An 84,031-nucleotide genomic window follows, 5' to 3' on the forward strand; every position below is an offset into this window, starting at 1 on the left:
AGTGCCAAGTGCTAAGTGCCAAGTGCCAAGTGCCAAGTGCCAAGTGCCAAGTGCCAAGTGCCAAGTGCCAAGTGCCAAGTGCCAAGTGCCAAGTGCCAAGTGCCAAGTGCCAAGTGCCAAGTGCTAAGTGCTAAGTGCTAAGTGCTAAGTGCTAAGTGCTGAACAGAAGTGCGTCGGTTCGTTGGTGCGGAGGTGCGCGGGTGGGGGCGTGAGGAGAGTCCTGAGTGCGCGAATCCGCGGGTGCGTGGACGCACCCCCCCCGTTTTGTCATCCTGAGCGACGCATCACCGTCCTCTCCCCCGCTCCACACTGCGGCGCGGAGCAAAGGATCTACTGCTGCTGGCGAGGGGCTCGTCGCCACCGGCTGCCCTCCTGCCTCGCCGGCTAGATCCTTCGCTCGCCGCAGGGAGTGCGTTGCGCGGCGGAGAAAGTGGGGGCGACTCTCTCAGGATGACAAAGGCGCGCACCCCGAGCAAAGGGCAACCAGGACTAGGCACTAGGCACTAGGCACTAGGCACTAGGCACTAGGCACTTAGCACTTAGCACTTAGCACTTAGCATTTAGCACTTAGCACTTAGCACTTCCCGACGCGACCAGACCCCCAGGAGTAACATCCCCATGGACTCGCTGATCCAGGACCTCCGCTACGCGCTCCGCACCCTGCTGCGCAGCCCGGCCTTCACCATCATCGCCGTGCTGACGCTGGCGCTGGGGATCGGGGCGAGCACGGCCATCTTCACGGTGGTCAACGGCGTCCTCCTGCGCCCGCTGCCGTACGCGGCGCCGGAGCGGCTGGTGGAGCTGAAGCACGTCAACGCCGGCGAGGGCGTAACGGACGGCACCTTTTCGGAGCCGGACTTCCTGGACCTGCAGCGCGCCGTCCCGGAATTTGCGCAGCTCGGCGGCTTCTGGTACGCGCCGGGGAACAGCACCATGAACCTGATGGGCGACGGCGAGCCGGCCGTCCTCTCCGGCGCCTTCGTCACCAGGGAGTTCTTCCCCGCGATGGGGGTGGCCGCCGAGGTGGGGCGCACCCTGAGCGCGGAGGAGGGCGTGGCGGGCGGGCCCAAGGCCATCGTGCTGAGCCACGGGCTGTGGACGCGCCGCTACGGCGGCGACCGCGCCGTGGTGGGGCGCCGCGTGCAGCTCGATGGCGACGCCTTCACCGTCGTGGGGGTGATGCCGCCCTCCTTCCAGTACCCGGCGCGCGAGGTGGAGGCCTGGATCCCGCTCGCCATCTTCGGCCCCGACGACATCGGCCGATCGCGCGACAGCCGCTTCATGACCGTGGTGGGCCGGCTGGCGCCGGGCGCCGAGCTCGCCGCCGTGCGCAAGAAGACGGATGCCGCGCTCGCCACGCTGGCCCGCCAGAATCCGGAGACCAACGAGGGGTGGAGCTCGGCCGCGATTGTTCCGCTCTCGGATGCGCTGCTGGGGCGGGTACGGCCTGCGCTCCTGGTGCTGCTGGGCGCGGTGGTGCTGGTGCTGCTGATCGCCTGCGCCAACCTGGCGAACCTCCTCTTCGTGCGCAGCACCGCCCGCAGCCGCGAGACGGCGATCCGCGTGGCGCTGGGGGTGAAGCGCGGCCGGCTGATCCGCCAGCACCTCGCCGAAAGCTTCCTGCTGGCGGCGGCGGGCGGGCTGCTCGGCTTCGGGCTGGCGCTGATTGGCGTGGACTGGCTGGTGGCACTGGGCGCGGGCGACCTGCCGCGCGCCGACAACATCCGCCCCGACGCGCGCGTGGCGGCGTTCGCCCTGGCCGCGGTGCTGGGGACGGCGGCGATGTTCGGATCGTGGCCCGCAATCCGCGCATCGCGTGGCGAGCCGGGGCAGGCGCTGCGGGCCGGCGGGCGCGGCGGCAGCGAGGGGCGCGAGCGCGCGGCGGCCCGCAACGGCATCGTGGTGGCCGAGACGGCACTGGCCGTCGTCCTGCTGATGGGCTCCGGGCTGATGCTCAAGAGCCTGTGGCGCCTGGCGAACGTGGACCCCGGCTTCCGCGCGGAGAACGTGCTGACGATGAGCGTCTCCCCGCCGGAGCTGGAGGGCGGGGTGGAGGCGCGGATCGCGTATCGCAACCGCATCATGGAGCGTGTGCGTCAGGTGCCCGGCGTGGTGGCCGTGGGCGCCAGCAAGACGCTTCCGCTGCACGGCGGCGGCGAGCCGTACACCTTTGTCCTGAGCGACCGGCCGGGGGTGGAGGTCAAGCCCGACGCGGGCCTCTTCATGGTGACGCCGGATTACTTCCGCGCGCTGGGGATTCGCCTGCTGCGCGGGCGCGACTTCAGCGAGTCCGTGGAGGGCGACGCACTGGGCGTGGTGGTCAACCGCTCGCTGGCCGCGAGGCTGTGGCCGGGACAGGACCCCATCGGCAAGACGCTCCGCAACGAGCCCAGCGAGATCGACCTGACCGTGATCGGGGTGGCGGACAACGTGCGCACGGAAGGGCTGGCGGCGGAGCCGGGCGGGGCCATGTACGTGTCCATGAACGGCCCCTTCTCGCGCAGCGCCACCAAGCTCTTCGTGCGCACCCAGGGCGATCCGGCGGCGATGAGCGGCGCGGTGACGGCGGCCATCCACGAGGTGGCGCCCAACCAGCCCATCGTGGGCGTGACCACGCTGCGGCAGATGGTGGCGGGCACCATCGCGGAGCCGCGCATGTTCGCCGTCCTGACGGCGGTGTTCGGCGCGGCGGCGCTGGGGCTGGCGCTGCTGGGGATCTACGGCGTCATCTCGTACACGGTGGCGTGGCGCACCCGCGAGATCGGCATCCGCATGGCGCTGGGGGCCGAGGCGCCCTCGGTGCTGCGCATGGTGATGAAGTGGACGCTGGGGCTGACCGCGTGGGGCGTGCTGGCCGGTCTGGTGGCCGCGCTGGTGCTCACGCGCGTCCTCAGCAGCCAGCTCTACGGCGTCTCTCCCACCGATCCGGCAACCTTTGCCGTGGTGGTGATCCTGCTCGTGGGCGCGGCCCTCTTCGCCAGCTGGTTCCCGGCCCGGCGCGCATCGCGTGTGGACCCGATGATCGCGCTGCGGTCCGAGTAACCGCGGAACCGCGGGCTCACGCGGAGACGCAGAGGCGCGGAGAAAAAGGTTTCTCTGCGCCTCGGCGTTTTAGGCGTGAGGCAGGGCAGGCGGCGGGCAGACACGCAGGTCTGCCCCTACGGCATTGGCGCGGCGGGCACAGGTCGAGGCGGGGACAAGGGCGGGCGCGATGAATCGCGCCCCTACAGGATGTGTGTACTCCGCGGAGATTTATGCGTACGCCCCTCCCCCAGGTGGTTATTGGGGGAGGGGCCGCGAGGTGACGAGCGGGGGAGGGGGCCCGCCTCAGGCGCCGCGGAGGGTGATGACCTGGCTCGGGTGGCTCGCGGGCAGGTCGGGACGCCGGACGGCGACGCGGATCACCTCGCCCGGGGCCAGCGATGCACTCGCGGTGAGCTGCACCGATGCCAGCCCGTCGTTGCCGGCCTTCACCTGGGCGGGGGAGACGGTGGCGCGCCCTTCGAGGACGGTGAAGGAGACATCCGAGGGCCCGGGGTTCCCGAAGACGTCGACCATGCGCACGCGCAGCGTCGTGGACGCTCCCGCCGCGATCGTCTGGTCGCTGCCGCTCAGCACCTGGACCACGGAGGGGGGCTGCGCGTGCACGAAAACGCGGAACCGGACCGGCGCGACGTTGCCGGCGGCCACGTCCAGTGTGACCTCTCCCGGCTTCGTGGGGAGGACCCACCTGCGCACCTGGGCGACACCCATCCCGTCGGTCGTCGCCGGGGCCCCGCTCAGGCTGCCCGCGCCCTGCGAAAGGGTATAGGTGACCGCCGCGCCGGGAACGGGGGCCGAGTTCGCGTCCCGCACCATCACGGCCGGGCTGTGAGATAGCGAGTCACCCACGGAGCCGTACCGAAAGGTTTCGGTCAGCGGCTGCACCGTGGCGGGGGGTCCCGCCGTATCCACTTTTCCGGTGGCGTTGCCTTCGCACGCGCACGCAAGGAGCAGCACGGCGGGAAGGCCGTACATTCGAAGGTGCCTCATGATTCCAACTCTATCGGGGGATGTTGGGGCGCGGATGTCCTGAATAATAAGCAGCGATTTCAGTCCAGAGAAGGGCGCCGGATGTCCGGTTTTGGGACGGGCGATTCCCAGCGCTGAACGGAGGCGCCTCGGGTCCTCGCGGCGAGGGCGTTGCGGGGCAACGGGTTGCGCGGGCGCACCGGTAGGAACGCATGTCGCTCAGTAGAGACGCCGTACTACCCCTTCGTTCCCCGCTTGAGCCATCGCCATGGAACCGCTGATCCAGGACGTCCGCTTCGCCGCTCGCTCGCTGCGCCGCACCCCCGGTTTCGCGCTGGCGGCCGTGCTCACCCTGGCCCTGGGGATCGGGGCGGGGACGACGGTGTTCTCGGCGGCGCAGGCGCTTCTGCTGCGCCCGCTCCCCTTTCGCGACGCGGAGCGGCTGGCGGAGGTGTCGCTCTCCACGCAGAGGGGCACGGTGTTCGTGACCGCCTCCGATGCGCTGCGCAGGGCGGTGGCGGAGGAGCGGCGCGTGGTGCAGGGGGTGGCGGGGACGCTGGAGGAGGGGGTGAGCCTGCGCGCCGCCGACGGGCCCGGCGTGGCCAACGGGGTGCTGGTGACGGACGACTACTTCGGCGTGATGGACGTGCGGCCGGGGATCGGGCGCTGGCCCGCGGCGGCCGACGAGGCCGCCATCTCCAACCCGCTCTGGCGGTCGCGCTTCGGCGGCGACCCGGCGGTGCTGGGGAGCACGGTGCGGATCAACGGGCAGCCGTTCCGCCTGGTGGGCGTGGCCCCGGCGGAGCTCACCGCGGCCTGGATCGGGGACCGGCCGGAGGTCTGGCTTCCCATCGCCGCGGCGCCGCGGGTGCTGCGCGGCGGGGCCCGGCGCAGCTTCGGGGTGAACCTGGTGGCGCGCCTGCGTCCAGGCGTCACCCATGCGCAAGCGGAGGCGGCGCTCACGGCCGTGGTGCGCGCCAACCGCGATCCGCGGGAGGGAGAGTTCGCGCCCGACGCCGTGGTGCTGCGGGAGGTGAGCCCGATGTCGTGGTCCCGCAAGGAAGACGTCACCGGCGCGCTGCGGCTCCTGGCGCTCGCCACCTCGCTGGTGCTGCTGGCGGCGTGCGTCAACGTGGCCGGCATCCTGGCCGCCCGCGCAACCGCGCGCGCCCGCGATACGGCGCTGCGCATGTCGCTGGGCGCCACGCGCGCGCGGGTGGTGGGCGGCATCGTGGCCGAGGCGATGCTCCTTACCTTCGCGGGCGCCGCGGCCGGCGTCCTCCTCTCCACCTGGTTCGGGCGGCTGCTGATGGCGCTCCCCTGGCCCGAGGCGGTGGCCGTGGAGCTGGTGCCCGACGCGCGGGTGTGGGCCTTCGCCCTGGTTCTGGCGCTCGTCACCGGCGCCGCCATCAGCATCGTCCCGGTGCTGCAGACCGCTTCGGCGGACGTGGTGCCGCTCCTCAAGGGCGCGACGGAGCTGAAGCGCGGCGGGCGCGGGTGGATGCGCGGCGCCCTGGTGTCCGCGCAGATCGCCCTCTCGCTCCTCCTGCTGCTGGGCGCGGGGCTCTTCATGCGCGCGCTGGACCGCGCGTGGAGCGTGGACCCCGGCTTCGACCCGGCGGGCGTCCTCACCACCACACTGGACCTGAGCCCCAGCGGCTACGATCCCGCGCAGGCCGCCCAGTTCTTCGACCGCCTGCAGGAGCGCGCCCGCGCGCTTCCCGGCGTGGAGTCGGCCGCGCTCTCGATGAGCGTCCCCTTCTCGCAGGCCAACGGGGGGATGATCCATGCCTCGGTCCCCGGCCACACGCCGAAGCCGGGCGAGATGCCCTTCATGATGCTGAACGCCGTCTCCGCCGACTTTTTCCGCACGCTGCGCCTGCCCGTGCTCAAGGGGCGCGGCTTCACCGCCGCCGACGAGAAAGCGGACGTGGCGGTGGTGAGCGAGGCGCTGGCGGCGCGCTACTGGCCCGACGGGAACGCGCTGGGGAAGTCGATCATGATGGGCGAGAAGCCGCTGCAGGTGATCGGAGTGGTGCGCGAGGCCAAGCTCCGCTCGCTGGGCGAAACGCCGAACGGCCTCCTCTACCTGCCGATGGCGCAGGCTCCCACCATGCCCGAGCGCACGCTCAACGTGCGCGTCCGCGAAGGGCAGGAGGGCCCGGTGGCCGCCGCGCTCGCCGCCGAGGTGCGCCGGCTGGACCGCGAGGTCCCCCTCCCCACCTTTCGCTCGCTGCGCGACCTGATCGGCGACTCGCTCCTGGCGCAGCGGCTGGGCGCGCTGCTGGTGGGCGCCTTCGGTGCCGCCGGGCTGCTGCTGGCGTGCGTGGGCGTGTACGGCGCGATGTCGTACACGGTGGGCCAGCGCACGCGCGAGATCGGCGTGCGGATGGCGCTGGGGGCGCAGACCGCGCAGGTGCTCAAGCTGGTGCTGGGGCAGGGCGTGGTGCTCGCCGCCGCGGGCATCGGGGCGGGGCTCATCGCGGCGGTGGCGGCCACGCGCGTCGTGGGGCACCTTCTCTACGGCGTGAGCGCCACCGACCCGCTCACATTCGCGACGGTGTCGCTGCTCCTGGCCGCCACCACGCTCGTCGCCACCTACCTCCCCGCCCGCCGCGCCGCCCGCGTGGACCCGATGGTCGCGCTGCGTTCCGAATGAACCGCAATCTGCCTGTCTCCAGCATGCGAGTCACGATGATGAAGCTTCGATCGATCCTCCTCCTGGCCTTCCTCGCGGCGTGTGGCCCGGCGAAGGCGCCCGCTCCGTTCGACACGCCCATCGCCTTCACGCACGCGACGGTGGTGGACGTGGAGACGGGGCGCCTCCTGCCCAACCAGACGGTGGTGGTGGCGGGGAACCGCATCCGCGAGGTGGGGCCCGCCGTTCGTATTGGCGCCGGGACGCGCGTGGTGGATGCCAGCGGGAAGTTCCTGATCCCGGGGCTGTGGGACATGCACACGCACGTGTACGGCAACGGGCCGGGCGCGCTCCTGCTGTACGCGGCCAACGGCGTCACCAGCATCCGCGACATGGGCGCGGACGACTTCGCGCGGGTGCGCGCGTGGCGCGACAGCATCGCGGCCGGGCAGCGCATGGGCCCGCGCATGAAGATCGCCTCGCCCGTGGTGGAGAGCCCGCGCTGGATCGCCGCCGTCCGGGGCATGCAGGAGCGCGAGGGGCAGAACACCGGCTGGCTCGCCTTCCGCTTCGGCCCCTCGACGCCGGCGGAGGCAATCGCCTTCGTGGACTCGGTGGCCAGGCTCGGCGCGGACCACGTCAAGGTGCGCAACTACCCCGCGCCCGAGGTGCTCCGCGCGCTGATGCAGCGCGCGGGCGAGCGCGGCCTTCCCGTCTATGCGCACACGCACGGCGGAATGCGGCCCGCCGATGCCTCGGCGGCGGGGATGGCGAGCTTCGAGCACGGTTTCTTCCCCGCGATCACCGAGTCGCGCGCCGGGCGGGACTCGGTGTACCGCGAGCTCATCCTCAACGGCACCGCCATCGCGCCCACTCTGGTGACGTGGCGTGGGCGCGTCCTCTCCGGCGACTCTCTCCTGGTGCTCGCCAGCGCGGACGCCCCGCGCCTGCGCTACCTTCCCGCGCGCGTCTCGCAGCGCTGGCGCGACGAGGCCAAGACGCGCAAGCACGAGACGGCGATGGACTGGGGCGCGATGTACCGCAACGACGTCCGCAACCTGCGCGAGCTGGCCGCGGCGGGGATGGTGGTGATGGTGGGGAGCGATGCCGGCGCGCCACTGGTGGTCCCCGGCTTCGCCACGCACGACGAGCTCGCGCAGCTGGTGGAGATAGGCGGCTTCACCCCGCTCCAGGCGCTCCAGGCCGCCACCCTGCGCCCCGCGCGCTTCATGGGAAGGGCCGATTCGCTCGGCATCGTCGCCGGCGGCCGCCTCGCCGACCTGGTGCTCCTGGACGCGAACCCGCTCGCCGACATCCGCAACACGCAAAAGATTCGTGGCGTGGTGCTGAACGGACGCTACCTTGACCGCGCCGCCCTCGACGCGCTCCTGGCCGACGCCGAGCGGGCCGCGAAGTAGCCCGTGCAGGGTGTCCGTTTTTGGGACGAGGGTTTCCCACCCACGGACATGCGTGTTGTTCTCCGTGGCGCCAAGATGATGGATCGCAGCGACTTACGGCGTCGGCGCGCCGGGCATGCGTGTCGCACTTGATTATGGCGCCCGGGGCGGTCGTTCCGGATGCCGCAGCACTCCCTTCGAACTCCACGCGCTCACATGATCCGCCTCCGAAACGTCGAGAAGTCCTTCCCCGCGGGTGCGGCGAAGACGTACGTCCTTCGCAACGTGAGCCTGGACGTCGCCCCCGGCGAGTTCGTCTCGGTGACGGGCCCCTCGGGCGCCGGCAAGTCCACCCTTCTCGCCATCCTGGGGATGTTCGACGCGGCGTGGAGCGGCGAGTACTGGTTCAGCGGCGAGCCGGTGCACGCCATGAAGCCCAAGGAGCGCGCGGCGCTCGGGCGGCGCCACATCGGCTTCGTCTTCCAGCAGTACCACCTCCTGGACGACCTCACCGTCGCCGAGAACCTGGAGGTCCCCCTCTCGTACCGCGACGTGCCGCGCAAGGAGCGGGCGGCGCGCGTGGGCGACACGCTGGACCGCTTCCAGATGGTCGGCAAAAAGGACCTGTACCCGAGCCAGCTTTCGGGCGGGCAGCAGCAGCTGGTGGGGATCGCGCGCGCCATCATCGCCGAGCCCACCCTGATCCTGGCCGACGAGCCCACGGGCAACCTGCACTCGTCGCAGGGCCGCGAGATCATGGACCTCTTTCGCGAGCTGAACCGCGCCGGCACCACCATCATCCAGGTCACCCACTCCGAGGCCAACGCCGCCGCCGGCGACCGGGTGATCGAGCTGGCGGATGGGTGGGTGGTGGGGGAGAAGGCGGCGGCGTGAACGGAAGTGCGTGAGTGCGTTGGGTTTGCCGTGATGGGCGTAGGGGTGTGATTCATCACGCCCGCCCCTTCCAGCGCGTCGATCCGCGCAGCACGCCACTGTCATCCTGAGGGAGCCCGCCCGCGCACCACCTGGGCCGTCCGCGCTGGCCTTTTGCGGCGACCGAAGGATCTAGCCGGCGAGGCAAGAGGCCGGCGCGACACGACGCACCTCTCGGCACGTGCAGTAGATCCTTCGCTCCGCGCCACAGGACGGAGCACGGGCGAGCGGCGGTGAAGCGCGTGGCTCAGGATGACAGAAGGATGGCGACGCGCGCCGGCGTATGCGTGAGCCCGCGCAGGCGGACTTCGCGTGGTTCCAGCGGCGAAGATTCGCTCCTGGAAGGCGGACATCGGCGAATGCCCAAGGGCACGGGCGGCCACGTGGGGCAGCCCCTACGGGATCGGTGCGGAAGGGCGGGGCCGGGGTGGGGGCAAGGGTGGGCAGACACGCAGGTCTGCCCCTACGGGTAGCAGGGACCGGGGTGGACGGCGGGCGGTGGAGCAGTGTCGGGCACGGGCGTGATGAATCACGCCCCTACGCGGTGCGCGTAAACGCACTAACGCACTCACGCACTTCTTCCATGGACACGCTCCTCCAGGACCTCCGCTTCGCCATGCGCGCCCTCGGCCGCAGCCCAGGGTTCGCGCTGGTGGCGGTGGCCACGCTGGCGCTCGGGATCGGGGTGAACACGACGATGTTCAGCGTGGTCAACTCCATCCTCCTGCGCCCGCCGGCCCACGTGGACCCCGACGGGCTCGTGGTGCTGCGCACCCTGCACCAGAAGACCGGCGACGAGAGCAGCGTCTCGTACCCCAACTTCGTGGACTGGCAGGCGGGGAGCCCCTCCTTTCAGGCGATGGGGGCGTACTACGACGACCGCATGATCCTCACCGGGCGCGGCGCCGAGCCGCAAGAGGTGAGCGGCGAGGTGGTGAGCTCCGGGCTCTTTTCGATGCTCGGCGCGCGCGCGGCGCTGGGGCGCACCTTCCTCCCCGACGAGGGGGAGCCCGGCGCCGCACGTGTCGTGGTGATCGCGTACCAGGAATGGGAGCGGCGCTTCGAGCGCGACCCGCGCATCGTGGGCTCCACCCTGTCGCTCGACGGGGTGCCGCACACCGTCATCGGAGTGATGCCGGAGAACTTCGGCTTTCCAGACAACCAGACCTTCTGGACGCCGCTGCGCCCCGAGGTGCAGGAGGAGCGCGGGAGCCGGTACATGTCCGTGATCAGCCGGCTGCGGCCCGGGGCCACGCTCCGGCAGGCGCGCGCCGAGCTGGACGCCGTCTCGCGCGAGCTGGCGCGGCGCTATCCGGAGACGAACGCGGGTTCCGGCGTGCGGGCGACCGACTTCAGCGAGAGCTGGGCGGGCGAGGTGCGCGCCCCCCTCCTGGTGATGATGGGCGCGGTGGGCTTCGTCCTCCTGATCGCCTGCTCCAACGTCGCCAACCTCCTCCTGGCCCGCGCGGCCGCCCGCCGCCGCGAGATCGCCGTGCGCGTGGCGATCGGCGCGGGGAGGGGGCGCATCGTGCGGCAGCTCCTCACCGAGAGCGCGCTGGTGTCGCTGATGGGCGGCGCGCTGGGGATCGGGCTCGCCGTGTGGGGGCTGCGGCTGATCATGTCGTCCTTTCCCTTCCAGCCGCCGCTCTGGATGGTGTTCGACATCGACCGCACCGTGCTCCTCTTCGTGCTCGGCGTGTCGCTGGGCACCGGCCTCCTCTTCGGCCTGGCGCCGGCGCTGCGGGCCACGTCGGGCGACCTGCAGGGCGTGCTGCGCGATGGCGGCCGCGGCTCCACCACCGGCGCACGGCGCGGGCGGCTGCAGTCGGCGCTGGTGATGGGGCAGCTCGCGATGGCGGCGATCCTGCTGACCGGCGCGCTGCTCATGGTGCGCTCATTCGTCCACCTCAACTCCGCCGACCCCGGCTTCCGGCTCGACGGCGCGGTGTCGATGCGCATCACCGTGGGCGGCGAGCGCTACGAGAGCGCGGCGGCGCGCACGGCCTTCTTCCGCCAGGTGCTCGACCGCGTGCGCCCGCTTCCCGGCGTCGCCAGCGCGGGGATGGCGGACTGGCTCCCGCTCTCGGGCGGCTCCTCCACCAGCGGCGTGATGGTGGACGGGCGCGAGGTGCCGGGCTCCGACCGCCCCGACGCCGAGGTGCGGCGCACGACGGACGGCTTCGCGGAGGCGATGGGGCTGCGGCTGCGCGCCGGGCGCCCCTTCACCGCGCAGGAAGCCGCGGCCGGCGCGCCGGTGGTGGTGGTCAGCCGCTCGATGGCCGAGCGCTTCTGGCCGGGGCGGAGCGCGCTGGGCCACACGGTGAGCATCGGCGGCGACTGGCGCACGGTGATCGGGGTGGTGGACGACATCAGCGGCCAGCATCGCGGCGATGCACCGCGCCCGCAGCTCTACTTTCCCGCGGGCGACCACGGCAGCCGCTCCATGGCGCTCGTCGCGCGCACCCCGGGCGACGCGGCCGCGCTGGCGCCCGCGCTGCGCCGCGCCATCCGCGAGATCGATCCCGGGGCCGCCGTGGCCGACGTGCACACGATGGCCGAGGTCGCGGGACAGTCGCTCTGGAGGCAGCGGCTCTTCGGGGGGATGTTCGCGTCGTTCGGCTTCATCGCGCTCCTGCTGGCGGTCACCGGCGTGTACGCCATGATGGCGTACGCGGTCGCGCAGCGCATCCACGAGATCGGGGTGCGGATGGCGCTGGGCGCGCGCACCGGCCAGGTGCTGCGCATGGTGGTGGGGCAGGGGCTCACCATCGCGGCCATCGGCGTGGGGATCGGGCTCGCGGGCGCCTTCGCCGTCACCCGGCTGATGGCTGGGCTGCTGGAAGGGGTGAGCCCCAGCGACCCGCTCACCTTCGCCCTCGTCGCCCTCCTGCTGGCCTCGGTCGCCGTGCTGGCGAGCTGGCTCCCCGCCCGACGCGCCGCACGCGTCGATCCCATGATCGCCCTTCGCTCCGAGTGATCCGATGACCAACCTGCGCTACGCCCTCCGCTCCCTGAAGAACGCCCCCGGCTTCACCGCCGCGGCCGTGCTCACGCTGGCGCTGGGGATAGGGGCCAACGCGACGGCCTTCAGCGTGGTGGACGCGCTGATGCTGCGCCCCCTGCCCGTGGAGGATCCGGGCGCGGTGGTGCGCCTCCACCCCATGAACCGCAACGTGGAGACGGGGGAGGTGACTCCGGGCTACTCGTGGTCCATCCCCGACTTCGAGGACTACCGGGCGCGCCGCGAGGTGTTCGCGGGGCTCGCGGCGCACGAGACGCGCTTCTTCCGCGTGGGAACGGGGGCGGTGGAGGGAGCGGGGGGAGCGGCCGTCAGCGGCGACTTCTTTCGCGTCCTGGGGGTGAAGGCGATCCGCGGGCGCACCATCCTCCCCTCCGACGACAGGGCGGACGACCCGGGCGCGGTGGCGGTGGTGAGCGAGTCGTACTGGCGCACCCGGATGAACGCCGACCCCGGCGTGCTGGGGAAGACCGTGATCCTCAACCGGCACCCCTTCCGCGTGGTGGGGGTGGTGGGGAGCGAGACCGTCTTCCGCGCGCTGGGGGGTGAGAACCCGGCGGAGGTCTGGATCCCGCTGCGCGCCCGCGCCGCCTTCCTGGACCCCCGGATGAACCCGCTGGACACGCGCTCGGTCTCGTTCGCGACCGTCTTCGGCCGCCTGCAGCCGGGGGTGACGGCGGAGCGCGCCCAGCTCGCCGCCGACCTCACCGCGCGCCGCCTGGCCGCCGCGCATCCCGAGACCAACGCCGGGCGCCTGGCCCGGGTGGTGCCCGCGGGGAACGTGGCCGGCCTGTCGCTGGACCAGGACACGCGCGCGGTGCGGGAGCGTGCCGCGTACCTGCTGATGGCCGTCGTCGCGATGGTGCTCCTGGTGGCATGCGCCAACGTGGCCAACCTCCTGCTCGCACGCGCCAGCTCGCGCCGCCGCGAGATCGCCATCCGCTCGTCGCTCGGCGCGGGGCGCGGCCACATCGCCCGCCAGCTCCTTACCGAGAGCGTGGTGCTGGCGCTGATGGGCGGGGGCGCGGGGCTCCTGCTGGCGTGGGCCGGCGTGTCGCTCGCCTCGCGCATTCCGGACGTGGCGCGGGTGTCGCCCTCGCTCGACGCTCGCGTGCTGGCGTTCACCCTGGCGGTGTCGGTGGTGGCGGGGATCGCGTTCGGACTGGTGCCCGTGATCGGCGCCGGCGCGCGCGACCTGGTGACGGCGCTGCGCGACGGTGGCGCGCAGGGCGCCACCCGCAGCCTGGCGGTGCAGGGAGCGCTCGTCGTGGGCCAGGTCTCCATCACCCTGGTGCTGGTGGTGGCGATGGGGCTCGTCCTCCGCTCCCTGGGCAAGCTCCACGAGGTCGATCCCGGCTTCGACGCGGAGAAGATCGTGACCGCGGGCGTCAACTTCTCCGAACCGGGCACTGAGAGCTTCGGGCCGCCCCCCGCCGCGCGCGTGCAGGAGGTGCTGGACCGGGTACGCGCCCTGCCGGGAGTGGAGGATGCGACGTTCGCGAACATGGCGCCGCTCACCGGCATGTCCATGTCGTCCACCTTCGAGGTGCCGGGCTACACGCCGCCGCCGGGCGAGGACCCCAGCGCCGCCGTCCTGTCCATCGACGACGCGTACCTGCGCACCATGGGCATCCCGCTGCTGCGCGGGCGTCCCTTCGGCCTCGCGGGCGACGAGCAGCGGGTGCTGGTCAACAAGGCGCTCGCCGCGAAGTACTGGCCCGGCCGCGACGCCGTGGGCCAGCGCATCCGCATGAACGACGACGTCTTCCACGTGGCCGGGGTGATCGGCGACGTGCGCGCCGCCGCCATCGCCGCCGAGGGGCCCCCCACGCTCTACTTCCGCGCGCCGCGGCAGACGTACTCGTACCTCACGCTGCACGTGCGCGCCGCAGGCGACCCGGCCTCGCTGGTCGCTCCCCTGCGCCGCGTGCTGGCGCGGGCGACCCCGGGGCAGCCCGCGCCCACGGTGACGCCGATGTCCGAGAACGTCGCCCAATCGCTGGCCCAGGCCCGCTGGATCGCCACCTTTTTCACCCTGTTCGGAGGCGTGGCGCTCACCCTGGCGGCGGTCGGGCTCTACGGCGTCGTCTCGTACTCCGTCACGCAGCGCCGCCGCGAGATGGGGATTCGCGCCGCGCTCGGCGCCGGCCCGCGCCGCATCGTGGCGATGGTGCTGCGGCAGGGCGGCGCGCTGGCCGCGGCCGGCGCGGTGCTGGGCATTGCCGTGGCGCTCGCCACCACGCGCGCCATCGGCAGCATCCTCTACGAAGTGGAGCCGGTGGACGCCACCTCCTTCGCGCTCGCCCTGGCGGTCCTGAGCGGCGCCGCGCTCCTGGCGAGCTGGATTCCCGCCCGCCGCGCCGCCCGCGTGGACCCCATGGTCGCGCTGCGCAGCGAGTGATGCAAACGACTTCGCGCCGGCGAGCATCCTATCCGCGCGTGCCGTACATACGATCCTCTTCGCAACGGAGCCTGCCCGTGAAAAACCTTACCCTCCTCACCCTCGCCGTCCTGGCCGCGGCGCCGCTCGAAGCCCAGCGCGACGGCTACGACTGGTCCGGCTCCATCCCCGCCGGCGCCACCCTGCGCGTCTCCACCGGCGCGGGCGACGTGAACGTGACCCGCGCGCCGCGGGGGAGCACGGCCACGGTGCGGGGCCGCGTCCGCCGCGCGCAGGGCAACGAGCGCATCCGCTTCGAGCTGGTGCGCGAGGGGCAGAACGTGACCATCTGCGCACTGTACACCGAGCGCGCCACCTGCACGGCGCAGGGGATCCGCGACGACTCGCACCGCGGGAATCGCCACGCCCGGGCGGACTTCACCGTGGAGGTGCCCGCGGGCGTGCTCCTCGCCGCCAGCAGCGGCACGGGCGACGTGGACGTGAGCGGCGCCACGGCGTCGGTGCGCGCCAGCACCGGCAACGGCGACGTGCGGGTGGGCCCCGGCGCGGCGGAGGTGAACGCGTCGTCCGGCAACGGGACGATCCAGGTGCAGGGCGCGCGCGGCGCCGTGCGCGCATCGTCAGGCAACGGGCAGATCGACGTGGCCACCTCGGCCGGGCCGGTCACCGCCTCCAGCGGCAACGGCGACATCCGCGTATCGATGGCCTCGCTGCGCTCCACGAGCGACCTGAGCTTCAGCAGCGGCAACGGCGACATCACCCTGCGCCTCCCCAGCGACTTCAGCGCGGAGCTGCAGGCCAGCACGGGGAGCGGATCGGTGCGCAGCGACTTCGAGGTGCGCACCACGGGCCGCATCACCGCGCACCGGCTGCGCGGCACCATCGGCCGCGGCGGACGCTCGCTGCGCATCTCCACCGGCAGCGGCAGCATCGCGTTGGAGCGGGCGGGGGGAGCGCAGTAAGCGATGTCACTGGCCGATGCATCGCGCGCCGATGTAATGTCATACGATGTATCGTCGAATGATGTATCGTCGGGGGTGAGCCCCGGCGGCGCATGAACGCTCGGGGACGAACACCGGGGGATGAGACCGGCGCATCAACACCGGGGGCTGAAGCCCCCGGCTGGAACGACGGGAAGACCGCTGAAGCGGTCTCGCGAGCCGCAGCCGGTCCGCGGAGGCGGGGCTCGTGTGGGGCAGCGGCGTTCATCCGCTCGTGGCGCGGCGTTCGGCGCCGGGCGAGGCACGGGCAGCCACGCGGGGCGGCCCCTACAAAGGTATCGGTGTTTGGGCGGGCGGCGGAGCGGCGCCGGCCACGGGCGCGATGAATCGCGCCCCTACGCCATACATCACGCACTAACGCACTCACGCACTCAGTGCTAGAATCCAGCGGCCGGCCCGCAACCCGGGCCGGCCGCGCCCACTTGATCCGGTCCACCCCATGGCTCCCACCGCTCCGCCCCGCATCCTGATCGCCGACGATCAGCCGGACATCATCCAGGCGCTGCGCCTCCTCCTGAAAGGCGCCGGGTATGGCATCGAGACGGCCACCTCCCCCGCATCCGCGCTGGCCGCGGCGCGCGAAAAGGATCTGGACGTGGTGCTGATGGACCTCAACTACGCCCGCGACACCACCTCCGGGCGCGAGGGGCTGGAGCTGATCCCGCAGATCCACGCCGCCGATCCGTCGCTCCCCATCGTGGTGATGACGGCGTGGGGGAGCGTGGAGGGCGCCGTGGAGGCGATGCGGCGCGGCGCCCGCGACTACGTGGAAAAGCCGTGGGACAACCAGCGCCTCCTGGCCACCCTCGCCTCGCAGGTGGAGCTGGGGCGCGCCCTGCGCCAGACGCAGCGGCTGGAGCAGGAGAACCGCCGCCTGCGCAGCGACGGCCTCCCCGAGATGATCGCCGAGTCACGCGCCATGGTGCCCGTGCTGCGGCTGATGGAGCGCGTGGGCCCCTCCGACGCCTCCGTGCTCATCACCGGCGAGCACGGCACCGGCAAGGACGTGGTCGCGCGCTGGCTCCACGCGTCGTCCCCCCGCGCATCGCGTGCGCTGGTGACGGTGAACGCGGGCGCCATCGCGGAGGGCGTGTTCGAGAGCGAGCTCTTTGGCCACGTAAAGGGCGCGTTCACCGACGCCCGCTCGGACCGGGTGGGCGCCTTCGAGCTGGCGGACGGCGGCACGCTCTTCATGGACGAGATCGGCACCATGCCGCACGACCAGCAGGCCAAGCTCCTGCGCGTGCTGCAGAGCGGCGAGCTGCAGCGCGTGGGGGCGTCGCGCACCCGCAAGGTGGACGTGCGCGTGATCTCGGCCACCAACCTGGACGTGCAGCAGGGCGTGGAAGAAGGGCGCTTCCGCGAAGACCTCCTCTTCCGCCTCAACACCGTCGAGATCCACCTCCCCCCGCTGCGCGACCGGCGCGAGGACGTGCCGCTGCTGGCGAACCACTTCCTGCGCCGCGGCGCCGCGCAGTACCGCAAGGCGCTGGAGGGCTTCACGCCGGATGCCATGAAGGCGCTCCTCTCCTACCCCTGGCCCGGCAACGTGCGCGAGCTGGAACACGCGGTGGAGCGCTCGATCCTCCTTACCGCCGGCCCGCGCGTGGGGGTGGAGGACCTGGCGCTGCGGGGCCGCGTCCCCGCCTCGGTCGCCATGGAGGAGATGTCGCTGGAAGACGCCGAACGCCTCCTGATCCGCAAGGCGCTGGAGCGCTTCGACGGCAACGTGAGCCAGGCCGCGGAGGCGCTGGGCCTCAGCCGCAGCGCGCTGTACCGACGGCTGGAGCGCTTCGGGCTGTGAAGGGCGGGGAATGGGGAATGGGGAATGGGGAATGGGGAATGGGGAACGGATGCTCCGGCGCCCCGCCTGATGCCCGCCGCGCGAGTCCGCACAGGCGGACTTCGTGTAGTTCCAGCGGCGAATTCATTCGCTCCTGGAATGCGGGCTCGTGGATCTCCGGCTCCGGGAATCGTCGCTCCTGGATCTCTCGTTTCGGGGCGGCCCGCCGTTGATGCCCCCGCGCCGGCGGCGGACGCGCCACCAGACCCAGATCTTCATCCTCGCGCTCCTGGCCGGGTTTCCGGGAGTGGCGCTCTCCGCCCTGCTGCTGTGGCGGGGCGGCTACGACAGCGGCGTGCAGTGGACGGCGGCCGTGCTGGTGGGCGGCGGCTGGCTGCTGGCCGCGTGGATGGTGCGCGAGCGGGCCATCCGCCCCCTGCAGACCCTCTCCAACCTCCTGGCGGCGCTGCGCGAGGGCGACTTCTCGCTCCGCGCCCGCGGCGCCCGCCCGGACGACGCGCTCGGGCTGGCGCTGGTGGAGGCCAACGCGCTGGGCGAGACGCTTCGCGAGCAGCGCATCGGCGCCATAGAGGCGACCGCCCTCCTGCGCCGCGTGATGGCGGAGATCGACGTGGCGGTCTTCGCCATCGACGAGGGCGGGCGCGTGCGCCTCGTCAACCGCGCAGGCGAGCGCCTCCTGGACCGCCCACCGGAGCGCATCCTCGGCTTCCCCGCGGACGAGCTGGAGCTGACCGACCTGCTGGAGGGGGAGACGCCGCGCACCGTGGAGCACGAGTTCCCCGGCGGCGTCGGGCGCTGGGAGGTGCGGCGGGGTCCATTTCGCCAGGGCGGCCGCTCGCACCAGCTGCTGGTGGTGGCGGACGTGAGCCGCGTGCTGCGCGAAGAGGAGCGGCAGGCGTGGCGGCGGCTGATTCGCGTGCTGAGCCACGAGATCAACAACTCGCTGGCGCCCATCCAGTCCATCGCCGGCACGCTTCAGGGGATGGTGGGCGAGGACGTCGTCCCCGGCGAGCTGGGCGACGACCTGCGCGGCGGACTGGCGATCATCGCGGGGCGCTCCACCTCGCTCAGCCGTTTCATGGCCGAGTACGCCCGCCTGGCGCGCCTCCCGCCCCCCTCGCTCAGCCCCATCGACATCGGGCTGCGCGTGCGCCACACGGCGGAGCTGGAGCGGCGCCTCCCCGTGCGCGTCGTCCCCGGCGACGAGCTGCTGGTGAGCGCCGATCCCGACCAGCTCGACCAGCTCCTGATCAACCTCGTCCGCAACGCCACCGATGCCGCGCTGGAGACCGGCGGCGGTGTGCGCGTCGGCTGGCGCGCGGATGGCGACGGGGTGGAGGTGTGGGTGGAGGATGACGGCCCCGGCCTGGCGGACACGGCCAACCTGTTCGTCCCCTTCTTCACGACGAAGCGCAACGGCACCGGCATCGGCCTGGCCCTCAGCCGCCAGATCGCCGAGGCCCACGGCGGCACGCTGACCCTGGAGAACCGGCCGGATGCGCGGGGCTGCATCGCGCGGCTGGTGCTGCCGGGGTGAGGGGGCGGGCCCCCTCCCCGCTCGTCACCTCGCTGCCCCTCCAAAACAACCTGGGGGAGGGGCAAGGGCGTGCATCCGTGCGCGGCGCACGGGGCGGTGCGGGGGAGGGCACGGGCAGCCACGTGGGGCGGCCCCTACGAGGTGGGGGGTGAGGAGCAGGTGTCGAGGTGGGGCAGGCGGCGGGCAGACACGCAGGTCTGCCCCTACCGGATCGGTTCGGGCGGCGGGGGGTCGAGGCACGGCGGAGCGTGGGCGCGATGAATCGCGCCCCTACCGGATCTGTGCTGCACGCGCGGAGTTCTCCCCCTCCCGCGCCCTGCGCCCCCGCAGGCGGGGGAGGGGGCCGGGGGGAGGGGGCCAGCCGTTCGCGGAACCCAACGCGCGTTCCGTTGTACCGAGTGCATCGTGAGCCGCGGCCGTAAGTGCTTTGGCGGCGGGTCTTTGTGTGCTCCAAGGGGGTGAGGATGGATCGGGACTACCTGGTGCGCGCCACCGCTCTCGACGATCGGGTGCGCGCCTTTGCACTGAACGCCACGGGAATCGTGTCCGAGCTGCGCCGGCGCCACGATACATCACCCGTCGTCACGGCGGCGCTGGGGCGCACGGCCATGGGGGCGCTCCTCATCGCCGCGGCAACGCTCAAGGAAGAGGAGCAGCTCCTTACCGTGGACGTAAAGGGCGACGGGCCCGCGGGGCGCATCATCGTGACCGCCAACGGGCGCGGCGAGGTGCGCGGGCTGGTGGGCAACCCCCACGCGGACGCGGAGAGCGCCGGCGAGAAGCTGAACGTGGCCGGCGTGGTGGGGTCCACCGGCTTCCTCTCCGTCACCAAGCACCTGGGGATGAAGGACTCGTACCAGGGCACGGTGGCGCTCGTCTCGGGCGAGATCGGAGACGACCTCACGTTCTACCTGGCGCAGAGCGAGCAGACCCCTTCGGCGGTTGGCGTGGGGGTGTTCACGCAGCAGGACGCCAGCGTGGTGGCCGGCGGCTACATGATCCAGCTCCTCCCCGGCCTGTCGGAGAAGGAGATCGCGGCCATCGAGGAGCGGATCGCGGCCCTTCCGCATCCCACCCGGCTGCTGCGCGAGGGCGCCACCCCCGAGCAGATCCTGGAGCGGATCTTCCCCGAGGGCTACACGCTGGGCGACAGCCAGCCGATCCGCTTCCACTGCCCCTGCTCGCGCGAACGCTTCGAATCCGCCATCGTGAGCCTGGGGCAGGACGAGGTGCGGCGCCTCATCGAGGAGGAAGAGGAGCCGTACACCGAGGTGGTCTGCCACTTCTGCAACGAGGCGTACCGCTACAGCCCGCACGAGATGGAAGCCATCCTCGAAGCGGTGCGCTGACGGGTCTTTACCCAGAAAAGAAAACGGCCGGCGAGCGCATCCACGCGCCCGCCGGCCGTTTCGGCTTCTCGCTACCTCTCAAAGAATTCGGTTTGCAGGTTCCCGAGCGTGTAGACGTGGCCCTCGTCGTTCCCGAACGCGCCGAACGCGATGAAGGTGGGGTAGCCGAGCTCCTCGTCGTAGCGCACGGTGACCTTCTGGCCCCTCACGCGCGCCCTGGCGATCTCCCGGATGAGGTCCTGGATGGTCGGAAAGGGTCCGTCGACCGGGACGGCTACCCCCTGTGGTCCCGGTCTGGTGAGCACGAGCGCCACCCGGCCGTCGCGCACGTGGATACTTACCGGCGTCGTGAGAGGCGAACCGCAGCGGCACAACATCTGGAAATCGTACGTGTACTGCTTCTTCTCCCACGGCTCGAGGGGGCTGTCGGAGCACCCCGCGACGGCCAGCAGAGCGATGCACAGCAGACGAAGCTTCAGGCGCATGGGCGTCTCCCGGAAGGGGTGGAAGGGCGAAGGGCGTGTAAAGAACGCCCCAGCGCCCGGCACTTGCACGCTCTTCCCTAGCGGAGGTACCGCAGGTTCTCGGCGGTGTACACGACCCCTGCATCGTTCGCGATCGTCCCGATCTCGATGTAAGTCGGGTAGCCGAGCTCCGCGTCGTAGCGCACGATCAGGTTCTTCTCGCCATTTCGGCGCGCCTCCTCGATTCGCACGAGGTCCTCGATGGTCGGCCACTGCGCGTTCGGCAGGCTCGTGACGTCCTCCCCGCCCGGGCGCTTGTAGACGCGCGCGACCTTGCCGCCACGCACGTGGATCGTCACCGGCGCGGTCACCTGGCTTCCGCAGAAACAGATCTTCTGGAAGTCGTACTGGTAGTCTGACTCACCCTGGGCCGCGGTGGTATCGCGCGAGCATCCAGCGATGGACATCAGGGCGATGCACAGCAGAACAAGCTTCAGGCGCATGGGCGGCTCCCGGAAGAGGGTTCGACAGGCAAACGGCACCAGAAGAACGCCCCAGCCCCGTCCAGATGCACACCCTCGCCTCCCCTTCTTTCCGTTCCCCTCCGCGTCTCTGTGTGAAACCGCCGTTCACGCGGCCAGCGCCTCGCGGATCTCGTCAAAGGGCGGCAGCAGGCTGGGATTGCTGCTGTGCCACACGTAGCGCACCGTACGGTCCGGGTTCACCACGAACACGGAACGGTCGGACACGTCGCGCAGCCCCGGTCCGACGGGCGCCTCGCGCAGCACCCCGAACGCCCGGCTCGCCTCGCGGTTGAAGTCGGAGAGGAAGAGGTAGTCCGCGCCGAGCTCCTTGCGGAAGCGGTCCAGCACGTAGGGCGAGTCCACGCTGATGGCCGCCACCTGCGCGCCCAGCCCGTTGTACACGGCCAGGTCGTCGCGAAAGGTGCACAGCTCCTCGGTACAGGTGCTGGTGAACGCGAGCGGAAAGAAGACCACCACCGTCGCCTGGCCGCCGTAGAGGCTGCCCAGCGACACCTGCTGGTTGTCGTGCGCCGGAAGGGTCACGTCGGGTGCCTGATCGCCAATCTGAAGCGGCATGAAGCGGTTTTCCTTCGTACGTGTAGTGGTGAGACGGGGCGCCGGCGCGGCGCCCCTCGTCAGTCCGGGTCCAGCAGCCGGAGCGTGGTGAGGGCCAGGCGCACGGTATCGCGCTCCTTCTCCTCCTCCCCCGCCGGGCAGAAGTAGGTTGCGAAGCAGATCACCCCCGGCGTCGTCGCCACGCCCACCATCCAGAAGAGCGACTCGCCGTCGTCCTCGTCCTCGCTCGTGAACTCGCACAGCGCGAGCTCGCTTCCGTCCTCCAGCGGCACGTCCTCCACCTCGTCCTCCTCCAGCTCCACGCTGCGCTCTTCCAGGAAGGCGTACAGCTCCTCGGCAGGATCGGGAAACTCGTCCGCGGAGGCCTCGAAGGCGATCAGGTGGAGCGTCCCCACGCCGTCCTCGCGCCACACCTCCACGCCGCCGTCCTCCTCGTCGGGCGCGGCGGACCAGCCCCGGGGGATCACCAGGTCGAACCTGCCTTCGGGGTCCGCGAACCGCTGCGCATCGCTCATCGGGTCTCTGCTATACGGGTGTGGGGGCGGCGGGGGGCAAGATGGGCGCCGCTCCTGTGGCAGGCAAGCCGTTCCGGTACACTGTCGTTGTCAGAAACAGACGTGGAGGGGCGTTCTTGGATTCGAACGCCCGTTCGGCATCGAACGAGACCGCAGGCGCAGCGGATCATGCGTCTCCACTCCTAGCTGGGAGGCGCTTATTCGCACCTTGGGCGTCAGTCTTGTGGCGGTCGCGGCCCTCGTGGCCAGCTTCGCGGTCGTGATCCAGCGTCAGGACGAGCCGGACCGGCTTCGCGAGCGGCGCGCCGAGCCTTCCCCGCCGGCCATCGACCTGGAGCAGCTCCGCAACGCGGGCCTGTAACCCGGTCACCCGCGGGAACGCAGAAATCAGTTGAAGGGGCCGCTCCGGCAGGGGAGCGGCCCCCTTTCTGTGTGCAATGTGAACAGATGAAGATGTTTTTCCACAATGGGTATGTTGTCATTGAACATTCCCGAGACATAGCAGGTAGGGTATCTAGCAGACAAGTTCCGGACTGGCCTCGGTAATGTGGGTGAATTTCTCAGCGGATTACGGCCAAACGCGTGCGCGGGGTTGACCTAAACCCAAGCAGGGGTTATAATTAGGCATAAGAAAAACGCCGAGTGCATCGCAGCGACACAGACGATCGCGCGCTTCGCAACGTCCAATCAGGAGACAATCGTTATGAAGAACAGCGAAACGAGCCGTACCCCGCGTTCGCGTTTTCGCAACGATACCCGCGCGCTCCTTACTTCGCGCCCGGTGCAGCTTCTCCTGGTTCTGGGAGCGATGGCGGAGGGCGCGGTGATCCTGGGCCGCGACAGGGCGCCGGAGCCGGCGAAGCCGGTCACGATGCAGCAGGCCCTTCACGAGGCCATCACCCCGGTGAAGGTGGTGGAGCACAAGCGCCTCTCGAAGCTGGCCGACCTGGCGGTGAACGAGGACGCCCGCGAGGACGAGACGGTGGCCGAGGCGCAGAAGCTGGCCGAGAAGTACCGCAAGAGCGGCTTCAAGGTGTCGGACAGGCTGGCGCTTCAGATCCACGAAGCCGCCGTCGAGAACGGGATCAAGCCGGAAGTGGCGTTCGGGCTGGTGAAGACGGAGAGCGGGTTCAAGACGAGCGCGACGAGCCACGTGGGCGCCATCGGCCTCACGCAGCTGATGCCGGCGACGGCACGCTGGCTGAAGCCCGGCACCACGCGCAGCGACCTGCGCGACACGGAGACGAACCTGAACATCGGCTTCAAGTACCTCGCCGACCTGATCGAGAAGTACGACGGCAACCAGAAGCTGGCGCTGCTGGCCTACAACCGCGGCCCCGGCACCGTGGACCGCCTCCTGAAGCGCGGCCGCAACCCGGACAACGGCTACGCCGACATGGTGTACGGACGCCGCAACACGCACCGGTAACACGAACGAAGGGGCGCCTCAAGAGAAGCGCCCCTTCGTCAACAAAAAAAGCATCACACAGAGAACACGGAGGAAACTGCAAGCCTCAGAGAACTCCCTTCCCCCTCTACTTCGCCGACAACGTTGCGTTCTTCTCGATGTACTCCGACCACTCCGGCGGCACGTCCGTGTCCGGGAAGATGGCCTGGACGGGGCACTCGGGCTCGCAGGCGCCGCAGTCGATGCACTCGTCGGGGTTGATGTAGTACTGGTCGTCCGCCTCGTAGATGCAGTCGACCGGGCACACCTCGACGCAGCTTGCGTCCTTGGTGCCGATGCAGGGCTCCGCGATCACGTACGGCATATGCGCTCTCTCCAACGGGTTTGGTCAGGGTCGGGCCTGGCTCCGGTGTCTTGGAGCGATACGATAACCCCCGCGACCGGGGTTGTCCATACGCACTCGAACGATCGTTCGAAAATCACTTCAGGTGAGTGTCGAACCATTCCAGCGTGGCCTCCGACGCCGTGCGCAGCGCATCGGTAGCGCCCTGGTACGGGTGCTTCGCGCCGAAGGTGTGGTCCGCGTCCTCAATCAGCAGGAGCTCCGCGTTCTCCCCCGCCATGTCCCACAACGTCCGCGCGTCGTCCGGCGTCACCGACGTGTCCGCCTCGCCGTGCACGATCAGCCAGGGCAGGGTGAGCCGGGCCGCCGCACGCCGGATGTCCAGCCGCTCCGTGTTCTCCTCCAGGTCGCGCAGATAGGCGGGGCCCACGGGCATCGCCTGCCCCGTGCGCGCGTTGGTGATCTCCACCGGCTCGCCGTGCCGCCAGCGCCCGAGCTGCTCGTCCGTCCAGCGGTGCACGGTGGCGATGGCGTTCCACGTGACCAGCGCATCGACGCGCCCGTCCTCCGCCGCGGCCAGCACCGCCTCACCGCCGCCCCGCGAGTGCCCCAGCAGCCCCACGTGCTTGGGACGCTTCGGCAGCAGGCCCTTCCCGCGCACCGCCTCCAGCACCATGCGGATCTCGTCGACGTTGCGGCTGTGCGTCTGCTGCGCAAAGAGATCGAGGGCGCTGAAGTCCACCCCGTCTGCCCCCACCCCGTTGTGCGAGAAGTCGAACGACACCACCGCGTGCCCCGCCGCCGCCAGCGAACGCGCCACGGCCGGAAAGAAACCCCACTCGCGGAACCCCTTGAACCCATGGCAGATCACCACCGCACTCTGCGGCTTACTCCCCTCCTGCACGCGGAGGTCGCCGCGCACGGGCGGCCCGCCGTCGCGCGGGCGCAGCTCGAAGCGGGTGCGGGTCAGTGCGGTCGTGATCTCGGGCATATGCGGCGCGCGTGGATGGTGAGTTTTGAAGTGGCGCGGGGGCCCGCTCGTTCCTCGCTGCCCCTCTCCCGATAACGGGAGAGGGGGCGGTTTGTTGTAGGGGCGCGATTCATCGCGCCCACCCTTCGCCCTCACATCGGGCGGCGCACCAGGTCACGAAAGGCGGCGAGCACTCCCCCCTCTCCCGATAACAGAGGCGCCAGCCTCTCCTGTTATCGGGAGAGGGGGGTCGGGGGGGTGAGGGCCACCATCGGGCACCCCGCGCATGGCACCTTGCGCGGGCACCCCTCGCACGGCAGCTCGCCCTCGTCCGCGGGAGCTGCGGCGGCGGCGAGGCGGGCGGCGAGGTAGCGGATGCGGCGCGGGTTGAGCGGGTCGTCGAACTCGCCCTCGCGCACGCCGCCCAGCGTGCCAGATGCGGCGGCGGCCACCAGCGCGCGGAGCTGGTTCGTCTCCTCCGCCGCCAACGGCACCAGGCCCTCGACGGGGCGGCGAGGCGCGCGCTCCACCTTGAGCACCTGCCGCGCAAAGGAGACGAACATCGAGCACGCCTCGGGGCAGGGGACCAGCGCGTCGCCGTGCGGCGGGCCTTCGTCGGCCATCTCCAGCGGCGTCGCCTCATCTACCTGCCACGCCACGCGGCGCAGGCACACGGCGTCGCCGCAGCACGCGCGCACGGTGTTCCGCACGGCGTCCGTCTCCAGCAGCTTGACGGCACCGTACATTCCGGTCTGCCGCGCCGCCGTCTCGCGCCAGTGCGTCACGCGCAGGGTGCCCGTGCGCCCCGCGTGCCAGTGCAGCGCGCAAGCGGGATACAGGTAGTCGAGCGCGGTCCAGAGCGCGCGCTCGTCCAGCTCCACCAGCGCCCACCCCCCGCGAAGGTTCGGCGACGTCTTGAGCGGCCGATGCTCCCCGTCGTCCGTCACCTGCGCGATGGTGCGCGCCGCGAACGGATCGCGCGAGACCACCAGCGCGTCCAGCGGAAAGCCGGCGTCGCGTTGATGGCGGATCTCGTACTGCCCGCCGCCCGTCGCGCGGATCAGCGCCTGGAGGAATGCGCGCCCCTCCGGCCCGGCATCGTCCACCCACACCGCCAGCGCCGCCCGCGCCTCCGCGATCCCGCCCGGTGCGTGCGCGCCGCGCTCCTCCGGGCGGTCAGACACGTGCGTCCTCGTGTGCCAGGATCCCCTCGGGGACGTCCGCGCCGGCCTCGCGGGCGCGCTGCAGCACGATCTCCGCCACCTCGGGGAAGGTCCCGACCGGCGCCGCGTAGAAGATGGCGCGCCCATCCCTCTCCGTCACCGGGCTCACCGCCGGGCGGTTGATCCCCAGGTCGTCGGGGATGGTCTCCTGCGTGTGCCACCCCTCGGCCACGAAGAATGGGACCAGCACCACGTCGCGCCCGCCCATCTCCTCCAGCACCTCGCCGACCTCGGGCGGCTGGTCGAGGAACCCGGTCTTCACCTCGCCGAAGACGCCGGCCGCCTCCGCCTCGCGGGTCACGCGGTAGATGGCCTCGGCGGAGTTGCTGTTCCGCTCCGTGCCGTGGCCGATGATGATCAGCCCCGCCCGCCGCGCCTCCGCATCGTCCATCCCGGCGCTCTCCTCCGCGCGCCGCAGGATCATGGCCGACATCGACGGATGCGTCCCCACCGGCCCGCAGTAGCGGATCGTCTTCCCCAGCTTCCGCGTGACCGAGGGCGCCGGGCCGTCCAGCCCCAGCTCGCGCGGGATCACCTCCTCGGTGAAGTACCCTTCGGAGATGAAGAGGGGAACGACGTACACGTCCTCCGACTCCACGAGGTCGAACACCTCGCGCATGGAGGGCTCTTCCTTCCAGAAGCACTCGCGCACCTCGTCGAAGGCCCCGGTGCGCCGGATGGCCTCCGCGTGGCGGTATACCGGCGCGCTCGACTCCGCATTCAGGTGCGACCCGTGCCCGATGATGATCAGCGCTTGCAAATCAGCCTGCTCTTCGTGGTCGTTCTCGGACGGGTGTCCAAGATCCGTCCAACTTGCGGGCGCCGTGTGGCGGATGCAAGCACTCGTGGACTCCGGGTCGATTTCCGCGTTGCACGAGCCGCCTTCCCGTCGTTCCAGCCGGGGGATTCATTTCATCCCCCGGCGACCCCGCCCTGCTCCGCCGCCCGCCCTCCGCAGCTCTCCGCGATGGAGAGCACCTCGCTCCGCACCGTCGTACCGGGCGTGCGCTTGCTCCCGCGCACGTTCCCCAGCATCTCCCGCTCCCACCGCTCCCCAAAGAGGCGCAGGGTGCGTGCTTCATCCACCACCGCGTCGATCTGCAGCCAGGTGCGCCGCGTCTCGTTGAGCGGTCCGGTGACGTCCCGCTCCAGCCGAATCTGGTTCAGCGGGAGGCCCTCCGACGTGGCGGCGTACCCCAGGGCACGAGCGCTCCGCTCCACGCACTCCAGCGCGTCCGCCGGCGCCGGCGCGTTGGCGTAGACGGTGTGGCGCGAGGCGGTCACGGAGCAGGCGGCGAGGAGCAGGGCAGGCACGAACAGGGCGGCGCGGGTCATGGCGGAATCCAGAGGCAGGGGAAGCGGCTGCGATACTCTCTGGGACGCACGGCCCGGCGGATCTTGCACAGCTACGACCCCATAGACTGCTTCACCAGCAGGTCGTGGGTCGCCTTCTGGGCGGGGGAGAGCTTGGCGGGGATGCCGACGATGATCGCGGGTTGCGAGGGTGCGTCAGGGAGGTGGAGGACGAGGTGGTCCGGGGGGACGGGGCGCGCGTATTCGGAGGCGCGGCCCGTGGGGTCGATCTGGACGGTGCGCCCTTTCGCGGCCAGCGTCGCGAGGACGCGGCCGTACTCCAGCCACTCCGCGCGCGGGTCCGAATCCTCAGAGGCCACCGCGGGGATCAGCTGCTCCTCGAAGTAGGCGCGCGCCCGGCGAAAGGCTTCGGGATTCGCGTCCCTGAGCGCCACCATCTGCTTGCGGTAAAACTCGCGGGGGTCGCGGGCGCCGGCCTGCTGCAGGGCGCTCTCGAAGCGGGCATCGGCGCGGGCGCGGAGGTCGGGCGGTGCGGGCATCGGCGGCTCGGTGGCGGTGAACGCGGGCGGCAAAACTACCCCGGCACACCCGCCCGCGCAAAGTCCGGCGCACACCGCGCGCGCATCTCCATCACCATCGCACTGAGCAGGCAGGGCACGTGGTGTTGGGGAGTGTCGGCCGAAAGGCGCGCGCCTCTGGTGCGGGGAACGAAACTTGTAGCGTGATGGCGCCTTACATTCGCACACACAGGGAGGTCGCATGGTTCAGCCGATTCCGTTCCCCCGCACTGGCGACGACGGCGGCGGTGGCGCGTCGGACACGCTGGAGCTCTCGTGGGAGCTGTTCGGCGAGCTCTGCCGCGCCCTGGCCATCCGTGTGGCGCACGAGTACGAACCAGACCTGGTGATCGGCATTGCCACGGCGGGAGTGATCCCCGCCGCGACCGTCGCGGGGATCCTGCAGGTGGAGTTCGAGTCGATGAAGATCTCGCGGCGCGACGGCAGCGCGGTCGCCCGTCCCGCGCCGTCGGTCCTCTCCTCGGCGCCGCCGCGCGCGCGCGGGCGGCGCGTGCTGATCGTGGACGAGCTCACCACCAGCGGCGACACGCTGCGGCTGGCCCTCGCCGCCGTGCGGGAGGTGGGCGCGGCGGAGGTGCGCACCGCCACCTCCTTCGTGCGCCCCGGCGGCTACCGCCCCGACTTCTTTGCCCTGGAGACCCCGGCGCTCATCGTCTTCCCCTGGGACCGCCAGGTGATCGAGCGCGGGGAGCTGGTGACCCCGTCCATCTACACGGGGCCGATCCTCCACGCCTAGCGGGTGTTGGGGCAGTCGCGCTCCGTGGTCCTCCGCAGCTCCAGCACCTCGATGACGCGGAACTCGTGGTCGTTGGCCTGGTTGTGCCCGTAGCGGCCGCGCGGCCCCAGCCCGCCGCGGAGGCGCGCGAACACGTTCGCGTACGGCGCCCCGGCCGCCGAGTCGTAGCGCGCGCGCATCTTCTGCGTCATGATGGGGAGCCAGTTCTCCATCGACTGGCAGGGGCGGAAGGAGGCCGTCTCGAATCCCAGCGAGAGACGGCCTTCCACCACGATGGCATCCGCGGAAGTCCCATCGCGGCACCCCGCCGCGAGCACCAGCGCACACACGAGCAGACGCCTCATTGCCTGACCTCCTGGAGTGGTCGAATGCGGCGGGCACCGCGACCGCCGCTCCCCATCAACGCCCACGCGGCCCGCGTGTGACACCCGGCCCATGAAGACCCTCCTCCGCGCCCGCCTCCTCCTGGCGGCCCTGGCCCTCGCCGCATGCGCCACGACGGGAACCCGCACCTCCGCCGGGCAGCTCGTCCGCGACACCGTGGACGCGCCCTCGCTGGCGGGGAACCGGCTGGGCGACCCGGCGCGGCGCGAGGCGCTGGTGTACCTGCCGCCCGGCTACAGCACGGGAAACCGCCGCTACCCCACGCTCTACGTGCTGCACGGCTTCGACGCGCCGCTCCAGGCGTTCGAGACGGGTCGGGTGCCCATCCGGGTGCTGATGGACTCGCTGGTCGCGGCGGGGCGCGCGCGTGCCATGATCGTGGTGGTCCCTGATGCTCGAAACGCGTACGGCGGCGCCTTCTACAGCAACTCGCCCGTAGCGGGGAGCTGGGAGGACTTCGTGGCGCGCGACCTGGTAGCGCACATGGACCTTCGTTACCGCACCCTTCCTCGCGCCGCATCTCGCGGGATCGAGGGGCACTCGATGGGCGGCTACGGCGCGCTGACCCTGGCGGCGCGCCACCCGGACGTCTTCGGCGCGGTGTACGCCGCGTCACCGTGCTGCTTCGGCCCGCGCATGATGGACGACCTAGCCCCCTTCTGGCCCGCCGCCCTTTCCCTCACCGACCGCGATGCGGTGGGTGCGGCCAGCTTCCAGGCGCGCCTGATCCTGGGCCTCGCCACCGCCCTCACGCCGGCAGCGGAGCGCGCGCCGCTCTTCGTCGATCTCCCCTTTCGGCACGACGCGGACGGCGTCTTGATGATGCGCAACGAGCCCGCCTACTCCCGCTGGACCGGCCTCACACCGTCATCGCTGGTGCGCGCGAACGCCGATGGCCTGCGCCGGCTGCGCGGCATCCGCTTCGACGTGGGCACCTCGGACGCCTTCACCCACATCCTCCCCAACCTGCGCGAGCTTTCCGCCGCGCTGGACTCCGCCGGCATCCGCCACACCTTGCAGCCCTATCCCGGCGACCACGTCAGCGGCCTCCGTCCCCGCTTCGCCTCCGAGGTGATCCCTTTCTTCTCGGCCACCCTCCAGTACTGAAACGGCGCCCCACACGGAGACACAGAGGGTACGGCGAGAACGGCAGGAGGTTTTCTCTGCGTCTTGTAGTTCCCTCTGCGCCCTCTGTGTGAGACTTTTCGCGACCCCGCGGTAATGACAGAGGGCCGGCTCTCCGTGTGGAAAGCCGGCCCCCTCTCGCACCCGCGGAAAAAACGACGCCTCAGCCGCGCGCCATCGAGTCCAGGAAGTCCTTGTTGGCCTTGGTCTTCTTCATCCGCGTGAGGAGGAAGTCGATCGACTCGGCCGGGGCCATGTCCGAGAGGAAGTTGCGCAGCAGGTAGACGCGCGTGAGCTCCAGCTCGCTGAGGAGGAGGTCTTCGCGGCGCGTGCCCGAGCGGTTGATGTCGATCGCCGGGAAGATGCGCTTGTCCGCGATGTGGCGGTCGAGCACCAGCTCCATGTTGCCGGTCCCCTTGAACTCCTCAAAGATCACCTCGTCCATCCGGCTCCCCGTCTCCACCAGCGCCGTGGCGACGATGGTGAGCGAGCCGCCCTCCTCGATGTTCCGCGCCGCGCCGAAGAATCGCTTCGGCTTGTGCAGCGCGTTGGCGTCCACACCGCCGGAGAGGATCTTACCGGAGTGCGGCACCGTCACGTTGTAGGCGCGGGCCAGGCGGGTGATGGAGTCCAGGAGGATCACCACGTCGCGGCCGTGCTCCACCAGGCGCTTGGCCTTCTCCAGCACCATCTCCGCCACCTGCGTGTGCCGGTCGGCCGGCTCGTCGAAGGTGGACGAGATCACCTCGGCGCGGACGTTCTCCTGCATGTCCGTCACCTCCTCGGGCCGCTCGTCGATGAGCAGCACGATGAGGTGCACCTCGGGGTGGTTCTCGGTGATGGCGTTGGCCATCTTCTGCATCAGGATCGTCTTGCCGGCCTTGGGCGGCGCCACGATCAGCCCGCGCTGCCCCTTGCCCAGCGGCGCGATCAGGTCCATCACGCGCATCGACAGGTCGGCCGAGGGCGCTTCCAGCTTGACGCGCTGGTCCGGGTAGCGGGGGCGCAGGTTGTCGAAGGCGATGCGGTGCTTCGCCTTGTCCGGCTCGTCGCCGTTGACGCGCTCCACCTTGAGCAGCGCCAGGTACCGCTCGCCCTCCTTGGGCGGGCGCACCTGCCCCAGCACCGTGTCGCCGGTGCGCAGGTCGAAGCGCTTGATCTGGCTGGGCGAGACGTAGATGTCGTCCGGCCCGTACAGGTAGTTCCAGTCCTGCGAGCGGAGGAAGCCGTACCCCTCCGGGAGAACCTCCAGCACGCCCTCGCCGCGCAGCACGACCTCGGAGTCCAGCAGGTTCTGCTCGATGCGGTAGATAAGGTCCTGCTTGCGGAGCCCCGAGTAGTTCGAGATGTTCAGGCCTTCGGCCATCTCGTGCAGCTCGGCGATGCTCTTGGATTTTATGGTAGTGATGTCCACGTGGGTCTCCGGATGCGTCAGCGCGTCCCGCGGGTCAGGGGGTGCGATCCCGCCCGATCCGCTGGATGGTCTTCTGAGGGGTCTGTGCGGGGAGCCAGGAAGAGGGCGGAGTGCGCCCGAGGCTTGCCTGATGGTCTATGGGGGTCAGTGGCCCCAACCTAACGCCCGCTATTTCCACGGTCAAGTGTGCCGTTTACACCTCTGACGGAGCTCTTCGCGTCCGTCCGGGTGGTGCGGATCGGCGACCGCGAGGTCGTCTTCGGCCTCCTACTACCCGGTGTGGCCCCGGACGGTCCAGCCGTGCGCCGCATGCTGGAGGGCTGGCCCGGGTCGCACTGGGCCTCGCCCGCCGGCGACGCCTGGGAGATCGCCCTGGAGGTCCGCACCCGCCCGCCGCGCCGCGAGCGGTGGCTTCTGCACGCCGTCCTGCTGCTGGCGGCTCTCTTCAGCGCCACCGTTTCCGGCGCGCTGATCGCCGGCCACGATCCGCTGGGGCTGGCGGAGCGGGTGGTGCTCGGCGTGGCGCTCCCCGTGCCCACCAGGTTATACGCCGCCGCGCTCCTTCCCGGACTCCTCTTTTCTATCCCGTTGATGGGCGTGCTGCTCGGGCACGAAATGGGCCACTACGTCGCGGCGCGGCGTCACAACCTGGACGCCTCGCCGCCGTACTTCATCCCCGCGCCCTTCATCATCAGCCTGATCGGTACGCTGGGCGCCTTCATCCGCCTGCGCTCCCCCATGCTGCACCGCCGGATGCTGATGGACGTCGGCGCGGCGGGTCCGCTGGCGGGGCTGGTCCTCGCGCTGCCGGTGGCCGCAGTCGGGATCGCGCTGAGCCGCCCGGCCGCCCTGCTCCCCGGCCTGCCGGGCCGCAACCTCTTCCCCTTCCTGGGCGTTCCGCTGCAGCTGGGCGACTCGCTGCTGTGGATGGCCCTGCGCGCCGTCTTCGCGCCGGGCGCGGAGGTGCTGATCCTACACCCGATGGCGGTGGCGGGGTGGGTGGGGCTCTTCTTCACCGCGATGAACCTCCTCCCCGTCGCCCAGCTCGACGGCGGCCACATCGTGTACGCCCTCCTCGGGGCCCGGCGGCAGCTCGCCGTGGCGACGCTCTTCTTCGCGTCGTTGCTGGTGCAGGGGTGGTGGTGGCCCGGATGGTGGTTCTGGGCCGTGCTCATCCTCCTGATCGGCCGCGGCCGCCTGTCGCACCCGCCCGTGCTCGACCCACGCCTTCCCCTCACCCGCCGCCAGCGCGTGGCGGGGTGGGCGTGCGTCGTGTTCTTTGTGCTCGCGTTCGTACCGGCTCCGGTTTCCTGAGGGCGGCCAAGCGCGTCTCTCAGGATGACAGATGGGGGCGTGCCGGTTCCCGTGCAGTCCGCGAAGGCGGACTTTGGTGGTTCCAGCGGCGAATTTCATTCGCTCCTGGCCCTTTGGTCCCGACTCTTCGCTCTTGGAACCCTGTGTCTACGCACTAACGCACTACCGCACTTCCCCCCGCCCTAACCGCTTCCCCACACTTCGATTCTTGACAAACCCTTACGCACCGGGGGAGATTCGGTGCGGGGCCGGGCCCGACGCGGCCCACCACGCCGCACCCCGGAGCCCCGCCGATGGCACGCCACAACCGCGAAGGGGAAGGGGAGGACCAGCACGGCCGCCGCTACCGCATCGGCTACCAGCCGGACTGGCTCCGCCAGGTGAAGGTGACGTGCGACCTGGACAACGGCCGCCAGTCCACCAAGACGCTCCTCCGCAACCCGGAGCGGCCGGCGCACCCCCCCGGGCCCAGGGTGCACACGCAGGTCGACTCGGCGGAGCTGGGGCTGAGCTTCGGGCTGACGCTGCACGACGAGCGCCGCGTGGTCCGCCGCATCATCGTGGAAACCGTGATCCCCGGCGAGCGCGCCGAGACCATCTCCTTCGTCGTCTCCACCCTTCTCGACGAAGAGTAAGACATCCTTTCCGGGACGCTTTTCCCGGCGTCATGCCAACACCTTCCGCGTGAACCCTCCATGATGGTCCTGCTGGCCCAGACCGCGCCGCTCCCCTGCCCGGACACGCGCATCATGTTCGGCGTGAGCGTGGTGGTGGTGGTGAGCGTGGTGGTGTTCACCGCGGCGGTCATCGTCACGCTGCTGCGGCGCAGCGACCGCCGGCGGGCGGAGGAGGAGAAGGTCGCCGCCATCGGCACCGCGACCGCGCGCATCCTGCACCAGATCAAGAACCCGCTGCAGACCGTCGTCCTGAACGCCGACATCCTGCAGGACGAGCGCATCGTGAGCGACGCCGCCGGCCGCCGCGAGGTGTGCGAGGCCATCGTCTCCGAGAGCCAGCGGCTGGTGAGCATGCTGGACGAGCTCTCGGTGTACGCCAGCGGCGCGCGGCGCGCCCTCAGCCGCCAGCCGGTGCCGCTGCACGAGATCATCGCCCAGCTCGCGCGGCAGCAGGAGCGCGACCCCAGCATCCGCGTGGAAGCCGGCGTGCTGGGCGAGGCGGTGGTCTTCGCCGATCCGTACTACCTGCGGCAGGTGTTCGAGAACCTGGTGCGCAACGCCTGCGAGGCGATGCAGGACCAGGACGACCGCCGCCTCACCCTGCGCGTAGAATCCGCGGCGGGATCGGCGGAGGTGCGCGTGGCGGACAACGGACCGGGAATCGAGGCGGAGAAGCTGGACCAGATCTTTCAGCCGTTCGTGTCCAGCAAGGGGAAGGGGATGGGGCTGGGGCTCGCCATCTGCCGCGAGATCGTGGAGGGGCACGGCGGGCGGCTTGAGGTCGAGTCCACGCCGGGCGCCGGCTCCACTTTCATCGTACGCCTTCCGCTGTACGATGCGGCTGCGCTCGAGGCGGGCGCCGGGCGCGCGACCGAGGCCTGGGCGTGAGGCCGGCATCGTAAAAGCCTCACACGGAGACACGGAGGGCACTGAAAGAAGTGCAAGAGAAGTTCTCTGCGTCTTTCAGTGCCCTCCGTGTTCTCTGTGTGACGCTCTTGCTCAGGCCGGCTTGACCTTGCAGGTGATGCCGGTGACGCTGTAGTCCACCACCACGTTCTGGCCCGAGGCCAGGGTAGCGTTGGGCACGCTCGGGGTGGCGGCGATCATCAGCGAGTCGCCGTTCGCGTAGCCCACCGGGGCGACGCCCATCGCGTAGGTGCCCGGGGTGACGTAGGCCATCTTGTAGCGCGCGTCCGCCTGCGCCTTGGCCGAGAGCGTCGTCGGGCCGGTGGCGGTCGCGGTGAAGTGCGTCACGTCCGTGGCCGCGCCGCCGCAGGCCGGGAAGGTCACGCCCGCGGCCGGGGTCACCAGCCCGCTGATGCCGCCCGAGAGCTGCACCTGGGTGACGGTGAACTGCGGGTTCAGGATGAGCTGCCCGCTCTTGCCGGCCACGTGCCCGAACGAGCGCGCCACGTCGAAGTCCAGCGCCACGATCCTGCTGTCGCCGTCCACCGTGAGGCCGGGGCTGGGGAAGCGGATCTTGTAGCCGCTCGCGCGCGACTTTCCGCTGGTCAGGTTGATGGTTCCCGTGGCGGTCATGCCGGCGGGGAGGCGGGCGCCCGGCGTAGCATACACCCGGCCGTCGCGCGTCACCACGTACGCGTCACCCACGCGCACGCGGAGCTGCGAGTAGGTGCCCGCGGGGATCACGGCGTCCCTGACCAGGTCCGCCCCGGCGCCGCCCACCAGCGTCAGCAGGTCGAAGTAGGTCGAGGTGTCGGTCGCCAGCGTGAGGCGGCCGGCCGTGGAGTCGGCATCCGACTCGCGCTGCAGGTACAGCTCGCTGATCTGAACCTTCACTTCCTTGAAGTCGCCCGGCGCGTCCACCAGCCGGATGCTGACGCGGCTGCTGCCGCTGTCCGTGCCGCCGTCGCAGGCGCCGAGCGCCGCCGCGGCAAGGAGGGGAAGGAGGAAACGGGTGCCTTTGAACATCGCTGATCTCCACGGATGTGACTGCACTGTGCCGGGTGAGCCCGGCGGCTTGCTTCCCTGACGCGTCACCTTTGGCGGCCGGACGATCTCCCACCCTGGCGGGAGACTCCTGGCTTTGCGGCCCCGCCTCGCGGCGGGTGTGCCATTGTCGGGAGCCGGATCGGGGACGGCACCGCCGCCCCGCTGATTCACCCCTTGACGAGCATTCGCGCGGCTGCGTCACATCAAAAGTTCGTGATCAACTGCTACACTCCTGATTCAGAAAACACGGCGGTACGGAAGAGCCGCGGAGAGGAAGTTCTCCGCGGCTTTCAGTGCCACTCCGTGCCCTCTGTGTGAGGCTTCGTTTCAGTACTCGTCGTCTTCGCCCAGCATCATGCGGCGGTAGCTGTCGTAGCGGCCGAAGTGGATGTCGCCCGCGTCCACGGCGGTGCGGATTGCGCAGCCGGGCTCGTGGATGTGCGTGCACGACGAGCTGTAGCGGCATTCGCCGATGAGAGGCTCGAACTCGGGGAAGTAGAAGTGGAGCTGGTCCGTGTCGATCTCCCACAGCCCCACCTCGCGCAGCCCCGGCGTGTCGGCCACGTAGCCGCCGCACTTCAGGGGGATGAGCTGCGCGGTGACGGTGGTGTGGCGCCCCTTGTTCACCGCCTCGCTCACCGTGGCGACGCGCAGGCCCAGCCCCGGCTGCACCACGTTGAGGAGGCTGCTCTTTCCCACGCCCGACGGCCCGGCGAGCGCGGACACCTGCCCGCAGATCGCCTCGCGCAACGCCTCGACGCCCACACCCTGCTTGGCGGCTGTGTAGATGATGCGGTAGCCCGCGCGCTCGTACGGGGCGAAAAGAGCGCGCGCGGCCTCCTCCCCCTCCACGTCCGTCTTGTTGACGACGATCAGCGGGCGCAGCTCCGCCGCCTCGGCGATCACCAGGAAGCGGTCGAGCATGCGCAGGTGCGGCGCTGGGTTGGCTGCCGCGAAGACGATCAGCACCTGGTCCACGTTGGCGACGATCACCTTGGCGCGCGGCGCCTTTCCGGGCGCGCGGCGGGCGAGGACGCTGCGGCGGTCGTGGACGCTTTCGATGGTCCACGCCTCCGCGCCCGAGCCGGAGCCGTGCCCCAGCTCCACCACGTCGCCCACCGCCACCTTGTCGCCGGTGCGCTCCTCGCGCTTGAGCCGTCCGCGCAGCGACGCCTCCACCGTTCCCTCCGAGGTTTCGACCTCGTACACTCCGCCTTGCGCGCGGAGCACCGTTCCGGTCAGCGTCGCCACTCTGTGCCTCGAAGTCGTCTCTGTGTTCTCTGTGTGAGGCCTCCGCAAAGACGGCGCGCCGCACCCGGAACCCGGGTACGGCGCGCCTGCATGCCACGGCCAGCCATCGTTACGCGGCCGCGAACGAGGCCAGCGCCTCGCCCATCTCGCCCTCGCGCAGGCGCTTGAGGGCGCGGTCGCGGAGCTGGCGGATGCGCTCGCGGGTCACGCCCAGGATGTCGCCGATCTCCTCCAGCGTGTGCTCGCGCCCGCCCTCCAGGCCGAAGTACAGCTTCAGCACCTTGGCGTCGCGCGGCTGAAGGGTGTTCAGCGCCCGGTCGATCCGCTCGGAGAGGAGGCGCTCCTCCACCTCGTCCTCCGTCATGATCGCCTCGTCGGCGATGAAGCGATCCATCAGCTGGCTGTCGTCCGAGTCGCCGATGGGGGCGTCCAGGCGGATCTCGGCGGCGTTCAGCGTCTGCAGGCTCTCCACGATCTCCGGCGACAGGCCGGTAGCCTCGCTGAGCTCCTGCGGCGACGGATCGCGGCGCAGCTCCTGCTTCAGCCGCACGCGCTCGCGGAAGATCTTGGCCAGGTCCGACGCGCGGTTGAGCGGCACGCGCACCGAGCGGCCCTGGTTGGCCAGCGCCGAAAGGATCGCCTGGCGGATCCACCACACGGCGTAGGAGATGAACTTCACCCCCTGGTCCGGGTCGAACTTGCGCGCGGCCGTCACCAGGCCGACGTTCCCCTCCTGGATCAGGTCCGAGAGGGAGACGCCGCGGTTCTGGTACTTCTTGGCCACCGAGATCACGAAGCGCAGGTTGGCCCGCACCAGTTCGTTGACGGCGTCCTCGTCGCCCAGCCGCGCGCGGCGCCCCAGCTCGATCTCCTGGGGCGACGTGAGCAGCGGGTGGGTGCTGACCTCCTTGAGGTACTGGTCCAGGCTGGACTGGTCCTCGTTGGCGACACCGAAACCCGCTTCGGACCCGCCGCCCTTCTTCCGCCGCCTTGGTGTGGTGGTGGTGCCTTTCCGCGCTGTCGCCATATCTCGATCCGTAGCTTGCGCTCGTTCCGGAGCCGTTTTCTGTGGCTGTGCCAAACGTTGTGGACCCTGCAAAAGCTCTGCCCGGAGCAAAACGAACCGCCCGGCGCTGGGCTGCGGCCGGGCGGGGGTTGAGAGGTGCCGCGGCGTGCCGCCGCTTCCGCCTCCTAACTCCGCCGCCGCGCCCCCGCGCACCGCCCTGCCGACGCGCCACGCCCCCGCTCCCGGCATGCTCCGGAGCGGCTCTCGGGCCGTGGGGCGAACGGAAAAGTCATCCGGGCGTGTGCAAGAAGTAGGTGGCCGGCTCAGGGGGCGCAAAACGTAGCGGGCGCCTCCACGGCCGTCAATGGAGAGTACCGTGCTGGCGGAGGTTGGTTCCCAACGGCAGGGATTAGGGATCAGGAACAGCGCGTTTGATTCATCCCCCATCCCCCATCCCTCATCCCTCATCCCTGCTTTTTCTGCTTCCTCCGGCTCCTTGCCAGCCGCTCCTCCCGCCGGAGCTGCGCGGCTTCGAAGCGGAGCCGTTCCTCCTCCGTCTCCGGCAGCACCGGGGGCACCGGCGTGGGGCGGCCGCGCTCGTCCAGGGCCACGAAGGTGGCGTAGCAGGTGTTGGTGTGGCGCTCCTGGCCCGTGACGGGGTTCTGGGCCAGCACCTTGACCCCGATCTCCATGCTGGTGCGCCCCGCGAAGTTCACGGACGCATGCGCGATCACCAGCTCGCCGATGTAGATGGGCTCGTTGAACTCCACGCTGTCCATGCTCTTGGTGACCACGGGACGTCCGGCGTGCTTCATGGCGCAGAACGCCGCCGCGCGGTCGATGAACCCCAGCAGCACCCCGCCGAACAGCGTCCCCGCCACGTTCTGGCTCTGCGGCTCCGCCAGGTCCGCGAACGTCACCTGCGACAGCCGCACCGGCCGCGGCACCTCGATGTCCGGGGCGGGCCCCTGCATGTAGATCTCGACCGGCCTGATTCTCTGTTCCACGTCCATCTCCTCTATTCCGTGATAAGAGCGCCCCGCGGATCTCGTCCGCCGGGGCGCTCGAAAGGTCGTTGGTCCGGCGGCGGGGAAGATGGCGCGCAGGGCGGCGGGCGCAAGGGGTGGCCCCCTCCCCCGCTCGTCACCTCGCGGCCCCTCCCCCAATAACTACCTGGGGGAGGGGCGTACGCATGCATCTCCCCGTTGCGTCAGCCTCCACTCCGATGCCGGGGTTCTCGAGCCGGCTTCAGCCGCCTTCCCGTCGTTCCAGCCGGGGGATTCATCCCCCGGCGCGCCGTCCCCGGCGCATCCGCCCCGCCCCCGGCGCCCCGCGCCGCCATCACCACGTCAGCACGATCTTCCCGAAGGTGTCGTTCGCCTCCATGCGTTCGTGGGCTTTGCGGATGTCGGCAAAGGGGTACACCGTGTCGATGACCGGGCGGATGCGGGCGGAGGAGACGAGCGGGAGCACGGCGCCGGAGAACTCGCGCGCCAGGGCGATCTTCTCCTCCAGCGGGCGGCTGCGCAGCACGGTGCCGAAGATGTGGATGCGGCGCCGCAGGAGGAGCCCCAGGTCGATCTCCGCCTTGGCGCCGGCGGTGGTCCCCACGACGACCGCCCGGCCGCGCAGCGCGAGCACCCGCAGCGACGCCTCCAGCAGCTTTCCGCCGACGAGGTCCAGCAGCGCGTGGACCCCGCCCCCGTACGTGGCCTGGTTGACCGCCTCGGCCAGGTCCTCCTTGCTGGTGTCGATCCCCGTCTCCAGCCCCAGCTCGCGGGCGCGCTCCAGCTTGGCGGCCGAGCGCGACGTGCCGAGCACCTCCGCCCCCGCCGCGCGCGCCAGCTGCAGCGCCGCGGTGCCCACGCCGCTCCCGACGGCGTGGATCAGCACCCGCTCCCCCACCTTGACGTCGAGCTGGCGGAAGAGGGCATCGTAGGAGGTGAGAAAGGCTTCCGGGATGGCGGCAGCCTCCTCGAACCCAAGGTTCTGCGGGATGCGGATCGCCTCGCGCTCGTGCACCACCACATACTCGGAGTGCCCGCCGCCGCCCACGATCCCCATCACCCGGTTCCCCACGGCCCAAAGACCCGCGCCCTGCCCAACCGCGTCCACCTCGCCGGCGTACTCCAGCCCCGGGACGTCGGCGGGCGCGCCGGGAGGGGCGGGGTACATGCCGCGGCGCTGCAGGAGGTCGGCGCGGTTCAGCGCGGAGGCGTGCACCCGCACCCGGATCTCGCCCGGCCCCGGATCGGGCACCGGCCGGTCTTCCTGCACCAGCACCTCCGGGCCGCCGGGGCGGGTGATGACGATCGCTTTCATCAAATCAAGTGCGTGAGTGCGTTATTGCGTGAGTGCGTTGGAACAGCGGGGCTCACACAGAGACACAGAGCGTACCGGAAAGAACAGAATGAGGTTCTCCGCGGCTTTCCGTCGTCTCTGTGTTCTCTGTGTGAGGCTTTTCCTCCTACCGCGCCTCGGCTCGAAAGAACGCCTCGATGCCGCGCACGTGCGCCGCCGCCAGCCGGTCGAGGAAGCCCGGGTCGCGCAGGGCGTTCTCCTCTTCCGGGATCGGCATGAAGAGCGACTCGGTGAGGGCGGAGGGGAGCCAGGTGGGGCGCACCAGCGCCAGGTTCTCGCGCAGCGCGCCACGGTTGGGAAGGAGCGTCACGCCGACGATGTTGTCCGCCAGCGCCTGCGCCAGCGAGCGGCCAAAAGGCTGGAAGTGGTACACCGCCGTGTGATAGGCGCGGAACGGGTTCTGGGCCTCGCCGAAGGCGTTGTTGTGCACCGACACCAGGATCTCCGCGTCGCTCCGCACCGCCAGCGCCACCCGGCCGCGCAGGTCTTCGGCCGTGGTCGTGGAGAACGGGGCTTCGCGCCCGGTGCGCGTCAGGATCACCTCGGCGCCGGCGGCGCGCAGCTTTTCGGCCAGCGGCAGGGAGATCGCGAGGTTGGCGTCGCCCTCGAACAGGCCGGTGGGGCCGGTGGCGCCCGCGGGCGGGTGTCCCGGGTCGATCACGATGCGCCGCCCCCGCAGCGGGTTGGCCGCGTCGATCGCCGGGCGTCGGCGGAGGCGCAGGACGAGCGCCCCATCCGCCGCGTAGAACGCCTTGTATCCCCACGGCGCGCGGGCCAGCGACAGGCGCACCCGCGCCGTGGACGGGCCCGCCGCGTCCTGCGCCACGCCGGTCAGCATCGCGTCGTTCTGCACGGCGTTGGCCGCCTGCGCGGTCACGCCGTACAGCGTCACCGTCCACTCGCGCTCGCCGGGCTCCACCAGGAACGGCGCACGCTGCGCCGGGATGCGGACGTCCACCCAGCGCTCGGCGGGGCTCACGGCGATGGCGCCCAGCGCGACCGCGGCTATCGGCGCCGCGCTGGTGTCGGCCACCGTCACGCTGCTCGCCTCGATCCAGGCGACGGTCGATGGGTCGAGCTGCACGCGATACTGGCCACCGCGGTGCTCCGTCAGCGACAGGCGGGTGCCCCGCGGAAAGAACCAGCGGTACGGGCCCGAGGGCGTGGCGCGCGCGAACACCTCAGATCCCGTCGCCAGCGTGTCCTGCCCGCCGCTCACCCGCGCCGCAAGTGGCGTTGCGAAGACCTGCGGCACGCCCCCCATCCCCTCGAAGTCGGGCGTGGGCTCGGGCCGGTAGGTGAGGGTGTGGCTGGCCGTCTGCCCGTTCTTGGAGGCGCGCAGCTCCCACGCGCTCGCCGGCACGGGGAGGTAGGCGATGAACGCGCCGTTGGGTGCCACCGGCACCAGCGTCCCGTTGATGGTCAGCGCCGCGCCGCCCGTCCCAACTGAGCCGTAGATGAAGGCCGAGTCCCGGCTCGGACGGATGACGTTGTTGCCCGGCTGGATCACGCGGATCGCGAGCGGGGCCTCCACGCGCTGGATCGGCGGGAGGCCGGGCGTGAGCGGCACGTATTCCAGCGCGGCGGGCGCGGCCTCGGGGCGCGGCTCCGGACTGGTCGCTGGCGTACCAGCGCCGGGGGCGCAGGCGGCGGCCAGGAAGAGGACGGCGGCGTACGGGCGCAGGGAGAATGACCGGGTCAACACGGGCTCCTGTGGATGCCGGCGGATCGCGGGGCAGCCGGACGGTCGGCCGCGGCGCAGCCCTGCGTGGCGGTGCAAAGGACGCGCCGGACGCGCCCGGAGGGTTGCATCCCGGCAAAACCTTGTATATCGTTTAGCGCCATCTGTTTACCTCCTCCGCAGGCCGCGCCCGCCCCGGGTCACGGCCGCATTTCTTCATCGCAGCATAAGAGGACGCTTCATGCACGCTCCGCGTACCACCGTACCCTTCGCCCTCGCCGCGCTGGTGGCGCTGGCCGCCTGCTCCGACGATCCCGCGTCGCCTGATCCGGTGGCGCCGGCCGTGTCGCGGGCGGGGCAGCCGATCCCCACCCGCGCGCAGGAGCGCCCCGGCACCTGGGTGGAGCGCACCGACGAGCAGCTCTGGGCCGCCATCTCCGCCGCGGGTGGGAACGCGGCGGTGGGGCTCAAGTCGCCGGGGGCGGTGCGCGGCGTGTGGCGCGGGCGGGTGCTGGTGGGGCGCAGCGAGTGGTCGCAGGGGCGCGCGGCCGTGGCCTCGCAGCCGGGCGTGACGCTGGTGCGCACGGACGACCTCCTCCCGTCCATGGAGGTGAAGCTGGACGGACCCGGGGCGCTGGCCGCCCTGCGCCGCCTGCCGTTCGTCGACTACGTGGAGCCGACGATGGTGGAGGACGGTCTCCCCGAGTTCGCGGGGGTGGGCGGGTGCGGATGGGGAAGCGCGTGGACCGGCGACCGGCAGTACACCGCGTCGGGCGACATGTACTCGCAGAAGCTCACCGCAATGCGCATCCCCGATGCCTGGACGCTGAGCAGCGGCGCGGGCGTCACCATCGGCCTCACGGACACGGGGATCTCGTCGGGCCAGGGGCAGTTCACCAGCACCTTCGCCACGGGTGAGAGCGCCGGGCGCACGCTGAAGCTCCTCAAGGTGTCGTCGATGGCGAGCGTGTATGACACCTGCGGCCACGGCACGCGCATGGCCGGCATCATCGCCGCGCCGCGCGACGGGCGCAGCGTGGGCGGCATCGCTTACCGTTCCAACTTCGTGAGCGTGCGCCAGGCGGACGGCGTGGCCACCGTCTCCAGCAGCGACGCCAAGTACAGCGTGCGCACCGCCGCGGAGAACGGCGCGCGCATCGTGGTGATGGCGTGGGAGTCGCTGAACTGGTACTGGCAGGTTTCCGACGAGATCGAGTACTGGCACTACAACTACCCGATCCTCTTCTTCGGCGCGGCGGGCACCAGCGGATGCGGCGACGGCATCCTGGACAGCAACGTCGTCTTCCCGGCGGACATGCCGGAGGTGGTGGCGGTGACGGGCGTGACGTACCCGGGCGGCGGCGTCCCCTGCGGCATCCATCGTGGCGCGGACGTGGAGCTGACGGCGTACCTGGACGTCCCCAGCACCGGCCAGTACACGGCCGACGTGGTGGGGATGGGCGGCAGCTCGAACGCCACCGCGATCGTGGGCTCGGTCGCCGCGCTGGTCTGGTCGCGCACCCCCGGCCTCACCCGCGACGGCCTGCGCCAGCGCCTGACCCAGACCGCGCAGTACTATCCGAACCGGCACTCGGAGCAGGGATACGGGGTGATCAACGCGTACCGGGCGGTGACGGGGAACTGACTGGGGAATGGGGAATCGGGAATGGGGAATGGCTGATCCGATCGCCGTTCCTATTCCCTATTCCCTGATCCCTATTCCCTGTAGTTACATCTGTATATCCCCACCCGAATCCCCCTGCCGCAGCCGCGCGAGCTGATCGCGCGATGCGGCCAGCGCGCGCTCCGTGGCCGCGCGGTCGATGCGCAGACGGAGGGTGACGGAGCCCGACCCCGGCTCGCGCTCGATGACCACGACGTCGCCTTCGCGCGTGCCGTTGGGGAGGAGCCATGCGGGGACGTGGAGCAGCCGTCCGTTCTCCTCGTGCACGGCCGCGATCCCCTCCTCGATGCTGTCCACCGTCCAGCTCTGGCTCATGGGCTCCTTGGGCGCGCGGTCGGTGGCGGATAGGTAGGCGCGGCACGATCTGGACGCAAGCGCGGGCGGCTTGACGGCGGCGAGGAGGGCGTGCGAAGTTCAGGTATGAACGAAACCGGAGCTCTGTGCGTCCCGCGTGTGCGCGAGGTACTGGCGGCCCTCCTCCGCGCGGGTGGCGAGGTGGAGGCGCGGCTGGAGCGCAGCGTGGAGCCGATGGGGCTCTCGCTCGCCAAGATGGGCGCGCTGCACACCCTGGTGGAGGCGGACGAGCCGATCCCGCTGGGACAGCTGGCGGAGCGGCTCTGCTGCGTGAAGTCCAACGTCACCCAGCTGGTGGACCGGCTGGAGGCGGAGCTCCTGGTGCGGCGCGTCCCCGATCCGGCGGACCGCCGCAGCGTCCGCGCGGAGGTCACCGCCGAGGGCCGGGCCCGCTACGCCGCCGCCGTCCGCGCGCGCGAGGCCGCCGAGGCCGAGCTGCTGGCCGGCTTCGGCGACCACGAGCTGGAGCGGCTCGCCGCGTGGTGCCGGCGGGTGGCGGGCGGATGATCTTCATCTCCGAAGATCCGGCGCCCTGGGACGACGACCTCGAGGCCGACTTCCCCCTGGGCGACGGCGTGGCGGACACCAGCGCCACCGTGCAGTGCCCGTACTGCGGCGAGCCGGTGGAGATCGCGCTCGACCCCGGCAGCGGCACGCGCCAGGGGTACGTGGAAGACTGCCAGGTCTGCTGCCGCCCCTGGCACGTCACCGTCGTCTACGGCCCCGACGGCGCCGCCGAAGTGTGGGCGGAGGCCGCGGACGGAGAGTAGCCGAAGGAAAGGGCCTCACACAGAGACACAGAGCCACAGAGAGAACAGCGGAAAGGTTGTCTCTGTGGCTCGTCTTTTCAGGGTATACCGAGTCCACTCGTTCACGGGCGCCGTGACTGCGGTGCCGGGCGGGACGCTACGGCGGTGTCCCTGGTCAGTTCACGGACCCGGCGCGTGGCGGTGGGAGGGGGCCCCGGCGGCGCGCTTACCGCGAGGAGCGCGATTCCGGGGTCCTCGACGCACATGGGCGACAGCGTGCTCGGCATCGAGGGGAGGGTGCAGTAGTCGAAGCAGTCGCCCGCGCCGTTGCACACCACCGTCTCGGCCGGGGGCGCGGTGCCGACCCAGGGGAATCCCACCAGCCGAAGCTCCCCGCGGGCACCGGCGGGGATCGCGAGCCGGAAGCTCCCGTCGGCCGCGGTCGTCGCACGCGCCAGCACGGCGCGGTCGCTCGCCCGCACGAGCGCCACCGGCATGCCGCCGCGCGCGGAGCGGTCAGCCGTCGACCCGTCCGAGAACGTCCCGTGAACCGTCCGTGTGCGGCCCGACGTATCCGTGCCGGTGGCCACGGCGGTGACGATCTTCCAGGCGTAGCTCCTCCCCGCCAGGATCGTCCATCCAGTCGGGCGCGCCACCATCCCGGTGGCGGCGAGCTCGGCACACTCGCTGGCGTCGAACACCGTTCCCCCCGAGTTCAGCACGGCGCACGGATCGCCGGCCGGGGGCGCGGCCGGCGCTCGCCCGCCCGGCGACTGTCCTGCGGCGACGGACGGGAGCGCGAGCAGGAGGAACAAGGGAGCCAGGCGGAAAGAGCCGCGGAGCACGCGGGCGTAGGCGTCCGGTAGCATGGGACCTTCTCTCTAGGGGGGCGCAAAGAGGGCAACGGGGAACCCGACTAGTGTGCGCCCGGTCAAGCCCCGCCGCAAGCAAACATTCGATGTACGGCTTTACGCCACGCGTGCGTGCTCGCGCGATGGCGATGCGCAGAGGAGCGAGCGGACGGCCTGCGCGCGGCGGGGGGCGCGGAGGGCGTCGAAGGCGCGGGCGGCGGCTTCCAGGTCCTCGCGCGCGGCGTCTGGGTCGCCCGTCTCCAGGCGGAAGCGGCCGCGCTCCACGCGCACCTCGGCGTCCACCAGGGGGGCGTAGCTCATCTCGCAGAGGGTGACCGCACTGTCCAGCTCGCAGCGGGCGGCGGGGAGGTCGCCGCGGGCCCACGCCACCATCCCCAGGAGCTTGCGCACCTCGGCGTGGCCGTACAGGGTGCTGTGGCAGTCGAAGCGGAGGAGGGCCTGGCGCGCGAACCGCTCGGCGGCGGCCAGGTCGCCGCGCATCAGCGCCACCTCGCCGCGGGCGACCACCGCGAATGCGAAGAGCTGCTGCTCCCCCGCGGATTGCGCGAGGCCGGCGGCGGTGGCGAAGCAGCGGTCCGCCTCGTCCCACGACTTCAGCGCCTGCTGCGCGATCCCCAGGTTGTGGAGGATGCGCGCCTCGCCCAGCGCGTCGCCCAGCTGGTGATAGAGAGCGCGCGCGATCCGGTACCACTCGGCGGCCCTCCCGGGCTGCTCCCGCATGTCGTGCAGCACACCGAGGTTGGTGGCGGCGTCGGCGCGCACCTTGTCCATCCCCTCGCCCGCGGCGGTCTCCAGCGCGTCTTCCAGGCGAATGCGGGCCTCGTCCAGCGCGCCCATCTCCAGCAGGATCACCCCCGCAAGGTTCTGCGCCCGCAGCGCGCCCGCATGGTCGCCGCGCGCGCGGAGCTCCCGCAGCGCGTCGTCGGCGTGGGCGAGCGCGGCGGGGCGGTCATCCAGGCGAAAGAGCGCTTCGGCCAGTAGGAGGAGGGCCTCGGGCTCCGCGTGCAGCGAGGTGCGCAGCGGCCCCAGCACGCGCTGCACCGCCTGCCAGTGGCGCGCCTCCGCGAACCGCCGGGCCTCCGCTACCGCGATAGGCTCAAAGTCGAGGCTCATGATGATCCCCCTCAACCGCCGCTCGCGACGGCGTACCTGGCGAAGCCGCCGCCGTTGGCCCGCACCGATCCGATCATCGTTTTCATCGATACCATCCCGCGGAGTGAGAGCGGGGCGCCCGCCGGGGGCACACCCGCCTGCCGCCAGGGCGAAAGCGGTGCCGCACGGAGTGGGTCGCGTAAGGTGATGCGGGTGGGCTAGTTAGGTGCCGCGGAGCCGGAGCGGCGGAGGAGGGTGCGGCGTGCGGATTCTGGACGAGGGAGCGTGAGGCGGACAAAAAGGCGAGCGATACGGCGGCAATGTGTGGCTGCCCGAAATTCAGCCACCCTCCAGCTTCCGAACAGCGGGTCTCACGCGGAGGCGCGGAGAACGCAGAAAACTCCGCCACCTCCTCCGCGTCTCCGCGTGAGCCAAAGCAGTCAGCGGCCGCCCCCCCCGCAGGCGATCCGGGCAAGGTTGTCGGGCGACATGGGCGTCCACCTCCGCTGGCTCATCCGCTGGACGTACTGCGTGGTATACACCTGGATGACCGCGCCCCCCGCGAGAACGTCCACGCGAAAGAGATCCTGCGGCCGGTACAATCCGAGCTCCGTCAGCCCGCCGAACGCGGGGCGCTCGTCCACGATGACGCACGGGCGCACCGGCGCGCCGCGGACGCGCACGCACTCCTGCGCGCCCCCGCTGGAAAGGCTGCCGCACGTGGTCATCACCAGCCCCATCCTGGTGCGGACGAACTCGCCGGCGTCGGGGGCCGCGCTCAACAGGAGCTCCTCGTCGCCGAAGCCGCGCACGGTGGACCCGCTGGAGCGGATCCGCCGCTCGAACCGGCGCGACTGCACCCGGATCGCCTCCAGCATCAGCGGCTCCGCGGTGAGCGGCACCTCCAGCTCCAATCCTTCCGGACCCACTCGCCAGACGGCCACCGAGGCGCGGTAGCCCAGGCGGGTCACCATCGTGGGGTGGTCGCCCAGCGGCAGGCCGCCGATCCTGAACACGCCGTTCGAGTCGCTGACCGCGGTGCGCTTCAGCGACGCCATGCGGACCTGCACCCCCACGAGCGGCGCCAGCGTCGCCGCGTCGACGGCGCGCCCTACGACGGATGCCGTGTCCGGGACCTGGGCCGCGGCGGGCGCGGCCCAGGCAAGGACGAGCGCCGCCGTCAGCCGGCGGATGGAGCGGAGGGGCATGGTGGGGCGAGGGTCAGGGCTGCGACGCGGTCGTCGTCGCGCCGGTGGATGTCGCCGGGGCGCCCGGCTGCGGCACGGCGGCGGGGAGCACCCAGAGCGCGTACCCTGACGACGTCCGCACCCGTACGATACGTAAGTCCCCGGTGGCATCATGGTTCCCCACACTGGGCGCCTCGGCATCTTGGGGGGGACTGTTTAGTTTAGCCTAAGACGCACACGGCGAGCCCACAGCGTAGCTCTGGAGGCGCCGCGGCGAATTGGCTGAGGCCTGGAAGGCCCACAGCAGGTGAAGACGGTCGGCCCCATCGATGCGGAGATCGAAGGGGTGCACATGCAGCTCGGGCCGGAGCGGCTGGGGCACAGACCAGCCGAACGGACGCCAATGGGCGTAGAAGATCTGATCGTTGACAGGGCCGGGTTTCGATTTCACCGAATCGGGGAGGTTCGCTGGCTGATGCCCGAACGCGATGTAGAGCTCACCCTTCGTAGTTGCCACCACCCGCAGGTGACGGACGGGATACGGCCCCGGCAGCCGAACCTGAATCGGACTCGCCCATGTCACCCCCCCGTCCGTCGAGATGGCGTGCCGGATCTCATCTCGCCCGAACCGTTGGTCCACCTGCGTCCGCCAGATCAGATGGACCGTATCGCCGCCGGTCGCGACGACCTTCGGCTCGTACCCTCCCACGTTTCCCGAACGGTGCACGAGCACGGGCCCGCCCCACGTCAATCCCGCGTCGTCGGATCGCCGCACCCACAGGCTGTTCGTATCACCGCCAAATTTCGAGCCGCCGGAGATCGGGAAAGCGGGGCTGGCGAACGCGAGGTAGGTGCGGCGTCCCTCCCCCGCCGCAATGCTGGGGTATGTACCTCCGCTCATGGGGATCATCGTGTCGCTCACCGGTCCAGTACCGGCACCGCGGGGCCGGGCCGCCACCCACTCCGTCGTTCGCCAGCCGTCCGGGCCGCGGCGAAGGTGGACGAGCATGTTCATACCGGACGACGGTCTGGTGATGAAGGCGACGTGCAGATTCCCACCCCCGTCCAGCTCCAGACGGGTGAGCAGCGCGCGATGCCAGCTTATGGCTGGCGCGCGGTATACGACCCGTGCGTCGCTCCAGCGTCCATTCCGGCGCTCCGCATGTAGGATGCGGCCGAGCCGGGTTAGGTCCGCCATTCGCGGCAAGCCAGACGGATTCGGATTACGGGCTGGCCCGGCCGCGTGCTCCCCCCAGACGGCGTGCAGCGTGCCGGCGCGATCCACGGCCAGCACGGGATCGTAGAAATCAATCGCCCCGGGAGGCATCCCCAACTCCTCCGTGCCACGCTGCAGCGCGGCGATGCCGCGGGATGCACCCGGCGCCCCCGCCCTGACAAAGGCGAACGCGTACGCGGCTTCCTGCCCCAGGGCCAGTTCCGGCCAGGCGAAGTTCACGCCCGCGCGCGTGACCGGCTCCGTCCACCGGACGCCGCTCTCGGGGCATGCGCGGTCCGCGTGCGACTGTGAGATCGCACGTGCCGCCACCATCCCGCAGAGGAGCGCGGTGGCGGAAAGTGCCGCCATAGCGTTGCGTGCGACCTTGAAGTTTGACCGCTCTTGCATCAGCGGCTCGCCTGTGAGTTGGTCCACGCCATGAACGAGCCGTAATGCGCGAAGTGATCGGAGTAGGAGCTAGTGTATTCATGCTGCCAGGTGTAATCCCACCTGATCTCCGCGCTGATACTCACTTCATCCCCCATCGCCGACTCTCCGTAATATACCGATTCCGATTTCCAACTGCCCCCGATCGTGGACCTGAGACCTACCGCCATATGTCCCTCGACCGCGACCCCGTCCGCTTGCATTCCGTTTGTCCACGCCCAGACCCATGACACATCCATGCTTCCGTGCAGCATTGTCTGGCCATAGACATACCCGCCGTCATCCGCCGCCATCGATGTGATCCCAGCGGACGAATCCGCGACGCGTAGGACTGAAAGCGGAGACGAGCCCGACTCGAGCGCGTGCAACGTACGCTCCAAGTATAGGACCGCGTCCGCTCCAGAAAGCTCCCGACCGTCGCTGATACGGACGGTGGCTCCGGCCCGCGCATGGGCGAGCGCAGCTCTCGCGTGTACGATCCTCTTCTGACGCGCCTGCTCCCGCGTCAGCGGTGTCCTGCGAAAAGTCGCGGGGCGGCCACCATCTCTCACCACCGTCCCCTCGGGGCCCCGGTCGGGCGGAGCGAGAGGGCTTCCGGAACGGTCACAAGCCGCCATCGTGGAGACGGCGACTACGAGGAGATAGGTACGTGCCAGCATTGAGCCGCGTTGGCTGTGCATCGTAGAATCCGTTGCAAGAGGTGGGACTTCGCTATGTACCTGCGGACGGCGCCCGTATGGAGCCTCAGGTCACCCTGGGTAGGATTGCCGTTTTCACCACCTTCATGGCTCATCGAGCGTAAAGTGGGTTTATCCGGGCTCCTACAGCTGGCTCCGGAGTCAGGGTCTACGAGAGGCGCGAACCTGGGTGTGCGTAGGGGGAGAATACACTTCAGAGACAGTTATCTTACCGCGCGCTCCGCGTCAAGGTTCGTCTACAAAAGAGCGTATAGCTATGCTCGGCGCCCACGCGTCCAGCCCGAGCCAGGCATACACTTCAGGTGGCAGAGGCTCGCAGCCTGCGGACCATAGATGTGCGCCCGCTAGCTTCCTGAGCCGCAGGAGCAAGCGTGGAGTCGCGGAGAGAACCAGGCCGGATCGGGTGGCACAGCTCGTCAGTTGCCCTGCCGCTCGCGAGGGCGTATTCGCCAAGCCGCGCCGGCCGTTCGCCTGCGCTGCATCCTTCCACTCGCCGTTTGGGAGCTGTGGAGGAGGGTGCCGCGTGGTAATTCTAAACGCAGGAACGTGGTGCGAGACCCAGAGCTGAGCGGTACGGACCCACTCGCCAGGCGCCCAACCGACGTGCGGTTAGCCAGCTTCAGCGAACACATGCGGACCTGCACGCCCGCGAGCGGCGTCAGCGCCGCCGCATCGACCGCGCGCCCCGCGACGGACGCCTGGGCCGCGAGGGGGCGGCCCAGGCCAGGAGGAGTGCCGCCGGTAGGCGGCGGAGGGTGGCGAGAGAGATGAGGGGGACGGAGGAGAGCGTGGTCAGGGCTGTGTCGTACTCGTCGCGCCCGTGGCGGCAGGCTGAGTGCCGGGCTGCGGCACCTCGGCGGTCGGGAGCACCTGGTCACGCCCCTTGTTCAGGAAGGGGACGCCCTGGCGCATCCAGTCCGGCTGCGGGCGGCCCTTGAGGTGGTGATCGAAGAACTGCATCATCCGGATCGCGAGGTCCACCTGGTTGGCGCGCTTGGTGGGGTTGTGCTCGTCGCCGTTGTAGTTGATCAGGTACACCTCCTTCCCCAGCCGCCGCAGGGCGACGAACATCTCGATCCCCTGGTACCAGGGCACCGCGCCGTCGTTGTCGTTGTGCATGATCATCAGCGGCGTCTGGATGCGGTCCGCGGCAAAGAGCGGGGAGTTCTCGATGTACAGATCCCGGTTCTGCCACGGCGTGGCGCCGATGCGGCTCTGCCCGCGCTCGTACTGGAAGGCGCGCGCCAGGCCGCTCTGCCAGCGGATGCCGCCGTACGCGCTCGTCATGTTGGCCACCGGCGCCCCCGCCATCGCCGCGCGGAACATGGGGGTGCGGGTGATCATGTACGCCACCTGGTAGCCGCCCCACGACTGCCCCTGGATCGCCACCTTGGCCGAATCCACGAAGCCGCGCCCGATGAGCGAGCGCACGCCGGGGACGATGGAGCGCATGGCGCTCTGGCCCGGGTAGCCGGTGGTGTAGTGGATGTCCGGCATGAACACCAGGTAGTCGTTCGACGCGTACAGCGTGGGCTGGATGGTGTTGCGCGGCACGTCCATCCGGTACTGGTGCAGGTTGTCCGATAGCGACTCGTAGAAGTAGACCACCATCGGGTACTTCTTCGACGGATCGAACCCTTCCGGCTTGTAGAGGAGCCCCTGGAGGTCGGCGCCGTCCTCGGAGCGCCAGCTCACAAGCTCCACGCTGGGCCAGCGGTAGCGCGACTGCTGCGGGTTGGCCTCGCTCATCCGCCGCGCGTCGGCAAAGGTGGCGCCGCTCACCCACACGTCCGGAAACTCGCGGACGGTCTGCCTGGTCCACAGGTACACGTCGGCTTCACGGGCCTTGCTGGGGGTGCCGAGCTGCCGGTCCTCCATCACCAGCCGCACGGGCGCGGCGTTAGAGCCCAGCCGGTCGCGGAAGTAGCCGCTGGCCTTGGTGTCATCGTTGAAGACGCGCAGCAGCAGCGGCTGGCGCGGGTCGATGGAGCGCTCCTCGGGGTCCAGGTCCACCCAGCGGAAGACCATCTTGCCGCGGCGCCCTGCGGAGTCCGTCACCACGCGGGCGGGGCGGCGGCCGGCGGGGTCCAGCTCCCACACGTCGTAGCGGTCGTAGACGAGCACCGAGCGGTCGCCCTGCGTCCACCCGGCGACGCCCCAGGGCGCGGGATCGGAGGGGGTGTCCCACGTTTCCTGGTCGAAGCGCACGCCCAGCCGCCCCGTGAGGTCCGCGGTGCGCCCGGTGGCGACGTCGAAGGAGTGCCAGCGGCGGTCGCGGTCGAAGAAGAGGACGAAGCGGCCGCCGGGGGAGAGCTGCGGGTCGAAGGGGATGCGCGTGGCCACGGGGCGGCGCACGCCGGTGCGGGTGTCGGTGGCGTACACGTCCGCGCCGCCCTCGCCCCACATCGCCTGCACGCCATAGCGCATCTCATCGCTCGCGATGGCGACGCGCCCGTCGTCGGAGAGCTGCACGCCGCGCAGGGTGTCGCTGCCGATGACGACCGGCCGCTCGCCGGGGCGGACGATGGCCGTCCACGCGCTGTCGCGGTCGCGCGCGGCTTCCACGCGCTGCTGCGGCTGGAGGCGCGGATCGCGGTAGTTCCACAGGTCGAAGACGGCCTTGTCCGCCAGCGAGTCGGCCGGGATGGAGTCGGGGGTTACGGGGATGACGCCGAACACCACCGCCCCTCCATCCTCGGTGAAGCGGATGCGGCCCCGGTCGGCCACCATGCGCCCGGTGCCCACCTGGTCCGCGTCCACCACGCGGCGCACGCGCGGCTCGCCTCCGCCGAGGGTGGCGTGGTAGAGGGCGGAGAGCGGCTTGTCGCGGTCGCGCGAGTCGCGGTCGGTGGTGAAGGCCGCCTGGCGCCCGTCGTCGCTGAAGGTGAGGCCGCGGTAGCCGCCCGCGCCGGCCAGCAGCGTGTGCGTGCGCCCCTCCGCCAGCGCGCGCACGTAGGCGCCGTCACGCTCGCCCGCGCGCGCGGAGACGGTGTAGCCCAGCCAGCGCCCGCCGCGGTCGAAAGCGAACGCCATCACCTCCTCGATGCGCGTCTCGTTTCCCGTCTGCAGGTCGCGCACGACGAGGGTGGAGCCATAATCCTTTTTCCTGGCGCCGCGCGCGGTGTCCGTGCTCACGGGGCGCGGGGTGCCGCCGGGCGTCGCCGCCGCCGCCGGCGCCTGCCCTGGAGCCGCCGCCGCGACTGCCGCCGCCGTGTCGCGGGCAGTGCGGGCCGCGGTGCTGTCCGTCTCCAGCAGGTACGCCAGCCAGCGCCCGTTCTCCTCCGCCATGCGGAACGACCGCACGCGCGGCACCACGGTCACGCGCCCGTCTGCGAGGCTCATGATCCCCAGCGACGACCGGGGCATGTCCGCGGGCTTGCGTCGCTCGCGGCGGGCGCGGTCCCACTCGGCGCGCGGGGCTTCGATCGAGAAGACGGCGAAGCGCCCGTCGGCCGAGAACTGCGCGCGGGAGGGCTGGTAGCCGGCGTCTGGGCCGGTGGCGCCGGCGCGGGTCTGCGGGCGACCCACGTAGCCGCGCGTGTGGCGATGCTCGGCCCCGCCGGCGGTGGAGCGCACCACCACCTCGCCGTCGCCCACCTGCGGCACCAGGGTGTACACCGCCCAGCGCCCATCGCGCGAAAGGGTGGCGCCGTGCACCGACCGCCACTGGTCGAAGTCGGCCACCGTGATCGCGCGGCGGCCCTCCTGGGCCACGGCGGGAACGGCGCCCAGCCAGAGCGCGGTCAGAAAAAGCGAAGCTCTGCGTTTCATACGTGGGGATGGCTGCGAAAGGGTGACGCGGGACCCCGGGGCGGGGAACAGGCGTATACGTAGCACCGGCGGCGGGGCGGGGGCAAGCGGGGGGCGGGGGCGTGGGCGCGGGGCGGGGGTTTTGCAGAGGACCGAACGGAAGTGCCAGGTGCTAAGTGCCAAGTGCTAAGTGCTAAGTGCTAAGTGCTAAGTGCTGAACTGCAGCCGAGCGCGAATACCCAGGACTTAGCACTTAGCACTCAGGACTACCCGTTCCGATCCGTCCCCCGAGCCGCCACCATGCAACTCCTCATCATCCGCCACGCCATCGCCGAAGACCGCGACCATTGGGCCCTTTCCGGACACCCCGACGCCGAGCGCCCGCTGACCGGGGAGGGGAAGCGGAGGATGAAGCGCGGCGCCGCCGGACTGCGGGCGCTGGTCCCCCGCATCGACGCGCTGGCCACCTCGCCGCTGGTGCGGGCGCACGACACCGCCGTCATCGTCGCGCGGGAGTACGGCGGGATGGCGATGGAGATCGTGACCGAGCTGTCACCCGAGCGCGGGGCGGACGACCTCCTCCCCTGGCTGCGCGGGCACGGGCCGGACGCCGTGGTGGCGATCGTGGGGCACGAGCCGGGGCTCGGCTGCCTGCTGGGGTGGCTGCTGACGGGGCGCCACCAGAGCTTCGTGGAGCTGAAGAAGGGGGCCGCCTGCCTCCTGGAGTTCGACGACCCGCCCGCCGCGGGGAACGCGACGCTGCTCTGGTCGCTGACGCCGGGGCAGCTCCGCAAGCTGGAGCGGGCACGGTGACCGAACGCTCCACGCTGCTCGACCTCCCGGCGGAGATGGCGGTCCGCTGGATCGCGCTGGGCCTGCTGGAGGAGGCGGCCGCCGCCCACGCCCGCCTCGCCGACCCGGCGGAGACGGGGGCGCTCCACGACTTCCGCGTGGCGCTGCGCAGGCTGCGGAGCACCCTGCGCGCCTACCGCGACCTGCCGGGCGACGTAGTGCGGGGCAGGGACCGCCGCACCCTGCGCGACCTGGCCCGCGCCACCGGCGACGCGCGCGACGCGCAGGTGCAGAACGAATGGCTCACCACGCGGCTCAAGAAGGCGCGCGGCGCGGAAAGGGTGGGGCTGCGCGACGCGCTGGAGCGCTCGCGCCAGCGGGCGGAGGCCGCGGGGGAGCAGCTGCGGAACGCCGCTGCCGCCTTCCCGGCGGAGCACGAGCGGCTTGCGCGCCGCCTCCGCCGCTTCTGCACCGAGCTCACGCCGGGCGAGTCGCCCAGCGAGACCCCGTTCCGCGCCGAACTCGCCGCGCGGCTCCGCACCGAGGCCGACGCGCTGGCGCTGGAGCTGGAGGGGGTGCTGGACGAGTCGCGGCAGGACGATGCGCACCGCTCGCGCATCGCCGCCAAGCGCATCCGCTACCTGCTGGAGCCGGTGCGCGACCTGGTGCCCGGCGCGCGCGAGATGATCAAGGAGCTCAAGGGGCTCCAGGCACTCCTGGGCGAGATGCACGACGCCCACATCCTGCTGTGCGAGGTGTCGGCGGCCGTGGAGGAGGCGGAGGGCGAGGAGGAGGCGGGGTCGCGCGCCCTGCAGCGCCGGCTCGCGGAGGAGCGGGCGGAGCACTTCTCGGCGCTGCGCGAGCGCTGGCTGCACGGCGCGGCGGCGGACCTCCCCGGCCGGGTGCGCGCGCTGGCGGACGAGCTGGAGGGCACGGGACCCCCGCGCGAGATCGAGCGCAAGTACCTCCTCCGCAAGATGCCCGCGCTGGACGGGCTGGACGCGGAGCTGCGCCAGATAGAGCAGGGGTACCTACCCGGCGACCGGCTGGCGGAGCGGGTGCGGCGCGTGAAGACGCCCGATGCCACTCAATGGCTCCGCACGGTGAAGCTGGGCGCCGGCGTGTCGCGCATCGAGGTGGAGGAGGAGACCACGGAGCGCATCTTCCGCGCGCTCTGGCGGCTCACGAAGGGGCGGCGCGTGCGCAAGCGGCGCTACGCGGTAAAGGATGGGGAGCTGGTGTGGGAGATCGACCACTTCCGCGACCGGCGGCTGGTGCTGGCCGAGGTGGAGCTTCCCGCCGAGGACACCCCGGTGGAGGTGCCGGACTGGCTGCGCGCCGTGCTGGTGCGCGAGGTGACCGGCGACCCGGCGTACGTCAACCTTAATCTGGCCCGGTAGCGCTCCCGCGCCGCCGGCATTCCCCTGGCGGCAACTCCATGAGGAAGCACTCCTTTCTCGCAGCGGCCTTCGCCCTCGCCCTCCTGGGCGGGTGCGTCCCCTTCGGCCGCCCGCAGAACCCCTTCGCGCCCAACGCGCGCCTCCCCAGCGACACGCTGGTGAGGACGGGAAAGCTGTCGAACGGCCTCACCTACTACGTGCGCCGCAACGCGGAGCCGCGGGCGCGCGCCGAGCTGCGCCTGGCCGTGGATGCCGGCTCGGTGCTGGAGACCGAGACGGAGCGCGGCTACGCGCACTTCGTGGAGCACATGGCGTTCAACGGCACGCGCCGCTTCCACGGGCACACCATCATCGAGTTCCTGGAGAAGTCCGGGATGCGCTTCGGGCCGGACATCAACGCGTACACCTCGTTCGACGAGACGGTGTACATGATGACCCTTCCCACCGACAGCGCGCGCTTCCTGGAGACGGGGCTCGACATCCTGGAAGACTGGGCGACGGGGATCGCCTTCGACACGGCGGAGGTGCGGCAGGAGCGCGGGGTGATCGTGGAGGAGTGGAGGCTTGGGCGCGGGGCGGGGCAGCGGCTGCAGGACCGGCACCTGGGCACCCTCTTCGGCCGCTCGCGCTACGGGCGGCGCCTCCCCATCGGCACCCCCGAGAGCATCCGCGGGGCGACGGCCACGGGGCTGCGCGCATTCCATCGCAAGTGGTACCGCCCCGAGCTGATGGCCGTGGTGGCCGTCGGCGACTTCGACGCGGCGCGGATGGAGTCGATGATCCGCCTCCGCTTCGGCGCGATCCCCCCCAGCGACACGACGCTGCCGCGCCGCCTCACCTACCCCGTGGCCCCCTCCGCCGGCACGCGCTACTCCGTCGCCACGGACAGGGAAGCGACCTCGTCCACCGTGACGGTGGTGCACACGGCACCCGCGCGCGTGCGGCGGCTGGTGCGCGAGTACCGCGAGGCCATCGTGGACATGCTGTACAACGGCGTCCTCAACGACCGCCTCAACGAGGCCACCCAGCGGCCGGGCGCTCCCTTTCTGGACGTCTCCTCCGTGAGCGGCTCGCTGGTGCGCCCCCTGGACGCCTACTTCCTCACCGCCCGCGCCCCCGAGGGCGGAACGGAGCGGGCGCTGGCGGGGCTGCTGGCCGAGGCGGAGCGTGCCGCGCGCTTCGGCTTCACCCCCGGCGAGCTGGCGCGCGAGAAGGCCGAGCTCCTGCGCTCGTGGGAGCAGATCCACCTGGAGCGGGAGAAGACGACCTCCGGGCAGTACGCGGGGCAGTACGTGGGGCACTTCCTGTACGGCGGCCCCCTGCTGGACGTGGACACGGAGTACCGCCTGCAGCGCGCCCTCATCCCCGGCATCCGTCCCGGCGAGGTGAGCGCGCGGGCCCGCACCTGGCTGGCCCCCACCAACCGCGCCGTGCTGGTGAGTGCCCCCGAGCGCAGCGGCGTCCTGCGGCCAGACAGCGCGCGCCTGGCCGCCATCGCGGACTCGGTGACGACCTCGCGCCTCACGCCGTACACCGAGGCTCTCTCCAACGCCCCGCTCCTCCCCAGGGCTCCGGTCGCCGGCCGCGTGGTCAGCGAGCGGATGCACGAGGAGGTGGGGGTGACGGAGTGGACGCTCTCCAACGGCGTGCGCGTCCTGCTGAAGCCCACCGACTTCCGCGAGGACGAGATCACGCTGGCGGGCCGCAGCCCCGGCGGCACCTCGCTGCTGCCGGACGAGGACTACCTGTACGGCGCCACGGCATCGGCGGCGGCGCAGGTGGGCGGCGTGGGGAGCTTCACGGTGGTGGACCTGGGGAAGCGCCTCGCGGGGAAGACGGCGAGCGTGGGGATGGAGGTGAGCGAGTTCAGCGAGTCGGTCTCCGGCTACGCCGCCCCGCGCGACCTCGAGACGATGCTCCAGCTCGTCTACCTGTACTTCACCGCCCCCCGGCGCGACTCGGTGGCGTGGGAAGCGTACCGGGAGCGTGCGCGCGAGGCCTTCCGCGACCGCTCCGCGAGCCCGGAGGCGGCCTTCGCGGACACGCTGCGCTCCGCCCTCACGCAAGGGCACCCGCGCGCGCGCCCGCTCACCGCCGCCGCCGTGGACTCGCTGGAGCTGGACCGCGCCCTCGGCGTGTACCGCGACCGCTTTGCCGACGCGGGGGACTTCACCTTCTACCTGGTGGGCGCGCTGAACCCGGATTCGATCCGCCCGCTGGTGGAGCGCTACCTGGGCGGCCTCCCCTCCGCCGGCCGGCGCGAGGCGGCGCTCGACCGGGGGGTACGCACCCCGGAGGGTGTGGTGCGCAAGTCGGTGCGGCGCGGGGTGGAGCCGCAGGCGCGCACGCAGGTGGTGTTCAGCGGGCCGGCGGAGTGGGAGCGGCGCAACGTGGCCCTCCTGCGCACCCTGGCCGACGCGCTGGAGATCCGCCTGCGCGACCGCCTGCGCGAGGAGCTGGGGGGGACGTACGGGGTGGGCGTGGCGGCATCGGCCCGGCGCGAGCCGCGCCCGGAGTTCCGCTTCGTGGTGGACTTCAGCGCCGCCCCCGACCGGCTGGACGAGCTTTCCAGCGCCCTCTTCGCCGAGCTGGAAGAGGTGAAGCGCAACGGCGTCACCGAGGCGGACCTCGCCAAGGTCCGCGAGCAGCACCGCCGCGACCGCGAGGTGCAGATGCGCGAGAACGACTTCTGGATGTCGCAGATGGTGCAGTACGACGCCGGCGGCTGGGACCTTGCCGGCATCGCCGCCCCCCCGCTCTCCCAGACCTTCACCCCCACCGACGTACGCGACGCCGCGCGCAGGTTCCTGGACACGGGGAGGTACGTGCAGGTGTCGCTGTTCCCGGAGCGGTGAGGCCCTCACCCAGGCCCTCACCCCCCCGGCCCCCCTCCCCCAAACTGCGGGGGAGGGGGGAGATCGCGGCCATCTCCCTGCGGCTCCAGCCCCCAGCAACGCGGATGTTGTAGGGGCGCGATTCATCGCGCCCGCCCTCTGCCCCTGCCCCGACCGCTGGCCCCACGCACAGATCCCGTAGGGGCCGACCTGCGTGTCTGCCCTCCCTCGCCCCCGCTTCGACCCTCACCCATCCACGCCAAACCGTGTAGGGGCCGCCCCGCGTGGCTGCCCGTGCCATCGCCCGCGCCGCACCACGCACCCCGCACCCATGCACGCGTGCGCCCCTCCCCCGCGGTTTGGGGGAGGGGCAGCGAGGTGACGAGCGGGGAGAGGGCCTGCGGCCCGCGCCCTACCGCCCCCGCACCACGTCCACCACGAAGCCCGCAAAGAACCCGATCCCCGCGCCGATGGCGGCGGGGAGCACCGGGTTCAGCCCGAATGCGTCCTCGTCCTCGTGAGCCAGGCCCCACCCCAGCCCCACCGCGGCACCGGCCAGCGTCCCGATCCCCGCGTACCGGCCGATGCTGTAGCGGCTCCCGCCTCGCGCGACGAGCAGGGCCGAGTGGCCCGCCGCCACCAGCGCACGGGCGGAATCACCCGGGAGCTCCACGGGCGGCGGAGTGAAGACGGCGGGTGCCCGGCGCGGCGCGGGGGGCGGGTCCGCGGCCCCGTTCTGGGCGGCGGCGGGGGCGGCGGCGAGCAGCAACGCCAGCAGGCAGAATCGAATGCGCATGAGGCGAGCTCCGGTCAGGGTTCTTCGAACGCCCACACGCCGCCGTTCACCGGGGCGAAGACGCGGCCGTCCGCGTACGTGGGAGTGCCGGGGAAGAGACCGCCCAGCTCCGGCTCCTTTGGCTGCCGCACCTGGGCGAGCAGCTTGCCGCCGCGGCGATCGAACACGAAGAGGAAGGGGCCATCCACCCCGTAGACGTGCCGCTCCGTCACCAGCAGGTCGCTCGTGAACTGCGCGCGGACCGGGGTGCTCCAGACTGGCGCGCCGTCGCGGGCGCGCACGGCCTTCACGTGGTCGTTCGCGGCGCCGGCATAGATCACGCCGTCGTGCGCAACCGGGCTGGCGAGCACCGAGAGGTACGCCGCGCTGTCGCGGGCCGTGCTCCACACTACCTGCCCCGTTCTGCGGTCCAGCCCGTACATCTCCCCGGTGATGAGCATCGCCACCACCCGGTCCGTGGTGACGGCGGGCCGCCCGGCCGTGCACGAGATCCCCCCGACCGCGGGGATCTTCGTCACCCAGAGCTGGCGGCCGGTGCGGGCCTCCAGCGCCACCACCCACATCTCGCAGCGCCCGCCCTTTGCGTCCAGCCCGTGGTACGACACCAGGAAGACCTCCCCGGCGTCCAGCGCGACCCCCTCGGCGCCGAAGCGGAACGGGGTGCCCGGCTCCGGCTGCCACTGCCAGCGCACCCGGCCGGTGGCCAGCTCCACCGCGGCCACGCTGGGGCCCCACGCCGCGATGTACGCCGCCTCGTCGTCCGCCGCGATCCGCACCTTGATCACGGTGCCGGGGTTGGGCGGGCCGCCGCCCACCGTGTCCAGCGGCGCCTGGTAGCGCCACAGCTCGCGCCCGGTGGCTGCGTCCACCCCGGTGGTGTGGTAGAGCACCGGCGCCACCACGACACCCGAGCGCACCAGGAGGTTCGCGCCCTCCACGCCGCCGCGCCCCACCGTCGCCGCCCAGCGGGGGGCGCCGGTAGCCAGGTCGCGGGCGATCACCTGCCCGTTGCCGGTGCCGGTGTACACGCGCTCGGCGTCCGCCACGGGCTGCACCCGCGGGTGGCCGTTCTGCGCCTGGTACCAGAGCGTGCGCAGGCGCACCGGCTCCCCGTCGCCGGGGTCGCCGGCTGCCCGGCACCCGCCCGCGAGCACCATCCCCGCCATGCACAGCGCCAGCAGGCCGCGTTCGCCAACCTTCATCGGTATCGTCCCCGCGATGAGAAGAAGAACCTGCGGGCGGGCAAACCGCCCGCCCGCAGGGATGGTGCCTAATATGCGTGGCAGATCTCGTACTGGTGCCGGAGCGTGCCGCTGTCGCAGTTCTCCGGGGGATAATAAGGGTCCGGCTCCGGGGGCGGGGGCGGAGCGGCCGGGCGCATGCCCGCCGCGAGCATCCCGTCGGCGATCCGGGTCACGCCCGGGTCGCGCCACATGACGGAGTAGTGATCCTCCGTGCCGTTCGCCCGCAGCTGCCGCCCCGAGTTGTACTCCAGCGGGTAGCGGAGCGTCTCCTCCGGAAGCAGCCCGTCCGTGGCCGAGTTGCGGGCGTAGCTGAAGTGCACCCACTCCTTCCAGCGGTCGTCGAAGCCGCCGATGGCGCGCTCGCCCGTACGGCACGCTTTGCCCGTGCCCGTCTTGATGATGATGTTGTAGAAGAGGGCGGCGCACAGCTTGAGGCTGCTGCGGTTGGAGCGCACCTTCTTCACCAGGTCCTCGGGGTTCTGGTACTCGCGGCTCGCGGCGAGGCGGACCCACGAGTACTGCTGCGGCACGGTGCCCCACACCGCGGCGTGCGGCAAGCCGTCGCCCGTGTTGCCCAACCACTGGATGGTGGCCGAGCTTGGACGCAGGTCGATGGCGCCGGGCGACCTCAGCGCCTTGGCCGTGTCGTTGAGCTTGCTGAAAAGCTGCTCGTCGAGCTTGGTGCGCACGAACACGGAGAGGATCGCGTCCAGCAGCCCCAGCAGCGGGTTGATGATGGCGATGCGGATCGTGTGGATCAGCCCCTCGATGGTTCCGAGCGCGGTGCGCGGGTCGTACTGCTGCGCCTTTTCGGACACCGGCGCGCCCTTGTTTGGCGATGCCACCGTCACGATCCCGGCCATCCGCGGCGCGACGTTGATCTGCGGGTTGGAGCTGAGCAGCATGTTGCGCGAGACGGGGCCGCCCATGCTGTGGCCCACGAAGAAGAAGGTGGAGCCCGCCGGCTCGCCGCGCACCAACCCGGCCACTTCGCCCGACTGGTAGTCGATGGTGGCCAGCGTGGTCTGGTTGGGGAGCCGCACGGTGCCCGGATCCACCCGGGTCGCGACGCGGCCCGTGGTGTTCATGTGGGTCCACACGGCGCTGCTCTCGTTGAGCCCGGGCACGAAGTAGGTGCCGGTGTAGCTGGCGTACTGCGCCTCGGCGGGGCGGGCGGCGAGCGCCGCCACCAGCACCGCGGACGCCAGGAGCGCCCTGGTTGCAAAGCGGTTCATCATTTGTCCTCGCCGAAGGAGATGTTCGTGATCACCACGGTCGAGCGGCTCGTCTGCTTGCCCTGGCCGTTCTCGCCCTCCACCGTCATCGACTCGCGCAGGTAGCCGCTGGCGCCGTCCTTCCGCTTGATCTTGGTCCAGCGGAGGGTGGCGCGGGTGTGTCCCTGCGGCCCCTTCACTTCCTGCCCCACCATCAGCTCGGTGGCGGGATCCACGGTGACGATCGTCTCCTCTTCACCGCGAACGCGGCGGAAGCGGCGCTGGCCCTGGCCGTTGCGGCCGATCTCGTCGCTGGCGGCCAGGAGCGCGCGGAGCGCAGGGCGGCGGATGCCGTGATCCCTGTTCCCCACCTTGTGTGCGTCCGGATTGCCGTTGCCGGTGGTGGACATGCGCGGCGCGCTCGGCGCACGGTTCTGCAGCTGCTGCTGGTCGCACATGCGCGTGCCGCACGGCTCGCCGCCCGAGTAGACCGCGTAGTACGGCTCGTTGTACGAGGCCTGCTTCTCCTCCGGCGTGGCGAGCCCCAGCGCAAAGGCGTCCGCCGCCACCTGGGTCGCGTCTGCGATCTCGACACCCGCCGAGTTGTAGCCGCGCGTCACACCGTACTCGTACCACGAGGTGGTCACGTCGTTGGCGACCTCCGGGTCGCTCACCGTGGAGCCGGTCTCCTGCACGAACAGCCGGTAGTCGCTCCCCGTCCACGTCTCACAGTTGTCGTGCGTGGTCGTGATCTCCGGAATCCCGTACGCCGCCAGATCGGCGTCGTAGAAGGTGTTGGTGCTCGTGTACGAAAGGCCGCACGAGAAGGGCGCGGTCACCAGCCTGGGCGCGCCGGGCTTGGCGAAGGGAGCCGATCCGGTGGTCTGGTCGTCCGCGCAGGCGGCCAGCGCCGCGAAGGCGACGAGAGGTGCGAGCCGCCGCGCACGGCGCGTGCTGCTCAAAAAGTGGCGTAATTTCACAAAACCCCGCTGTCGAGAGAGGGTAGGACGGGACCACCCCGTGTGCTGCGGGCCGGCGGATCCGGCACCGTACAGGGGGGCGGGTGGGGATTCACTCCATCGGGTCCTTGAGTACGGAGTTGCTGGGGCGCTCCGCTCCCGCGCGGGCGGTGCGAAACAGGCGGACGTGCTCTCCCGGGCCCTGCCAAAAACGCCGGCGGCACTACGTCTGTTTCACGAGGTGGATGATAGTTAACCGTGAAACGGGGCTCACGCTAGTGGTCAATAATTAAGATGCAAATGCTTGCCGGAAAACGAGATCCCCGTCCTGGACACGGCAGGTGCCACGCGCCCTTCTCGCGCCTTCCCACTCCACGTGCGGTGGCGTCTCGATCCCGCGCCGCCGTCTTCCGGACGCAAAAAAAAGAGGAGCGCGGGGATGGTCCCCGCGCTCCCTCTTGCCGCCATCTGTACCCGGCTCCGCTTCAGCCTTCGGGCAGGACCCTCACCAGCACGGCGGTGATGTTGTCGCGCCCGCCGCGGGCGTTGGCCTCGGCGATCAGCTGCGCGGCGAGCTCGGGGAGGGGGGCGTCCTCCTCCAGGACGCGGGCGAGCATCCGGTCGTTCAGCATCCCGGTGAGGCCGTCGCTGCACAGCAGCACCAGGTCGCCCGGCAGGAGCTTGCCCGACTGGATGTCCGGGCTGTCCGCGGAGTCGGCGCCCAGCGCGCGGGTCAGGATGTGCGACAGGCGGTGGCGGCGCGCACCCTGCTCCGTCAGGCGCCCCTCGTCCACCTCGCGCTGCACCCAGGTGTGGTCGTGGGAAAGCTGAGTCAGCTCTCCGCCGCGGAACAGGTACATCCGGCTGTCGCCCACGTGGCCCATTCGGTACGTGCCGTCTGGGCACACCACGAACGCGGTGAGCGTCGTCCCCATCCCTTCGGTGGCGGGGTCGGCCATGGTGTGGGCAAGGATCGCTTCATGCGCGGCGTACAGCGAGCGCTTCATCGCCTCCGCCAGCAGGTCGGGCTCCAGCTCCTCGTCCACCCCGCGCACCAGGGTGCCGCCCACGGTGCGGGCGGCCAGCGCGCTCGCGATCTCCCCCGCGGCGTGGCCCCCCATCCCGTCCGCCACCAGGAAGACGCCCCGCGCCTCGTCCACGAAGAAGGAGTCCTCGTTCCCCTTGCGGACGCGGCCCACGTCGGTGAGCCCGGCCGACTCCCAGCGCACCGTCACGGCGCCGCGGCCCGGGTCGCCAGCGCCAGCAGCGGATGGCCGGGCCCGATCCCCACGCCCACCCGCGGCGCCGCCAGGGTCTGGAAGACGACGTAGCCGATCACCGCCAGCAGCACCACCAGCAGGATCGCCAGCCACAACGGGAAGCGGAAGCCGGGCCGCTCCTCGCGCAGCGTCGCCGGCTTCTGCGGCGGGACGTAGTCGGCGCGCGCACGCTCCGGATCGGCCTGCGCCACCTCGCGGAACTGGAGCTTCACGCCGCCCACCCGCACCGTGGCGCCGTAGGGGAGCGGGGTGGGGATGTTGGGGGCCAGCTTCGTCCCCTCCACCGCGGTGCCGTTGGTGGAGCCCAGGTCCGTGATGCGCCACGCGCCCATGTCCCACTCCAGGCGGGCGTGCTGGGCGGAGACGGAGTCGTCGTCGATCACCAGGTCGCTGGCGGCGGCGCGTCCCACCACCACCACGGGCTTGGGGATGGGGAGCTCTTCGCCGTAGCGCGGGCCGGCGATCAGCGCCAGAGCCGCCAGCGGCCCCGTGCGCCCCGGCTCGGGGAGGTTGGCCATTCGGGTTCCTTCTGCCTTGAAAGCGCGGTACGCGCATGGGGTTGCGGGGGCCCAACGTAGGCCCGCCGGATTCGCTGAGCAAGGTCCGCACCCGGAGCCGCTTCCGTTGACTCCGGCCCCCGCGAGGCGCTATGTTGACTGCCCTCCCCACCGCCCTCCCGCCCCGCGCCCCCTCCCCCCGTGATCCCGCGCATTCTACTCGCGGTCCTCCTTGCCATTCCCGGTGCCCTCGCCGCCGCCGAGCCGGAGCCGCTGCGCCTGGATGGAAGCTGGCGCTGGCAGCGGGGCGACTCCGCCGCCTGGGCCGCGCCCGCGCATCCTGACGCGGGCTGGGCGCTGGTGGAAGCGCCGGCCGAATGGGAGCGCTTCGCCCCCGGCTACGATGGTTTCGGCTGGTACCGGCGCGAGGTGCGGCTCCCAGCCGAGCTGGCGGGCGGCCCCGTGGGCGTGCAGCTCGGCACCGTGGGAGACGCGTACGAGATCTTCTGGAACGGCGTCAAGGTGGGTGGCTCGGGACGCATGCCGCCGCACTTCGTGGAAGGGGTCGCGCCCACCCTCCTCCTGGTGCCCGACTCGGCGCTGGCGCGGCGTCCGAACGGCCCGCACCTGGTGGCCGTCCGCGTCTACAACGCCTACGCGTATGGCGGGCTGATGGGCGGCGTGCGGGTGGGGCGCTACGACCTCCTGGCCCAGCAGCGCTCCCCGCGCGACGTGGTGATCGGCGGCCTCGTCTCGTTCTTTCTGGCGATCGGCATCTATCACCTCGCCTTCTTCTTCCGCCGCCGCCGCGCGCGAGAGAACCTGTACTTCGCCCTTCTCTGCGCCGCCGTCTCCGTCTACGGCGCCACCTTCTCCGGCGCGGTGCAGGCTCTGCTCGTCCCGCACGTGAACTCGTACCGGGTGGGGCTCTGGGCGATGGCGGCGGGGATGCCCGCCTTCGTCGTGCTGGTGCACCGCCTCTTCGACCTGCGCCTCGCCCGGCGCGACGTCGTGCTGACGGGCGCGGCCACCGCCGGCTTCCTGCTGGTGGGCTCCCTGCCGCTCGCCGCGCTCGCCACCATGGCGAAGTGGGTGGACCTTACGATGATGGCGGGGCTCGTCGTGGTGGTGGGCCGCGCCTGCCGCTCGACCTCGCGCCGCCAGCCGCACGGGCGCATCCTGGGCGTGGGGACGGTCTCCTTCGCCCTGGCCGTCACCTACGACCTCCTTTCCGAGCACGTGGACTGGCTGCCGGTGGCGCGCATCCTTCCGGGGGTGCCATCGCTCTTCTGGATCGGCTTCCTGGTCTTCGTGGTGTGCGTGGGGATCGCCACCGCGGGCAAGTGGGCGCACACCGAGGCGACCGCGCAGATCGACCCCCTTACCGAGCTCTCCCGCCGCCACGTGCTGGACGAGGCGCTGCGGCGCGAGTGCGAGCGGGTGCGGCGAACCGGGGGCTCGGTGGCGCTGGTGATGATCGACCTGGACCACTTCAAGCAGGTCAACGACCGCCACGGCCACGGCGCGGGCGACGTGGTGCTGGCGCGCGTCGGCCGCGTTCTGCGGAACTGCGCCCGGAACATCGACACCACCGCCCGCTTCGGCGGCGAGGAGTTCGCCGTCCTCCTGTGCGACTCGGGTCTGGAGGGAGCAAAGGCGCTCACTGAGCGTTTCCGCCGCCACCTGGCCGAGCTGCGGGTCCCCGTGGCTGGGGGCGGCACCATCACGGTTACCGCCAGCGTGGGCATCGCCGCCGGCACCGACGTCGTCGATCCCGACGCCCTCATGGTAGCCGCCGACCAGGCCCTCTACCGCGCCAAATCCGCCGGCCGCGACCGCACCCTCGCCGTGCATCTGGATTCGGAGATGGCGGGACGCTGAAGGCGCCATGCCCATGCCCTCACCCCCCCGGCCCCCCTCCCCCAAAAACTGCCTTGGGGGAGGGGGGAGATCGCGGGCCACGGTGGGTAGCCGCACCGCCCAGGAACGCGCCGTTCGCCCGCCCCTCCTCGACCTCCGCCCCCGCGGTGATCCCGTAGAGGTGGCCCCGCGTGGCCGCCCGTGCCCGATCCGGCTCCGCTGCCCCTCGCGCACCCCAACCTCGTAGGGGCGCGATTCATCGCGCCCGCCGCCTGCCCCTCCTCGACCCCGCTCCCCGCGCCAATTACGGTAGGGGCAGACCCACGTGTCTGCCCTCCCTCCCCCCCACCTCGACACCGGCCCCCCGCGCCCATCCGGGGTGCCTTCTGTAACACGTACGCACCCACACGCCGGGCGCGCACCTCCGGAACCTTCCCCCGGCCCCGGTGTCCACCAACGCACGCAAGCACGTCCCACCGCCGCAACACGACCGAATGCGAAACAAGCTGTCCTTCGCGGCCGCGCTCCTGGCCGTGCTCCTTGCCGGCGCCGCGCACGCGCAGGTGTTCACCCGCCCGTGGCTCGACTGGCGCACCGTGCGCACCGAGCACTTCGACGTCCACTACCCCGCCGAGATGTCCGCGTGGACGCTGGACGTGGTGTCGCGTCTGGAGGCGGTGCACGACAGCGTGCGGAGCGTGGTGGGGTACGCCCCCGACCGCCGGGTGCGGATCATCGTCGAAGATCCCTCCGCGTCCGCCAACGGCAGCGCGTTCTCCTTCCTCGGCGAGCCCACCATCTCCCTGTGGCCCACGCCGCCCGACCCGCGCTCCAACATCGGCCACAACCGCGGGCCGGGCGAGCAGCTCGTCATCCACGAGTTCGCCCACATCGCGCACCTCACCCGCCCCTCGCGCAACCCGCGCGGGGAGCTGTGGATGCGCTTCCTCCCGGTGCGCATCGGCCCCGTGGCGCGCAGGGCGCCGCGCTGGGTGACCGAGGGGTACGCGACCTACATCGAAGGCCGCCTCACCGGCAGCGGACGCCCGCACAGCGCGGTGCGCGCCGCGGTGCTGCGGCAGTGGGCGCTGGAGGGGCGGCTCCCCAGCTATCCGCAGCTCAGCGCGTCGAGCGCGTTCTACGGTCAGAGCATGGCGTACCTGGCCGGCTCCGCCTTCCTGGAGTGGCTGGTGGAGCGGCGCGGCGAGGCGAGCCTGGACCAGCTCTGGCGGCGGTTGAGCGCGCGCCAGAACCGGTCGTTCGCCACCGCCTTCGCGGGCGTCTACGGCGGTGCCCCGCACGAGCTGTACGGCGCCTTCACCGTCGACGTGACCGCGCGCGCCCTGGAAGCGCGCCGCCAGATCGCGGAGGCGGGCGGCACCGTCGCGGGCGACACGGTGCAGCGCCTCTACTGGGGCACGGGCGACCCCGCCGTCTCTCCTGACGGCGAGCGGATGGCGGTGGTGCTGCGCGGCGCGCCGGGAACGGAGCCGCGCGTGGTGGTGTGGCGCACCCGCGACGAGCCCGGCGACTCGGCCGAAGCAAAGGAGCGCAGCCGCCTGCTGAGCCGCGACTCGCTGGACGTGCCGGACGTGCGCTGGCGCCCGCGCCCAAGGGCTGCGCTTGCAACCCTGCTGCCCGTCGACGGCCGCGGCCACGATGCTCCGCGCTTCTTGCCGGACGGCGCCCGCATCCTCCTTGTCCGGCAGGAGCCGATCGGCGGCGGGGCATCGCGCCCGGACCTCTTTCTCTGGAACTGGAAGGAGAAGCGCCTCCGGCGGGTCACGCGCGGCGCCGGCATCCGCCACGCCGACCCGTCCCCCGATGGGCGCAGCGCGGCCGCGGTGCGCTGCGCCGGCGGCGTGTGCGACCTGGTGCGGGTGGACCTGGCGGGCGGCGCGGTCTTCCTGGTCGCGGCGGGCGCCCCCGAACGTGTCTTCTACCGTCCCCGCTGGTCCCCGGACGGCAGCGCCATCGCCGTCTCGGTGCAGGAGCGCGGGCGCTGGCGCGTGGAGCTGGTCGACCCCGCCACCGGTGCCCGCCGCCCCGCCGATCCGGACGACGGCGCCAACCGCTACGACGCCTCGTGGCGCCCCGGCGGACGCGACCTGGTGGTGGTCTCCGAGAGCGGTGGCGTCGCCAACCTGGAGCTGCTCGACCCGGTCGCGCGCACCGCCCGCACCCTCACGCGCGTGACGGGCGCGGCGCTCGCCCCCGAGCCCACGCGCGGCGGCGAGGTCTTCTTCCTGTCGATGCACGCCGGCGGGATGGACCTCAACCGCATCCGTCCAGACAGCGCGGGCGCGGCGCCGGTCAGCCTCCCGGCCACGCTCGCCCCGGTCGCGCCCCGCGTCGCCGAGGGCCCGCCCGTAGCCATCCCGCGCGCGCCCGTGCCCGAGCCGCGGCGCTACGGAATCGGTCCGCGCATCACGCGCATCCTCCCCATGGCCGGCTACGATAGGGACGGGGTTTCGGTGGGTGGGATGATGAGCAGCACGGACCCCATCGGCCGCCTGGCGCTGATGGCGCGGGCAATCGTCTCAACCAACGACGCCACCGCGGGCGGATCGCTCGCCGCCACCTGGCGCGGATGGCGCCCCGCCGTCACCGCGGAGCTCTTTGCGATGGAGCTCCCCGGCGCGCCCGACATCATCCGGTCGTCGTACCTGGGCGCGACCGTCTCCGCCGAAGCGCCCTGGCGCGCGGGCGGCGCCGCACACCGCCTGCAGGGCGGCGTGTCCGGCGGGTCGCTAGAGGGGGACGAGCGCGTGCTGGGCTTCGCGGAGTACGGCGCCGCCCTCTCGCGCCGCAGGGCGGGCCGCACGCTCGCCGCCCGCCTGCGGATGAACGCTGCAGCGGGGAGCACCGCAGGCGCCGGCTGGGCGCGCGGCGTGGCAAGCGCCGGCCTGGGGCTGAGCGCCTGGCGGCTCGAGTTGCGCGCGGACGGATCGTACGGCCGGGTCAGCGGCGGCGCCCCCGCCTTCGAGGCGCTCGCGGCCGGCGGCGGCGCCAACCCGCTCGTCGACGATGCGGCGCTGGCGCAGCGCATCCCCATGCCCGCCGCGCCGTTCGGCGTGGTGGCGGGGCGCGATCTCGCCACCTGGCGCCTGAGCACGCGGGTGGCCGGCGTCATGCCTTACCTATGGGGTGCCGCGGGCAACGGCTCGCACTACCGCGTCGCGGGCGTCGAAGCCGAGCTCGCCACCGGATTCAGCAACGTGGTGGGGATGCCGGGGATGCGCTTCACCGCCGGCCTCGGCGTGCCACTGGACGATCCGGGGCGCCACGAGCCGCGCGCGTACTTCTCCGTCACGTACGCGCCGTGAACGGGATGGGGGCGGATGCCACCCCGGCGTCCGCCCCTTCATGCTGCGCCGTGCGTTTGAAACGATGTTGCGCTCTGCCTGCTAACGATCATCTACTCCCTGGCGGCGTTCATCCCGGGGCTTTCCGTGACGGTGCGCCGCCTTCACGACACCGGGAAGAGCGGGTGGTGGATGCTGATCAACTTGATCCCGCTGATCGGCTTCATCGTGTTTCTGGTGTTCATGTTCCAGGACAGCCAGATGGGCGACAACGAGTACGGCCCCAACCCCAAGATGGTCACCGCCTTCGCTTGACCGCGGCGGACCCACCCACAAAAGAGCGGGCGCGGCACGATGCCGCCCCCGCTCTTTTCGTATGAATCGTGCATCCGGGACGCCCAGGCGTCAGCGCGGGGGCAAGCACGGTCAGACACGCACAGGATCCGTGTGCGGCGGTGCAGCGCCGGGCACGGGCGCGATAAATCGCGCCCCTACAGGATTTGTGCGTTCCCCAGGCGAGTGTAACGAGCCGGGGGCGAGGGCCGCTCACAGCCCGTGCCGCGCCACCAGCTCCGCCGGCAGCACCACGTCGATGCGGCGGCGGGGGGTGTTGTCGAGCGCTTCGTCCTTGTTGGAAAAGAGCTCGCGGCCGTCCGGCGCGTGGATCACGCAGTACAGGTCCGGGAGCGAGCCGCTCATGCGGTCCTCCAGGTCGGAGAAGTCCGCCGTGGAGTACTCGAAGCGGGCCTCGCCGCCCGCGTCGGTGGTGCCGTCGCCGAGCCGGTCGTCGTGGGAGAAGCGATCGCGGTCGAAGAGGGAGACCCGCAGGCCGGCGAGGGGGCGGCCGGAACCTTGGTCCACCACCCTCACCACCGTGGTGTAGTGCGTCATCGTCGTCCTTGGCTGTGAACGGGCGGGGTGCCCGGATGGCCAGGAAGCTACGCCCCCGCGGGGGCGCGTCAACGCCTACTCCACCCTGAACTCGCTGCTGGCGACGCCACGGAAGCCGCCGTTGGCGGAGGTGAGCGACACGTACGCCACCACGCGGTACACCCCCGCCTCGCGCACGCTGACGGTGAAGGGCTGGCCGGAGCGCGCCTCCACCTCGATGGGGACCGCCGGGTAGATCGCGGGACAGATGGCATCGCCCGCGTTCTCCCAGTTACCCCCGGCGCGGCGCTCGATCGTCACGGACACCTGGTCGCCGCAGGCACGCACGTAGACGCTGCTCGCCCGGTCGTTGAGCACCTGGAGCGGCACCATGGCATCGCCGTTTGCTGGGTCGCGCCGCACCGGGCTCACCTCGGCCGCCACCCACAGCAGCGGCGGGTCGAACAGCAGGTCGTCGCTCTTCTGGCAGGCGGCGAGGAGAACGATCAGGGGAGCGAGAAAGCGGAGTCGCATGGTCGTGGCAGGCGGTGGGTGAGTCGATCGGTGCGCCCGAACAACGCCCTTCCCGCTTTCGGTGTGACATGGCCTCACACAGAGCCACAGAGAGAACAGCAAAAGGTTTTCTCTGTGGCTCGCAGTTCTCTCTGTGTTCTCCGTGTGAGGCTTTTCGCTACGCCAGATGCGGATACGCCGGCAGCGTCAGGAAGGGGATGAACTCGTTCCCCAGCACCAGCTCGTCGAGGAGCTTGCACGCCGTCGCCAGCTCGGGCGTGCTCACCCCACCGGCGCGCAGCCGCTCCATCTCCTCGTTGCGGATGCGCGTGTACACGTCCGGCGTCATCGCGCCGTCGCCGTCCAGCGGCGTGCGGTGCCGGATCCACTGCCAGAGCTGCGCGCGCGAGATCTCGGCGGTCGCGGCGTCCTCCATCAGGTTGTTGATGGCGACGGCGCCGTTGCCGCGCAGCCACGCCTCCACGTACTGCAGCGCCACGCTCACGTTCAGCCGCACCCCCGCCTCCGTGACGTGCCCGTCCGGGATTCCGGTGTTCAGCAGGTCGCGCGGCTGCACGTTGGCGTCGCCCTGCTTCTCCTTCTGGTTGGGCCGCTCGCCCAACACGCGGTCGAACTCCGCGCGCGCCACCGGCACCAGGTCCGGGTGCGCCACCCAGGTGCCGTCGAAGCCCTGCCCCGCCTCGCGCGCCTTGTCCTCCGTCACCTTCGCCATCGCTACACGATTGACCTCCGGGTCGCGGCGGCTGGGGATGAAGGCCGCCATCCCGCCCATGGCATGCGCGCCGCGGCGGTGGCACGTCTTCACCAGGAGCTCGGCGTAGCACTTCATGAAGGGGACGGTCATGGTGACCTGCACCCGGTCCGGCAGCACGAAGTCGCCGCGCTTCCTGAACTTCTTGATGACGCTGAAGATGTAGTCCCACCGCCCCGCGTTGAGCCCCGCGGCGTGGTCGCGCAGCTCGTACAGGATTTCGTCCATCTCGAACGCGGCCAGGATCGTCTCGATCAGCACCGTGGCGCGGATCGTCCCGTGCGGAACGCCGAGCTGCTCCTGCGCAAAGGTGAAGACGTCGTTCCAGAGCCGCGCCTCGCGGTGCCCCTCCAGCTTGGGGAGGTAGAAGTACGGCCCCGAGCCCCGCTCCAGCAGCTCCTTCGCGTTGTGGAAGAAGTGCATCCCGAAGTCGAAGAGCGAGGCGGACACCGGCTCCCCGTCCACCTGCACGTGCCGCTCGGACAGGTGCCACCCGCGCGGGCGCACGATGAGCACCGCCAGCTTCTCGCCCAACCGGTACTCCTTGCCGCCGCTGGCGAAGGTGAGGGTGCGGCGCACCGCGTCCTGCATGTTGGCCTGCCCCTCCACCACGTTCTTCCAGGTGGGGGAGAGGGCGTCCTCGAAGTCGGCCATGAAGCACGACGCGCCCGAGTTGAGGGCGTTGATGACCATCTTGGCGTCGGTGGGCCCGGTGATCTCCACGCGCCGGTCCTGCAGGTCGGCTGGAGTGGGCCCCACGCGCCAGTCGCCCTCGCGCACCGCCGCCGTCTCGGTGAGGAAGCCCGGCTCCACGCCTGCATCCAGCTCCGCCTGCCGGGCGTCGCGGGCGCGCAGCAGCTCCTCGCGCACGGGGTTGAAGCGGCGGTGGAGCGCCGCCACGAACTCCAGCGCCTCGGGGGCGAGCACGCGCGTGCTCGCCGGAGTGTCCTCGCCCATCACCCGCACGCCCTTCGTTCCCAGCGCAGCCACCGTAGACATGCCTCTATCCTCCCGCGGGGGGTGATCGGGTTCAGCGCAGGGCGCCCACGCAATCATACTGCCGCGGGCACCGCACCGCGAACCGAAAAACCCTCACACAGAGGCCGCAGAGAGAACTACAAGCCGCAGAGAACCCCTTATGCCGGTCTTTCCGTTGCCTCTGTGTCTCTGTGTGAGGCTGGTGTTCTTTGGCGCTTCACACCCCAATGCCGCCAGATTGGATTGCTGAATTGCTACACGTGCTGGCGGTAGAAGGGCGGTACACTGACGCCGGGAGGTGTACAGAAGGTACCCTGCATGAGCCAATTCAGGGATACATTTACGGACACCGGCACCGCATGAAAGTGCACGCGAAAACCTCTCCGGAGCGCATTTGAACCCGCGATTGCTTTGGGACTTGCCGTGCGCCGCGCGACGCTGTATTCTGCTTCCGGAGTGAGTCTCAGAGCGGGAAAAGACTATGGCGTGCCTTGGGTTTGAGCGTTAGCATAGGAACGCTCCGACCGCCCCGGACACGGCACCCCATCCCTCCGCAGAGCCACTCTATGCGATCCAAGCGGATGACACCCCCCGTTCGCCGCACCACGCGTCGCTGGCGGACGCCACCCGCCATTACCCACGGCGGCGAAGCATTCGAAGGCGTGGGGGTGCTGGAAGAGATCAAGGACCCACTTGGGGCGCTGCTGTGGCAGGTCGTGCGCGACGTGTACCTCTGGGGATCGCTACCGCCCGACGAGCGCGGCGAAGTCTTCGTTCCGGGAGCGGATGGGGCGCTCCTGGCGATGCTCCGCGACGCCGAAGTGGAGGTGCAGCTCGAGACGCCGCTGATGGGGCTGGTGAGGCTGGTGGGCGCGCCGGGGACCGCGCGGCCGGAATCGGTGGCCATGGCGTGCCAGCACGTCGCCGCCTGGGCCGATGGCAACGGCTACTCCGCCACCTCCATCGCCTTCGCGCAGGCCGCCGCGGCGGCCATCCCCACGGACGCGTCGGCGGCGTACGCGGTGGGGCGCCTGGCCCGCCGCCGCGCGGAGTACGCCCGCGCCGAGACGTGGTTCAGGCGCGCCATCGCCCTGGCGCGGCAGAGCGGGGATTGGACGTCGTACGCGCTGGCCTTCTCCGGGCTGGGGAACCTGTACGTGCAGCGCGGCAACTACCCGGCGGCGCGCCGCTTCCACATCCGCGCGCTGCGTGCGGCCCGGCGCCACTCGCTCCGGCAGATCCAGGGCGGCGCGCTCCACGACCTCTTCGTGATCGCCGCGGCCGGCGGCAACGCGGGGGAGGCGGAGAAGCTGGCGCGCGCGGCGTTCGAGGCGTACGGGGCCGATCACCCGCGCCTCCCCGTCCTGGCGCACGACATCGCCTACCTGTGGGTGGAGCAGGGGCACTTCGGCCCGGCGCTCACCGTGTTCGAGGCGCTCCTCCCCCACCTGCGGCGGCACGAGGACCGGATGGTGGGGCTCGCCAACATCGTGCGCGCCGCCGCCGGCGCGGGCGACCGGCGCCGCTTCGACGAGGCGTGGGACGAGGTGTGGGACGGGCTCGCCCGCAACGAGCACACGGAGAACGCCGCACAGGTGCTCCTGGAGCTGGCCCACGGCGCCGCCCACGTCGGCGAGTTCGAGCGCGCCGAGCGCGCCGCCGACCGCTCCGCCCGCGTGGCGCGGGAGCGCGGCGAGGCCAAGGTGCTCCTCAGCGCCGAGGCGGTGGTGGAGTCGGCCCGGCGCTCGCGCGCGGCCCGCACCCGCACCGAGTCCCCGTCGCGCGCCGCCTTCCACGAGGAGTCGGACGCATTCGCCGCCGACCTCGCGCGCTCGCTGCACGCATCGCTGGTGTCCCGCTGAACCCCTTCGCCCTTCACCCGGCCTGTGCCCCATGAAGATCGCCGCACGTCCCCTGCTGGTGCTGCACAGCGACGAGAGTTTCCGCGAGCGCGTCCGCAAGGTCGCGGGGAAGGAGTACACCTTCCAGTCGGTCCCGGACTGGCCGTCGCTGGAGGACGCGGTGCGCGATTCTCCGCCCTCCGCCCTGGTGGTGGTCAACCCGTACGAGGAGGCGCAGGGGCAGCGGGCCCTCTCCCCCGCGCTCAAGAACCTCCTGGTGGAGTTCCCCTCCATGCCGGTCTTCGCCGCGCTGGAGGTGAGGGCGGACCGGGTGGAGGACCTGCGCACGCTGGGGAAGTGGGGCGTGGTGCAGGTGATCTCCATCGCCCACGACGACACGCCGGACGCGCTGGTGCACCGCTTCCGCGCCTCGCAGGGCCGCCCCCTCAAGGCGCTCCTGGAGCAGGTGCTCCCGGCCGACACGCCGGGCCGCGCCCGCGCCATCGTCGACGCGGCGGCCGAGGTGGTGGCGGTGGGCGGGCACGGGCGCGACCTGGCCCGGCAGCTCCACCTCTCGCGCCGCACCCTCCTTCGCTGGTGCGAGCGCGCGGAGCTCCCGCCCCCGCGCAAGCTGCTGGCGTGGATGCGCATCCTCCTGGCCGCGGAGCTGCTGGACGACCCGGGGCGCACGGTGCTCTCGGTGGCCCACGCCTGCGGCTACTCGTCGGACAGCGGCCTTCGCCGCGTGACGCAGAAGTTCGTCGGCGCCAGCCCCACCGAGCTGCGCCGCCGCGGCGCCTTTGCCCGCTCCTCCAAGGTCTTCGTGGAGGTTCTGGCCCGCTACCGCTCCGGCCAGGTCACGACCTGAGGGGCGGGCCCGCGGGCCCCCTCCCCCGCTCGTCACCTCGCTGCCCCTCCCCCAAACTGCGGGCAATAACTACCTGGGGGAGGGGGCGCTTGCGTGCACCGGTGCGGGTCGGCAGGGGTTGTGGCACGCGGGTTCCCCCTTTCCCCCGCAAGCGGGGGAAAGAGTGCACTCCGCCCCTGCCACGCCCTTCTCGTAGGGGCGCGATTTATCGCGCCCGCCCTCTCCCCCGCGCCGACCGCCGCCTTCGACACGGCACCTCGTAGGGGCGAACCTGCGTGTCCGCCCTCCCTCGACCCCACCTCGCCCCCCGCCCTCCGCACCGATCCACGTAGGGGCTGCCCCGCGTGGCTGCCCGTGTTTCGCCCCGAGCCAAGCCCCGATTCCAGACGCGAAAGGCGGCTGCTGCAACCCCTCGCAACTCTGCCTCCACTGACCGTCCGCTCCTCGCGAGCCGGCTTCAGCCGCCTTCCCGTGGTTCCAGCCGCGGGGCTTCATCCCCCGGTGAGCCGGCACCCATCCCGCCCCCGGAGCCTGCGAAGGCAGGCTTCCCGCCGTTGTTCCAGCGGTTTCAACCGCCGAATCCCACCCCACCACCACCCCGCCCCCCATCCACCCCCTCCAGCAGCCCCCTCACCACCTCCACATCCTCCGCCGCATCCAGCATCCCGAAGTGCTCCAGCGCATCCTCCAGCGCCTCCCGCGCCTCCGCCACGCGCCCGGTATCCCGCAGCAGCACCCCGCGATCCCGCTGCACCTCCGCGCGCAGAAGCGCATCCTCGTGCTGCAGCGCGATCCCGAGCGCCTCCTCCAGCCGCGCCTCCGCCTCGTCATCGTCCCCGCCGGCGCGCGCCGCGGACGCCATCACCCGCACCGCGCCCGCGTAGCCCGTGGGATCGCCGATGCGGCGGAAGCGCTCGCCGGCGCGCGCCGCAAGCGACATCGCCAGCCGCCCGTCGCCGCCGCGGATGCGCAGCTCGGCGCGCTCCACCTCGGCCAGCGCGATCACGTCCTCGCTCTCCGTGGCCTCCGCCAGCTCCATCGCGCGGCGATAGTGCGCGTCCGCGTCGTCGTTCCGCCTCAGGTCGCGGAAGGAGATCCCCAGGTTGTAGTGCGTCTGCGCCAGCCCGCGCCGGTTCCCCACCCGCGTGTAGCCGGCAAGGGCGCGCTGGTAGAAGGTGAGCGCCGCCTCCCGCCGCCCGCCCACGTTCGCCACCACCCCCAGCCCGTTTGCCGCGCGGGCTACGTGATCGTCGTCGCCCCAATCGGTGGAGTAGCTGAGCAGCTCCTCCCAGCGCGCCGCGGCATCGGGAAGGCGCCCCGCCTCGAAGTGCGTCATCCCCAGCAGGTTCACCACCTCCAACACCAGCCGCCGGTTCCCCGTGCGGCGCGCCTCCGGCTCCACCTGCGCGGCTACCCTCAGCGCCGTCCCCGTGTCCCCCACGCGGCGGCAGGCGTCCGCGTAGAGGAAGCCCAGCTCGGGCTCCGCCACGAACGCTTCTTCCGGCACGCCACGAAGGCGGGCCGCCAGCCCCAGCCAGTCGCGCCGCGCCGCGAGGGCGCGGGCGTCGGCCAGCTCGGTGGAGGGGGGAAGGGAGGTCACGGAATTCGCCGGCTCAGTTCGACGCCATCGCGTACTTCGTGAACCCCTGAAGCTCCGCGCGCACCTCGTCCAGCTCCGCGTCGCGCACCGTGCCGATCCGCACCCACGGCTGCCCATCCGCCTCCTGGCGCCAGATCCCCAGGCGCGAGCGCTCGTCCGCCGAATCCACCCGGCCGTCGCCGTTCAGGTCCGGGTCGGCGTACCTGTAGCGCATGCGCAGCTCCGCCGGGTGGTCCGGGTCGAAGCGCAGCCCGCTCGGCTGGAACTCGAAGTTGAAGCGGTTCGGGTCCAGCACGCGGATCGTGACCTGGATGGAGTCGCCGCGCCGGAACGCGGTGCCGTCCGGCCGGCGCAGGAGCCCGTTGCCCGGGATCTTGAACTCCAGGCAGTTCTCCCCCGTGGTGTACGGGATGCGCACCTCGGCATTGTCGCCCGCCTTCGCCCAGAAGGTGGCTTCCCGCGCCGCGAGCGCCGGGGCGTTGGAAGCCTGCCGGACGACGACGAACTGGGCGTCCGGCACCACGTCAGGCGGGTTGTCCGTGCCGCCGCGCTCGCATCCGCCCAGCAGGAGGGCGGCGGCAAGGGCGGCGAGCGCGATCGTACGGTTCTGTTTCATCTATCGGTATCCCGAGTGGGCGTGGATCGTGTGTCGTGTGCCGGAGAGGGCAAGGCGCGAGCCCGAGAAAAGCGGCGTGGCGCCTTGCTTTTTGCTGGGTGTGGCTGTCGCGCGCCGCAACGGATGTCTCATTCCGCTACATCCTCCCCTTCCAGCAGGCGGTACAGCCGCGAGCGTGAGATCCCCAGCGCATCGGCCGCCGCGCTCTTGTTCCCGTCGAAGCGCTCCAGCATCGCCACCGCCGCCCCGCGCACGATTTCCGTGAGCGATGCGGGGAATGGGATCGCGCCGTTGGAGACGGGTGCGGGGACGGGGAGGGCGGGAAAGAGGTCCGCCGGATCGAGCCCGCCGTCGCCCAGCAGGAGGGCGCGCTCCAGTCCGTTGCGCAGCTCCCGCACGTTGCCGGGCCACGTGTGCGCCATCAGCGCCCGCTTCAGCTCGGGGCCGATGGCGGGCGCCTCCATCCCGTACTGCTCCGCGAGCGAGCGCAGGAAGTGCTCGGCGATGAGCACCACGTCCTCTCCCCGCTCCCTGAGCGCCGGCAGGTGCAGCGGGATGACGTTGAGGCGGTAGTACAGGTCCTCCCGGAACTCCTTCCGCGCCACCGCCGCCGCCAGGTCCACGTGGGTCGCCGCGATGATGCGCACGTCCACCGTGCGCCCGCGGACGGCGCCCACGCGCCGCACCTCCTTTTCCTCCAGCGCCTTGAGGATCTTCCCCTGCAGCGTGAGCGGCAGCTCGCCGATCTCGTCCAGGAAGAGCGACCCGCCGTCCGCCGCCTCGAAAAGACCGGGCTTAGCGGCGCGCGCGTCGGTGAAGGCGCCCCGCTCGTGGCCGAAAAGCTCCGTTTCCAGCAGACCGGCGGGGAGGGCGGCGCAGTTCAGCTCCACGAAAGGAGCGGGGGCGCGCGGTCCGTTGTAGTGGATCGCCTGCGCCAGCAGCTCCTTCCCCGTCCCCGTTTCGCCGGTGATGAGCACCGTGGCACGGTCGCGGGGGATGATGCGCGCCGCCCGGTCCAGCGCCGCGCGGATCTGCGGGCTCTTCCCCACGATCTTTCCGAAGTCGAACGCCGTCCGCTCCTGTGCCGCCAGCCGCGCCCCCGCCGCGCGCCCTTCCCGGCGCCGCGCGCGCTCCTTCATCTCCGCCCGCAGCGCCTCGATGTCGCCGGGGAGCGCGAAGTAATCCCCCGCTCCCGCGCGCACGAGGCTGGCCGCGAGCCGGTGGTCCGCGCGCGCCCCGATCACCAGCGGCGCGGGCGATCCGGCCGCGGCCAGGGCACGCACCTCCCCCTCCGCCTCCTCCTCCACTCCCGCCACGCCCAGCAGCGCCGCCTCGCCCAGCGGGCCGCACGCCTCCGCGTCCGCCACCACGCGCAGCTCCGCCCCGGCCAGCGCGGCGAGCTCCGGCCAGACGGCGGAAAACGATTCAGAGCGTGCGACGACGACGAGCTGGGTCACGGCCGAACGGGCAGGGGGACGGTGCCGCGCGTAGCGCCACGCGGCGGGAGTGTAGCGATATGGAACGATATAGCGCGCCAGCCGTTCGCGCGCCAGCGCGGCAGGCCCACGGCGAAGCGCAGTCGCGGCGCGGGTTTACGGCAGCCGGGCTCTGGACGGCGTTCCCTGGTACCCCCGTTGCCTTTGGAAGGAGCCAGAGACACACGCCGGGCACCCGGCCCGGCCCGAACCACGGAGAACCACCATGACCAACCGACTCGCGATCCCGACCCTCCTCGCCGCCGCCATCCTGGGCACCGCGTGCGACTCGCCCTCGGCCGGCTCCGCGGCGGGCGACCAGGTGAGCATCAACTTCACCGCCCGCACCAGCGGCGCCTCGGCCCAGCTCGCCCCCGCGGAGTCCGCCAGCCTCTCGGCGGCCGCCGGCCAGCTCGTCCTCACCGGCGACAACGGCGTCCTCACCCTCACCGATCTGCGCGCCGTGGTCGCGCGCTTCCGCCTGCGCGGCGACGACGACGTCAACCGCTGCGAGGACAACGGCGGCGGCGACGACTGCGACGACTTCAACGTCGGGCCGCTCTTCATCAACTTGCCCTTCGACGGCGTGGTCACGGTCGACGCCGGGTCGGTGAAGCCCGGCACCTACGACGAGGTGGAGTTCCGCGTCAAGAACCTGGACGACAACGACGACGACTCCAACAGCGACGACGACGCCGGCGAGGCCGCTCGCACCGCCGCGCTCCTCCAGCAGATCCGCGCCGAGATCCCGAACTGGCCGCAGAAGGCGAGCATGATGGTTTCGGGCACCTTTCAGCCGCGCGCGAACGGGACGCTGGGCGCCGCGCAGCCCTTCCGCGTCTTCGTCCGCGCCGAGTTGCGCACCCGCGTGCCGCTCAACCCGCCGCTGGTGCTGACGGAGACGTCGGCGGCGCCGCAGGTCACCATCACGCTGGACCCGGCGGTCCTCTTCCGCAGCGGCACGCAGGTGGCGAACCTGGCCGCATCCAACAACCAGCTCATCGAGCTGCGCGTCGATCGCGGCTTCCGCGGCGAGGGGCACAGCGGCCGCCGCTAAACTGCTGGGCCTCACACAGAGCCACAGAGCAAACGGCAAGAGGGAAAGACAAGGTCGTTCCTCTCTGTCCCTCTTGTTATCCCCCTCTGCGGCTCTGTGTGAGATTGCCGTTACCGCCCTTCGAGCAGCTCGATTGCCCGCCGCACACGCTCCGGCAGCGGCACCTTCTTCTCAGCGGCGTAATCGAACGACACCAGCACGCCGTCGCCCTCCGCCGCCACCTCGCCTGACTTGCGGCTCACCAGGCGGTACGCCATCGAGAAGCGATCCTCCCCCACCTCCGTCACGCGCGCGCCCACCGCCACCGTGTCCGGCCAGGTGAGCGGACGGCGGAAGCGGCAGCCGGTCGAGGCCAGAATCGGTCCCACCGACGCCTCTTCCGTCAGCTCGCGGAAGCCGATCCGCTCCAGGTACTCGATGCGCGCGCTCTCGAAGTAGCGAAAGAAGACGATGTTGTTGACGTGCCTGAAGTAGTCCATGTCGCCCCAGGCCACGGGGATCTCAACGACGACGGGGTAAGCGGCGGATTCGTCGGGTCCAGACATCGGGCGCACTTTCTCGGGCGTTCGGGTGGACCGGGGAAAGCGGTAAACGGCGGGCCACGGGAGCAGTGAGACTTCTCCGCGGCTCGCCGCTTCGCACTTACCGAGCTCTGCTGCTTCAGAGCGCGGGATAGATGTTCTTCACCCAGGCGTAGATCGCCCGGACAGTGTCCTCCCGCAGGAAGCTCGCGCGCTGCGACTGCGCCGTCTGGAAGGCGTCCAGCATCGCGTTCGCCAGGGTGCTCGGAGAGGCCATGTGGGGCACGAGTCCAAGCTTGACCCGCGCGTACCCGATTTTGGAGATCTCGGAGTTCGGGCGGAACGCCGGGACGTTCTCGGCGACCCGGTCCGTCCAGTAGAACCGGCGCAGGCCGTCCTTGGAAGTGTAGAAGGCGTTGAGGGAGCCCGGTTCGAACCTTACGCACCCTCCAGTCTCCTCCAGCAGCTCGCGCTTGATCGTTTCCTCGTCTTTTTCCCGGCCCGTCACGTCTCTGCCACCTCCGAAAAGACACGGCTTGGTGTTCGCCAGCTTCCCCATCACGATCTTGTCCTTTTTCGGCACGTAGAGCAGCACGTACGACCGGTGTTTCGGGGGAGTCTTTGTCGAAATCTCGCCGGTTTTGTGTTCCTCCAGACCCAGGTCCATCATCTCGGTGACGTCGCGGAGACTCTTTGACATGGCGGCCTTCTGGGCGAGAAGTTAGGTGAGGAGAAGCGGGCGGGTCCCTGGATAGTGCGTTCGAAAGCCAGTCTGCACAACGATTGTGTCACCCCGAGGCGCCGAGCCCCGCCGCCCGCCCCGTGGCCCACGCCCAAAAGAAGTTGTAGCCGCCGATCGGTCCGAAGCAGTCCAGGATCTCGCCGCACAGGTGCAGCCCAGGCACGACGCGGCTTTCCAGCGTCCGCGGATCCACCTCGCTCAGCGGCACGCCGCCACCCGTGACCTCCGCCTTCTTGTACCCCTCGTGCCCCGTCCACGGCAGCGGATAGCGCGCGAGCATCTCCACCAGCCGCTGCCGCTCGTCGCGGCGCAGCTGCGGAAGGGTGCGCGCCTCGTCCACCCCCGCCTCGTCCAGCAGCGCGTCGGCCAGGCGGTGCGGAAGGTGGCGGCGCACCACGTTGGCTACCGTCCCCTGCGACCGCTCCATCAGCATCCGCTCCCACGCCGCCGCGTCGAACTGCGTCCACTGCACCAGGATCGGCGCAGGCGACGCGCTCTCCGCCGACTGCACGGCGACGTGCGACACGTCCAGCACCGTGGGCCCGCTGTAGCCGCGGTGGGTGAAGAGAAAGCCGCCCTCCGCCGCCAGCCGGCCCTTCCCGAGCGGCGCCTCCAGCTTCACCGTCAGCGAGATCCCCGCGAGCGGGGCGTGCGGGGTGCGCGCGCTGGTGAGTGGGGTGAGCGCCGCGAAGGTGTCGTTCAGCGTGTGCCCGAGCTGCTTCACCACTCGCAGCCCAGTGCCGTCGCTCCCCGTCGCCGGCACCGAAAGGCCGCCGGTCGCGATGATCACCCGCGCCGCGTCGATCTGCCCGCCGCCCTCCAGCAGGACGCGCCATGGCTCCCCCTCGCCGCCGGGCCGCAGCCCCACCACGTAGCTCCCGAAGCGCATCAGCACCCCGCGCCGCTCCGCCAGCGCCAGCAGCCCGTCGCGGACGTCGCGCGCCTTGTGGGTCGATGGAAAGAGCTTCCCCGTCTCCTCCTCCAGCTCCAGCCGCAGTCCCACCTCCTCCTCGAAGAAGCGCCGCTGGTCCGGCAGGGGCCAGGAGAGGAGCATCTTCTTCAGCGTGTTGCGCGACGACGAGGTGAAGTACTGCGCCGGGTCCATCCGCGACGGCAGGATGTTGCACCGCCCGCCCCCGCTGATGAGGATCTTTCGTCCCCCGTCGCGCGTGCGCTCCAGTAACAACGTGGGCCGCCCCGCGCACGCGGCGAAGATGGCGGCCATCGTCCCCGCGGCGCCGGCCCCGATCACCACGATGGGCAGTGCGTCCGTCCCAATCTCGCTCAAATCGGCTCCCTCCGATGGTTTGGCGGCGAAGTCGGACAGCATAGCACGCCCGCCGCCCTCCCGCACGGCGGGCGCGTGCCAGATTGGAAACAGGAGCGTCCCGCCCCCCCTTGACCGATCCGTGACACCCGTTTATACTGGTGGCCCCGCAAGAACGGAGCACGCGATCGATGGCCAGCGAGGCCTTGACGACTCCGGATTAAGCGGATACGTTGTAGGGCTGTCGCTCGAATGGCGGCGCGGTTGAGGGAATTGTTGGAAACGCTAGTTTTCGCCCCTTGACGATCCGCGATAAACCGAGTAGCTTCAATGAGTTCGCTGCGGATCGGGTGCGGCGGAAGTTGGAAAAACGGTAGTTGCGGAGGGGTTGACGGAAGGGCGGCGGGGTGGTAGATTGTAAGACTCGCCGGAAGCACGGCGGACACGCGACGGGCCGGGTGAAACTGGCCGGGTTGCCATGGAAGACGCGGTGAGAAGAGCCGCGCGGAAGTTTTGACAAATCGGGTATTGGGGAGTGCTTTGTGCAGCCCGCGAACTAAGGAATTGCGGAGCGGCCGTGTGGCACATCAGCCGGGGGCGTCACGTCTCCCGCGGTGCCTGCAGGTGTCCTTCGAGGCATCGCACGGATTGCACACAACGTGAAGAAGAACCGAACGAACGATACAGTCGTTTGTTCTCTGGAGCTGTTTGAACTCATGGAGAGTTTGATCCTGGCTCAGGACGAACGCTGGCGGCGCGCTTAACACATGCAAG

70 protein-coding genes, 1 rRNA gene and 1 riboswitch are annotated in these 84,031 nt (G+C 71.3%); of the genes, 30 read left to right on the plus strand and 41 right to left on the minus strand.

What is annotated here, in order from left to right; genetic code table 11:
* The first annotated feature begins 618 nt into the window (after positions 1 to 618).
* Positions 619 to 3,042 carry an ABC transporter permease gene (locus tag VF584_06110; GenBank protein HEX8209743.1) on the plus strand — a complete coding sequence of 808 codons (2,424 nt, stop codon included), beginning with the start codon at positions 619 to 621 and terminating at the stop codon, positions 3,040 to 3,042.
* 285 nt (positions 3,043 to 3,327) lie between these two features.
* On the opposite strand, the gene VF584_06115 is transcribed toward VF584_06110, so the two are convergent.
* Positions 3,328 to 4,032 carry a hypothetical protein gene (locus VF584_06115; GenBank protein HEX8209744.1) on the minus strand — a complete coding sequence of 235 codons (705 nt, stop codon included), beginning with the start codon at positions 4,030 to 4,032 and terminating at the stop codon, positions 3,328 to 3,330.
* 247 nt (positions 4,033 to 4,279) lie between these two features.
* On the opposite strand from VF584_06115, the gene VF584_06120 reads away from it, so the two are divergent.
* From VF584_06120 to hslO, 9 genes are all read left to right on the plus strand, one after another.
* A complete protein-coding gene (locus VF584_06120) occupies positions 4,280 to 6,670 on the plus strand; it encodes an ABC transporter permease (protein HEX8209745.1) in 2,391 nt (796 codons plus the stop codon).
* 35 nt (positions 6,671 to 6,705) lie between these two features.
* Complete coding sequence (locus VF584_06125; GenBank protein ID HEX8209746.1) at positions 6,706 to 8,067, plus strand: amidohydrolase family protein; 1,362 nt, start codon at positions 6,706 to 6,708, stop codon at positions 8,065 to 8,067.
* Between the two features lie 195 nt (positions 8,068 to 8,262).
* On the plus strand, positions 8,263 to 8,940 hold the full coding sequence (locus tag VF584_06130) for an ABC transporter ATP-binding protein (GenBank protein ID HEX8209747.1): 678 nt from the start codon (positions 8,263 to 8,265) through the stop codon (positions 8,938 to 8,940).
* Positions 8,941 to 9,562: 622 nt separating this feature from the next.
* Positions 9,563 to 11,956: an ABC transporter permease gene (locus tag VF584_06135; protein HEX8209748.1), complete on the plus strand. Its 2,394-nt coding sequence runs from the start codon at positions 9,563 to 9,565 to the stop codon at positions 11,954 to 11,956.
* 4 nt (positions 11,957 to 11,960) lie between these two features.
* Positions 11,961 to 14,399, plus strand: a complete 2,439-nt coding sequence (locus tag VF584_06140; GenBank protein HEX8209749.1) for an ABC transporter permease — start codon at positions 11,961 to 11,963, stop codon at positions 14,397 to 14,399.
* Between the two features lie 77 nt (positions 14,400 to 14,476).
* Positions 14,477 to 15,361 carry a DUF4097 family beta strand repeat-containing protein gene (locus VF584_06145; protein ID HEX8209750.1) on the plus strand — a complete coding sequence of 295 codons (885 nt, stop codon included), beginning with the start codon at positions 14,477 to 14,479 and terminating at the stop codon, positions 15,359 to 15,361.
* 478 nt (positions 15,362 to 15,839) lie between these two features.
* A complete protein-coding gene (locus tag VF584_06150; GenBank protein ID HEX8209751.1) occupies positions 15,840 to 17,204 on the plus strand; it encodes a sigma-54 dependent transcriptional regulator in 1,365 nt (454 codons plus the stop codon).
* A 211-nt stretch (positions 17,205 to 17,415) separates the two neighbouring features.
* Positions 17,416 to 18,741 carry an ATP-binding protein gene (locus VF584_06155; protein HEX8209752.1) on the plus strand — a complete coding sequence of 442 codons (1,326 nt, stop codon included), beginning with the start codon at positions 17,416 to 17,418 and terminating at the stop codon, positions 18,739 to 18,741.
* A 464-nt stretch (positions 18,742 to 19,205) separates the two neighbouring features.
* Entirely contained in the window at positions 19,206 to 20,090 is an 885-nt protein-coding gene (hslO, locus tag VF584_06160) for an Hsp33 family molecular chaperone HslO (GenBank protein ID HEX8209753.1), read from the plus strand.
* Between the two features lie 71 nt (positions 20,091 to 20,161).
* Here hslO and VF584_06165 read toward each other — a convergent pair whose 3' ends face one another.
* From VF584_06165 to VF584_06180, 4 genes are all read right to left on the minus strand, one after another.
* Positions 20,162 to 20,575 (minus strand): DUF6174 domain-containing protein, encoded by a 414-nt coding sequence (locus VF584_06165; GenBank protein ID HEX8209754.1) that lies wholly within the window; start codon positions 20,573 to 20,575, stop codon positions 20,162 to 20,164.
* 77 nt (positions 20,576 to 20,652) lie between these two features.
* A complete protein-coding gene (locus VF584_06170; protein HEX8209755.1) occupies positions 20,653 to 21,057 on the minus strand; it encodes a DUF6174 domain-containing protein in 405 nt (134 codons plus the stop codon).
* A 126-nt stretch (positions 21,058 to 21,183) separates the two neighbouring features.
* A complete protein-coding gene (locus VF584_06175) occupies positions 21,184 to 21,654 on the minus strand; it encodes a peroxiredoxin (GenBank protein ID HEX8209756.1) in 471 nt (156 codons plus the stop codon).
* 59 nt (positions 21,655 to 21,713) lie between these two features.
* The gene (locus VF584_06180) at positions 21,714 to 22,169 is read right to left on the minus strand and encodes a hypothetical protein (GenBank protein ID HEX8209757.1); all 456 of its coding nucleotides are present in this window, start codon (positions 22,167 to 22,169) and stop codon (positions 21,714 to 21,716) included.
* A 223-nt stretch (positions 22,170 to 22,392) separates the two neighbouring features.
* Here VF584_06180 and VF584_06185 point away from each other — a divergent pair, with 223 nt between their 5' ends.
* Both VF584_06185 and VF584_06190 read left to right on the plus strand, forming a co-directional pair.
* The gene (locus tag VF584_06185; protein HEX8209758.1) at positions 22,393 to 22,530 is read left to right on the plus strand and encodes a hypothetical protein; all 138 of its coding nucleotides are present in this window, start codon (positions 22,393 to 22,395) and stop codon (positions 22,528 to 22,530) included.
* A gap of 342 nt (positions 22,531 to 22,872) precedes the next feature.
* On the plus strand, positions 22,873 to 23,598 hold the full coding sequence (locus tag VF584_06190; GenBank protein HEX8209759.1) for a lytic transglycosylase domain-containing protein: 726 nt from the start codon (positions 22,873 to 22,875) through the stop codon (positions 23,596 to 23,598).
* Between the two features lie 106 nt (positions 23,599 to 23,704).
* Here VF584_06190 and VF584_06195 read toward each other — a convergent pair whose 3' ends face one another.
* From VF584_06195 to VF584_06220, 6 genes are all read right to left on the minus strand, one after another.
* Positions 23,705 to 23,941, minus strand: a complete 237-nt coding sequence (locus VF584_06195) for a ferredoxin family protein (protein ID HEX8209760.1) — start codon at positions 23,939 to 23,941, stop codon at positions 23,705 to 23,707.
* A gap of 115 nt (positions 23,942 to 24,056) precedes the next feature.
* On the minus strand, positions 24,057 to 24,911 hold the full coding sequence (locus tag VF584_06200; protein ID HEX8209761.1) for an alpha/beta fold hydrolase: 855 nt from the start codon (positions 24,909 to 24,911) through the stop codon (positions 24,057 to 24,059).
* A 212-nt stretch (positions 24,912 to 25,123) separates the two neighbouring features.
* On the minus strand, positions 25,124 to 26,074 hold the full coding sequence (locus VF584_06205) for a DR2241 family protein (protein HEX8209762.1): 951 nt from the start codon (positions 26,072 to 26,074) through the stop codon (positions 25,124 to 25,126).
* Positions 26,067 to 26,873, minus strand: a complete 807-nt coding sequence (locus VF584_06210; protein HEX8209763.1) for a CbiX/SirB N-terminal domain-containing protein — start codon at positions 26,871 to 26,873, stop codon at positions 26,067 to 26,069. The genes VF584_06205 and VF584_06210 overlap by 8 nt, the downstream gene beginning before the upstream one ends.
* Before the next feature lie 152 nt (positions 26,874 to 27,025).
* Positions 27,026 to 27,448 (minus strand): hypothetical protein, encoded by a 423-nt coding sequence (locus VF584_06215; protein ID HEX8209764.1) that lies wholly within the window; start codon positions 27,446 to 27,448, stop codon positions 27,026 to 27,028.
* A 71-nt stretch (positions 27,449 to 27,519) separates the two neighbouring features.
* Positions 27,520 to 27,966: a hypothetical protein gene (locus VF584_06220; protein ID HEX8209765.1), complete on the minus strand. Its 447-nt coding sequence runs from the start codon at positions 27,964 to 27,966 to the stop codon at positions 27,520 to 27,522.
* A 220-nt stretch (positions 27,967 to 28,186) separates the two neighbouring features.
* Between VF584_06220 and VF584_06225 the strand changes: the two genes are divergently transcribed.
* The gene (locus VF584_06225) at positions 28,187 to 28,741 is read left to right on the plus strand and encodes a phosphoribosyltransferase family protein (GenBank protein ID HEX8209766.1); all 555 of its coding nucleotides are present in this window, start codon (positions 28,187 to 28,189) and stop codon (positions 28,739 to 28,741) included.
* On the opposite strand, the gene VF584_06230 is transcribed toward VF584_06225, so the two are convergent.
* A complete protein-coding gene (locus tag VF584_06230; GenBank protein HEX8209767.1) occupies positions 28,738 to 29,085 on the minus strand; it encodes a hypothetical protein in 348 nt (115 codons plus the stop codon). The two genes, VF584_06225 and VF584_06230, sit on opposite strands and share 4 nt — an antisense overlap.
* Positions 29,086 to 29,176: 91 nt before the next feature.
* On the opposite strand from VF584_06230, the gene VF584_06235 reads away from it, so the two are divergent.
* Positions 29,177 to 30,232, plus strand: a complete 1,056-nt coding sequence (locus VF584_06235; protein HEX8209768.1) for an alpha/beta hydrolase-fold protein — start codon at positions 29,177 to 29,179, stop codon at positions 30,230 to 30,232.
* A gap of 181 nt (positions 30,233 to 30,413) precedes the next feature.
* Here the strand turns inward: VF584_06235 and rho are convergent, their stop codons facing one another.
* On the minus strand, positions 30,414 to 31,664 hold the full coding sequence (rho, locus tag VF584_06240) for a transcription termination factor Rho (protein ID HEX8209769.1): 1,251 nt from the start codon (positions 31,662 to 31,664) through the stop codon (positions 30,414 to 30,416).
* 186 nt (positions 31,665 to 31,850) lie between these two features.
* Here rho and VF584_06245 point away from each other — a divergent pair, with 186 nt between their 5' ends.
* The 3 genes from VF584_06245 (at position 31,851) to VF584_06255 (ending at position 34,543) form a co-directional block, all read left to right on the plus strand.
* Positions 31,851 to 32,978: a site-2 protease family protein gene (locus VF584_06245; GenBank protein HEX8209770.1), complete on the plus strand. Its 1,128-nt coding sequence runs from the start codon at positions 31,851 to 31,853 to the stop codon at positions 32,976 to 32,978.
* Positions 32,979 to 33,271: 293 nt separating this feature from the next.
* Positions 33,272 to 33,613 (plus strand): hypothetical protein, encoded by a 342-nt coding sequence (locus tag VF584_06250; GenBank protein HEX8209771.1) that lies wholly within the window; start codon positions 33,272 to 33,274, stop codon positions 33,611 to 33,613.
* A gap of 60 nt (positions 33,614 to 33,673) precedes the next feature.
* The gene (locus VF584_06255; protein ID HEX8209772.1) at positions 33,674 to 34,543 is read left to right on the plus strand and encodes a HAMP domain-containing sensor histidine kinase; all 870 of its coding nucleotides are present in this window, start codon (positions 33,674 to 33,676) and stop codon (positions 34,541 to 34,543) included.
* Between the two features lie 111 nt (positions 34,544 to 34,654).
* Here the strand turns inward: VF584_06255 and VF584_06260 are convergent, their stop codons facing one another.
* From VF584_06260 to VF584_06285, 6 genes are all read right to left on the minus strand, one after another.
* Complete coding sequence (locus tag VF584_06260) at positions 34,655 to 35,587, minus strand: DUF4382 domain-containing protein (protein HEX8209773.1); 933 nt, start codon at positions 35,585 to 35,587, stop codon at positions 34,655 to 34,657.
* Positions 35,588 to 35,657: 70 nt separating this feature from the next.
* Positions 35,658 to 35,741, minus strand: a riboswitch (cyclic di-GMP riboswitch).
* Between the two features lie 194 nt (positions 35,742 to 35,935).
* Positions 35,936 to 36,859 carry a ribosome small subunit-dependent GTPase A gene (gene rsgA, locus VF584_06265; protein HEX8209774.1) on the minus strand — a complete coding sequence of 308 codons (924 nt, stop codon included), beginning with the start codon at positions 36,857 to 36,859 and terminating at the stop codon, positions 35,936 to 35,938.
* A 109-nt stretch (positions 36,860 to 36,968) separates the two neighbouring features.
* Complete coding sequence (locus tag VF584_06270; protein HEX8209775.1) at positions 36,969 to 37,886, minus strand: RNA polymerase sigma factor RpoD/SigA; 918 nt, start codon at positions 37,884 to 37,886, stop codon at positions 36,969 to 36,971.
* Positions 37,887 to 38,329: 443 nt separating this feature from the next.
* A complete protein-coding gene (locus VF584_06275) occupies positions 38,330 to 38,872 on the minus strand; it encodes an acyl-CoA thioesterase (GenBank protein ID HEX8209776.1) in 543 nt (180 codons plus the stop codon).
* Positions 38,873 to 39,206: 334 nt separating this feature from the next.
* Positions 39,207 to 40,187 carry an NAD(P)H-quinone oxidoreductase gene (locus VF584_06280; GenBank protein HEX8209777.1) on the minus strand — a complete coding sequence of 327 codons (981 nt, stop codon included), beginning with the start codon at positions 40,185 to 40,187 and terminating at the stop codon, positions 39,207 to 39,209.
* 145 nt (positions 40,188 to 40,332) lie between these two features.
* On the minus strand, positions 40,333 to 41,928 hold the full coding sequence (locus VF584_06285; GenBank protein ID HEX8209778.1) for an N-acetylmuramoyl-L-alanine amidase: 1,596 nt from the start codon (positions 41,926 to 41,928) through the stop codon (positions 40,333 to 40,335).
* Positions 41,929 to 42,148: 220 nt separating this feature from the next.
* Between VF584_06285 and VF584_06290 the strand changes: the two genes are divergently transcribed.
* Complete coding sequence (locus VF584_06290) at positions 42,149 to 43,552, plus strand: S8/S53 family peptidase (protein ID HEX8209779.1); 1,404 nt, start codon at positions 42,149 to 42,151, stop codon at positions 43,550 to 43,552.
* 84 nt (positions 43,553 to 43,636) lie between these two features.
* Here the strand turns inward: VF584_06290 and VF584_06295 are convergent, their stop codons facing one another.
* A complete protein-coding gene (locus VF584_06295; protein ID HEX8209780.1) occupies positions 43,637 to 43,906 on the minus strand; it encodes a DUF3006 domain-containing protein in 270 nt (89 codons plus the stop codon).
* Positions 43,907 to 44,011: 105 nt separating this feature from the next.
* On the opposite strand from VF584_06295, the gene VF584_06300 reads away from it, so the two are divergent.
* Positions 44,012 to 44,452 carry a MarR family transcriptional regulator gene (locus tag VF584_06300; protein HEX8209781.1) on the plus strand — a complete coding sequence of 147 codons (441 nt, stop codon included), beginning with the start codon at positions 44,012 to 44,014 and terminating at the stop codon, positions 44,450 to 44,452.
* Positions 44,449 to 44,715 carry a CPXCG motif-containing cysteine-rich protein gene (locus VF584_06305; protein HEX8209782.1) on the plus strand — a complete coding sequence of 89 codons (267 nt, stop codon included), beginning with the start codon at positions 44,449 to 44,451 and terminating at the stop codon, positions 44,713 to 44,715. The genes VF584_06300 and VF584_06305 overlap by 4 nt, the downstream gene beginning before the upstream one ends.
* Before the next feature lie 101 nt (positions 44,716 to 44,816).
* On the opposite strand, the gene VF584_06310 is transcribed toward VF584_06305, so the two are convergent.
* The 6 genes from VF584_06310 to VF584_06335 all read right to left on the minus strand — a co-directional run bounded on the left by VF584_06310 (position 44,817) and on the right by VF584_06335 (position 53,977).
* Positions 44,817 to 45,563: a hypothetical protein gene (locus VF584_06310; GenBank protein ID HEX8209783.1), complete on the minus strand. Its 747-nt coding sequence runs from the start codon at positions 45,561 to 45,563 to the stop codon at positions 44,817 to 44,819.
* A 99-nt stretch (positions 45,564 to 45,662) separates the two neighbouring features.
* Entirely contained in the window at positions 45,663 to 46,679 is a 1,017-nt protein-coding gene (locus VF584_06315; GenBank protein HEX8209784.1) for a hypothetical protein, read from the minus strand.
* A 419-nt stretch (positions 46,680 to 47,098) separates the two neighbouring features.
* Positions 47,099 to 47,866, minus strand: coding sequence for a carboxypeptidase regulatory-like domain-containing protein (locus tag VF584_06320; protein HEX8209785.1), 768 nt, complete (start codon positions 47,864 to 47,866; stop codon positions 47,099 to 47,101).
* A gap of 205 nt (positions 47,867 to 48,071) precedes the next feature.
* Complete coding sequence (locus VF584_06325) at positions 48,072 to 49,469, minus strand: sialidase family protein (GenBank protein HEX8209786.1); 1,398 nt, start codon at positions 49,467 to 49,469, stop codon at positions 48,072 to 48,074.
* Positions 49,469 to 49,801, minus strand: a complete 333-nt coding sequence (locus VF584_06330) for a hypothetical protein (GenBank protein ID HEX8209787.1) — start codon at positions 49,799 to 49,801, stop codon at positions 49,469 to 49,471. Before VF584_06330 ends, VF584_06325 begins: the two co-directional genes overlap by 1 nt.
* 1,197 nt (positions 49,802 to 50,998) lie before the next feature.
* Positions 50,999 to 53,977, minus strand: coding sequence for a prolyl oligopeptidase family serine peptidase (locus VF584_06335; GenBank protein HEX8209788.1), 2,979 nt, complete (start codon positions 53,975 to 53,977; stop codon positions 50,999 to 51,001).
* A gap of 279 nt (positions 53,978 to 54,256) precedes the next feature.
* Between VF584_06335 and VF584_06340 the strand changes: the two genes are divergently transcribed.
* From VF584_06340 to VF584_06350, 3 genes are read left to right on the plus strand one after another with little or no spacing between them, the layout of a single operon-like run.
* The gene (locus VF584_06340) at positions 54,257 to 54,769 is read left to right on the plus strand and encodes a histidine phosphatase family protein (GenBank protein ID HEX8209789.1); all 513 of its coding nucleotides are present in this window, start codon (positions 54,257 to 54,259) and stop codon (positions 54,767 to 54,769) included.
* The gene (locus VF584_06345; protein HEX8209790.1) at positions 54,766 to 56,148 is read left to right on the plus strand and encodes a CHAD domain-containing protein; all 1,383 of its coding nucleotides are present in this window, start codon (positions 54,766 to 54,768) and stop codon (positions 56,146 to 56,148) included. Before VF584_06340 ends, VF584_06345 begins: the two co-directional genes overlap by 4 nt.
* A gap of 38 nt (positions 56,149 to 56,186) precedes the next feature.
* Positions 56,187 to 59,003: an insulinase family protein gene (locus tag VF584_06350; GenBank protein HEX8209791.1), complete on the plus strand. Its 2,817-nt coding sequence runs from the start codon at positions 56,187 to 56,189 to the stop codon at positions 59,001 to 59,003.
* A gap of 391 nt (positions 59,004 to 59,394) precedes the next feature.
* On the opposite strand, the gene VF584_06355 is transcribed toward VF584_06350, so the two are convergent.
* From VF584_06355 to VF584_06380, 6 genes are all read right to left on the minus strand, one after another.
* Complete coding sequence (locus VF584_06355) at positions 59,395 to 59,778, minus strand: hypothetical protein (protein HEX8209792.1); 384 nt, start codon at positions 59,776 to 59,778, stop codon at positions 59,395 to 59,397.
* Between the two features lie 14 nt (positions 59,779 to 59,792).
* Positions 59,793 to 60,980, minus strand: a complete 1,188-nt coding sequence (locus VF584_06360) for a PQQ-binding-like beta-propeller repeat protein (protein HEX8209793.1) — start codon at positions 60,978 to 60,980, stop codon at positions 59,793 to 59,795.
* Positions 60,981 to 61,048: 68 nt separating this feature from the next.
* Entirely contained in the window at positions 61,049 to 62,257 is a 1,209-nt protein-coding gene (locus tag VF584_06365; protein HEX8209794.1) for a hypothetical protein, read from the minus strand.
* Positions 62,257 to 63,198 (minus strand): hypothetical protein, encoded by a 942-nt coding sequence (locus VF584_06370; protein HEX8209795.1) that lies wholly within the window; start codon positions 63,196 to 63,198, stop codon positions 62,257 to 62,259. The genes VF584_06365 and VF584_06370 overlap by 1 nt, the downstream gene beginning before the upstream one ends.
* Before the next feature lie 482 nt (positions 63,199 to 63,680).
* The gene (locus tag VF584_06375; GenBank protein HEX8209796.1) at positions 63,681 to 64,430 is read right to left on the minus strand and encodes a PP2C family serine/threonine-protein phosphatase; all 750 of its coding nucleotides are present in this window, start codon (positions 64,428 to 64,430) and stop codon (positions 63,681 to 63,683) included.
* On the minus strand, positions 64,427 to 64,993 hold the full coding sequence (locus VF584_06380) for an FHA domain-containing protein (GenBank protein ID HEX8209797.1): 567 nt from the start codon (positions 64,991 to 64,993) through the stop codon (positions 64,427 to 64,429). The genes VF584_06375 and VF584_06380 overlap by 4 nt, the downstream gene beginning before the upstream one ends.
* Before the next feature lie 180 nt (positions 64,994 to 65,173).
* On the opposite strand from VF584_06380, the gene VF584_06385 reads away from it, so the two are divergent.
* From VF584_06385 to VF584_06395, 3 genes are all read left to right on the plus strand, one after another.
* On the plus strand, positions 65,174 to 66,853 hold the full coding sequence (locus tag VF584_06385; protein HEX8209798.1) for a diguanylate cyclase: 1,680 nt from the start codon (positions 65,174 to 65,176) through the stop codon (positions 66,851 to 66,853).
* 473 nt (positions 66,854 to 67,326) lie between these two features.
* Complete coding sequence (locus VF584_06390; protein HEX8209799.1) at positions 67,327 to 70,158, plus strand: hypothetical protein; 2,832 nt, start codon at positions 67,327 to 67,329, stop codon at positions 70,156 to 70,158.
* Between the two features lie 90 nt (positions 70,159 to 70,248).
* On the plus strand, positions 70,249 to 70,452 hold the full coding sequence (locus VF584_06395) for a DUF805 domain-containing protein (protein HEX8209800.1): 204 nt from the start codon (positions 70,249 to 70,251) through the stop codon (positions 70,450 to 70,452).
* A 231-nt stretch (positions 70,453 to 70,683) separates the two neighbouring features.
* On the opposite strand, the gene VF584_06400 is transcribed toward VF584_06395, so the two are convergent.
* The 3 genes from VF584_06400 to aceB all read right to left on the minus strand — a co-directional run bounded on the left by VF584_06400 (position 70,684) and on the right by aceB (position 73,291).
* On the minus strand, positions 70,684 to 71,028 hold the full coding sequence (locus tag VF584_06400) for a hypothetical protein (protein ID HEX8209801.1): 345 nt from the start codon (positions 71,026 to 71,028) through the stop codon (positions 70,684 to 70,686).
* 75 nt (positions 71,029 to 71,103) lie between these two features.
* Entirely contained in the window at positions 71,104 to 71,541 is a 438-nt protein-coding gene (locus VF584_06405; GenBank protein HEX8209802.1) for a hypothetical protein, read from the minus strand.
* 157 nt (positions 71,542 to 71,698) lie between these two features.
* Complete coding sequence (gene aceB, locus VF584_06410) at positions 71,699 to 73,291, minus strand: malate synthase A (GenBank protein HEX8209803.1); 1,593 nt, start codon at positions 73,289 to 73,291, stop codon at positions 71,699 to 71,701.
* A 560-nt stretch (positions 73,292 to 73,851) separates the two neighbouring features.
* On the opposite strand from aceB, the gene VF584_06415 reads away from it, so the two are divergent.
* On the plus strand, positions 73,852 to 75,132 hold the full coding sequence (locus VF584_06415; GenBank protein HEX8209804.1) for a tetratricopeptide repeat protein: 1,281 nt from the start codon (positions 73,852 to 73,854) through the stop codon (positions 75,130 to 75,132).
* Positions 75,133 to 75,163: 31 nt separating this feature from the next.
* Positions 75,164 to 75,979: a helix-turn-helix domain-containing protein gene (locus tag VF584_06420; GenBank protein ID HEX8209805.1), complete on the plus strand. Its 816-nt coding sequence runs from the start codon at positions 75,164 to 75,166 to the stop codon at positions 75,977 to 75,979.
* Positions 75,980 to 76,547: 568 nt separating this feature from the next.
* Here VF584_06420 and VF584_06425 read toward each other — a convergent pair.
* The 3 genes from VF584_06425 to VF584_06435 form a co-directional block, all read right to left on the minus strand.
* Positions 76,548 to 77,579: a tetratricopeptide repeat protein gene (locus tag VF584_06425; GenBank protein HEX8209806.1), complete on the minus strand. Its 1,032-nt coding sequence runs from the start codon at positions 77,577 to 77,579 to the stop codon at positions 76,548 to 76,550.
* 13 nt (positions 77,580 to 77,592) lie between these two features.
* A complete protein-coding gene (locus tag VF584_06430) occupies positions 77,593 to 78,195 on the minus strand; it encodes a hypothetical protein (GenBank protein ID HEX8209807.1) in 603 nt (200 codons plus the stop codon).
* 128 nt (positions 78,196 to 78,323) lie between these two features.
* Entirely contained in the window at positions 78,324 to 79,652 is a 1,329-nt protein-coding gene (locus VF584_06435) for a sigma 54-interacting transcriptional regulator (protein ID HEX8209808.1), read from the minus strand.
* 244 nt (positions 79,653 to 79,896) lie between these two features.
* On the opposite strand from VF584_06435, the gene VF584_06440 reads away from it, so the two are divergent.
* Complete coding sequence (locus tag VF584_06440; protein HEX8209809.1) at positions 79,897 to 80,727, plus strand: hypothetical protein; 831 nt, start codon at positions 79,897 to 79,899, stop codon at positions 80,725 to 80,727.
* Positions 80,728 to 80,837: 110 nt separating this feature from the next.
* Here VF584_06440 and VF584_06445 read toward each other — a convergent pair whose 3' ends face one another.
* From VF584_06445 to VF584_06455, 3 genes are all read right to left on the minus strand, one after another.
* Positions 80,838 to 81,272 (minus strand): thioesterase family protein, encoded by a 435-nt coding sequence (locus tag VF584_06445; GenBank protein HEX8209810.1) that lies wholly within the window; start codon positions 81,270 to 81,272, stop codon positions 80,838 to 80,840.
* A 115-nt stretch (positions 81,273 to 81,387) separates the two neighbouring features.
* Positions 81,388 to 81,948, minus strand: coding sequence for an NUDIX hydrolase (locus tag VF584_06450; protein HEX8209811.1), 561 nt, complete (start codon positions 81,946 to 81,948; stop codon positions 81,388 to 81,390).
* Between the two features lie 88 nt (positions 81,949 to 82,036).
* A complete protein-coding gene (locus tag VF584_06455) occupies positions 82,037 to 83,278 on the minus strand; it encodes an aminoacetone oxidase family FAD-binding enzyme (protein HEX8209812.1) in 1,242 nt (413 codons plus the stop codon).
* 692 nt (positions 83,279 to 83,970) lie between these two features.
* Between VF584_06455 and VF584_06460 the strand changes: the two genes are divergently transcribed.
* A 16S ribosomal RNA gene (locus tag VF584_06460) occupies positions 83,971 to 84,031 on the plus strand; the annotation flags it as partial.

The sequence above is a fragment of the Longimicrobium sp. genome, assembly GCA_036389135.1.
Taxonomy (GTDB): Bacteria; Gemmatimonadota; Gemmatimonadetes; order Longimicrobiales; family Longimicrobiaceae; genus Longimicrobium.

Excerpts from the sequence above, each read along its gene's own strand:
- VF584_06110 (HEX8209743.1), top strand. The coding sequence starts at position 619 with ATGGACTCGCTGATCCAGGACCTCCGCTACGCGCTCCGCACCCTGCTG.
- VF584_06115 (HEX8209744.1), bottom strand. The coding sequence starts at position 4,032 with ATGAGGCACCTTCGAATGTACGGCCTTCCCGCCGTGCTGCTCCTTGCG.
- VF584_06120 (HEX8209745.1), top strand. The coding sequence starts at position 4,280 with ATGGAACCGCTGATCCAGGACGTCCGCTTCGCCGCTCGCTCGCTGCGC.
- VF584_06125 (HEX8209746.1), top strand. The coding sequence starts at position 6,706 with ATGATGAAGCTTCGATCGATCCTCCTCCTGGCCTTCCTCGCGGCGTGT.
- VF584_06130 (HEX8209747.1), top strand. The coding sequence starts at position 8,263 with ATGATCCGCCTCCGAAACGTCGAGAAGTCCTTCCCCGCGGGTGCGGCG.
- VF584_06135 (HEX8209748.1), top strand. The coding sequence starts at position 9,563 with ATGGACACGCTCCTCCAGGACCTCCGCTTCGCCATGCGCGCCCTCGGC.
- VF584_06140 (HEX8209749.1), top strand. The coding sequence starts at position 11,961 with ATGACCAACCTGCGCTACGCCCTCCGCTCCCTGAAGAACGCCCCCGGC.
- VF584_06150 (HEX8209751.1), top strand. The coding sequence starts at position 15,840 with ATGGCTCCCACCGCTCCGCCCCGCATCCTGATCGCCGACGATCAGCCG.
- VF584_06155 (HEX8209752.1), top strand. The coding sequence starts at position 17,416 with ATGCCCCCGCGCCGGCGGCGGACGCGCCACCAGACCCAGATCTTCATC.
- hslO (HEX8209753.1), top strand. The coding sequence starts at position 19,206 with ATGGATCGGGACTACCTGGTGCGCGCCACCGCTCTCGACGATCGGGTG.
- VF584_06165 (HEX8209754.1), bottom strand. The coding sequence starts at position 20,575 with ATGCGCCTGAAGCTTCGTCTGCTGTGCATCGCTCTGCTGGCCGTCGCG.
- VF584_06170 (HEX8209755.1), bottom strand. The coding sequence starts at position 21,057 with ATGCGCCTGAAGCTTGTTCTGCTGTGCATCGCCCTGATGTCCATCGCT.
- VF584_06175 (HEX8209756.1), bottom strand. The coding sequence starts at position 21,654 with ATGCCGCTTCAGATTGGCGATCAGGCACCCGACGTGACCCTTCCGGCG.
- VF584_06180 (HEX8209757.1), bottom strand. The coding sequence starts at position 22,169 with ATGAGCGATGCGCAGCGGTTCGCGGACCCCGAAGGCAGGTTCGACCTG.
- VF584_06190 (HEX8209759.1), top strand. The coding sequence starts at position 22,873 with ATGAAGAACAGCGAAACGAGCCGTACCCCGCGTTCGCGTTTTCGCAAC.
- VF584_06195 (HEX8209760.1), bottom strand. The coding sequence starts at position 23,941 with ATGCCGTACGTGATCGCGGAGCCCTGCATCGGCACCAAGGACGCAAGC.
- VF584_06200 (HEX8209761.1), bottom strand. The coding sequence starts at position 24,911 with ATGCCCGAGATCACGACCGCACTGACCCGCACCCGCTTCGAGCTGCGC.
- VF584_06215 (HEX8209764.1), bottom strand. The coding sequence starts at position 27,448 with ATGACCCGCGCCGCCCTGTTCGTGCCTGCCCTGCTCCTCGCCGCCTGC.
- VF584_06220 (HEX8209765.1), bottom strand. The coding sequence starts at position 27,966 with ATGCCCGCACCGCCCGACCTCCGCGCCCGCGCCGATGCCCGCTTCGAG.
- VF584_06225 (HEX8209766.1), top strand. The coding sequence starts at position 28,187 with ATGGTTCAGCCGATTCCGTTCCCCCGCACTGGCGACGACGGCGGCGGT.
- VF584_06230 (HEX8209767.1), bottom strand. The coding sequence starts at position 29,085 with ATGAGGCGTCTGCTCGTGTGTGCGCTGGTGCTCGCGGCGGGGTGCCGC.
- VF584_06235 (HEX8209768.1), top strand. The coding sequence starts at position 29,177 with ATGAAGACCCTCCTCCGCGCCCGCCTCCTCCTGGCGGCCCTGGCCCTC.
- VF584_06250 (HEX8209771.1), top strand. The coding sequence starts at position 33,272 with ATGGCACGCCACAACCGCGAAGGGGAAGGGGAGGACCAGCACGGCCGC.
- VF584_06255 (HEX8209772.1), top strand. The coding sequence starts at position 33,674 with ATGATGGTCCTGCTGGCCCAGACCGCGCCGCTCCCCTGCCCGGACACG.
- VF584_06260 (HEX8209773.1), bottom strand. The coding sequence starts at position 35,587 with ATGTTCAAAGGCACCCGTTTCCTCCTTCCCCTCCTTGCCGCGGCGGCG.
- VF584_06270 (HEX8209775.1), bottom strand. The coding sequence starts at position 37,886 with ATGGCGACAGCGCGGAAAGGCACCACCACCACACCAAGGCGGCGGAAG.
- VF584_06280 (HEX8209777.1), bottom strand. The coding sequence starts at position 40,187 with ATGAAAGCGATCGTCATCACCCGCCCCGGCGGCCCGGAGGTGCTGGTG.
- VF584_06290 (HEX8209779.1), top strand. The coding sequence starts at position 42,149 with ATGCACGCTCCGCGTACCACCGTACCCTTCGCCCTCGCCGCGCTGGTG.
- VF584_06295 (HEX8209780.1), bottom strand. The coding sequence starts at position 43,906 with ATGAGCCAGAGCTGGACGGTGGACAGCATCGAGGAGGGGATCGCGGCC.
- VF584_06300 (HEX8209781.1), top strand. The coding sequence starts at position 44,012 with ATGAACGAAACCGGAGCTCTGTGCGTCCCGCGTGTGCGCGAGGTACTG.
- VF584_06305 (HEX8209782.1), top strand. The coding sequence starts at position 44,449 with ATGATCTTCATCTCCGAAGATCCGGCGCCCTGGGACGACGACCTCGAG.
- VF584_06310 (HEX8209783.1), bottom strand. The coding sequence starts at position 45,563 with ATGCTACCGGACGCCTACGCCCGCGTGCTCCGCGGCTCTTTCCGCCTG.
- VF584_06315 (HEX8209784.1), bottom strand. The coding sequence starts at position 46,679 with ATGAGCCTCGACTTTGAGCCTATCGCGGTAGCGGAGGCCCGGCGGTTC.
- VF584_06320 (HEX8209785.1), bottom strand. The coding sequence starts at position 47,866 with ATGCCCCTCCGCTCCATCCGCCGGCTGACGGCGGCGCTCGTCCTTGCC.
- VF584_06325 (HEX8209786.1), bottom strand. The coding sequence starts at position 49,469 with ATGCAAGAGCGGTCAAACTTCAAGGTCGCACGCAACGCTATGGCGGCA.
- VF584_06330 (HEX8209787.1), bottom strand. The coding sequence starts at position 49,801 with ATGGCGGCGGATGACGGCGGGTATGTCTATGGCCAGACAATGCTGCAC.
- VF584_06335 (HEX8209788.1), bottom strand. The coding sequence starts at position 53,977 with ATGAAACGCAGAGCTTCGCTTTTTCTGACCGCGCTCTGGCTGGGCGCC.
- VF584_06340 (HEX8209789.1), top strand. The coding sequence starts at position 54,257 with ATGCAACTCCTCATCATCCGCCACGCCATCGCCGAAGACCGCGACCAT.
- VF584_06350 (HEX8209791.1), top strand. The coding sequence starts at position 56,187 with ATGAGGAAGCACTCCTTTCTCGCAGCGGCCTTCGCCCTCGCCCTCCTG.
- VF584_06355 (HEX8209792.1), bottom strand. The coding sequence starts at position 59,778 with ATGCGCATTCGATTCTGCCTGCTGGCGTTGCTGCTCGCCGCCGCCCCC.
- VF584_06360 (HEX8209793.1), bottom strand. The coding sequence starts at position 60,980 with ATGAAGGTTGGCGAACGCGGCCTGCTGGCGCTGTGCATGGCGGGGATG.
- VF584_06365 (HEX8209794.1), bottom strand. The coding sequence starts at position 62,257 with ATGAACCGCTTTGCAACCAGGGCGCTCCTGGCGTCCGCGGTGCTGGTG.
- VF584_06380 (HEX8209797.1), bottom strand. The coding sequence starts at position 64,993 with ATGGCCAACCTCCCCGAGCCGGGGCGCACGGGGCCGCTGGCGGCTCTG.
- VF584_06390 (HEX8209799.1), top strand. The coding sequence starts at position 67,327 with ATGCGAAACAAGCTGTCCTTCGCGGCCGCGCTCCTGGCCGTGCTCCTT.
- VF584_06400 (HEX8209801.1), bottom strand. The coding sequence starts at position 71,028 with ATGACGCACTACACCACGGTGGTGAGGGTGGTGGACCAAGGTTCCGGC.
- VF584_06405 (HEX8209802.1), bottom strand. The coding sequence starts at position 71,541 with ATGCGACTCCGCTTTCTCGCTCCCCTGATCGTTCTCCTCGCCGCCTGC.
- aceB (HEX8209803.1), bottom strand. The coding sequence starts at position 73,291 with ATGTCTACGGTGGCTGCGCTGGGAACGAAGGGCGTGCGGGTGATGGGC.
- VF584_06415 (HEX8209804.1), top strand. The coding sequence starts at position 73,852 with ATGACACCCCCCGTTCGCCGCACCACGCGTCGCTGGCGGACGCCACCC.
- VF584_06420 (HEX8209805.1), top strand. The coding sequence starts at position 75,164 with ATGAAGATCGCCGCACGTCCCCTGCTGGTGCTGCACAGCGACGAGAGT.
- VF584_06430 (HEX8209807.1), bottom strand. The coding sequence starts at position 78,195 with ATGAAACAGAACCGTACGATCGCGCTCGCCGCCCTTGCCGCCGCCCTC.
- VF584_06440 (HEX8209809.1), top strand. The coding sequence starts at position 79,897 with ATGACCAACCGACTCGCGATCCCGACCCTCCTCGCCGCCGCCATCCTG.
- VF584_06445 (HEX8209810.1), bottom strand. The coding sequence starts at position 81,272 with ATGTCTGGACCCGACGAATCCGCCGCTTACCCCGTCGTCGTTGAGATC.
- VF584_06450 (HEX8209811.1), bottom strand. The coding sequence starts at position 81,948 with ATGTCAAAGAGTCTCCGCGACGTCACCGAGATGATGGACCTGGGTCTG.